This is a genomic window from Blastomonas ursincola (assembly GCF_013607875.1).
Classification (GTDB): Bacteria; Pseudomonadota; Alphaproteobacteria; order Sphingomonadales; family Sphingomonadaceae; genus Blastomonas; species Blastomonas ursincola.
Genome location: NZ_VDES01000002.1, coordinates 677,832 through 790,095, shown reverse-complemented (window position 1 = coordinate 790,095; position 112,264 = coordinate 677,832). Strand labels below are relative to the sequence as shown.

At 65.4% G+C, this 112,264-nt stretch carries 107 protein-coding genes (2 of these 107 only partly in view); 43 read left to right on the top strand and 64 right to left on the bottom strand.

What is annotated here, in order from left to right; translation table 11 throughout:
• Positions 1-429, bottom strand: the 5' portion of a protein-coding gene (locus FG486_RS09825) for a nitroreductase family protein (RefSeq protein ID WP_181267380.1). It extends 165 nt beyond the left edge of the window; the window shows 429 of its 594 coding nt (coding positions 1-429); it begins with the start codon at positions 427-429; its stop codon lies beyond the left edge, outside the window.
• 153 nt (positions 430-582) lie between these two features.
• On the opposite strand from FG486_RS09825, the gene FG486_RS09820 reads away from it, so the two are divergent.
• From FG486_RS09820 to FG486_RS09795, 6 genes are all read left to right on the top strand, one after another.
• Positions 583-2,166: a peptide MFS transporter gene (locus FG486_RS09820; RefSeq protein ID WP_137775928.1), complete on the top strand. Its 1,584-nt coding sequence runs from the start codon at positions 583-585 to the stop codon at positions 2,164-2,166.
• Positions 2,167-2,209: 43 nt separating this feature from the next.
• Complete coding sequence (locus tag FG486_RS09815) at positions 2,210-3,628, top strand: amidohydrolase (protein ID WP_066283211.1); 1,419 nt, start codon at positions 2,210-2,212, stop codon at positions 3,626-3,628.
• Positions 3,625-4,935: an amidohydrolase family protein gene (locus FG486_RS09810; protein WP_181267379.1), complete on the top strand. Its 1,311-nt coding sequence runs from the start codon at positions 3,625-3,627 to the stop codon at positions 4,933-4,935. The genes FG486_RS09815 and FG486_RS09810 overlap by 4 nt, the downstream gene beginning before the upstream one ends.
• A 60-nt stretch (positions 4,936-4,995) precedes the next feature.
• On the top strand, positions 4,996-5,676 hold the full coding sequence (locus FG486_RS09805) for an NnrU family protein (protein WP_181267957.1): 681 nt from the start codon (positions 4,996-4,998) through the stop codon (positions 5,674-5,676).
• Between the two features lie 47 nt (positions 5,677-5,723).
• Complete coding sequence (locus FG486_RS09800) at positions 5,724-8,132, top strand: ligase-associated DNA damage response DEXH box helicase (RefSeq protein WP_181267378.1); 2,409 nt, start codon at positions 5,724-5,726, stop codon at positions 8,130-8,132.
• An 80-nt stretch (positions 8,133-8,212) separates the two neighbouring features.
• The gene (locus tag FG486_RS09795) at positions 8,213-9,205 is read left to right on the top strand and encodes a retroviral-like aspartic protease family protein (RefSeq protein ID WP_181267377.1); all 993 of its coding nucleotides are present in this window, start codon (positions 8,213-8,215) and stop codon (positions 9,203-9,205) included.
• Positions 9,206-9,208: 3 nt separating this feature from the next.
• Here the strand turns inward: FG486_RS09795 and FG486_RS09790 are convergent, their stop codons facing one another.
• On the bottom strand, positions 9,209-9,865 hold the full coding sequence (locus FG486_RS09790) for a thermonuclease family protein (protein ID WP_241695685.1): 657 nt from the start codon (positions 9,863-9,865) through the stop codon (positions 9,209-9,211).
• A 55-nt stretch (positions 9,866-9,920) separates the two neighbouring features.
• Positions 9,921-10,283, bottom strand: a complete 363-nt coding sequence (locus FG486_RS09785; RefSeq protein ID WP_066274915.1) for a DMT family protein — start codon at positions 10,281-10,283, stop codon at positions 9,921-9,923.
• 157 nt (positions 10,284-10,440) lie between these two features.
• On the opposite strand from FG486_RS09785, the gene FG486_RS09780 reads away from it, so the two are divergent.
• Positions 10,441-10,698: a hypothetical protein gene (locus tag FG486_RS09780; protein ID WP_137775931.1), complete on the top strand. Its 258-nt coding sequence runs from the start codon at positions 10,441-10,443 to the stop codon at positions 10,696-10,698.
• Between the two features lie 6 nt (positions 10,699-10,704).
• Here FG486_RS09780 and FG486_RS09775 read toward each other — a convergent pair whose 3' ends face one another.
• From FG486_RS09775 to FG486_RS09750, 6 genes are all read right to left on the bottom strand, one after another.
• Entirely contained in the window at positions 10,705-11,211 is a 507-nt protein-coding gene (locus FG486_RS09775; protein ID WP_066274906.1) for a PAS domain-containing protein, read from the bottom strand.
• Between the two features lie 9 nt (positions 11,212-11,220).
• A complete protein-coding gene (locus tag FG486_RS09770) occupies positions 11,221-11,772 on the bottom strand; it encodes a gamma carbonic anhydrase family protein (RefSeq protein ID WP_066274901.1) in 552 nt (183 codons plus the stop codon).
• 4 nt (positions 11,773-11,776) lie between these two features.
• Complete coding sequence (gene hemB, locus FG486_RS09765) at positions 11,777-12,790, bottom strand: porphobilinogen synthase (RefSeq protein ID WP_181267376.1); 1,014 nt, start codon at positions 12,788-12,790, stop codon at positions 11,777-11,779.
• A gap of 174 nt (positions 12,791-12,964) precedes the next feature.
• Positions 12,965-14,371: a sensor histidine kinase gene (locus FG486_RS09760; RefSeq protein ID WP_181267375.1), complete on the bottom strand. Its 1,407-nt coding sequence runs from the start codon at positions 14,369-14,371 to the stop codon at positions 12,965-12,967.
• Positions 14,368-15,102: a response regulator gene (locus FG486_RS09755; RefSeq protein ID WP_066283343.1), complete on the bottom strand. Its 735-nt coding sequence runs from the start codon at positions 15,100-15,102 to the stop codon at positions 14,368-14,370. The genes FG486_RS09760 and FG486_RS09755 overlap by 4 nt, the downstream gene beginning before the upstream one ends.
• A 99-nt stretch (positions 15,103-15,201) precedes the next feature.
• Entirely contained in the window at positions 15,202-15,816 is a 615-nt protein-coding gene (locus FG486_RS09750; RefSeq protein WP_181267374.1) for an EF-hand domain-containing protein, read from the bottom strand.
• A gap of 257 nt (positions 15,817-16,073) precedes the next feature.
• On the opposite strand from FG486_RS09750, the gene FG486_RS09745 reads away from it, so the two are divergent.
• Complete coding sequence (locus FG486_RS09745; RefSeq protein ID WP_181267373.1) at positions 16,074-17,936, top strand: ABC-F family ATP-binding cassette domain-containing protein; 1,863 nt, start codon at positions 16,074-16,076, stop codon at positions 17,934-17,936.
• 63 nt (positions 17,937-17,999) lie between these two features.
• Positions 18,000-19,247: an acetyl-CoA C-acetyltransferase gene (locus FG486_RS09740; protein ID WP_066281008.1), complete on the top strand. Its 1,248-nt coding sequence runs from the start codon at positions 18,000-18,002 to the stop codon at positions 19,245-19,247.
• A gap of 25 nt (positions 19,248-19,272) precedes the next feature.
• On the opposite strand, the gene FG486_RS09735 is transcribed toward FG486_RS09740, so the two are convergent.
• Positions 19,273-19,635, bottom strand: coding sequence for a response regulator (locus tag FG486_RS09735; protein WP_031318539.1), 363 nt, complete (start codon positions 19,633-19,635; stop codon positions 19,273-19,275).
• Positions 19,636-19,710: 75 nt separating this feature from the next.
• On the opposite strand from FG486_RS09735, the gene FG486_RS09730 reads away from it, so the two are divergent.
• The 6 genes from FG486_RS09730 (at position 19,711) to FG486_RS09705 (ending at position 25,215) form a co-directional block, all read left to right on the top strand.
• Positions 19,711-20,001, top strand: coding sequence for a DUF3572 family protein (locus FG486_RS09730; RefSeq protein ID WP_066281007.1), 291 nt, complete (start codon positions 19,711-19,713; stop codon positions 19,999-20,001).
• A gap of 16 nt (positions 20,002-20,017) precedes the next feature.
• Positions 20,018-20,689 carry an HAD family hydrolase gene (locus FG486_RS09725; RefSeq protein ID WP_181267372.1) on the top strand — a complete coding sequence of 224 codons (672 nt, stop codon included), beginning with the start codon at positions 20,018-20,020 and terminating at the stop codon, positions 20,687-20,689.
• Positions 20,690-20,719: 30 nt separating this feature from the next.
• Positions 20,720-21,187, top strand: coding sequence for a RidA family protein (locus FG486_RS09720; protein ID WP_181267371.1), 468 nt, complete (start codon positions 20,720-20,722; stop codon positions 21,185-21,187).
• Positions 21,159-21,944 carry a glycerophosphodiester phosphodiesterase family protein gene (locus FG486_RS09715; RefSeq protein WP_171007813.1) on the top strand — a complete coding sequence of 262 codons (786 nt, stop codon included), beginning with the start codon at positions 21,159-21,161 and terminating at the stop codon, positions 21,942-21,944. The genes FG486_RS09720 and FG486_RS09715 overlap by 29 nt, the downstream gene beginning before the upstream one ends.
• On the top strand, positions 21,941-23,089 hold the full coding sequence (locus FG486_RS09710; protein ID WP_181267370.1) for a GNAT family N-acetyltransferase: 1,149 nt from the start codon (positions 21,941-21,943) through the stop codon (positions 23,087-23,089). The genes FG486_RS09715 and FG486_RS09710 overlap by 4 nt, the downstream gene beginning before the upstream one ends.
• 77 nt (positions 23,090-23,166) lie before the next feature.
• On the top strand, positions 23,167-25,215 hold the full coding sequence (locus tag FG486_RS09705; RefSeq protein ID WP_181267369.1) for a S9 family peptidase: 2,049 nt from the start codon (positions 23,167-23,169) through the stop codon (positions 25,213-25,215).
• A 5-nt stretch (positions 25,216-25,220) separates the two neighbouring features.
• On the opposite strand, the gene FG486_RS09700 is transcribed toward FG486_RS09705, so the two are convergent.
• Together FG486_RS09700 and panC are read right to left on the bottom strand one after the other, a co-directional pair.
• Positions 25,221-25,517 carry an SEL1-like repeat protein gene (locus FG486_RS09700; RefSeq protein ID WP_023839049.1) on the bottom strand — a complete coding sequence of 99 codons (297 nt, stop codon included), beginning with the start codon at positions 25,515-25,517 and terminating at the stop codon, positions 25,221-25,223.
• Positions 25,518-25,624: 107 nt separating this feature from the next.
• Positions 25,625-26,470 carry a pantoate--beta-alanine ligase gene (gene panC, locus FG486_RS09695; RefSeq protein ID WP_181267368.1) on the bottom strand — a complete coding sequence of 282 codons (846 nt, stop codon included), beginning with the start codon at positions 26,468-26,470 and terminating at the stop codon, positions 25,625-25,627.
• Positions 26,471-26,583: 113 nt separating this feature from the next.
• On the opposite strand from panC, the gene FG486_RS09690 reads away from it, so the two are divergent.
• A complete protein-coding gene (locus FG486_RS09690) occupies positions 26,584-27,402 on the top strand; it encodes a division plane positioning ATPase MipZ (protein ID WP_171007814.1) in 819 nt (272 codons plus the stop codon).
• Here the strand turns inward: FG486_RS09690 and FG486_RS09685 are convergent, their stop codons facing one another.
• From FG486_RS09685 to FG486_RS09675, 3 genes are all read right to left on the bottom strand, one after another.
• Positions 27,403-28,740 carry an amidohydrolase gene (locus FG486_RS09685; RefSeq protein WP_181267367.1) on the bottom strand — a complete coding sequence of 446 codons (1,338 nt, stop codon included), beginning with the start codon at positions 28,738-28,740 and terminating at the stop codon, positions 27,403-27,405.
• A 165-nt stretch (positions 28,741-28,905) separates the two neighbouring features.
• Positions 28,906-29,496, bottom strand: a complete 591-nt coding sequence (locus FG486_RS09680) for a DUF4893 domain-containing protein (RefSeq protein WP_181267366.1) — start codon at positions 29,494-29,496, stop codon at positions 28,906-28,908.
• A gap of 32 nt (positions 29,497-29,528) precedes the next feature.
• A complete protein-coding gene (locus FG486_RS09675; RefSeq protein ID WP_181267365.1) occupies positions 29,529-30,683 on the bottom strand; it encodes a patatin-like phospholipase family protein in 1,155 nt (384 codons plus the stop codon).
• A gap of 140 nt (positions 30,684-30,823) precedes the next feature.
• Here FG486_RS09675 and ypfJ point away from each other — a divergent pair, with 140 nt between their 5' ends.
• The 3 genes from ypfJ to FG486_RS09660 all read left to right on the top strand — a co-directional run bounded on the left by ypfJ (position 30,824) and on the right by FG486_RS09660 (position 33,601).
• Positions 30,824-31,699 carry a KPN_02809 family neutral zinc metallopeptidase gene (gene ypfJ, locus FG486_RS09670; protein ID WP_066280987.1) on the top strand — a complete coding sequence of 292 codons (876 nt, stop codon included), beginning with the start codon at positions 30,824-30,826 and terminating at the stop codon, positions 31,697-31,699.
• 81 nt (positions 31,700-31,780) lie between these two features.
• A complete protein-coding gene (locus FG486_RS09665) occupies positions 31,781-32,308 on the top strand; it encodes a hypothetical protein (RefSeq protein WP_181267364.1) in 528 nt (175 codons plus the stop codon).
• A 126-nt stretch (positions 32,309-32,434) separates the two neighbouring features.
• Positions 32,435-33,601: an alpha-hydroxy acid oxidase gene (locus FG486_RS09660; protein ID WP_181267363.1), complete on the top strand. Its 1,167-nt coding sequence runs from the start codon at positions 32,435-32,437 to the stop codon at positions 33,599-33,601.
• Here FG486_RS09660 and FG486_RS09655 read toward each other — a convergent pair whose 3' ends face one another.
• The 8 genes from FG486_RS09655 to FG486_RS09620 all read right to left on the bottom strand — a co-directional run bounded on the left by FG486_RS09655 (position 33,602) and on the right by FG486_RS09620 (position 45,194).
• Positions 33,602-34,195, bottom strand: a complete 594-nt coding sequence (locus tag FG486_RS09655; protein WP_241695684.1) for a GspH/FimT family pseudopilin — start codon at positions 34,193-34,195, stop codon at positions 33,602-33,604.
• A 79-nt stretch (positions 34,196-34,274) separates the two neighbouring features.
• Positions 34,275-34,745: a type II secretion system major pseudopilin GspG gene (gene gspG, locus FG486_RS09650; protein WP_066283314.1), complete on the bottom strand. Its 471-nt coding sequence runs from the start codon at positions 34,743-34,745 to the stop codon at positions 34,275-34,277.
• A gap of 11 nt (positions 34,746-34,756) precedes the next feature.
• Positions 34,757-35,965 (bottom strand): type II secretion system inner membrane protein GspF, encoded by a 1,209-nt coding sequence (gene gspF, locus FG486_RS09645; RefSeq protein WP_066283312.1) that lies wholly within the window; start codon positions 35,963-35,965, stop codon positions 34,757-34,759.
• Positions 35,958-37,547 carry a type II secretion system ATPase GspE gene (gene gspE, locus FG486_RS09640; RefSeq protein ID WP_181267362.1) on the bottom strand — a complete coding sequence of 530 codons (1,590 nt, stop codon included), beginning with the start codon at positions 37,545-37,547 and terminating at the stop codon, positions 35,958-35,960. The genes gspF and gspE overlap by 8 nt, the downstream gene beginning before the upstream one ends.
• A complete protein-coding gene (gene gspD, locus FG486_RS09635; RefSeq protein ID WP_181267361.1) occupies positions 37,544-39,739 on the bottom strand; it encodes a type II secretion system secretin GspD in 2,196 nt (731 codons plus the stop codon). Before gspD ends, gspE begins: the two co-directional genes overlap by 4 nt.
• Positions 39,736-40,644 carry a type II secretion system protein N gene (locus tag FG486_RS09630; protein WP_082751191.1) on the bottom strand — a complete coding sequence of 303 codons (909 nt, stop codon included), beginning with the start codon at positions 40,642-40,644 and terminating at the stop codon, positions 39,736-39,738. Before FG486_RS09630 ends, gspD begins: the two co-directional genes overlap by 4 nt.
• A 196-nt stretch (positions 40,645-40,840) precedes the next feature.
• Positions 40,841-43,567, bottom strand: a complete 2,727-nt coding sequence (locus tag FG486_RS09625) for a TonB-dependent receptor domain-containing protein (RefSeq protein WP_181267360.1) — start codon at positions 43,565-43,567, stop codon at positions 40,841-40,843.
• Positions 43,568-43,643: 76 nt separating this feature from the next.
• A complete protein-coding gene (locus FG486_RS09620) occupies positions 43,644-45,194 on the bottom strand; it encodes a hypothetical protein (protein ID WP_181267359.1) in 1,551 nt (516 codons plus the stop codon).
• A gap of 137 nt (positions 45,195-45,331) precedes the next feature.
• On the opposite strand from FG486_RS09620, the gene FG486_RS09615 reads away from it, so the two are divergent.
• Positions 45,332-45,607 carry a hypothetical protein gene (locus FG486_RS09615; RefSeq protein WP_181267358.1) on the top strand — a complete coding sequence of 92 codons (276 nt, stop codon included), beginning with the start codon at positions 45,332-45,334 and terminating at the stop codon, positions 45,605-45,607.
• Positions 45,608-45,620: 13 nt separating this feature from the next.
• On the opposite strand, the gene FG486_RS09610 is transcribed toward FG486_RS09615, so the two are convergent.
• On the bottom strand, positions 45,621-46,031 hold the full coding sequence (locus FG486_RS09610) for a tetratricopeptide repeat protein (RefSeq protein ID WP_066283930.1): 411 nt from the start codon (positions 46,029-46,031) through the stop codon (positions 45,621-45,623).
• A gap of 208 nt (positions 46,032-46,239) precedes the next feature.
• On the opposite strand from FG486_RS09610, the gene FG486_RS09605 reads away from it, so the two are divergent.
• Positions 46,240-47,925: an alkaline phosphatase D family protein gene (locus tag FG486_RS09605; RefSeq protein ID WP_206678382.1), complete on the top strand. Its 1,686-nt coding sequence runs from the start codon at positions 46,240-46,242 to the stop codon at positions 47,923-47,925.
• Between the two features lie 162 nt (positions 47,926-48,087).
• Positions 48,088-50,286 carry a M13 family metallopeptidase gene (locus FG486_RS09600; protein WP_181267357.1) on the top strand — a complete coding sequence of 733 codons (2,199 nt, stop codon included), beginning with the start codon at positions 48,088-48,090 and terminating at the stop codon, positions 50,284-50,286.
• Between the two features lie 74 nt (positions 50,287-50,360).
• On the opposite strand, the gene FG486_RS09595 is transcribed toward FG486_RS09600, so the two are convergent.
• From FG486_RS09595 to FG486_RS09565, 7 genes are all read right to left on the bottom strand, one after another.
• Entirely contained in the window at positions 50,361-50,675 is a 315-nt protein-coding gene (locus tag FG486_RS09595; protein ID WP_066283940.1) for an HPF/RaiA family ribosome-associated protein, read from the bottom strand.
• A gap of 3 nt (positions 50,676-50,678) precedes the next feature.
• Positions 50,679-50,915, bottom strand: a complete 237-nt coding sequence (locus tag FG486_RS09590) for a hypothetical protein (protein ID WP_181267356.1) — start codon at positions 50,913-50,915, stop codon at positions 50,679-50,681.
• A 172-nt stretch (positions 50,916-51,087) separates the two neighbouring features.
• Complete coding sequence (locus tag FG486_RS09585; protein ID WP_181267355.1) at positions 51,088-52,491, bottom strand: PQQ-dependent sugar dehydrogenase; 1,404 nt, start codon at positions 52,489-52,491, stop codon at positions 51,088-51,090.
• A 41-nt stretch (positions 52,492-52,532) separates the two neighbouring features.
• The gene (locus FG486_RS09580; protein ID WP_066283953.1) at positions 52,533-53,264 is read right to left on the bottom strand and encodes a proteasome-type protease; all 732 of its coding nucleotides are present in this window, start codon (positions 53,262-53,264) and stop codon (positions 52,533-52,535) included.
• A gap of 221 nt (positions 53,265-53,485) precedes the next feature.
• The gene (locus tag FG486_RS09575) at positions 53,486-54,301 is read right to left on the bottom strand and encodes a transglutaminase family protein (RefSeq protein ID WP_066283956.1); all 816 of its coding nucleotides are present in this window, start codon (positions 54,299-54,301) and stop codon (positions 53,486-53,488) included.
• Between the two features lie 36 nt (positions 54,302-54,337).
• Complete coding sequence (locus FG486_RS09570; protein WP_060978741.1) at positions 54,338-55,279, bottom strand: alpha-E domain-containing protein; 942 nt, start codon at positions 55,277-55,279, stop codon at positions 54,338-54,340.
• A gap of 31 nt (positions 55,280-55,310) precedes the next feature.
• On the bottom strand, positions 55,311-56,738 hold the full coding sequence (locus FG486_RS09565) for a circularly permuted type 2 ATP-grasp protein (RefSeq protein ID WP_031318634.1): 1,428 nt from the start codon (positions 56,736-56,738) through the stop codon (positions 55,311-55,313).
• A 154-nt stretch (positions 56,739-56,892) separates the two neighbouring features.
• Between FG486_RS09565 and FG486_RS09560 the strand changes: the two genes are divergently transcribed.
• Entirely contained in the window at positions 56,893-58,020 is a 1,128-nt protein-coding gene (locus FG486_RS09560) for a DUF2891 domain-containing protein (protein WP_206678381.1), read from the top strand.
• A gap of 154 nt (positions 58,021-58,174) precedes the next feature.
• Here FG486_RS09560 and clpB read toward each other — a convergent pair whose 3' ends face one another.
• Both clpB and FG486_RS09550 read right to left on the bottom strand, forming a co-directional pair.
• Positions 58,175-60,754 carry an ATP-dependent chaperone ClpB gene (gene clpB, locus FG486_RS09555; RefSeq protein ID WP_181267354.1) on the bottom strand — a complete coding sequence of 860 codons (2,580 nt, stop codon included), beginning with the start codon at positions 60,752-60,754 and terminating at the stop codon, positions 58,175-58,177.
• A gap of 98 nt (positions 60,755-60,852) precedes the next feature.
• Positions 60,853-61,740, bottom strand: a complete 888-nt coding sequence (locus tag FG486_RS09550) for an HpcH/HpaI aldolase/citrate lyase family protein (RefSeq protein ID WP_181267353.1) — start codon at positions 61,738-61,740, stop codon at positions 60,853-60,855.
• Positions 61,741-62,125: 385 nt separating this feature from the next.
• Between FG486_RS09550 and FG486_RS18360 the strand changes: the two genes are divergently transcribed.
• A complete protein-coding gene (locus FG486_RS18360) occupies positions 62,126-62,569 on the top strand; it encodes a winged helix DNA-binding protein (RefSeq protein ID WP_181267352.1) in 444 nt (147 codons plus the stop codon).
• A gap of 72 nt (positions 62,570-62,641) precedes the next feature.
• Positions 62,642-63,103: a PilZ domain-containing protein gene (locus FG486_RS09540; RefSeq protein ID WP_066283973.1), complete on the top strand. Its 462-nt coding sequence runs from the start codon at positions 62,642-62,644 to the stop codon at positions 63,101-63,103.
• Between the two features lie 66 nt (positions 63,104-63,169).
• Here FG486_RS09540 and serA read toward each other — a convergent pair whose 3' ends face one another.
• The 4 genes from serA to FG486_RS09520 form a co-directional block, all read right to left on the bottom strand.
• A complete protein-coding gene (serA, locus tag FG486_RS09535) occupies positions 63,170-64,756 on the bottom strand; it encodes a phosphoglycerate dehydrogenase (protein ID WP_066283978.1) in 1,587 nt (528 codons plus the stop codon).
• A 159-nt stretch (positions 64,757-64,915) separates the two neighbouring features.
• Positions 64,916-66,070, bottom strand: a complete 1,155-nt coding sequence (locus FG486_RS09530; protein ID WP_181267351.1) for a phosphoserine transaminase — start codon at positions 66,068-66,070, stop codon at positions 64,916-64,918.
• A 153-nt stretch (positions 66,071-66,223) separates the two neighbouring features.
• Positions 66,224-66,535 carry a PepSY domain-containing protein gene (locus tag FG486_RS09525; RefSeq protein WP_241695683.1) on the bottom strand — a complete coding sequence of 104 codons (312 nt, stop codon included), beginning with the start codon at positions 66,533-66,535 and terminating at the stop codon, positions 66,224-66,226.
• A 25-nt stretch (positions 66,536-66,560) separates the two neighbouring features.
• Positions 66,561-67,166: a protein-methionine-sulfoxide reductase heme-binding subunit MsrQ gene (locus FG486_RS09520; RefSeq protein WP_181267350.1), complete on the bottom strand. Its 606-nt coding sequence runs from the start codon at positions 67,164-67,166 to the stop codon at positions 66,561-66,563.
• A 153-nt stretch (positions 67,167-67,319) separates the two neighbouring features.
• On the opposite strand from FG486_RS09520, the gene FG486_RS09515 reads away from it, so the two are divergent.
• Together FG486_RS09515 and FG486_RS09510 are read left to right on the top strand one after the other, a co-directional pair.
• Complete coding sequence (locus FG486_RS09515) at positions 67,320-68,198, top strand: extensin-like domain-containing protein (protein WP_338401603.1); 879 nt, start codon at positions 67,320-67,322, stop codon at positions 68,196-68,198.
• A gap of 25 nt (positions 68,199-68,223) precedes the next feature.
• Positions 68,224-69,093 (top strand): LOG family protein, encoded by an 870-nt coding sequence (locus tag FG486_RS09510; RefSeq protein WP_066282353.1) that lies wholly within the window; start codon positions 68,224-68,226, stop codon positions 69,091-69,093.
• Between the two features lie 4 nt (positions 69,094-69,097).
• On the opposite strand, the gene proC is transcribed toward FG486_RS09510, so the two are convergent.
• The 5 genes from proC to FG486_RS09485 form a co-directional block, all read right to left on the bottom strand.
• Positions 69,098-69,901: a pyrroline-5-carboxylate reductase gene (gene proC, locus FG486_RS09505; protein WP_082751161.1), complete on the bottom strand. Its 804-nt coding sequence runs from the start codon at positions 69,899-69,901 to the stop codon at positions 69,098-69,100.
• Between the two features lie 115 nt (positions 69,902-70,016).
• On the bottom strand, positions 70,017-70,541 hold the full coding sequence (locus tag FG486_RS09500) for a type III secretion system chaperone family protein (RefSeq protein WP_208597962.1): 525 nt from the start codon (positions 70,539-70,541) through the stop codon (positions 70,017-70,019).
• A gap of 118 nt (positions 70,542-70,659) precedes the next feature.
• A complete protein-coding gene (locus FG486_RS09495; RefSeq protein ID WP_066282360.1) occupies positions 70,660-70,929 on the bottom strand; it encodes an accessory factor UbiK family protein in 270 nt (89 codons plus the stop codon).
• A 90-nt stretch (positions 70,930-71,019) separates the two neighbouring features.
• On the bottom strand, positions 71,020-71,589 hold the full coding sequence (locus FG486_RS09490) for a TspO/MBR family protein (protein ID WP_181267349.1): 570 nt from the start codon (positions 71,587-71,589) through the stop codon (positions 71,020-71,022).
• Positions 71,590-71,692: 103 nt separating this feature from the next.
• Positions 71,693-72,472 carry a TlyA family RNA methyltransferase gene (locus FG486_RS09485; RefSeq protein WP_181267348.1) on the bottom strand — a complete coding sequence of 260 codons (780 nt, stop codon included), beginning with the start codon at positions 72,470-72,472 and terminating at the stop codon, positions 71,693-71,695.
• A gap of 884 nt (positions 72,473-73,356) precedes the next feature.
• Between FG486_RS09485 and FG486_RS09480 the strand changes: the two genes are divergently transcribed.
• The gene (locus tag FG486_RS09480) at positions 73,357-73,632 is read left to right on the top strand and encodes a hypothetical protein (RefSeq protein WP_066282364.1); all 276 of its coding nucleotides are present in this window, start codon (positions 73,357-73,359) and stop codon (positions 73,630-73,632) included.
• 180 nt (positions 73,633-73,812) lie between these two features.
• On the opposite strand, the gene FG486_RS09475 is transcribed toward FG486_RS09480, so the two are convergent.
• Positions 73,813-74,811, bottom strand: coding sequence for an adenosine kinase (locus FG486_RS09475; RefSeq protein ID WP_066282366.1), 999 nt, complete (start codon positions 74,809-74,811; stop codon positions 73,813-73,815).
• A gap of 125 nt (positions 74,812-74,936) precedes the next feature.
• Between FG486_RS09475 and FG486_RS09470 the strand changes: the two genes are divergently transcribed.
• Positions 74,937-75,617 carry an EI24 domain-containing protein gene (locus FG486_RS09470; RefSeq protein ID WP_181267347.1) on the top strand — a complete coding sequence of 227 codons (681 nt, stop codon included), beginning with the start codon at positions 74,937-74,939 and terminating at the stop codon, positions 75,615-75,617.
• Positions 75,617-75,979, top strand: coding sequence for a hypothetical protein (locus tag FG486_RS09465; RefSeq protein WP_422125049.1), 363 nt, complete (start codon positions 75,617-75,619; stop codon positions 75,977-75,979). The genes FG486_RS09470 and FG486_RS09465 overlap by 1 nt, the downstream gene beginning before the upstream one ends.
• On the opposite strand, the gene tatC is transcribed toward FG486_RS09465, so the two are convergent.
• From tatC to FG486_RS09420, 9 genes are all read right to left on the bottom strand, one after another.
• Positions 75,980-76,801: a twin-arginine translocase subunit TatC gene (gene tatC / locus FG486_RS09460; protein ID WP_181267346.1), complete on the bottom strand. Its 822-nt coding sequence runs from the start codon at positions 76,799-76,801 to the stop codon at positions 75,980-75,982.
• Positions 76,798-77,160 (bottom strand): Sec-independent protein translocase protein TatB, encoded by a 363-nt coding sequence (gene tatB / locus FG486_RS09455; protein ID WP_181267345.1) that lies wholly within the window; start codon positions 77,158-77,160, stop codon positions 76,798-76,800. The genes tatC and tatB overlap by 4 nt, the downstream gene beginning before the upstream one ends.
• A 49-nt stretch (positions 77,161-77,209) precedes the next feature.
• Positions 77,210-77,458 (bottom strand): twin-arginine translocase TatA/TatE family subunit, encoded by a 249-nt coding sequence (locus FG486_RS09450; RefSeq protein WP_066282375.1) that lies wholly within the window; start codon positions 77,456-77,458, stop codon positions 77,210-77,212.
• A 30-nt stretch (positions 77,459-77,488) separates the two neighbouring features.
• Entirely contained in the window at positions 77,489-78,112 is a 624-nt protein-coding gene (gene scpB / locus FG486_RS09445; RefSeq protein WP_066282376.1) for an SMC-Scp complex subunit ScpB, read from the bottom strand.
• On the bottom strand, positions 78,109-78,867 hold the full coding sequence (locus tag FG486_RS09440; RefSeq protein WP_181267950.1) for a segregation/condensation protein A: 759 nt from the start codon (positions 78,865-78,867) through the stop codon (positions 78,109-78,111). Before FG486_RS09440 ends, scpB begins: the two co-directional genes overlap by 4 nt.
• 62 nt (positions 78,868-78,929) lie before the next feature.
• On the bottom strand, positions 78,930-79,937 hold the full coding sequence (gene nagZ / locus FG486_RS09435; protein WP_181267344.1) for a beta-N-acetylhexosaminidase: 1,008 nt from the start codon (positions 79,935-79,937) through the stop codon (positions 78,930-78,932).
• Between the two features lie 33 nt (positions 79,938-79,970).
• Positions 79,971-80,597, bottom strand: a complete 627-nt coding sequence (locus FG486_RS09430) for an SPOR domain-containing protein (RefSeq protein WP_066282380.1) — start codon at positions 80,595-80,597, stop codon at positions 79,971-79,973.
• 48 nt (positions 80,598-80,645) lie between these two features.
• Entirely contained in the window at positions 80,646-82,370 is a 1,725-nt protein-coding gene (argS, locus tag FG486_RS09425) for an arginine--tRNA ligase (RefSeq protein ID WP_181267343.1), read from the bottom strand.
• A 199-nt stretch (positions 82,371-82,569) separates the two neighbouring features.
• Complete coding sequence (locus tag FG486_RS09420; protein WP_066212658.1) at positions 82,570-83,235, bottom strand: hypothetical protein; 666 nt, start codon at positions 83,233-83,235, stop codon at positions 82,570-82,572.
• Between the two features lie 181 nt (positions 83,236-83,416).
• On the opposite strand from FG486_RS09420, the gene ispH reads away from it, so the two are divergent.
• Genes ispH through rnhA form a run of 3 tightly spaced genes read left to right on the top strand, consistent with a single transcriptional unit; the run spans position 83,417 to position 85,829 of the window.
• The gene (ispH, locus tag FG486_RS09415; RefSeq protein ID WP_066212659.1) at positions 83,417-84,382 is read left to right on the top strand and encodes a 4-hydroxy-3-methylbut-2-enyl diphosphate reductase; all 966 of its coding nucleotides are present in this window, start codon (positions 83,417-83,419) and stop codon (positions 84,380-84,382) included.
• Complete coding sequence (thrB, locus tag FG486_RS09410; protein ID WP_181267342.1) at positions 84,382-85,353, top strand: homoserine kinase; 972 nt, start codon at positions 84,382-84,384, stop codon at positions 85,351-85,353. The genes ispH and thrB overlap by 1 nt, the downstream gene beginning before the upstream one ends.
• 35 nt (positions 85,354-85,388) lie before the next feature.
• Positions 85,389-85,829, top strand: coding sequence for a ribonuclease HI (gene rnhA / locus FG486_RS09405; RefSeq protein ID WP_066212669.1), 441 nt, complete (start codon positions 85,389-85,391; stop codon positions 85,827-85,829).
• Positions 85,830-85,838: 9 nt separating this feature from the next.
• Here the strand turns inward: rnhA and FG486_RS09400 are convergent, their stop codons facing one another.
• A complete protein-coding gene (locus tag FG486_RS09400) occupies positions 85,839-86,990 on the bottom strand; it encodes a glycosyltransferase family 4 protein (RefSeq protein ID WP_181267341.1) in 1,152 nt (383 codons plus the stop codon).
• Between the two features lie 20 nt (positions 86,991-87,010).
• Complete coding sequence (locus FG486_RS09395; protein WP_181267340.1) at positions 87,011-87,913, bottom strand: alpha/beta fold hydrolase; 903 nt, start codon at positions 87,911-87,913, stop codon at positions 87,011-87,013.
• A 37-nt stretch (positions 87,914-87,950) separates the two neighbouring features.
• On the opposite strand from FG486_RS09395, the gene FG486_RS09390 reads away from it, so the two are divergent.
• A complete protein-coding gene (locus tag FG486_RS09390) occupies positions 87,951-89,366 on the top strand; it encodes a protein adenylyltransferase SelO family protein (protein ID WP_181267339.1) in 1,416 nt (471 codons plus the stop codon).
• Between the two features lie 42 nt (positions 89,367-89,408).
• Here the strand turns inward: FG486_RS09390 and FG486_RS09385 are convergent, their stop codons facing one another.
• The 5 genes from FG486_RS09385 to FG486_RS09365 form a co-directional block, all read right to left on the bottom strand.
• Positions 89,409-90,665: a DUF445 domain-containing protein gene (locus FG486_RS09385; protein ID WP_241695682.1), complete on the bottom strand. Its 1,257-nt coding sequence runs from the start codon at positions 90,663-90,665 to the stop codon at positions 89,409-89,411.
• Between the two features lie 17 nt (positions 90,666-90,682).
• Complete coding sequence (locus FG486_RS09380; protein ID WP_181267338.1) at positions 90,683-93,841, bottom strand: efflux RND transporter permease subunit; 3,159 nt, start codon at positions 93,839-93,841, stop codon at positions 90,683-90,685.
• Positions 93,842-94,027: 186 nt separating this feature from the next.
• Entirely contained in the window at positions 94,028-95,248 is a 1,221-nt protein-coding gene (locus FG486_RS09375; RefSeq protein ID WP_181267337.1) for an efflux RND transporter periplasmic adaptor subunit, read from the bottom strand.
• Positions 95,249-95,557: 309 nt separating this feature from the next.
• The gene (locus tag FG486_RS09370) at positions 95,558-95,827 is read right to left on the bottom strand and encodes a GlsB/YeaQ/YmgE family stress response membrane protein (protein ID WP_181267336.1); all 270 of its coding nucleotides are present in this window, start codon (positions 95,825-95,827) and stop codon (positions 95,558-95,560) included.
• 128 nt (positions 95,828-95,955) lie between these two features.
• Positions 95,956-97,002 carry a hypothetical protein gene (locus tag FG486_RS09365; RefSeq protein WP_181267335.1) on the bottom strand — a complete coding sequence of 349 codons (1,047 nt, stop codon included), beginning with the start codon at positions 97,000-97,002 and terminating at the stop codon, positions 95,956-95,958.
• Positions 97,003-97,068: 66 nt separating this feature from the next.
• Here FG486_RS09365 and FG486_RS09360 point away from each other — a divergent pair, with 66 nt between their 5' ends.
• The 3 genes from FG486_RS09360 to FG486_RS09350 all read left to right on the top strand — a co-directional run bounded on the left by FG486_RS09360 (position 97,069) and on the right by FG486_RS09350 (position 99,428).
• Positions 97,069-98,253, top strand: a complete 1,185-nt coding sequence (locus FG486_RS09360; RefSeq protein WP_181267334.1) for an aspartyl/asparaginyl beta-hydroxylase domain-containing protein — start codon at positions 97,069-97,071, stop codon at positions 98,251-98,253.
• 157 nt (positions 98,254-98,410) lie between these two features.
• Entirely contained in the window at positions 98,411-98,701 is a 291-nt protein-coding gene (locus tag FG486_RS09355) for a hypothetical protein (protein WP_181267333.1), read from the top strand.
• A 52-nt stretch (positions 98,702-98,753) separates the two neighbouring features.
• On the top strand, positions 98,754-99,428 hold the full coding sequence (locus FG486_RS09350; protein ID WP_181267332.1) for a spermine/spermidine synthase domain-containing protein: 675 nt from the start codon (positions 98,754-98,756) through the stop codon (positions 99,426-99,428).
• A 6-nt stretch (positions 99,429-99,434) separates the two neighbouring features.
• On the opposite strand, the gene FG486_RS09345 is transcribed toward FG486_RS09350, so the two are convergent.
• Entirely contained in the window at positions 99,435-100,688 is a 1,254-nt protein-coding gene (locus FG486_RS09345; protein WP_181267331.1) for a Coenzyme F420 hydrogenase/dehydrogenase, beta subunit C-terminal domain, read from the bottom strand.
• A gap of 140 nt (positions 100,689-100,828) precedes the next feature.
• On the opposite strand from FG486_RS09345, the gene FG486_RS09340 reads away from it, so the two are divergent.
• From FG486_RS09340 to FG486_RS09325, 4 genes are all read left to right on the top strand, one after another.
• Positions 100,829-101,164 carry an STAS domain-containing protein gene (locus FG486_RS09340; RefSeq protein WP_241695681.1) on the top strand — a complete coding sequence of 112 codons (336 nt, stop codon included), beginning with the start codon at positions 100,829-100,831 and terminating at the stop codon, positions 101,162-101,164.
• Positions 101,165-101,243: 79 nt separating this feature from the next.
• On the top strand, positions 101,244-102,185 hold the full coding sequence (locus tag FG486_RS09335) for an MBL fold metallo-hydrolase (RefSeq protein WP_241695680.1): 942 nt from the start codon (positions 101,244-101,246) through the stop codon (positions 102,183-102,185).
• A complete protein-coding gene (locus tag FG486_RS09330; protein ID WP_181267328.1) occupies positions 102,160-104,238 on the top strand; it encodes a CHASE2 domain-containing protein in 2,079 nt (692 codons plus the stop codon). Before FG486_RS09335 ends, FG486_RS09330 begins: the two co-directional genes overlap by 26 nt.
• A 19-nt stretch (positions 104,239-104,257) precedes the next feature.
• Entirely contained in the window at positions 104,258-105,130 is an 873-nt protein-coding gene (locus FG486_RS09325; protein WP_181267327.1) for an HpcH/HpaI aldolase/citrate lyase family protein, read from the top strand.
• On the opposite strand, the gene FG486_RS09320 is transcribed toward FG486_RS09325, so the two are convergent.
• Complete coding sequence (locus FG486_RS09320) at positions 105,131-105,295, bottom strand: DUF2256 domain-containing protein (protein WP_181267326.1); 165 nt, start codon at positions 105,293-105,295, stop codon at positions 105,131-105,133. It lies immediately after the preceding gene.
• Positions 105,296-105,393: 98 nt separating this feature from the next.
• Here FG486_RS09320 and FG486_RS09315 point away from each other — a divergent pair, with 98 nt between their 5' ends.
• Positions 105,394-107,007, top strand: a complete 1,614-nt coding sequence (locus FG486_RS09315; RefSeq protein ID WP_181267325.1) for an amidase — start codon at positions 105,394-105,396, stop codon at positions 107,005-107,007.
• A 232-nt stretch (positions 107,008-107,239) separates the two neighbouring features.
• Here the strand turns inward: FG486_RS09315 and FG486_RS09310 are convergent, their stop codons facing one another.
• Positions 107,240-108,751 carry an alkaline phosphatase family protein gene (locus FG486_RS09310; protein ID WP_181267324.1) on the bottom strand — a complete coding sequence of 504 codons (1,512 nt, stop codon included), beginning with the start codon at positions 108,749-108,751 and terminating at the stop codon, positions 107,240-107,242.
• A gap of 154 nt (positions 108,752-108,905) precedes the next feature.
• Between FG486_RS09310 and ppc the strand changes: the two genes are divergently transcribed.
• Positions 108,906-111,596, top strand: coding sequence for a phosphoenolpyruvate carboxylase (gene ppc, locus FG486_RS09305; protein ID WP_181267323.1), 2,691 nt, complete (start codon positions 108,906-108,908; stop codon positions 111,594-111,596).
• A gap of 16 nt (positions 111,597-111,612) precedes the next feature.
• Here ppc and FG486_RS09300 read toward each other — a convergent pair whose 3' ends face one another.
• On the bottom strand, positions 111,613-112,032 hold the full coding sequence (locus FG486_RS09300; protein ID WP_181267322.1) for a hypothetical protein: 420 nt from the start codon (positions 112,030-112,032) through the stop codon (positions 111,613-111,615).
• A gap of 42 nt (positions 112,033-112,074) precedes the next feature.
• Positions 112,075-112,264 carry the end of a hypothetical protein gene (locus FG486_RS09295; protein ID WP_181267321.1) on the bottom strand. It continues 236 nt past the right edge of the window, so the window shows 190 of its 426 coding nt (coding positions 237-426); the start codon falls outside the window, past its right edge; the stop codon is at positions 112,075-112,077.

Here is a 112,264-nt window from a genome sequence, read left to right as displayed (position 1 = left end):
GATCCAGCCGCCGACAAAGCCGTGCGCGTGGACCGCGTGGAGCAGGTTCATCACGAAGGCCCCGGCCGAAAGCTGCTGTTCCCACAGCGGGATCTTGCTCGATTCACGGGGCGAATAGAGCACGACGAGCAGTTCGGGCGCCTGGCGCGCGAAGCTTTCCATCGCCTCGATCTCGAGCCGTCCGGCCTCGGGCTTCTCCGCGCGATAGGCAGCAGTCAGCTTTTCGGCAAAGGCATCGCGCTGGTCGCTCGCCACATGCACGACGCGCCAGGGGTTCAGCTTGCCGTGATCGGGCGTGCGCAGCGCCATCCGCACGATCTCGCGCATCTGCGCGGCATCGGGGCCGGGCGCGATCATGTCGCGCGGGCGGCCCGAGCGGCGGCTGGCGAGATAGCGGGGCAGCGAGGACAGGTCGTTGAACTGGGTCACAATGGGCTCCGGCAGCGGGGTGGCACGCGGCAGTCTGGTATCAACTGCAACAAGGCGCTTCACACCCGCGCATTTTTGTCTAGGTTGCAGCCCACGCTATGGACGGCCTGGGGGCGGGCCGCCAACTGAAAAATCGACGGGAGACATTCGATAATGGCCAGCGGTTATGCCGTGAGCGGCGATTCCAAGGGCACATTCCTGGGCCACCCCAAGGGCCTGTATGTGCTGTTCTTCGCGGAAATGTGGGAACGCTTTTCCTATTACGGCATGCGCGCGCTGCTGATCTTCTACCTTACCAAGCACTGGCTGTTTTCGGATTCGCAATCGGGCGTCATCTACGGTGCCTATACCGCTTTGGTGTACATCACTCCGGTGCTCGGCGGCTATCTGGCCGACCGTTATCTCGGCCAGCGCAAGGCGGTGACCTATGGTGCAATCCTGCTCACCTTCGGCCACCTGCTGATGGGCTTCGAAGGCACAGGGGGACAGGACCCCGCTGCCCTCAACGTCTTCTGGCTGGCGCTCGCCTTCATCATCGTGGGCTCGGGCTTCCTCAAGGCGAACATCTCGGTGATCGTCGGCCAGCTCTATCCGCGAACCGACGTGCGGCGCGATAGTGCCTACACCATCTTCTACATGGGCATTAATCTCGGCGCAGCCCTCGGCTCGGTCGCCTGCGGTATTCTGGGCGAGACCTACGGCTGGTCCTATGGCTTCGGGGCTGCGGGCGTCGGCATGGCGCTGGGCCTTATCGTGTTCGTCCTGGGCAAGCCTCTGCTGTGCGGTCGCGGCGAAGCGCCCGATGCGGCGGCTTTGGCCAAGCCGGTGATGGGCATCAAGCTCGAATGGCTCCTGTACGCCATCGGCATCGCCGCCGTTCTGGGCATCTGGGTGCTGATCCAGTATCAGGAAGTCGTCGGCTGGCTGCTGCTCGCGTCGGGCGTCGTGCTGGTCGGCTATGTGCTGCTCACCGCCGTCACCAAGCTGCCGCGCGAAGACCGCGACCGCATCTTTGCCGCGATGTTCCTGATCCTCGGCTCGGTGCTGTTCTGGGCGCTGTTCGAACAGGCCGGGTCCTCGCTCAACCTCTATACCGACCGTTATGTTGACCGTGGCGATGTGAAGGCGTCGATCTTCCAGTCGATCAACGCGATCTACATCGTGCTGCTGGCGCCGATTTTCGCGGCGCTCTGGACGTGGCTGGGCCGCAAGGGGCTCGAACCCTCCGCCCCAGCCAAGTTCGGCCTGGCGATGATCCAGCTCGGCGCTGGCTTCCTGGTGCTGGTTGCGGGCGCTGCCGCTGCAGGAGCAGGTGTGCCGACCCCGGTGCTGTTCATCTTCCTCATCTATCTGCTCCACACCATGGGCGAGCTCTGCCTCTCGCCGGTGGGCCTCAGCGCGATGAACCGGCTGGCGCCGGCGCATATGGCCTCGCTGATCATGGGCACGTGGTTCTTCGCTTCGGCCTCGGGCAATTTCGTTGCCGGCCTGATCGCGGCCGCCACGGGATCTGAAAAGGCGAGCGGCGAAGGCGCAGGCCAGCAGACCGTGCTCGACGTCTATTCGCAGATCGGCTGGATCGCGATTGCCGTGGGCGTCGGAGTGCTCGTCATCGCCCCGCTGATCAAGAAGCTGATGCACCTCGATACGCTGAAGGATGCCGAACCGCTGGCGGGCGAGGACGAACTCGCCGAGAACCAGGCGGCAGGCGTGCATCCGGCGACGCGCGGTGCCTGATCACAACGACAAAACCACTTCCGAACTGCGACAGGGAAAGAACATGCGATACGGGTATCTCGCACCCCTGGCGGCCATAGCGGTCGTCGGGTGCGCCAACACGACAAGTGCCGAAGGGCCCTCCTCCGCCAGCGCCAGCGCGCCCAAGGCGGAGAAGGTGAGCATCAACGAAAACCCGTATCCCAGCACCTACAAGCCCTATCCGGGCCAGCCGACCGCGATCCGCAACGTCACCATCTTCGATGGCGAGGGCGGACAGATCGACAATGGCGTGGTCTTCTTCACCGACGGCAAGATCACCGCGGTCGGCGATGCGAACACGCCGATCCCTGCCGACATCATGGTGCTGGATGGCACCGGCAAGTTCGTGACGCCCGGCATCATCGACATTCACAGCCATCTCGGCGACTATCCCTCGCCGGGCGTGGCCGCGCATTCGGACGGCAACGAGGCGACCAGCCCGGTCACCGCCGATGTCTGGGCCGAACACAGCGTCTGGCCGCAGGACCCCGGCTTCAGCCGCGCGCTCGCCAATGGCGGCGTCACCTCACTTCAGATCCTGCCCGGCTCGGCCAACCTGTTCGGCGGGCGTTCGGTGACGCTCAAGAACGTGCCCGCGCGCACGATGCAGGCGATGAAATTCCCCGGCGCGCCCTATGGCCTCAAGATGGCCTGCGGCGAGAATCCCAAGCGCGTCTATGGCAGCCGCAACCAGAAGCCGGCGAGCCGCATGGGCAACCTGGCCGTCAACCGCCAGACCTGGGCCCGCGCGGCCGAATACAAGGCGCGCTGGGACGAATATGAGCGCAAGGGCGGCACCCCGCCCGCGCGCGATATCGGCATGGATACGCTGAAGGCGGCGCTGGAAGGCAAGATCCAGATCCACAACCATTGCTATCGCGCCGATGAAATGGCCATCGTCATCGATATGGCCAAGGAGTTCGGCTACAAGGTGTCGACCTTTCACCACGCGGTCGAGAGCTACAAGATCGCCGACCTGCTGCGCGAGAACAATATTTGCTCCGCCGTCTGGGCCGACTGGTGGGGCTTCAAGATGGAATCGTACGACGGCATTCCCGAAAATGCCGCGATCATCCAGAACGCGAACGCCTGCACGATCATCCATTCGGACGACCAGGATCAGATCCAGCGCCTGAACCAGGAAGCCGCCAAGGCGCTGGGCGACGGTCGCCGCATGGGCTTCAACATTTCGGACGCCACCGCGATCCGCTGGCTGACCTACAACCCGGCCATGGCGATGGGCATCGCGGACAAGACGGGCAGCTTGAAGCCCGGCAAGATGGCCGATGTGGTGCTGTGGAATGCCAATCCGCTGTCCGTCTATGCCCGGCCCGAAAAGGTCTGGGTCGATGGCGCGCTGCTCTATGATGCGAACGATCCCAAACGCCGTCCGGTGAGCGATTTCGAGCTGGGCCAGCCGGGTGAGGGAGACACGAAATGATGAAATCCCTCCTTTCGCTGAGCGTGGCCGCTGCCGCGCTGCTTGCCTCGCCTGTGCTCGCGCAGACCGTCGCCATCACTGGCGGCAAGGTCGTGATCGGGGACGGCAGCGCCCCCATTGAGGGCGGCACCGTGGTCCTGCGCGATGGCAAGGTCGTCGCCGCCGGCTCGGGCGTTGCTGTGCCTGCGGGCGCGCAGGTGGTCGACGCCACCGGCAAATGGGTCACCCCTGGCCTGTTCGCAGGCTTCAGCCGGCTGGGCCTGGTCGAGGTCGAAGCGGTCAACGAGACCAATGATTCGAGCGCCAGCCGGGGCGAATTCTCCGCCGCGATCGATGTCACCCCCGCGATCAATCCCAAGGTCAGTGCAGTCGCGGTCAACCGCGCTGCCGGCATCACCCGCGCGGTGGTCGCACCGATCGCGCCTGCTGCGATCTTCGCCGGGATGGGCGCGGTGATCGATCTGGGCGATGACTATAACGCCGTGACCAAAGGCCGCGCCTTCCAGTTCGTCGAGCTGGGCGAGACGGGATCGGCCAAGGCGGGCGGCAGCCGTGCCTCGGCGTTCCTCGAATTCCGCAACGCGCTGATCGAGGCGCGCGCGCTCGCCAATGGCCAGCGCGGCGTGCCCGCGCATCCGCACGATGCTTTGCTCAATCGCCAGGATGCGGCCGCGCTCGTTCCGGTGGTCAATGGCGAGATGCGGCTGCTGGTGCATGTCGAGCGCGCCGCCGACATCTTGAACGTGCTCAAGCTGCGCGAGGAATTTCCGGCGCTCAAGCTGGTGCTGGCGGGTGTGTCGGAGGGCTGGCTGGTCGCGAACCAGATCGCGGCGGCGGGTGTTCCCGTCATCGCCTCGGCGCTCAACGACCTGCCGTCGGAGTTCGAGAAGACCGCTGCGACGCAATCGAATATCGGCCGCATGAAGCGCGCGGGCGTCACCGTCTCGATCGGCATGATCAACGACAATGACGCGCACCGGCTGCATTACTCGCCGCAATATGCGGGCAACCTCGTCGCGCTGCAGCGCATTCCCGGCGCGAGCGGGCTGACCTGGGACCAGGCCTTTGCCGCGATCTCGTCCGGCCCCGCCCAGGCGCTGGGCATCGACGCGATGCTCGGGAGCCTCAAGCCCGGTCGCCAGGGCGATGTCGTGATCTGGGACGGCGATCCGCTCGAGCTTTCGAGCGCGCCCGTCGCGGTGATGATCGACGGCGTTCAGCAACCGCTCGACAACCGCCAGGCGCGGCTGCGCGACCGGTATCGCACCCCGCAGGAAGGGGCTTTGCCCAAGGCATACGATCGCTAAGATGCGGTGAACGGAGGATTCGCTGCGGTGATCCTCCTGTCACGCAGGGGACGGGCGGCGATGCAGGATTACGCGATGCTGTTGGCGGGGGCGGTCGGCTTTGTCGGCAGCCATTTCGCGATGTCGCACCCCTTGCGCGCCGGTCTGGTCCGGCGGCTGGGGGACAAGGGCTTCCAGATCGCCTATACGTTGGTTTCGTTCGCCACTTTGTTCCTGATGGTCGAAGGCTTCAAGCGTGCGCCGGTCAGCGCGCCGTTCTGGGCGGCGAACGAACTGCTCTGGGGGGTTTCGACGCTGCTGATGCTGGTCTCCGCGATCCTGTTTGTGGGATCGCTGATCGGCAATCCGGCGCTTCCCGTGCCCGAGGCGGCGGCCAAACGGATCGCGGTCAAGGACCCCCATGGCGTGTTCCGCATCACCCGCCACCCGATGATGTGGGGCTTCGCGCTCTGGGGTGTGGCGCATATCCTGATCGCGCCCAGGATCGATACGTTCATCCTGTGCGGCGCGATCATCACGCTCGCTTTGGTTGGCGCGAAGCTGCAGGACGGCAAGAAGTTCGTGCTGATGGGTGATGCCTGGCTGCACTGGCAATCGCGCACCAGCTTCATCCCCTTCGGACGCGGCTTCGCCTTTCCCGGCTGGGCGGCGCTGATCGGCGGGATCGTGCTTTGGCTCGCCGCGCAATGGGCGCATATGCCGCTCGGCGTGGGTGCGGCGGGCATCTTCCGCTGGCTGTGATGCCCCTGCCCCTTTAGCGCGGCGCTGCCACCCCCTATATCGCGGCCATGGCGCTGCCCGAGATCATCACCGACTGGTTTGCGCAGCGCGGCTGGTCGCCCCGGCGGCATCAGCTCGAGATGCTCGATCAGGCCGATGCCGGCAGGCACGCGCTGCTCGTTGCCTCGACCGGCGCGGGCAAGACGCTCGCCGGTTTCCTGCCGACCCTGCGCGATTTCGCCGATGGCAACGCTGCTGACGGGCTGCACACGCTCTATATCTCGCCGCTGAAGGCGCTCGCGCACGACGTGCAGCGCAACCTGCTGACCCCAGTGCAGGACATGGGGCTGAACGTGCGCATAGAGACGCGCAGCGGCGATACGCCCTCGGACCGCAAGGCGCGCCAGCGCGCGCGCCCGCCGCATATATTGCTGACCACGCCCGAGTCCTTGAGCCTGCTGCTTTCCTATCCGGAAAGCGCGGAGATGTTCGCGAACCTCAGGACCGTGATCATCGACGAGGTTCACGCCTTTGCTGCCTCCAAGCGAGGCGACCTGCTCAACCTGTCCCTCTCCCGACTCCAGACGCTCAGCCCCGGGATGCGCCGGGTCGCGCTGTCGGCCACAGTCGCGGATGCCGACAGCTATCGCGCCTGGCTCGCTCCGTTCGGTGACATCGATGCCGTGGCTCTGGTCGAGGGCGAGCCGGGCGCGGACCCGGACCTAAGCATCCTGATCACCGACGATCGGGTCCCCTGGGCGGGGCATAGCGGCCATTATGCGGTGCCGCAGGTGCTCGACGAGATCGAGCGCAATCAGACCACGCTCGTCTTCTGCAACACGCGCTTCCTCGCCGAATTCATCTTCCAGAAGCTCTGGGAGCTGAACGAGAAGCACCTGCCGATCGGCATCCATCACGGTTCGCTCTCGGTCGAAGCGCGGCGGAAGGTCGAAGGCGCGATGGCGCGCGGCGAGTTGCGCGCACTCGTCGCCACCGCCAGCCTCGATCTTGGCGTCGACTGGGGCAATGTCGATTGCGTCATCCAGATGGGCGCGCCCAAGGGCTCGTCGCGGCTGCTCCAGCGCATCGGCCGCGCCAACCACCGGCTCGATTGCCCGTCCCGCGCGATCCTGGTCCCCGGCAACCGCTTCGAATATCTCGAGGCCCAGGCCGCGTTCGATGCGGTGACCGAGGGCCAGCGCGACGGCGAAAGCTTCCGCCCCGGCGGGCTCGACGTGCTCGCGCAGCACATCCTGGGCCTCGCCTGTTCGGGGCCGTTCCACGAGGACGAACTGTGCGCCGAGGTCCAGTCCGCCCTGCCCTATAGCGCGCTCACCCGCGAGGCATTCCTGCGCGTGCTCGGCTTTGTCGAGAATGGCGGCTATTCGCTGCGCGCCTATGACAAGTTCAAGCGGCTGGTGCGCGAGAAGGACGGCACCTGGCGGCTGGCACATCCCAAGTTCGCGCAGGCCTATCGCCTCAATGCGGGCATCATCGTCGATACGCCGATGCTCGACGTCCGCTTCAAGAACGGACGATCGCTGGGCCGGGTCGAGGAGGATTTCGCCGCGCAGCTCGCACCCGGCGACACATTCGTCTTCGCGGGCATGGGGCTGGAGGTCGAGCGGATCAAGGATCTCGACCTGATCGTCAAGGCCTCGGCCAAGGCGACGCAGATACCGAGCTATAACGGCGCGCGCATGCCGCTGACCACGCATCTGTCGTCGCGGGTGCGCGAATTCCTCACCGACCGCGCCGGCTGGGCGCGCTTTCCCGATGACGTGCGCGAATGGCTGGAAATGCAGGACTGGCGATCGGCCATGCCCGAGCCCGACCAGCTGCTGGTCGAGACCTTTCCGCATCATGGCCGCGAGTACATGGTCTGCTATCCGTTCGAGGGCTGGAACGCGCACCAGTCGCTCGGCATGCTGCTCACCCGGCGGATGGAGGATCGCGGGCTGCAGCCGATGGGCTTTGTCGCCAATGACTATGCGCTCGCCGTCTGGGGCCTGAAGCGCGTCACCGACCCCGCCGACCTGTTCTCCGCCGATATTCTCGCCGACGAATTCACCGACTGGGTCGAAAGCTCATATCTGCTCAAGCGCGCGTTTCGCGAGGTGGCGATCATCAGCGGGCTGGTCGAACGCCAGCATCCCGGCAAGAAGAAGACCGGTCGGCAGGTCACTTTCTCGACCGACCTGATCTATGACGTCCTGCGCAAGTACGAGCCCGATCATGTGCTGCTCGAAGCCGCCTGGGCCGATGCGCGCGCGCGGATGACCGATATCGGCCGGCTCGGCGACCTGCTCGACCGCGCGGCGGGGACGATGCTGCATGTCGAACTCGAGCGCGTCAGCCCGCTGGCGGTGCCGGTGCTGGTGATGATCGGCCGCGAAAGTGTCGCGCAGGGCTCAGCCGACGATGCGCTGCTCACCGAGGCGGAATCGCTCGCCGCTACGGCGATGCGCGCGGACTGATTGCCAGCCGGCGCGTCGGCGTGTTACATCTGCAAGACAACCAGAGGCTGCGGTCATCGCGGCACGAGAGGATCGATCCGATGCTGTATCGCGCGCTGGCCGGTGCGTTGACCCTGTGCGCGGCGCTTTGCGCCGCACCCGGCGCAATCGCGCAGGATGCACTGCCCGAGAGCGGCTTTGCCAATACCACGGTCGGTGCGCTGACCGATGCCGACCGCCTAACCCAGGAAGCCGAACGGATCGCGCTTGCCCGCGACCGCGCCAGCCGCATGACCGTGCCGGTGAGCATCGACGGGCGCGGGCCGTTCAAGTTCATGATCGACACCGGTTCCGAGCGCACCGTGGTGTCGAGCGACATCGCCTCGGTGCTGTCGCTCGAAATGGCCGAGATCGCGCGGCTGGTGAGCATCGCGGGCAGCAAGATGGTGCAGACCGTGTACCTGCCCGAGGTGACCCTGGGCCGCCGCAATTATGGCGAGCTGGTCGCGCCAATGCTCGAGGCGCACCATATCGGCGCGGACGGCATTCTCGGCCTCGACGGACTACAGGACCAGCGCATCCTGTTCGATTTCCTGGAAAATGCGATCACGATCGAGGATATTACCGAACGCCCCCGGGTCAGCGATTTCGAGATCGTGGTGAGCGCGCGGCGCAAGTCCGGCCAGCTGATCTTCACCGACGCGACGCTGGGCGGCAAGCGGATCAGCGTGGTCATCGATACCGGCGCGCAATCGAATATCGGCAACATGGCGCTGCTCAAGCGGCTCGGCGCGTCGCACAAGCTCAGCGCGCAGCAGGCGAGCCTCACCTCGGTCACCGGCCAGACCATCCTTGCCGATGCCGGCCTGGCGCAGGATTTCCGCATCGGGCGCGCGCAGTTCGACTATGTACCCATCGTCTTTGCCGATGCTGACGCGTTTCGCGAGCTGGGCCTGGACAAGACTCCCGCTTTGCTGCTGGGCATGAGCACGCTGCGCCAGTTCAACCGGATGATGATCGATTTCAAGCAGCGCCGGGTGCTGTTCGACATGCCCGAGGCTGCGCGGGTCAGGCGCGATCGCGCGCGGATCTGACGGTCAGCACCAGTTCGGCTTGCCGCCGCCATACCAGACGGCCAGCCCTTCGCCGACCAGCGTTTCGCCCAGGCTTGTCCCGTTGCGCGTGACGCGGAACAGCGCGCGGCCATAGCGGTCGGTCGCGCGGTCCGCCGGCTCCAATGCGATCGGCCCGGCGTTGAGCAATTGCTGCATCCGTTGCTTGGCGCGCTGGCCAAGCTGGAATTCGGCATCGCAGCGTGGCGAAGAGATTTCGGGCGTGTCGATATCGGCCACGCGAATCTTCTGTCCCTCCAGCCAGAAGGTGTCGCCGTCGACGACGCAGGTATACCGCGCACCGCCGGCACAGGATGCAAAGCGGAAGGAGCCCCCGCGACCCGGGGCCGAGGCAGCAGAGCCGGTCGCTGCGATCGGTGCGGGCGGACCTTCCTGCGCCTCTAGCAGCTGACGTTGCTGGCGCGAGACGACCCAGGGGTCCGACCACGCCGTCGGCGCGGCAGCGGACGGGACCATCGTCGTCTCGGGCCAGAGCCACGCGTTGAGGTTCCATCCCGCCAGAAGCGCCAGAAGGATGGCGAGCGTCGATATGCGGGCTTCGGTCGCGCGGCTGACGACCCGGTTATGGCGGGTTCGCCGAGAGCCGGGCTGAGAGCGAAAGGCATGGGATCGACGCGCCATCGCCCGAATGTGGGGGCGCGCGGTAAATCAAAGCTTACCTGTGCGACGAAGCGCATCATTTTCCGACGAACAGAAAGCCCACCCCCGCCATGATGCAGGCAAAGGCCGCGAAATGCCGCCAATTGAGTGCCTCGCCGAGCACCGTGACCATGAAGACGCCGAAAACCGTCAGCGCCAGCGCCTCCTGCACCACCTTCAATTGCCCCGGCGTCCAGCCATGCGCGAAGCCGATGCGGTTGGCGGGCACGGCGAAGCAATATTCGACCAGCGCGATGCCCCAGCTGGTCAGGATCACCCAGAACAAGGGCCGCGACGCGGCGGCAGCGGGGCCTCCTTTCAGGTGCCAGTACCAGGCGGTGGTCATGAAGATGTTCGAGATGGTGAGCAGCACCAGGGTGGGGGCAATCTGGCTGGGCATGGACGGCTTTCAGCGGGTGGTGGGAGGGCCTGACGGGGTCGCGGGAGGTAAAGATAAGATAAATCTGTCGTCAACGCCTGCTTAACCTTTGACGACAGGACGTGCTTAACCAGCCCCCTCCCAAATCATGATCAACACCAGATAAATGGGGGTCAGTATGTCACCGGACAGTCTGTTCATTTCGTTCCTGTCGATCTCGCTCGCATCGGTCTTCATGGCTCTGGTCATCGGGACGCGCGGCGACGAAATCCGCAGGATCGCGGCCGCGATCGGAGAAGAGGGCGGCGGGTTCACCCGGCGCAAGGCGACACGCATCGCAGCGGTCGAACGCAAGACCGCGATTGCCGACGAGGCGATGATGGCGCGCGCACGCGGCGAGCGCTTCGTCCCGCCGCGCGACTATGGCGGTCGCTGAGACCGGTCAGCGCGTCGGCGGCTCGGTCAGCCCCAGGTCAATGATGAAACCCAGCACGCCGGTGATGGCGCCGTCCTTGCCGTGACGACAGGTTCCGCGCACGAGAATGTTGCGCATCTCTCCGGCCTCATTGAGCAGCCGGGCGTGAAAGTCGAAATCCTCGCCATGGTCGAGCGCGCGCCGTACCGCCCGCCGAACCTTGGCCCGGTCATCGGGATGATAGGCCAGGATCGCTTCGGACATCGGCGGTTCGCCCAGGCTCCGGTCGCGCGCGTAAATGGCAAATACCTCGTCCGACCAGGCCAGCGACGTTTCCGACCATTCGTAATGCCAGTTGCCGATCCGGCCGGCCGCCAGCGCGTGATCGAGCGCCCGCGCGACGCTGTTGGCATCCGGCGCGGCGGCCCCGAGCTGCCATTGCGCCCGGCGCAACCGGCGCAGCAGCTCGAGCGCGGCCAGCGTCGCCACCAGCGCACACAGCCAGGGCAGATGTTCGATCAGGGTGACGCTCATCGAAATGCGCTATTGCTCGCTGCAGGCTGCCTTGTGCGCCCTGGCATTCTCGACATAATGCGCGACGCCCATGCGCATACCCATGATCGCGGGCTCGGGCAGGTCGCGCATGTACTGCGCGGGCCGCCCGCCCCAGAGCTGGCCTGACGGCATGGCCTTGCCCGGCGTCAGCATCGCGCCGGCCGCCAGCATCGCATCGCTGCCGATGCGGCAGCCGTCCATCACGATCGCGCCCAGGCCCACGAACGCCCGGTCCTCCAGAATGCAGCCATGCACCATCGCCATATGACCAATCAGCACGTCTTCGCCGATGATCGTCGGGAAGCCCTCGGGCGATCCCGGGCGCGGACTGTCGCAATGGATGACGCTGCCGTCCTGCACATTGGTCCGTGCGCCGATGACGATGCGGTTCACGTCTGCCCGGATCACGCAATTGTACCAGATGCTGGCATCGGGGCCGACCTCCACATCGCCGATGATGCGGCAGCCGGGCGCGATGAACGCGCTGTCATGAATGCGCGGAGTCTTGCCGTGCAGGCTGATGATCGAAACATCGTTCATGGTCTCAACCCTTTGCCAGCAGGCGCGCGGCATGCGCGGCGTGGTAGGTCAGAACCCCGCTGCACCCGGCGCGGCGGAAGGCAAGCAGGCTTTCCAGCACCACCGCATCGCGGTCGCCCGCACCGGCGGCGACAAGCGCTTCGATCATCGCATATTCGCCCGACACCATATAGGCATAGACCGGCACGCCGAACGTCTGTTTCACCCGCGAGACGATGTCCAGATAGGGCATGCCGGGCTTGACCATCACGCTGTCCGCGCCCTCGGCTATGTCCATGGCGACCTCGCGCAGCGCCTCGTCGCCGTTCGCCGGGTCCATCTGATAGCCCTTTTTGTTGCCCTTGAGCAGACCACTCGACCCCACTGCATCGCGGAACGGGCCGTAAAAGGCACTCGCATATTTGGCGGCATAGCTCATGATCTGGACATTGTGGTGGCCGTCCGCTTCCAGCGCGGCGCGGATCGCGCCGATGCGGCCGTCCATCATGTCCGACGGCGCGATGATGTCTGCCCCGGCCCGCGCCTGGTTGAGCGACTGGCCGACCAGTATCTCGACCGTCGCATCGTTGAGCACATAGCCCTCGCCGTCGATCAGCCCGTCCTGGCCGTGCGCAGTATAGGGGTCGAGCGCGACATCGGTGAGCACGCCGATGGAATCGTCCAGCGCATCCTTGATCGCGCGGATGGCGCGGCACATCAGATTGTCGGGGTTGAGCGCTTCCGCGCCATCGTCGCTGCGCCGGTCGCCCTGGGTGTTGGGGAACAGGGCGAGGCACGGAATGCCGAGGTCCACCGCCTCCCGCGCGCGCTCGACGATCCCGTCTACCGACCAGCGCGACACGCCGGGCAGCGAGGCGATCGGCTCCTCCGTGCCCGTGCCCTCGGTCACGAACAGCGGCCAGATCAGATTGGCAGGCGACAGGCAGGTCTCGCGCACCATGTCGCGGCTCCACGCGGTGGCACGCGCGCGGCGCAGGCGGGTGGCGGGATAGGCGGAGGCAACAGGTGTAAAGCTCATGGAACAGTCTTAGCGAGTGGACCGGCCGAGGGGAAGCGGTGTTGGGGAGCATGCTGTCGTGCTTGCTGCCAACTCGTCACCCCCGCGAAGGCGGGGGTCCCGCTTCTGGTCCGGAGAACCGAAATAGCGGGATTCCCGCCTTCGCGGGAATGACGGGCACTCTGCGTGTAATGTCTACCCCATCGGCAGCGTCATCGTCGCCCGCAGTCCCTCGACCACACCGCTCGCGCCGCGCCGGTTCTCCAACCGCAGCGCGCCGCCATGCTGGTGCAGGATCGCGCGCGCGAGGGTGAGGCCGAGGCCCGTGCCGCCGGTGGCCATGTTCCGCGAGGCTTCCAGCCGGGTAAAGGGTTCGAACATCCGTTCGATCTGGTCGTCGGGAATGCCGGGGCCGTCATCGTCTATGGTAATGCTCACCCTGCCCGGTATCTGCGCGATACTGACCCGCGCACGCGCGCCATAGCGCACCGCATTGCCGATCAGATTGCGCAGCGCGCGGCGGATCCAGGTCAGCTGCAGCGGCACCACGATGCGCGGCGTATCGGCGAGCGCGACGTCCTGACCGAGATCGCGATATTCGTCGGCGATCATCTCGACCAGCGCACCCAGATTGACCGGCTCGCGCTCCTCGCCGGTCCGGCCGATCCGCGCCAGTGTCAGGATATCGTCGAGCGTGCGGGTGATGTCGTCGATGCTGGCGACCATCCGCTCGCGCTGGCGGTCGTCGGGCACCGATTCGACGCGCACCCGAAGCGCGGCGAGCGGGGTCTTGAGATCATGCCCGATCGCGCCGAGCATCACGTCCTTCTCGTTCAGCATCGCGGCGATGCGCGCGCTCATAGCGTTGAACGAGCGGGTGAGGTCGGCAAGATCGCTGGGCCCGGTCGGCTCGATCGAGCGCGCCTCCTGGGTCCGCTCGAAATGCGCCACGCCTTCGCGCAACGTTCCCATCGATCGGGCGATCCGGCGTGTCAGCCACACGAGCGGGACCAGCATGACCAGATACAGGATTACCGTCTGCCCGATAATCGTCGCCAGAATGCGCACCGAGGCTTCGGGCACGGGCACCCGGACGCTCAGCCACTGTCCGTCGGGCCGCTGGATGGCGATCAGCGCGAGCTTGCTGATCGGGCGATCGTTGCGCCCGCCGATTTCGGCCGCCAGCCGATCGACCCTGCGGGCGCGCGGCGGGGCCGGCATCAGCGCCGCGTCGATCCGCGTGGACGGAACGCCATAGCTCGGCAGAATGGCGGCCAGGCGCGACACCAGGCCGGGCGCGGGCCGCATGTCCGGCTGGACCGGATTGTCGGGGGTCAAGTCGGTGCGGCGCAGCCGGAAGCCGGGTGCGCGCTCGATGCGGCTGCCGAAGCGCTCGCGCAACGGCCGACCCTGCTGCAGGCGATCGGTCGCGGCAATCAGCCGGACCGAAGCCTCGGCCGCGATCCGGTCCAGCGCCTGTTCGCGCTGCGCGCGGACCAGCAGCGCGGCATTGACCAGCTGACCTGCCAGCAGCGCAAAGGCGATGGTGAGTAGCAGCCGCCCGGCAAGGCTCGACGGCCAGAGCCGCTGGAACAGGCTCATGGGGTGTCCGGGCTGGCGAGGCGCCGCACGCGCGCGGCGAGCGTATAGCCGCCCCCCCAGACGGTCTTGATCAGGCGCGGCGAGCGGTTGTCCGCTTCCACCTTCTTGCGCAACCGGCTGATCTGGTTGTCGATCGCGCGGTCGAACAGATGCGCCTCGCGGCCATGCGCGAGATCGAGCAGCTGGTCGCGGTTGAGCACGTGTCCTGCATGTTCGCAGAACACCTGCAGCAGCTTGAACTCGGCGGTGGAAATGGGGACCAGCGCGCCATCGGGATCGGTCAGGCGGCGCTTGACGGTATCGAGCGTCCAGCCGTCGAACTCGAAGCCCTGCGGCTCGTCCTCGGCAGGCTGGGGCACGCGCGCGGCACGGCGCAGCACGGTCTTGATCCGCGCCACCAGCTCGCGCGGGTCGAACGGCTTCACGACATAATCGTCCGCACCGATTTCCAGCCCGATGATGCGGTCCATCGCCTCGCCCTTGGCGGTGAGCAGGATGACCGGCGTTTCGGATTGCGCCGCGACATGGCGGCAGAGGCTCAAGCCATCCTCGCCCGGCATCATGATGTCGAGCAGCAGGATCGAGAAGCGCTGGTCGCGCATCAGCGTGCGCGCCTTCGCTGCATCGCCCGCCTCGGTCACGGCAAAGCCCTGGCCGGTCAGATATTCGGCCAGCGGCTCGCGCAATGTCGGCTCGTCATCGATCAGCAGGATATGGACGGGATCGGTCATCGAATGTCAGCATGTGCCGGGTGCGGGGGAGAAAGGCAACCGGCCCCGGACGCATAGGGGAGTCTGCGCCCGGAGCCTGATGGTCTTGAGCGGCGAAGGTCAGCCCTGGGGTGCGGCCTTGCGCTGCTGCCAGCGCTGTTTCATCGCCTCGCGCGCGGCAGCGCGCTCTTCCTGGGTGATCCTGCCGTCCTTGTTGGTATCGTGTCGGTTGAAGCGCTCGAGCGCTCCCGCCTCGAACTCGGCGAGCGTGATTGCGCCATCCTTGTCGGCATCGAGCCGCATCATGCCGCCGCGCATACCGCCATGGCCACGCATGCCCATTCCGCGACCGCCGCGCTTGCCGCCCATGCGCGCGCCCGGCTCGCCCGGGCCACGATCGGCACGCATCGCCATGCGCTCGGCGCGCTTGGCCTGACGCGCTTCGCGCGCGGCGGTCATCTCGGCAAGGCTGACCTCGCCGCTACCGTCAGTGTCCATCTGCTTGAAACGTTCGGCCATGCGGGCGTCGCGATCGGCCTTGTCGATCTTGCCGTCCTTGTTGAAATCGATGCGTTCGAACATTTTCGCAGCCTGCGCGCGCGCCTCTTCCTGCGTGACGACGCCGTCCTGATTGGCATCGGGTCCGCGCTTCTGGCCCGGGGCGGGCTGCGCCAGCGCCATGCTGCCAGTGAGCAATGCAGCCAGCGCAGCGCCGGCAATGAGGGTCTTCTTCATGGGGGGCATTCCTTCAATTCCGTCTTGGGGGCGGAAGCCGCTCCGGACCAGGCTAGCAGGGGGCAGGTCATGGTCCGAAGCGGCTCCCATGACCGCTGTTCTAGCCCGCTATTGTCGCACAGATTTGCCTTGCGCGCGGCAAAAGTGTCGCAAAGTGTATCGGATCGCGCACCCCGTTCATGCGGGTGCAAGCCTTTTCGCTGCGGCGCAGCATCGGACCGCTTGGCGAATGGCGCGTCTGCTGATAGGCGCAGCCCATGCTTTCGATGAACAACATCACCGTGCGCCTGGGCGGCCGCACCATATTGGACGGCGCAACGGCGGCGATCCCGCCGGGCAGTCGTGTCGGCCTGATCGGCCGCAACGGCGCAGGCAAGTCGACGCTGATGAAGGTGATGATCGGCGAGCTCGAGCCCGATGACGGCGAGATCGAGATGCCCCGGCTCGCACGGCTGGGTTATGTCGCGCAGGAAGCACCGCATGGCGACAGGACGCCGCTCGATACCGTGCTCGCCGCCGATGTCGAGCGCACCGCCCTGCTCGAAGAGGCGGAGACCTGCACCGATCCCGACCGGCTGGGCGATGTGCACGAACGCCTGCTCGCGATCGACGCGTACAGCGCGCCCTCGCGCGCGGCGATCATCCTCACCGGCCTAGGCTTCGACGAGGAGATGCAGAACCGCCCGCTCGACAGCTTTTCGGGCGGCTGGAAGATGCGCGTCGCCTTGGGCGCGCTGCTGTTCTCGCAGCCCGATGTGCTGCTGCTCGACGAGCCGTCGAACCATCTCGATCTCGAAGCGACGGTCTGGCTGGAGAATTTCCTCAAGGCCTATCCCGCCACGCTGATCGTTATCAGCCACGAGCGCGACCTGCTCAACAATGTCGTCGACCATATCCTGCACCTGCAGGGCGGCAAGGTGACGCTCTATCCCGGCGGCTATGACAGTTTCGAGCGCCAGCGCGCCGAACGCGCGGCGCAGCTCGCCGCCGCGAAACAGGCGCAGGACGCCCAGCGCGCCAAGCTGCAGGACTATATCGCGCGCAACTCGGCCCGCGCCTCCACCGCAAAGCAGGCCCAGTCGCGCGCGAAAATGCTCGCCAAGATGCAGCCGATCACCGCATTGATCGAAGACCCGTCGCTGAGCTTCGATTTCCCGAGCCCCTCAGAGCTCAAGCCGCCATTGATCACGCTCGATCTGGCAGCGGTGGGCTATGCCGAGGCCAAGCCGATTTTGCAGCGGCTGAACCTGCGGATCGATCCCGACGACCGGGTCGCGCTGTTGGGGCGCAACGGTAACGGCAAGACCACGCTCGCGCGCCTCCTTGCCGCACAGCTCGCGCCGATGGACGGCGCGATGAACACCGCGGGCAAGATGCAGGTGGGCTATTTCACCCAGTATCAGGTCGAGGAGCTGGAGGCGGACAGCACCCCGCTCGAGCAGATGACCCGCGCGATGCAGGGCAAGACCCCGGCGGCAGTGCGCGCACAGCTCGGCCGGTTCGGCTTTTCGGGCAACCGCGCGACATCGCAGGTCGGCACATTGTCGGGCGGCGAGCGCGCGCGGCTGGCGCTGGCGCTGATCACCCGCGATGCGCCGCACCTGCTCATCCTCGACGAGCCGACCAACCACTTGGACGTCGATGCGCGCGAGGCTTTGGTCCAGGCGCTCAACGACTATTCGGGCGCGGTGCTGCTGATCAGCCACGACCGTCACATGGTCGAGCTGACCGCCGACCGGCTGGTGCTGGTCGATAACGGTACCGCCACCGAATATGCGGGCAGCATGGACGATTATATCGACTTCATCCTGGGGGTGAACCAGCCCAAGGGCGAGGCGAAGCCCAAGGCGAAGAAGGACAAGAAGGCCGAGGCCGAACGCCGCGAACAGCTGCGCCAGGTCCGCGCCAAGGTCAGCGCGGCCGAAAAGCAGATCGCGACGCTCCAGGCGAGGATGAGCGAGATCGACCGCGCGATGTTCGATCCCTCTTCGGCGAGCGGCGAACTGGCCAAGCTGACGATGAGCGAGCTCTCGCGCCGTCGCTCGAAGATCGCGGACGAACTGGCAGAGGTCGAGGCGAGTTGGCTCGAGAGCAACGAAATGCTCGAGACGCTGGAATAGGCTTGCCGGGCGCTCCTGACTGGTTTAACCGAGCGATTAAACCAGTTGGAGAGGAGCCTGAACATGGCCGAAGCCTATATCATCGATGCCGTCCGCACCCCGCGCGGGGTCGGCAAGCCCGGCAAGGGCGCGCTGTCGCACCTGCACCCGCAGGATCTCGCCGCCACCGTGCTCAGGGCGATCAAGGAGCGCAACGGCCTCGACACCGCCACCGTCGATGACGTGATCTGGTCGACCTCGACGCAGAAGGGCAAGCAGGGCGGCGATCTCGGCCGCATGGCGGCGCTCGCGGCGGGCTATGACATCAAGGCGAGCGGCATGACGCTGGACCGGTTCTGCGGCGGCGGCATCACCTCGGTGAACCTTGCCACGGCTGCGATCATGTCGGGCATGGAAGACTGCGTCATCGCCGGCGGCACCGAGATGATGAGCTATACCCAGGTCGTTGCTGCGGCCGAGGCGAATGCCGGCATGCCTCCGCCGCTGATGGGATCGCACAACCCTGCGCTCGACGAACTGCACCCGCAATCGCACCAGGGCGTTTGCGGCGATGCCATCGCCTCGATGGAGGGCATTTCGCGCGAGGACCTCGATGCGCTGGCGCTGGTCAGCCAGCAGCGCGCCGCGCGCGCGATCGCCGAAGGCCGGTTCGACAAGTCGGTGGTGCCGGTGCACAATCCCGATGGCAGCGTCGCGCTCGACAAGGAAGAATTCCCCCGGCCCGATACCACTGCCGAGAGCCTCGCTGCATTGAAGCCCGCCTTTGCCGGCATGGCCGATTTCGAGATCGGCGGCACCACCTTCCGCAAGCAGATCAACCGCCGCTATCCCGATCTCAAGATCGAGCATGTCCATCACGCGGGCAACAGCTCGGGCGTGGTCGATGGCGCCGCCGCGCTGTTGCTGACCTCGAAGGATTATGCCGACAAGCACGGCCTCAAGCCCCGCGCGCGCGTCGTTACCTATGTCAACATGGGCGATGACCCGACGCTGATGCTCAACGCGCCCGTCCCTGCGGCCAAGAAGGCGCTCGAGCGCGCTGGCCTTTCCAAGGACGATATCGACGTCTGGGAAATCAACGAAGCCTTCGCCGTGGTCGCCGAAAAGTTCATCCGCGACCTCGATCTCGACCGCGAGAAGGTGAACATCAACGGCGGCGCGATGGCGCTGGGTCATCCCATCGGGGCGACCGGATCGATGCTGATCGGCACCGCGCTCGACGAGCTCGAGCGTTCGGGCGGCCGCTATGGCCTGATCACGATGTGCGCGGCGGGCGGCATGGCGCCTGCGATCATCATCGAGCGGATCTGACGGACATGCAGGCGGTGGGCGCGGCTCAGACGAGCGCGTTCACCGCTGCCATGAACGGGCCGATCGAGACGGGCTTGGAGACATAGCCCTCGGCCCCCGCGGCGCGGATGCGGTCCTCGTCGCCCTTGCCGGCATAGGCTGTCACCGCCATGATCGGGATCAGGCGCAGGTCGCGATCGGCCTTGATCGCCTCGATGAGCTCCAGCCCGCTGACATGCGGCAACTGGATGTCCATGATGATCAGCCCCGGCACGAACTGGCGCGCGCGCTCCATCACCTCGCGGCCATCGGCCAGCCCCTCGACCGCGAAGCCGTGTGCGCTGAGCAGATCGCAGAAAAGTTTGCGATTAAGGTCGTTGTCCTCGACAACCAGCACTCTTTTTGCCACTGAACCGCTTATCCAATTCTGCCGGGTCGAACTATCCGGGGGCGTTGATAACAACTGGGGATGTAGGCGAAAGCCGTGGGCGACACAATCGGTGCAGGCGAGCACGGAAAGGATGACGCAGCCACTCTCGCGCTGATGGCACTGGGATGGCTGCTCGTTGATCAGGACCGCGCTTCGCGGTTGCTGGCGCTGACCGGCATGACGGCGGAAGACCTGCGCGAAGGGGCCAACAGCCCGCGCATCCTGTCCGAGATCATCCGCTATCTGGAGGGCTATGAAGCCGATCTGGTGGCGGCGGCAGATGCGATCGGCACGACGCCGGTGCGGCTGGTCAATGCGCGGATCGAGCTGGAACGCCAGCATTGAACGAGATGGAGTATTGATGAGCGCGACGAATTCCCCTTCCCGCCCCCTGCTGGTCACCGATTGCGACGAGGTGCTGCTCTACATGGTCGCGCCGTTCAAGGCGTGGCTGGACGAGGAACACGATATCGATTTCGACTTTTCGGGCGGCGATTTCGCCAAGGCCTTGATCGACCGCAAGACGCGCGAGGCGGTGAAGCCTGGCGATATCTGGCCGCTGCTGGGCGCATTTTTCGATACCGAGATGCACCGCCAGACGCCCATCACGGGCGCGGTCGAGGCGCTGAAGGCGATCGGCGAACATGCCGATATCGTCGTGCTGACCAATCTGATGGATAACCGCCAGCAGGCGCGCAGCGAGCAGCTCGCGCGGTTCGGCCTCCACCACCGCGTGGTGTGCAACCAGGGGCCGAAGGGCGAGCCGCTCAAGCGCATCGTCGAGGAGCACAATCCCAGCGTCGCGATCTTTGTCGACGACTTGCCCCAGCATCATGAATCCGCCGCCGAGCATGTGCCGCATGTCTGGCGGCTGCACATGGTGGGCGAGGAAGGCCTTGCGCCGCATATCGCCTGCGCTGCCAATGCCGGGCACGCCCATGCACGCATCGACCGTTGGGACGAGGCGCTCGCCTGGATCCTCGAGCGCTTCGCACACGGCGCACAAGCGCCCGGCATTCAGGCCGCCGCCTGATCCCCTTTTCCTGCAGGACTTGAAACGACCATGACCGATACGATCGAACAAAAACTTGCCGAACTGGGCGTCGAACTGCCCCAGCCCGCTGCACCCGTCGCGTCCTATGTCCCGGCGGTCGAGGTGGGCGGCCTGCTATATATCTCGGGCCAGCTGCCCTTTATCGACGGCAAGGTCGTCACCGGACGGCTCGGCGAGAATGTCTCGCTCGAGCAGGGCGAGGCCGCCGCGCGCGCCTGCGGCATCATGCTGATCGCGCAGATGAAGGCGGCGCTGGGCTCGCTCGACCGAGTGGAGCGGATCGTCAAGCTCGGCGCGTTCATCTCGAGCACGCCCGAGTTCACCGCCCAGCCCAAGGTCGCCAATGGCGCATCGGACCTGATGGTGCAGGTGTTCGGCCCCGCAGGTCAGCATGCGCGCAGCGCCGTCGGCGTGCCGGTGCTGCCGCTGGGCGCTGCGGTGGAGATCGATGCCATTGTCGCCGTTCGGCCTGCTTGACCGCTGGCTGGCCCCCGCGCCAGCGCAGCGACGCATCGCCTGGCTGGGCGAGCAGCCTTATGCCCATCGCGGCCTGCATGACGGCATGTGGGATGGCCCGGTGCTGGAAAACGCCCTGCCCGCCTTCACCGCGGCGATCGCGGCCGGCCATGGCATCGAATGCGATGTCCAGCGCAGCGTCGACAACCGCGCGGTGGTGTTTCACGATTTCTCGCTCGGTCGGCTGACGCTGGCGCAGGGCCGGGTCGCCAGCAAGACGGCGGCGGAACTGACGCAAATCCGCCTGCTCGGCCAGAATGGCGCGATTGCGGAGCTGGGCGCGGTGCTGGGCGTGGTGCGCGGTCGCGCGCCGATCCTGATCGAGATCAAGACCGAAAGCGGTCATGTCGCGCCCCTGTGCCTCGCGGTACGCCGCGCGCTGGAAGGCTATGGCGGCAAGGCGGCGGTGATGAGCTTCGATCCTGCCGTCAGCGCCTGGTTCCGGCGCCAGGCCAAGCACATCACCCGTGGCCTGGTCATCACCGAAGAGGAGGCACGCGGCTGGAAGGGCAATCTGCGCCGCCATCGCGACCTGTGGCAGGCCAAGCCCGATTTCCTCGCCTACGACATTCGCGACCTGCCAAGCAGCTTCGCGACCGCCCAGCGCGCGCGAGGCCTGCCGGTGCTGACCTGGACCGTGCGCACCGACGAGCAGTACGCGATCGCGGCGGAATATGCCGACGCACCGATTTACGAGCGAGGCCAGCCCCAGCCATGAGCGAGCGTGCGATCACCGCCGAGGTCGGTCGCAGCATTGCCGCGCTGGATGCGGCGCAATGGGATGCGCTGGCCGGACCCGACAATCCGTTTGTCAGCCACGCCTTTCTCAGCCTGCTCGAGCAATCGGGCAGCGTCGGGCGCGGTACGGGGTGGAACCCCGCGCCGATCACGATCAAAGGCGAGGATGGCCGGCTGGTCGCCGCGCTGCCCGCCTATCTGAAGAGCCACAGCCAGGGCGAATATGTCTTCGACCATAGCTGGGCGCATGCCTGGGAGAATGCGGGCGGGCACTATTATCCCAAGCTGCAGATTTCGGTGCCGTTCACGCCCGCAACCGGTCCGCGCCTGCTGCTCGCGGATCCGCAATGGGCGCCCGCCATCCTGAGCGCCGCCGAAAATCTCGCCGACCAGAACGGCCTCTCCTCGGTCCACGCGACCTTTATCGAGCCCGCGCAACTGCCGCTGTTCGAACAGGCGGGCTGGCTGATGCGGTCGGACACGCAGTTCCACTGGCATGACGAAGGCTATGGCGATTTCGAGGGCTTTCTCGGCTCGCTCACCTCGCGCAAGCGCAAGGATCTGCGCAAGGAACGGGCCAGGGCGCAGGAAGGTGTGGAGATCGTCCACCTGACCGGCGACGCCATCACCGAGGCGCATTGGGACGCGTTCTGGATCTTCTACCAGGATACCGGCGCGCGCAAATGGGGCCATCCGTACCTGACCCGAGAGGCGTTCAGCCTGATGGGCCGGAATATGGCCGACCGCATCCTGCTGATCCTGGCCCAGGTCGAAGGTCACCCGATCGCCGGCGCGCTCAACTTCATCGGCAGCGACACGCTCTATGGCCGCTATTGGGGCTGCACCGTCGACAAGCCGTTCCTGCATTTCGAGCTATGCTATTATCAGGCGATCGACGCGGCGCTAGCGCGCGGCCTCAAACGCGTCGAGGCAGGCGCGCAGGGCGGGCACAAGATGGCGCGCGGCTATGCGCCCGAGCTCACCTGGTCGGCACATTATCTCCCCGATCCAGGATTTCGCCGCGCGGTCGCCGATTTCCTCGAGCGCGAGCGCGCCGCAGTCGCTGCCGATCGCGAGATGCTGACCGAGATGCTGCCTTTCCGCAAGGGCGAGCGACAGGCTTGACGCGGGCCGCAACCGGGCGCACGATCCGCGCTAGACACCCATCCAAGCCCTTGTTCTTCCAATAGAAAGCCTGCCCCATGCGCACGATCCGTCTTGCCGCCCTGTTGCTTGCTTGTGCCAGCCCCGCCCCCCTGCTGGCGCAGAATGTGCCCGATACGCGGCTGACCGGGCAGGACCTGTTCTCGCTCGAGGTCGCCGCCGATCCGCAGATCTCGCCCGATGGCAGCAGGACCGCGTTCGTGCGCCGCGCCAATGACGTGATGAGCGACAAGGCGGTCTCGTCGATCTGGCTGATCGACAATGCCAGCGGCGAACTGACCCCGCTTGCCGCCGGACCCGGCAGTCACAGCCAGCCGCGCTGGTCGCCCGACGGCAAGCGCCTGGCCTATGTCTCGACGGCCGAGGGCGGCGCGCCGCAGCTTTATGTCCGCTGGGTCGGCACCGGCCAGTCGGTGCGGATCACGGGGCTTCCCGAAAGCCCCGGCAATATCGCCTGGTCGCCCGATGGCAGCCAGATCGCGTACACGATGTTCGTGCCCGCCGAGGGTCTGAAGCTCGGCAAGGCGCCCGAAAAGCCCGAGGGTGCGACCTGGGCTGCGCCGCTCGAGACCTATGACCTGCTGACCTATCGCGCGGATGGTGCGGGCTATCTCAAGCCCGGTTTCGACAAGATCTTCGTCGTGCCCGCCACCGGCGGCGCGCCCCGCCAGCTGAGCTTCGGCGATTATCATGACGGCGGCGGCCTCACCTGGAGCAAGGACGGCCAGACGCTCTATTTCTCCGGAAACCGTTCGCCCAATTGGGAAAACGACCCGCAGGACGCCGAGATCTATGCGCTCGACATCGCCACCGGCAGCATCACCGCGCTGACCGATCGCGACGGGCCGGACGCATCGCCCGTCGTCTCGCCCGATGGCAGCCGGATCGCCTATCTCGGTTTCGACGACAAGCTGCTCGGCTATCACAACGCGCAAGCCTATGTGATGAACCGCGACGGCAGCGGCAAACGTGCGGTAGCCCCGTCGCTCGACCGCAGCATCGATGCGATGGTCTGGGCGCCCGACGGCCAGGCGCTGATCGCGCAATATGACGATCATGGCGAAACGCTGGTCGCGCGCATCGGCCTCAACGGATCGGTGCGCGAGATCGTGCGCGGGCTGACCGGCCCGGCGCTCGACCGGCCCTATTCGGGCGGATCGTTCAGCGTCGCGAAGAATGGCGCGATCGCCTATTCGGGCGGCAATGCGACCAAGCCTGCCGATGTCATGCTGGCGAATGGGGGCAGAACGCGGATGCTCACCCGGCTCAACCAGTCACTGATGGCATCAAAGCGGCTGGGCGAAGTGCGCAAGATGACCGTCGCCTCGTCGTTCGATGGCCGCGAGATCGAAGGTTGGCTGACCCTGCCGCCGGGCTATGCAGCAGGGCAGCGCGTGCCGCTTGTGCTGGAAATCCATGGCGGACCCTTCGCTGCCTATGGCCCGCATTTCTCGACCGACAACCAGCTCTATGCCGCTGCAGGCTATGCCGTGCTCTCGGTCAATCCGCGCGGATCGACCAGCTATGGCGCGGAATTCGCCAACCTCATCCACCATGCCTATCCGGGCAATGACTATGACGATCTGATCTCGATGGTCGACAAGGCGATTGCCGATGGCGTTGTCGATCCCGACCAGCTGTTCGTCACCGGTGGTTCAGGCGGCGGGGTGCTGACCAGCTGGATCGTCGGCAAGACGACGCGGTTCAAGGCCGCGGCCACCCAGAAACCGGTGATCAACTGGACCAGCCAGGCCCTGACCGCCGATGGCCCGGCCTTTTTTGCGAAATACTGGTTCGGCAAGCTGCCCTGGGAGGACCAGGCGAGCTATTGGGCGCGCTCGCCGCTGTCGCTGGTCGCCAATGTGAAAACGCCGACGCTGGTGGTCGTCGGCAGCGAGGATTATCGCACCCCGGTGAGCGAGTCAGAGCAATATTATACCGCGCTCAAGCTGGTCGGCGTGCCCACGGCGCTGGTCAAAGTGCCAGGCGCCAGCCATAGCGGAATCGCGGCGAGGCCGTCGCAGAGCGCGGCCAAGGCTTCGGCGATCATCGCCTGGTTCGAACGCTACCGAAAGGCAGCGCGCTGACCCGATCAGGCGGCGCGCGCTGCAATCTGCTGGAGCCAGGCGCGGGCTTCGCGCTGGGCTTCGGCGATCTGCCTTGCGGTCATCTCTTCGGAGATTTCGGCCCGGCAGAGCTGGCTTTCCTCATGGCCCTTCACGGCAGCGAGGTTGAACCATTTGTGCGCCTCGATCAGGTCGACATTGACGCCGTGCCCGCCGGTGGAGAACGCCACGCCCAGTTCAAAATAGGCGTTGATATCGCCGCGCGCGGCCGCCGCGAGCTTACTCTCGATCAAAAAGGTCGCAGACTTCAGACTGTTTGCCATCTCACATGCCCCTCTATTGCATGGCCGGTTTTTCCGACGGGGCAAGATTGGGAAACCATGGTGAAGAAATGGTTAATTCGGCAGATACCATGCCAAAAGTTTTACAATCATCGCGGGGCTACCGGCATATTGTCGATCAGACGCGTGCGCCCAATGCGCGCAGCGACCAGCAGACGGCCGGGCCTGTTGGCCTCTTCCAGAGGTTCCAGCGTCAGGGAATCGGCCAGCGTGACGTAATCGACCGAGGCGAATCCGGCCGAAAGCAAGGCCTGCTCGATGCCCTCAAGCGCGACCCTGACAGGTCCTCCCGCCTCGATCACCGCGATCCCCGCCTGCATCGCGCGCGGCAGCATCGCCGCAGCGGCGCGTTCCTCGCTGCTGAGATAGGCGTTGCGCGATGACAGCGCCAGGCCGTCGGCATCGCGCACCGTCGGCACGCCGATGATGTCGAGCCCGAAATTGAGGTCGCGCGCCATCGCACGGATGACCGCCAGTTGCTGGTAATCCTTCTCGCCGAACAGCGCCATGTCGGGCTGAACCTGGTTGAACAGCTTGGCGACCACCGTCGCGACACCATCGAAATGGCCTGGCCGCGCCGCGCCGCACAGCCCGTCGCTGACCCCGGCCACGCTGATATTGGTTGCGAAGCCCGCGGGATAGACCTGCTCGACATCGGGCGCCCACAGGATCGCCACGCCCGCCTCGCTCAGCATGGCGGCATCGCTGTCCTCCTGGCGCGGATAGGCATCGAGATCCTCGTTGGCACCGAACTGCTTGGGATTGACGAAGATCGACACCACGACATGGTCGGCACGCTGCTTGGCTTCCTTCACCAGCTGCATATGCCCGGCGTGCAGCGCCCCCATGGTGGGCACCAGCGCGACATGCCCGCCCTGCCCCCTGAGCAGCGACACCGCCGACCGCAGCCTGTCAACCCGACGTAAGATTTGCACCTTGGTAAAGCCTCCGATAGGGAACGCGGCAACATCGCCGGGCGGATGGCCCAAGCGATTCACACTGCAGCACTGGCACAATCATGGGCCTGCTGGAAGGGGCTGGAAAGACCATGGACATGATGACGCGCAAGGCGTCTCCGCATCACATCGTGTTTGCCAATGAAAAGGGCGGCACCGGCAAATCGACCAGCGCGGTGCATGTCGCCGTCGCCTTGTCGTATCTGGGCTTTCGCGTCAGCGCGATCGACCTCGATCCGCGCCAGCGCACGCTGCACCGCTATCTGGAAAACCGCGTCCAGACCCAGCAGCGCCGCGGCATCGAGCTGCCCACGCCGAAGTTCGAGGTGTTCAAGGACGACAACCAGGCGCGGCTCGAACAGATGGTCGAAGCGCTGAGCGGCGATTGCGATTTCCTGGTCTATGACACGCCGGGGCGCGACGACAAGTTCGCGCGCTTCGTCGCCACCCGCGCCGACACGCTGGTCACTCCGCTCAACGACAGCTTCGTCGATTTCGACCTGATCGGCCAGGTCGATCCGGAAAATTTCAAGGTCCGCCGCCTGAGCTTCTATGCCGAGCTGATCTGGGAAGCGCGCAAGGCGCGCGCCAAGACCGACGGGATCGAGATCGACTGGGTGGTCCTACGCAACCGCACCCAGCAGACCGACGCGCGCAACAAGCGCAGGCTCGATGCCGCGCTCGCCGAATTGTCGAAACGCGTCGGCTTCCGCTATGTCCAGGGCCTGTCCGAGCGCGTGGTCTATCGCGAACTCTTCCCCTCGGGCCTCACGCTGCTCGACAAGGGCCATCTCGCGGACCTCGGCACCAGCCACATCATCGCGCGGCAGGAATTGCGCGAGATGGTCTCCGCGCTCAACCTGCCGGGCGTGGGCAGCCGCTCGCCGGAACGGCAGCCGCAGCTGATCTGATCAGGGCTTTTTCATCAGCTTGAGCGTCATCGCGGTCATCGCCTCGGCGGCGGTCGCGATGACGGTATCGGCCTCGGGCGCCCAGAACGGGCTGTGCAGCGAGGGCATTTCAATGCCCTCCTTCTTCGCCTTGGTATATTCCGCCAAAGGCACCCCGCCGACCCAGAAGATCATGCTCTTGATATTGTCCGGATCGGCCCGGTAGAAACGGCTGAAATCCTCGCCGCCCATCGATGGCGCGACCTGCGCGACGCGCTGTTCGCCGAACCGGCCTTTCAGGAACGTGCCGATCTCGGTGGTGAATTCGGGGCTGTTATAGACCGCCGGGGTGAAGGTATCGGCAAGCTTGACCTCGGGCATCCTGTCCTCGGGCACGCCGGCGGCAATCGCCTCTCCCTTCGCGATCCGCTTGATCCCGTCGAGGATCTTCGCGCGGGTCTCGTCCGAATAGCTGCGCACGGTCAGCAGCAGCGTCGCCTCGTCCGAGATGATATTGTGCTTGGCGCCTGCCTGGAAGCTGCCGACGGTGACCACGGCAGCATCCTGCGGATCGAGCTCGCGGCTGATCAGCGTCTGCAGCGTGGTGACGATGCGCGCGGCGAGCACGATCGGGTCCTTGGTCGATTGCGGATAGGCGCCGTGCCCGCCCAGACCCTTCACCTTGATGTCGACGCTGTCGACATTGGCGAGCGCGAAGCCCGGCGTATAGCCGATGAAACCGGCCGGGGCCTGCGCGGCATCGTGAAAGCCCAGCACATATTGCGGCTTGGGAAAGCGCGTGAACAGCCCGTCATTGAGCATCGCCACCGCGCCCGAGCCGATCTCCTCCGCCGGCTGCAGGATCATCACCAGCGTGCCCGACCATTCGGCCTTGCGCTTGACCAGCTGCCGCGCGGTCGCGACCCAGCCGGTCATGTGCGTGTCGTGGCCGCAGGCGTGCATCACCCCGGTCTCGATCCCCGCCGGGCTCATCGCGCGCACCTTGCTGGCAAAGGGCAGCCCGGTCTGTTCGACCACCGGCAGCCCGTCCATATCAGCGCGCAGCATTACCACCGGGCCGGGGCCGTTCTTCATCACCGCGACCACGCCGGTCTTGCCGACGCCCTCGGTCACCTCGAAGCCCAGCCTGCGCGCTTCGACGGCGAGCTTCTTGGCGGTGCGCACTTCCTGGAAGCTCAGTTCCGGATTGGCGTGCAGGTCGCGGTACAGGTCCATCAGCCCCGACATATCGGCGGCGATATCGGCACGGATCGTGTCCTGCGCAGCGAGTGGCGTGGCTGCGACAAGCGCGAGGGCGGATGCGGCAACAGCGCGCGCGAGAAACTTGGCGACCGGCATGAGTGTCTCCCCAGACATGTGTTGGGGTCAGGCTAACGCCTTGATGCGGTTACGCCAATGGGTTTCCGCCCGTCATTCCCTCGAACGTGGGAATCCCGCTTTTGCGTATCCGGGGAAATGGAAAGCGGGCCCCCGCCTTCGCGGGGGTGACAACGAGGGCGGCCCTTATTTCACGGGCCGCAGATCGATAATGTCCATCGTCGATTCGTAATAGGGCCGCGGAAAGACGATCCGCCAGCGATCCTTGCCGATCCGTTCGACCGTGCCCGCCAGATCGCGCTCCTTGTCCTGGCCATAAGGCACAAGCCCGGCATCGTCGCCGAGCATCAGCGACCCCAGGAACACGCCGCTGCGCTTCGTGTCCGCATGGATATAGCCGACCGGGCGCTGCGATCCGGTGAGCTTGACGAACTGCCTCTTGTCGCCGCTGCCATAGATGGCGCAGACGAAATCGGGATAGGCGATGAACGCCAGATACTGGCCGCCCAGCTTGTGCGTGGCGCACCGGTATTTGCCCTCGGGCGGCAGCGGGTCGGCAAGGCGCGTGTCCGGATCGTAGAGCAGCGGATTCTTCGCCAGCTCGCCCGCATATTCCGACGCGCGAACCTCCTTGAGCGCAGCGGCGAAAGTCGCATCCCGGTCCTTCAGCCGCGCGGCATCGGCGGGGGTGGCGACATCCTGCCAGCGCTCCGCTATGGCCGCGCTGGTGCCCAGCAACAGCGCAGATGCGCCCAGCACTTTCAGGATCATTGCCATATCGCCTCTCCCGCCGATCTGCTCATGCGGCTCTATTTGTGCGGCGCAAGATCGAACGCGGCGGTCTTTCCGTCCAGAATGTTCTGCGCCAGGATGTCGCCTTTCTGCATCGTCGCGCGCACTGCGTCTATGCCCTGCTGCCAGTGCACCTCCATCGTCGCGCGCGAGAATTCGAAATCGCGCATCCCGCTCTCCCATTTCTGCACCTTGTAGATCAGGTGCACGATGTTGACCGCATTGTCGGTCACCAGTGCCCGCACGCGCTGCACATCGGGCTGGCTGCACATGTCGGCAGGCAACATCGACAGCACGTTGCGCAGCGCCGCATGCTCCTTGCGCAGCTTGAGATAATAATCGGTCACCTGGCGGGTGCGGCTCGAATAGCGGATGTCCTTCTCGCGGCTCATGACATCGGCGAACTTGGTCGGCACCTCGCCCTTGGCGGGGAAGAGATCGACCTGGAAGGCGAGCATGTCGCTGGTCTGGTTCTCGAGCACATAGGCCAGCGGCGTGTTGCTGACCAAACCGCCGTCCCAGTAATATTTGCCGTTGATCTCGATCGGCGGAAAGCCCGGCGGCAGCGCGCCGGAGGCCAGGATATGCCGCGCGTCGATGGTCTGCGGGCCTTGCGGATCGCGCGTGTCGAAATAATAGAAATTGCCCGATTCCACGTTCACCGCGCCGACCGAAAAGCGCACCGGCCCGTTGTTGAGCCTGTCCCAATCGACGAACCGATCGAGCGTCTTGGCCATCTCGCTGGTATCGTACATGCTGACCGCCGCTGGCGTGCCCGGCCAGGCCATTGGCGCAGGGATCAGGTGCGGGCGGAAGAAGCCCGGCACGCCGACCGTCGCTGCGGCAGCGGCGCCTGCAAAATGGTTGATCTCGCGCAGCGCGTCGCTGTCCCCCCAGACGAAATTTGGCGCACCCGAGGTGATGAGCTCCCAGAACTCGCGCAGGCGCTGGCATGCGACTTGCGGCTCGTTGCCCGCGATGATCGCCGAGTTGATCGCGCCGATCGAGATGCCCGCGACCCAGTCGATCCGTACATTCTGACGCACCAGTTCGCTGAACACGCCCGCCTGATACGAGCCGAGCGCGCCGCCGCCCTGCAGCAGCAAGGCGACCGTCGGCGGCAAAGGCACCGCGGCCGATTGCAGGTCCATCTGTTCGAGCGATGCGGGCATTCCAGTTTCTCCAGGGCATGGGGCAGCGCATTTATGCCGCACTGCACAATAGACCAGTTCGGAAAAAAATCGATGGTGCTAAATCGCACCTTCCGGTGTTACTGTTCGAAGCCAAGCCGCAAAAGGGAACAGCGCCGGTCATGAAGCTCGACGATTATCGCACCAGCGACAATATTTCCGATCAGCGCGGCGGTGGCGGCGGCGGCTTCAACCTTCCCATCGGCGGCGGCAAGATGGGGATCGGCACGGTCATCATCTTGGGCATCGCGGCCCTGGTCTTCGGCATCAACCCCATGGACCTGATGCAGGGCGGCGGCCTGCCCGGCGGCGCGCCTGTCCAGACCCAGCAGGGCGGACAGAATGCCGCGCAGAGCTGCGCGGTCGATGAAAAGAGCAAGTTCAGCTGCCAGGTGCTCGCCAGCACCGAGGACACCTGGGGCGCGATCTTCCGCGAACAGGGGCAGCAATATCAGCCCGCCACGCTGACCTTCTATGACCGCAACGGCCGCTCTGGCTGCGGCGCGGCGCAGAGTGCAATGGGGCCATTCTACTGCCCGGCGGACAATGGGATCTATCTCGACACCAGCTTTTTCGACGAGCTCGCCACGCGCTTCCAGGCGGCGGGAGATTTCGCCCAGGCCTATGTCATCGCGCACGAGGTCGGCCATCATATCCAGACGATCACCGGGCGCTCGAACGAGGTCCGCCGCGCGCAACAGGCAGCGAGTGAGGCTGAAGGCAACGAGCTGCAGGTGCGCATGGAGCTGGAGGCGGACTGCTATGCCGGGGTGTGGGCGGCGCGCAACCGCGACCGCATCGAGCCGGGCGATATCGAGGAAGGGCTGACCGCCGCCAATGCCATCGGCGACGATACGCTGCAAAAGGCGGCAGGACGCAGGCCCGTTCCGGAAAGCTTCACGCACGGCACCTCGGCCCAGCGCATGGCCTGGCTCAAGAAGGGGCTGACGACCGGCGATCCGGCGCAGTGCGACACGTTCAGTGCGGCACGGTTGTAACTGGGCGCATCGTTTGCCGGTATGATGCGTATGCGCTGAGACGGGCGTCGCATGCGACGCCGATGCAACAGGGGAAGAACCATGCGCCACACCGTTACCGCCATCGTAACACTCGCACTTCTGGGCACGGCCCTGCCCGCCGCTGCCCAGAATCAGGCGGCCGATCGCCCCAAGACCACTGAGAAAATGGCCGAGGATGTCGTCACCCAGCCGGCGCAGGATGTCGGCATCGACAAGAAGGACATTCCGGAAAATCTGCTGCGCATCCAGGACAAGCCCTATTCGCTCGCGGGCATCAAGACCTGCGCGCAGATCCGCAGCGCCATTGGCGACATGGACGCGGTGCTGGGCGAGGATCTCGATGTCGTCAACGAAGCCAGCCGCGACGAGAAGCGCAAGCAGACCGCAGGCCGGGTCGGCGGCATCATCGTCAACTCGATCATCCCCTTTCGCGGCGTGATCCGCGAGATTTCCGGCGCGGCGGCGCAGGAGCGGCGGTACAATGCCGCCGTCTATGCCGGTGTCGTGCGCCGCAGCTTCCTCAAGGGCGTCGGCCTGCAGCGCGGCTGCAAATATCCTTCCGCCCCCGAGCCGAATGCAGTGAAGTAAACTCAGCCCTTGATGAAATGCCGTTCTCCGGCGAAAGCCGGAGTCCAGCAGCGGGGCGGTTCCATGCCGCCTTATCCGATTCCGGCTTTCGCCGGAAGGCGGCAGTGACATCAAGGTGGGCACAACATGCGACGTTTTCCGGTGCGGCGGCTTGGCGATTGCCACACGGTCGATGATTTCCGCGAGCTGGCGCGCCGCAAGCTGCCCTATCCGGTGTTCCACTATATCGACGGGGCCGCCGATGACGAGGTGACGCGCAACCGCAACACTCAGGCCTATGAAGACTGCGATCTCGTTCCCAATGTGCTCGCGGGCGTTGCCGATATCGACATGTCGACCACGCTGATGGGCCGCAAGATCGACATGCCGCTGTTCCTCTCCCCCACCGCATTGCAGCGGCTGTTCCACTGGCGCGGCGAGAAGGCGGTGGGTGCGGCCGCCGAGAAATTCGGCACCTTCTTCGGCATTTCCTCGCTCGCCACGGTAAGCCTCGCGGAGATCGGCGAGAGCATTTCGAGCCCCAAGCTGTTCCAACTCTATGTCCACAAGGACAAGGGGCTGAACGCCGCGCTGATCCAGGCGGCGAAGGATGCGAAGTTCGATGCGCTGGCGCTGACCGTGGACACGATCGTTTCGGGCAAGCGCGAGCGCTGCCTGCACACCGGCTTCACCTCGCCGCCGCGCCTGACGCCATCATCGGCGATCAGCTTCGCGACGCATCCGGGCTGGACGCTCAACTATCTGGGGCGCGAGCGTTTCTCGCTGCCCAACCTCGAAAGCCATGTCGCCGTCGGCACCGATGCCGCGATCTCGGTCGCCGACTATTTCAACACGATGCTCGACCAGAACATGGATTGGAATATGGCCGAGCAGATCCGCAGCCAATGGGGCGGCCCCTTCTGCCTCAAGGGCGTGATGAGCGTCGAGGATGCGCGCCGCGCGGTCGATATCGGCGCGACGGCGATCATGGTCTCCAACCATGGCGGGCGGCAGCTCGATGGCAGCCGCGCCCCGTTCGACCAGCTCGCCGAAATCGTCGATGCGGTCGGCGACCGGATCGAGGTGATCTGCGATGGCGGCATCACACGCGGCACGCATGTGCTGAAAGCGCTCAGCGTCGGGGCCAAGGCCTGTTCGGGCGGGCGGCTGTATCTCTATGCGCTCGCCGCCGGCGGCCAGCGCGGGGTGGAGCGGACGCTCGCCAATCTGCGCGGCGAGATCGAGCGCGGCATGAAGCTGATGGGGGTGACCCGCCTCGACCAGCTTGGCCGGGGCAATCTGCGCTGGCGGTGACTATTTGGGGCGGCCGACCTCACCGGTCGCGCTGATCACGACGCGGTCGCTGTTCGAGCCGCGCGCCAGTACCACGGTGACGGACCGGTTGGGCAGGCCGGTTGCATCGAACCAGAAGCGCGCACGGCCCTGATCCTCGGGCTTCTGCTCGCCTTCATCCGTATCGCCCTCGATCCTCGCGATCGTGCCCGGCTTCCAGTCCTGGCTGGGCAGGGTGCGCGCATCGAGCGGCACCCAGGCGCGGTCCTGCCGCGCATCGAAGCCATAGCCTGAGGGCGCGATCCACACCGCGATCGGGCGCGCGCTCACCACCGCCTCGTCGCGCGCCGCCGCGACGCGCGCGGCGAAGCGATCGGCATCCTCGGACAGCGCGGCGCTATCTCCCGGCAGCGCCAGCACCACCGCGCCTGCCACCAGGCCGATGATGAACAGCACGACCATCAGTTCGATCAGGGTGAAGCCGTTCCTAAATTCCTCCCCGAGCTTGTCTCGGGGAGGGGGACCGCGCCGCGCAGCGGCGGGGTGGAGGGGAAGCGAGGCGCACATCTCAATCAGACGCGCGAACCCGCTGCCCCTCCACCATTTGCTGCGCAAATGGTCCCCCTCCCCCAGCAAGCTGGGGGAGGATTTGACAAGGGTTGGCCCCAGCAAGCTGGGGGAGGACTTATCAGGCTCAAGCCCCATCGGCCGTGATGTCCGCATTCTCCGCCTCGCCGCCCGGCGCGCCGTCGGCGCCCAGCGAATAGAGGTCGAACGCGCCGGTCGTGCCGGGGCTGACATATTGGTACGGGCGGCCCCAGGGGTCCTGCGGCAGCTTCTTGATATAGCCGCCGCTGCGGTAGCGGCCCGGTTGGGCGAGCGTCGGCGGCGCGGTGACCAGCGCGTTCAGCCCTTCCGCCGTGCCGGGATAGGCCAGATTGTCGAGCCGGTACATTTCGAGCGCCTGCGACAAAGTCGCGATGTCGCTGCGCGCCTTTTCGGTCATCGCCTTGTCCTGGCTGGGCAGCACGTTGATGACGACGATGGTAGCCAACAGGCCGATGATGAAGATCACCACCATCAGTTCGACCAGGGTGAAGCCGTTGGCGCGTTTGCGGGTTTCGCGGCTCAGGCGCTTCAACAGCAGGGTTCGGATGTTCAACATGGGGTCTTCCTCTAGAGTCCGGTGAGGTTCTGAAGCTGCAGGATCGGCAGCAGGATCGACAGGATGATCAGCGCGACCGCCCCGCCCATCACCACGATGATCGCCGGTTCCAGCAGCGCCATCGCGGTGGTCGTGAAATTGCGGAACTCGCGCTCCAGATAATCGGCGGCGCGCTCCAGCATGATGTCGAGCTGGCCCGCGCTTTCGCCGCTCGCAACCAGATAGACCAGCAGCGGCGGGAACGTGCCCGCATTGCGCAGCGCCGCAGACAGCGAACCGCCCGAGCGGATCGCCTCGACGGCCTGTTCGAGCGCCTCGCGCAGCACGCTGTTGCGCACGGTGCGGGTGGTCAGTTTCATCCCCTCGAGCAGCGGCAGGCGGCTCTGCACCATGGTCGCGAGCGTGCGCGCCAGCCGTGCGGCGTTCATGTCGCGGATCAGACGGCCGATAAAGGGCAGCTTGAGCAGCAGCGTATCGACGCGGTACTTGAACGGCGGTACCTTCATCGCGCGCCAGAAGGCGACCCCTGCGAGCAGCATCGCCGCCAGGATCGCCCACCACCAGTCGGCGAGGAACGCCGAGATACCGATGACGATGCGCGTGATCAGCGGCAGCTGGGTCTGCGCATTGTCGAACTGCTCGACCACGCGCGGCACCACCGAGATCATCAGCCCCGCGACCACGCCCAGCGCCACCAGCGTCAGGATGATCGGATAGGCGAGCGCCGAGATGAGCTTGCCGCGCACCTCGGCCTGCTGTTCGAGCAGCATCGCCAGCCGCTCGGTGATGACGGGCAGCGAGCCCGAGCTTTCGCCCGCGCTGATCATCGCGCGATAGAGCGGCGGGAAGCTGCGCGGTTCACGCGCCATCGCCTCGGCGAGCGACTGGCCCTCCATCACCCCGCCATGCACGTTGATCAGCACCGCTCGCGCGTTCGCTTTCTCGGTCTGGCGGCTGATCGTACGCAGCGCCTCTTCCAAGGGGCTGACGCTCATCAGCGACGACATCTGGCGGGTGAACAGGGTGAGCTGCTTGGGGCTGAGCCGAGCGGTGGCATCGCGCGACAGCAGCGGCTTGCGCGGCGGTGCGGGGCTGACCGCGACGATATGGAAGGACTTTCGGATCAGCGCGGCGCGCGCCTGCGCGTCGGACGCGGCGGAGATGCGCCCTTCCCGCTCGCGCCCGGCGGCATCGATCACCCGATAGGCAAAGTCAGCCATCGATCGTTTCGGGCGGCGCCGGCTCGGCCTCGCGCCGGGAGATGCGGATCGCCTCTTCCGCCGTGGTCTGGCCCGTCCGCACCAGCTCGCGCGCGGCAGAGCCGAGATTCGGCGCATTGAGGAAGGCGTGCCGCGCGATGATCGCCTCGTCGCCATTGTCGTTGATCAGGCGGCGGATGGTCTCGTCGACCCGCACCGCCTCGAACACGCCGATGCGCCCGGCAAAGCCGGTATGATTGCACGCGTCACAGCCGACGGGGCGATAGACCACGGTGCCCTTGTCGAAGCCGAGCAGCGAGGCGAGCGAGCCATCGGCCTGGACCGGCTCGCGGCATTCGGGGCACAGCCGCCGCACCAACCGCTGCGCGACGACCGCGCGCAGCGTCGAGGCGAGCAGGAACGGCTCGATCTTCATGTCGCGCATGCGGGTGATCGCGCCGATCGCATCGTTGGTGTGCACGGTCGAAAGCACCAGATGCCCGGTGAGCGACGCCTGGACCGCGATTTCGGCCGTCTCGTGGTCGCGGATTTCGCCGATCATCACCACATCGGGGTCCTGGCGCAGGATCGCGCGCAGGCCCGCGGCGAAGGTCAGGCCGACCTTGGCATTGACCTGGGTCTGGCCGACGCCCTCGATCGCATATTCGACCGGGTCCTCGACCGTCAGCATGTTGCGCGAACCGTCGTTCAGCTGCTTGAGGCACGAATAGAGCGTCGTCGTCTTGCCCGATCCGGTCGGGCCGGTGACCAGGATGATGCCATTGGGCTCGGCCAGCGCATCGGCCAGGATCTTGTGGGTGCGCGGGCTCATGCCCAGCAGCCCCAGATCCATATTGGCATTTTCCTTGTCGAGCAGACGCAGCACCACGCGTTCGCCCGCGCGGCTGGGCAGCGTCGAGACGCGCACGTCGAGCAGCTTGCCGCCGATGGTGAGGCCGATGCGGCCATCCTGCGGCACACGGCGTTCGGCAATGTCGAGCCGCGCCATCACCTTGATACGGCTGACGATCACCGGGGCGACATTGGGGGGCATGCGCAGCTTTTCCTGCAACACGCCATCCATGCGCATGCGGATGACGAGGCCGGTCTCGTACGGCTCGATATGGATGTCCGACACGCCCTGGCGCGCGGCCTCGGCGATCACGCCGTTGATGAGGCGGATCGCGGGCGCATCGTCTGCGCTGTCGAGCAGGTCCTCGGCGCTGGGCAGGTCGCTCGCCAGCAGCTCGAGATCGCCGCCATCGATGTTGAGCGAACTCGCCATCGCCGCGGCATTGCCATCGACCGCATAATGATCGGACAGATAGCGTTCGAACTGCGCTACCGGCGCGAGCTCGACATCGAACGGCATTGCGAGATAGCGCCGCACCTCGAGCAGCGCGACCGGGTCCGCACCCTCGCGTAGCGCGACTTTCAGCCGCCCATCGATCTCGCCCAGCATCACCACGCCATTATCGCGGGCAAAGCCATAGGGAATGTCGAGCATCACCCGGGTCAGCGTGCGTTCGACAGCGGCTGGCTGCTCGGCATCAACGGCGGTGTCGGCGGCTTCGTCCGGCGCATCGCCCTTGCGGATGATCATGGCTGGCCTCCGGTTGGCGGGAGTTCCTGCTGCTGCTGCTGCGCTGGCTGGCTGGGCGGCAGCGTCGTGCTGTCGATCGGCGCGGTGCCGGGCATGGCGCGCGGCGTCACCACCTGATCGTTCGGCCCGGCGGGCGGCGCAACCGGCACGTTCGCGCCGAGATATTCAAGCACGATCTTGTCGAGCGACGGCTCGGCCTTGGGGTCGAACTCGATCTGCGCGGCGCGGACATAATTGTAGCGGCGCGCGGCGATCGCCTGCGCGTCGGCAGCGGTGCGCAGGATCGTCGGGCGGATGAACACCATCAGGTTGGTCTTGGTCCGCTGCTTGCCGCGCGACTTGAACAGCTCGCCCAGGATCGGGATGTCGCCGAGCAGCGGAATCTTCTGGAGCGTGCGCCGCTCGTTATCGTCGAGCAGGCCGCCCAACGCGATGATCTCGCGGTCCTTCACCGTGACCGTGGTCTTCACTTCGCGCTTGTTGATGATGAGCTCGTTGAAATCGTCGCTGACGGGGCCGACGATCGAGCTGACCTCCTGGCGGATGTCGAGCTTGACCTGGTTGCCCGCATTGATCTGCGGCTTCACCTCCAGCTCGATGCCGACATTCTGGCGCTGGATGGTGCGGAAGGCATTGTCGAAATTGTTCGACAGCGCCTCGCCGGTGCTGATCGGGATTTCCTGGCCGAACAGGATCGATCCCTTCACATTGTCGTTCACGGTCAGCGACGGCGTCGACAGGATGTTCGATTCGCTGTCTTCCTGCACCGCGTTGATGATCGCGCCCAGCACGCGGTTGCTGCCGATATCGGCGGCAAAGCCCGAATAGCCCCCGCGCGCACCCAGGATGCTCTGCGCTGCGTTCTGGCGCAGCAGGTTGCCCACCGCGCTGTTGTTGCTGGTGGTGACGGTGTTGCCGTTGATGACCGTGGTCGTCTCGTCGAGTTCGTCGGCGAGCAGACCGCCCGCGATATCGAGAATGTTGGGCGAGACGTTGCTGAACGGCGTGACGAGGAACGGGATGTCCTTGCCGCCGATCAGGAACTGCACGCCGAGCTCGCGCGCGACGCGGTCCGAAATCTCGACGATGATCGCCTCGACCAGCACCTGTTCCTGGCGGATGTCGAGCTGGCGCACCAGTTCGGCGAGCGAGCGTTGGACATCGACCGGGGCCGAGATGATGACCGCGTTCGCGCCCTCGTAACGCGTGATGATCGCCTGGCCGCGCCCGTTGGAAAGCGCCACGGCACCGCCGACCGGGGCCGACGCTGCGGCAGGGGCAGTGCCGTTCGCAGACGGTGCCGCCGCAGGAGTCGCGGACATCGGCGTCACCCCGCCGCCACCCTGCGCGCCGACCATCATCTGCAGCACCGGCACCAGCTGCTCGGCATCGGCATAATCGAGCCAGATCACGCGGATCTCGCTGCCGTTTGCCGCGCGCGCATCGAGCTCCTTGGCGATCGCGGTCAGCCGCGCGACCGTCGGCGCATCTCCGCGCAGCGCGACCGAATTGCTCGAATCCACCGCGACCACCGACACCAAGGGCGCACCACCGCCGCCTTCCGCGCCGCCGCCGGGCGCGGGGGCGAGCTGCTGCAGCGTCATCGCGATCTCGCGCGCGCCGGCATGGCTGAGCGTGATGACCTGGGTCGTGGCATTGTCGCGGTCGATCTGACCGATCAGCGCGCGGATCCGGCGGATATTGTCCGCATAATCGGCGACGACCAGGCTGTTGCCGCTGCGATTGGCGGTGATCGATCCCTCGCGGCTGACCAGCGGGCGCAGCGTCTCGACCGCCGTTGTCGCGTCGATCGCGCGCAGGCGGAACACCTCGGTGACGAACTCGTTCTGCGCGCCCCGGCTGCCCACCCGGCCCGGCGCGGACGCCGCGCCATCGGTCGGCTGGATGCGATAGGCCCCGTTCGCCGTCGGCACCGCGATCAGACCGTTGGCGCGCAGCGTGGAGAGGAACACCTCGAAATATTCGCTGCGGCTCAGCGGCCTATCGGTCACCACCGATACCTTGCCCTGCACCCGGCCATCGATGATGAAGGTGCGCCCTGTCACCTGCGCCGCATCCTCGATGAACGCGCGCACATCGGCATCGCGCACGTTCAGGCTGTGCTGCGCGGCTGCGGGCTGGGCGAATACGAGGGCGACGCCCAACGCGATAAGGGAGATGTGTTTTTTCATTTTTCCGGAATGATGATCGCGATGGGAAGGGTTTCGGTGCCGCGCTCGACCTGCAAGGACAGGCGCGCGCCGGGCTTGAGCTGGCCGGTCAGCGCCGCGGCATCGGCGGCAGAGCTGACCTTGCGGCCGTTGATCTCGACGACGATGTCGCCGGCGCGAAAGCCCGCCTGGGCAAAGACTGCGCCATCGCCCTTGGGGGTGACGGCAAAGCCGGTCGCGCGGCCATTTTCCATGCGCGGGGCAAAGCCGATGCCGGCGGTGATCGCCTCAGCATTGAGCGGGCCGGGCGCCTGGACGACGGGGGGCGGAGCGGCACCGGCCGCAGGAGCGGCGGTCATCGGCGCATCGCCCACGGTCTCGGCAGGCACCGACTGGTCAAGGAACAGGCTTTCGCGCGTCCCGCCGCGTTCGAGCACGACATGGTCGAACAGCACCTGCACCAGCTTGACCCCGGGCGAGACCTCCTCGCCCACCGCATAGCTGCGCTGCACCCCGTCCGAGCCCGCGATGATCGCGCTGCCACCACCCGACGCCTCGTTCATGCGCAGGCCGTAGAGCGTCAGATCGAGCGAGGTGACCGCTGCGCTCGCCTCGCCGCCCCCGGCAGCGGCGCGATCGAAACCGTCGAAGCTCGCAAACAGCGCGGCACGCGCGGCGGGCGACATCACGTTCGCGGTGCGCGCCTGCCAGTCACCCAGCGGGGCGATGGGCGTGACGATCGTCCAGACGAGCCGGGCAACCTGGATGATCAGCGCCAGCACGAGCAGCGCGCGCAGCCAGCCATAGAGACCCTGCGGAAGAAATCTGGTCCAGCCGCCCTGCTGCCCCTGAAACCGCGCGAGACGGAAACGGGATAGCGAAGCACTGAGGCCGGTCTGCGCGCCATTCTGGGCCGCTGATGCCACGAATCACTCCCCGCTTCAGGCCGATCCCCATGGCCTCGCGATGCTGCTAGGCGCAGCCCGTGACGGTTGGATTACCAGTTTGTGACAGATATTTGAAGGTGATGCTGCGCAGCCCACTGGGCGCGAACGAAAAAGGGGAGCCGGCGCACTGGCCGCCTCCCCCTTTCATGGTCCTGATGGGCGGACGCCCGTACGATCAGAACTGCAACGAAGCGCTGATCTGGAAGCCGCGGCCGATCTCATAGGCGTTGTTGAGGATCAGCGAGCGGTTGAGCTGCTGGAACTCGACATAGTCGGTGCTCAGCAGGTTGCGCGCCTCGAACTTCAGCTCACCCGTCCGGTTGAACAGCTTGAAGCCTTCGCGCCAGACGAAGTCCAGCCGCGGGCCGGTATATTCGACAAAGTCGGGCTGGCCGGCCGGACCGCGATTGGTGACGCGGTTGCTGTTCCACGACAGCAGGATGGTCTGCTGCGACAGCCGCTCGCCGGTGCTTTCCATGCCGAACTGGATGTTGGCGATATGGTCCGACTGGCCGGTCAGCGCAAAGCCGCCGGTGCGGAAGATGGTCGAAGCCGCCACCATCGCGCCGCTCAGCGGGTCGGCGATCATGTCCTGCGCGGTCACCTTCACGTCCGAATTGGTATAGGTATAGTTGGCTGCGATCAGCATCCGGCGCGCTTCGAAGAACGTGCCGCCCAGATCGATCAGGTCGAAGAACTTCACCAGCTCGATTTCCGCACCATAAAGCGTCGCCTTGGGTGCGTTTGCGAAGGTGGTGAAGAAGTTATCGCCCTGGCGGAAGCCCAGATTCTCGATCGGGTCCTTGATGTCCTTGTAGAAGATCGCGGCGGTCAGGCGCTGGTCACGCTCGAAATACCATTCGAAGCGCGATTCCAGGTTGATCAGGCGGCTGTTCTTCAGGAACGGGTTGCCGAAGAACGTGCGGTCGAATTCGAGGTCGAGATACTGCTGCGGCGCCAGTTCGCGGAACTGCGGGCGGGCAATGGTCTTCGACGCAGCAAAGCGCAGCTGCATGTTCTCAGCGAGGTTCCAGGTCAGCGTCGCCGCCGGCAGCCAGTCATCCTTCTTGATGTTGGTCGGAACCAGATTGGCGCTGCCCAGGCCGAACAGGTCGAGCGGCATCACGAACTGGTCGCCGTCCTCGTAGCGGACACCCGCCTGAAGGCGCAGGCTGTCGGCCAGCTCTGCCTCGAACTGCAGATAGCCGGCATGGACTTCCAGCCCGGCGTCATAGGCCGCCGCACCGTTCGAACCCGAGGTTTCGAACAGGCGCACATCGAACGTATAGACGTTGAAGTCCGACAGCAGGAAATCGGGACGCTGCTGCGACACGGCAAAGGGCAGCGGGCCCTGGCCGCTCAGGAAGCGGAAGTCGCGGCGGATCGACGTACGATCGTTCTTGTAATAGGCATAGCCCGCCGTGAAGGTGATTGGCACGCCGATATCGGTCTCATAGGCCAGATCGACATTCGCGCCGTAGACATTGTCGTCGAGGTCGCTGAACGCGATGCGCGCGCCCTCGCCCGCCGACTGCAGGTCGTTGACAAAATCGTTCGCGGCGGCGCTGAACGTATAGTCGAAGGTCCGCTCGTACGGCGCTTCGCGCTGCGAATTGGCATAGCTACCACGGAAGTTCAGGCGGAAGTCGTCGAACTTCATCTCGCCGACAAACTGGGTGTTGATCAGCTGACGTTCGAACCAGGTGGTACGGCTGCGATTGATCAGGCGCGTGTCGGTGATGCGCGCATCGATGCCTTCGCGGATCGAGGCGTCCTTCACCGTGTCGCGGATGAACACGTTGGTCCATTTGAACTTGTGCTCACCGACATCGGCCGTCACGCCAAACAGGCCGTTGACGACGATGCGGTTTTCCGTCGTCAGATAATTGAAGTTGATGTCCGGCAGCAGCGCGTCGACACCATTTTGCGGCACGATGCCCTGCGAGATCTGCTGCACGCCGCCGCGCGTACGCCAGGTGTTGTTGATGCCGGCTGCACCGACAATGCCGATATTGACGTCGCCCACGAGGAAGTTGGTCGCGCCGCTGAGCTGGCCGGAGAAATTGACCGGAATGTTGTTGTTGCGCTGAATCAGCGAGGTGTTGGCATTGGCCAGGCTCGCGGTCAGGTCACGCACCTGCGCGGCGGTGAAATTGGCTCCGGCGGTGATGGGATTGCCCGAGGCAAAGGCGTTACGCAGGTTGCGCGGCAGCGTGCGCGCGCCATTGTCGAAACCGGTGAAGTCGGTCGACGAACCGAAATAGGTATAGCCGACCTCGCCGGTGGTGATCGTGTCGCCGCCGGTGCTGAACTCGATCTTGAAGAACGGGTCGCGCGGTACCGACTTGGTGGTGAGGTTGATCGCGCCGCCGCCGAATTCGCCGGGATAGTCGACCGAATAGCTCTTCTGGATGGTGGTCGAGGCGATGACGCTGGTCGGGAAGATGTCGAGCGGCACCGTGCGGCGCAGCGGATCGGGCGAGGTCAGCGGCGATCCGTTCATCAGCGCGAGCGAATAGCGCTCGCCCAGGCCGCGGACGAACACGAAGCGGCCGCCGACGACGCTGAGGCCGGTCACGCGCTGGAGCGACCCGGCAATGTCGCCATCGGCGGTGCGGGCAATGTCCGCCTCGCTCAGCACCGAGACGACTTCGGGGGTCGATTTGATCACATTGGGGATGAAGACACCGCGCACCACGATTTCGCTGTTGCCGCCGGCACCCGGACCCGAAATCTCGATATCGTCTTCGGCCGGCACGTCTTCGGCCGGGGCATCGGCAGCGGGGGCGGCGGGAGCATCGGCCTGGGGCGCGGGCGCCTCCTGGGCAAAGGCCGCCGGCGAAACCAGCGCCGAGCTGACCATCAGCAATGCAGCGAATGAAAGCGGCGTGAACTTCGCCATATGTCCCTCCAGAAATTCAAAAAAGGGGCGGCGGCGCTTGTTCGCCGCCGCCCCGGAACCGGTCAGCGGTCTGCAATCAGGTGGTCGGAATGCTCGGCACAGCGGTGCAGGCCGGGGTCGAGCTGTAGAGGCCGCAGGTCCAGCCCTGGAAGCGGGTGTCGGCCGCATCGCGCACAGCGCCGATATAGGTGACGGCGGTGTAGAAGCTGTTGATCGCGGTCACGTTGAACACCGGACGCGCGGTTTCGTTCGCGCCGTTGATGAAGATGCCCGACAGCGTCGAGGTGCCGTTGGTGGTGTTGTTGGTGCCACCGGTGAACAGCGCCTGGATCGCCGCGACGGTGACGTTGCCATCGTCGGTAAAGGCGTTGGGGCAGCTCAGGAACACCGATTCGAAGCGCGGCGGACCAGCTTCGTCGCCTGCACCCGCGGTGCCGGTTGGCTGCACGGTCACGGCCGAGTCGACATCGAGACACCAGCCGGGACCGGTGATGACGCTGTTGAACGCGGCAAAGTCCATGCCGCCACGCAGCAGGATGGCGGCTTCGTCAGCCGTGGTCTGGGTCGATACGAAGGTCGCGTTCGACATCGACCAGGCGGTGCGCGGTTCGGCCTGCTCGTTGCCGTTCGAATCGCCTTCGATCACGTGGTTGGCGCTGGCGGTCTGGATGCCGAGCAGGAACTGGTTGAAGCCCTTGTAGCCGAGGTCCATGTCGAACGTGTCGTCGTCATTGCCCAGGCCGACCAGGTTGCGGCCGTTGACGCGTCCGCCGAACCATTCGATGCCGTCGTCCGAGCTGTTATAGACCTGCACGTTCTGGAAGAAGGTGCCCGAGCCCACGCCTGCCAGCGTGATGCCGTTCAGCTCGTTGCCCGGCTGGACTTCGAAGCCCGAATAGCGGACCTGGAAGAAGGCGATGCGGCCGCTATTGTCGGTCGGGACGGCACCGCCATAATTGGCGTTGGTGCCTTCCACCACACCCGAGCAATCGGTGCGGGTGCCGCCCGGGTTGGTCGGCGAACCGGTGGCGCAATCGGACAGCGGCGCACGGCCGAGGATCACGACACCGCCCCACAGGCCCTTGGAGTTGGCCGTTGCGGCGCCGGTGATGTTGTCACGCGCGGTGAAGATGATCGGACGATCGGCGGTGCCTTCGGCGAACAGCTGCGAACCGCGATTGACCAGCAGGAAGTCGGCGCCCGACGAACCGAAGAAGGTCACGCCCGGCTCGATGGTCAGGATGGCGGGGGTGCCGGTGCTGGCGGTGGGACCGACATCGATGCCGACCTGGACGCGGCCCGAAAGCGAATAGACGGTGCCGGCGCGACGCGGGATCACCAGGTTGGTGGTGATGGTTCCCGAAAGCTGGCAGTTGCGGACGACAGCGCCACCGCCGGTGGTGATGGTGCCAACATTGGCGGTGCCATTGGGGCAGTCGGCAGCCGGGCCGGTGGGGGTCGGCGTCGGGGTGGGCGTCGGAGTCGGAGCCGGGGCAGGTGCCGGAGCGGGGGCGGGAACGACGATCGTGCCTTCGCCGGGCGAGGCAACATCGTCTGCACCGCAGGCCGAAACCGCGAGCGCGGCCACCGAGACCATCAGGACCGAACGAACACGTGCATTAAGCATCTTGGAATCTCCGCAAATCAGGACAGCGATCACTGTCAGCCTTTTGAGGAACGAGCGGAGATGAGCTGATTCCACCCCCTGGAACACCGTTCGAGGCGGCAGATAGGCAGGCATGATGACCCGGCGGGGCCATTTCCATGACAGAGCAGCGACAGGAATATGACTCTTTGGAGTCTTATGTGAAAATTGTGCGACAAACGCCGCGCCTGAGCGACAAAACTGTTGGTTTTCGGCGCGTTAGGCCAATGGCCTGGGCGTCGGTCAGGGCATTGCAAACAATTGCCGCGCGCACGGGCGGCGTGCAGATGAAGCGATTATGCGTGCCTTGCGTGGCCAATGTGTCACATTGGCTCATCCACAAGACAAGACCCGACCGGATGATCTCCGGCCGGGTCGATTCAGTCAGCCCTTGATGGCAGAGCGCGATCAGCGGCTGGCATAGCCCTGGTCGAGACGACGCAGCGCGTGCCGTGCGGCGACGCGGCTGTCCATCACCCGCCCGTCGGACAGGATCACGTCGAACGAGCGCTCGGCGTCGATCGCGGCCTGATAATGGCTGCGCGCCTGGGTGAGATCGCCCATCTTGGCATAGGCCAGGCCCATGTTGATCAACCGTGCGGGATCGCGCCGGGCGGAAGGAGAAACCTGTTGCTCAGCCGCCTGCATCTGTTCGAGCGCGACCGGATAATTGCCCTTGAGCAGCGCGGCATAGCCGAGCGAGCCGCTCTCATAGCCGATTTCGTTCGCCGCCGCCCGGTTCTGCACAGGCTGGGCAATCGCCGGAGCAGCCATACCGAGGGCGGCCAGGGCCGCGAATGTGATAACTTTGGTGTTCATGTCAGCATATCCTTTCTGTGTGTGACGAGCCAAATGCTACGCTTATGTGACACCCATGGCAATATGAATGTCACATAAAATACTCCTTAATGTCATATTTCTGTAATTTTCTCCGACTGGACGATTGTCACACGCCCGCAATGTCCCTTGACCAAAAGGCGCCCGCGCTGTCCGATGGACGCAAACACAACACGAGAGGGGCGTGCCCATGACCATGACGATCGATCGCCGACTGCTGCTCAAGGCCGGAACCTTCGGGCTTGCGGCGCTTTCGCTGCCCGGCGCAGCCCTGGCCTTCGCGTCGGCGCGCGGCTTCACCCATGGCGTGGCGAGCGGCGAGCCCTCCGCCGATTCGGTGCTGCTGTGGACGCGCTATGTCGCAGACAATGACGCGCGACTGACCGCAGAACTCTCCGCGACGCCCGATTTCGTCAAGGTTGTCGGCGGCGGATCGGTGACGGCCAGCGGCGCGCGCGATCATATCGCCAAGATCACCGTGCGCGGCCTGAAGCCCGGCAGCTGGTACTACTACCGCTTCGTGGCCGCAGACGGATCCAAGTCACCCGTGGGCCGCACGCGCACCTTGCCGAAAGGCGAAACGCAGGCGTTCAATCTTGGCGTCTTTTCCTGCTCCAACCTGCCCTTCGGCTGGTTCAACGCCTATGGTCATGCCGCCGCGCGCAAGGATATCGACCTCGCGCTGCATCTGGGCGACTATATCTATGAATATGGCCCGGACGTGTACCCGACGCGCGCCCAGGCGCTGGCCGGTCGTCTCGTCCAGCCCGATCACGAGATGATCACGCTCGCCGACTATCGCCTGCGCTATGCCAGTTACCGGCTCGATCCCGATCTGCAGGCGCTGCACCAGAGCGTACCGATGATCGCGATGTGGGACGATCACGAGATCGCCAACGACGCCTGGAAGGGCGGCGCGCAGAACCATCAGGACGGGGCCGAGGGCGACTATGCCACCCGCCGCCGCATTGCCGAGCAGGTCTATCGCGAATGGATGCCGGTGGCCGACCTCAACCCCGCCGATGCGCTGTGGACCAGCTATCAAATCGGCAATCTCGCGACGATCATCCGAACCGAAAGCCGCCTGTCGGGCCGCGACAAGCCCGCCGAGCTGGCCGAGGCCTTTGCCGGTGGCGGCGATCTGGCCAAGGCGCTGGCCAAGTTCCGCGACGAGACATGGATGGACCCGAGCCGCCACATGCTGGGCGACGATCAGGCGCGCTGGCTGGGCGAGCAGTTCAAGGCATCGAAGGCGTCTGGCACGCGCTGGCAGGTCTGGGCGCAGCAATGCGTGATGGGCTCACTCAAGCTGCCGGTCGAAACCGCGCAATGGGTGCCCAAGGACGCACCCGAGATCGTCCGCACCCGCTCCGCCGCTGGTCTTACCGCGAGCCAGGCGGGGCTGCCGTTCAACATGGATGCGTGGGACGGCTACCCGGTCCAGCGCGAGGCGCTGCTCAAGTCCGCCCAGGCCGCCGATGCCGATCTGGTCGTGCTCTCGGGCGACAGCCACAACGCCTGGGGCTTCGATCTGGCCGCCGATGGCAAGCCGGCGGGGGTCGAGTTCGCCGGCCATTCGGTCAGCTCGCCCGGCTTCGAGACCTATGCTCCGACGGTCGCGCCCAAGGACGTGGCCGGCGCGCTGATCCGCGGCAACCCGCAGCTCAAATGGGCGGATACCAGCAGCCGCGGCTATATGACGGTCAATCTCACCCAGGACCGCGCCACCGCCAACTGGCATGCGATGCGCACCATCCGCGAACACACGCTCGACCTTGCCGGAACCGAAAGCCGCAGCGTGCTGCCGGGCCGCAAGGTCCTGGCCGAGCCCGGTTGGTCGCGCTGGAGCCCTGCGGACGCCACGCTGTCGGCCTGATCGTCCAAGCCGTTTGTCGACGACAAACGACCGCCTGCCGAAAAGCTTTGCAGCCCCCGGGGTGTCCGATTACGTTTGAAACCATCATCGCCTCCCGCACGCTGCGGGTCGATGGCAAGCGCCCGTATGTCCGGGCCTTCAGACACCATCCGGGGAGCTATAATGGTCAAGAATTTCCTGCTCGCGTCCGCCGCGCTGGTCGCACTCGCGGCTGCACCCGCCCAGGCGCATGAGCACGATGCCCAGCCGGGCGATATCGACATGCTGATCGAGGCCGAAGCCGCGGGCGATACCGCCAGCGGCGGCACCACCGATGCCGAAGGCATCACCACCACCGCGCGCGATTTCTGGGGCACCTGGGGCGTCGACACGACACTGATGAACCCCGCCGTCAAGCCGGGCGACGATTTCTACGCGTACGTCAACGGCAAGTGGCTCGACACGTTCGAGATTCCCGCCGACCGTTCGCGCTATGGCGCCTTCACCCTACTTGCCGAAAAGTCCGAGCAGCGCGTACGCAAGATCATCGACGAACTTGCTGCTACCAAGCCCGCGATCAACACCGGCGCAGGTAAGGTCGCCGCGTTCTACAATGCCTATCTCGATACCGCCGCGATCGACGCTGCAGGCCTCGCCCCTGCCCAGCCCTATCTCGACAAGATCAAGGCGGTGAAGACGCGCGAGGACCTGGCGAAGCTGTTCGGCACGCCCGGTTTCCGCAGCCCGATCGCCGGGTTCGTCGACATCGATTCCAAGCAGACCGACAAGTATATCTTCCAGGTCACCCAGGCGGGCCTCGGCATGCCCGACCGCGATTACTACCTGGTCGACAGCGAGGCGAACCTCAAGGTCCGCGCCGCCTATATGCAGTATCTGACCTTCCTGCTGGGCAAGGCGGGCTATGCCGATCCGGCCAAGGCGGCACAGATGGTCTATGACCTTGAAAAGGCCATTGCCACCGAGCACTGGGACCGCGCCATCGGCCGCAACCGCAACATCACGTATAACAAGCTGAGCAAGGCCGAGATGCTCGCGCTGGGCAACGGCTTTCCGGTCGAGACCTTCATCAAGACCGTGGGCGTCGACGGCGAGCAGGAATATGTCGTGCGCCAGCTCACTCCGACCGCCGAGGAAATCGCGACGGAGAAGCTGACGCCCGAACAGGTAGCAAAGCTCGGCAGCGGCATTCCCGGCCTGTTCAAGCTCGCCAACACCGCGCCGATCGAGGCGTGGCAGGCCTGGCTGGCAGCGGGCTTCCTGTCGAACGCGGCAAGCGTGCTGCCCTCGGACATCGATGCGGCCAATTTCGCGTTCTACGGCACCGTGCTCGGCGGCCAGAAGCAGCAGCGCGAGCGTTGGCAGCGCGGTGTTGCGGCGGTCGAGGGATCGATGGGCGAGATCGTCGGCAAGATCTATGCGGACCGCTATTTCCCGGCCGAAAACAAGGCCGCGATGGACGAGCTGGTCGGCAACCTCCGCAAGGCGATGGCCGCCAACCTCAACGACATCAAGTGGATGGGCGAGGCGACCAAGGTCGAGGCGCGGCAGAAGCTGGCCAAGTTCACCCCCAAGATCGGCTATACCGAGAAGTTCGAGACCTATGACACGCTGACGATCACGCCCGGCAAGGCGCTCGACAATGCGATCGCGGCAGGCACCTGGGCCTATCGCGACAATCTGTCCAAGCTGGGCAAGCCGATCGACAAGACTGAATGGTTCATGCTGCCGCAGACGGTGAACGCCTATTATTCGCCGCCGCGCAACGAGATCGTCTTCCCCGCCGCCATCCTGCAGCCGCCCTTCTTCAACCTGTCAGCGGACCCTGCGGTGAACTATGGCGCGATCGGCGGTGTCATCGGCCATGAGATGGGCCATGGCTTCGACGATCAGGGTTCCAAGTCGGACGGCGACGGCGTGCTGCGCGACTGGTGGACGCCGGAAGATCAGGCGAATTTCAAGAAGCTGACCAGCGCGCTCGTCGCCCAGTACAGCGCCTTGTGCCCGCTCGACGACGGCAAGACCTGCGTCAACGGCGCGCTGACGCTGGGTGAGAATATCGGGGATGTCGGCGGTCTCTCGATGGCCTATCGCGCGTACAAAATCCACTTGAACGGCAAGGAAGACAAGGTGATCGACGGGCTGACCGGCGACCAGCGCTTCTTCATGGCCTGGGCACAGGTGTGGCGGAACAAGTCGCGCGACGAGTATCTGCGCCAGCAGCTCAACACCGATCCGCACTCGCCGCCCAACTATCGCGCCAACGGCACCGTCCGCAATTTCGACGAATGGTACAAGGCGTTCAACGTGAAGCCCGGTGACGCGCTCTACCTGCCGCCGGAACAGCGTATCCGCATCTGGTAACCTCGCAGGAGCAACAGAAAAGGCCCGCTGTCATTGCCGTGACAGCGGGCCTTTTTCGTTGGAATTCGTGGCAATCAGTGCGTGCGCAGCTTGCCGAAATGCGTATCGAGCAGCGCCTGCATCTTGTCCGAGGCATCGCGGATCGCGCTTTCGACCTGACCCGCATTCCCCTTGACCGTCACCGGCTTGCCCCCCTCGGGCCGCGCCTCGAGCGTGCACACGATATCGTCGCTACCGCCCTTGGGGCCGTTCACATCGGCGAGATGGACCTCGACGCGCGACAGGCGGCTCGAGAAACGATTCAGCCGTGACTCGACGATTTGTTCCGCCTGTGCAGCCAGAGCCTCATCGCCGGTAATCCGATTGTCGGTGTTGAACTGGATATGCATGGATCAGCGGACCTTTCTGGAGCGTTCGAGAACCGGGCGATGGCCTTCGGCGTCGAGCGCGCCCATCGGCGGATCGTGATCACTTGGACCATCGATCCGGCCCATATCCGCAGTATCGGTCTGATGCTCCAGATAGTCCGGACCATCGGGCTGTGCGCCTTGCTGTTTCAGCTTCAGCGCCTTCTCCGCCAGGCGCACCTGATCGGGCGCGGGCGAGGTATCGTCAGGTTTGTTGCTCATGCAGGACTTACGCGGCGGGCGCGGCCAAGTTCCTGCTCTTGAAGCGCAATTCTCCCCTCCCACGTGCGCTAGGAGCAGGTTCAGCTTGCTGAACCGGGGTGGGTCATGGCGTAGTCGTCTGCGTAGCCCACCCCACCCTTCGGGCACCCCTTCCTGAAGGGAGGGGATAAGTTCAACGCATCGCGGTCTGAACCGGCTTGGCCTGGACCTTGGGATTGCTCACCCGCCACACGATACCCGAGACGTCATCGGTGACCAGAAGCGCGCCCTTGCTGTCGATCGTTACGTCGGTCGGGCGGCCCTTGGCATCGCCGCTCTTGGTGAGAAAGCCTGAGAGCACGTTGACCGGCAACCCGCCGGTGACCTTGCCCTTGGCATCGCGGATGACCGCAGGGCGACCGTTGTCGCCGAACGGCACGAACACCACCTTGTAGCCCGACGCCGGCTTGCGATTCCACGATCCGTGCAGCGCTACGAACGCGCCATTGGCAAAGCCGCTGCCCAGCGCGGCCTTCTCCGCAAATGTCAGGCCCAGAGGCGCGACATGGGTGCCGAGCGCATAATCGGGACGGCGGGTATATTCGCGCAGCTCCGGACGGCGCGGCTCGACGCGGAAATCCTCGTATCCGCCCCAGTAATTCCACGGCCAGCCGAAATGCATGCCGGCTTCCACCTTGGTGAGGTAATCGGGCACGAGGTCCGATCCCAGCATGTCGCGTTCGTTGACCACGGTCCACAGCGCGTCCGAACTGGGCTCCCAGGCCATGCCGACCGGGTTGCGCAGGCCGACCGCGAAGTCGCGCTTCTTGCCGGTCGCCAGGTCAAGCTCGATGATCCGCGCGCGGCCCTTCTCGACCTCCAGCCCCTTTTCTGCGACGTTCGAGGCGGAGCCGATGGCGACGAACAGCTTGGTGCCGTCAGCATTGGCGATCAGGTTGCGCGTCCAGTGGTTGTTGGGCTTCTGGGCGGGCAGGCTCAGCACCTTGCGGCCCTTGGCGGTGATCTTCGTCTGCCCTTCCGAATAGGGGAAAGCCATGACGGCGTCGGTGTTCGCGACATAGAGCGTGTCGCCAATCAGCACCATGCCATAAGGCGAGTTCAGCCCTTCGAGGAACGGCGTCTTCGTCTCGGCCTTGCCGTCGCCATCACTGTCGCGCAGCAGCGAGATGCGGTTTGCCGATTTGACGCCCGCGCCCGCCTTGTTCATCAGCAGGCGCATCACCATGCCTTCGATGCCGGGATTTTCACGCGGCGGACTGTTGGTTTCGGCGACCAGCACATCGCCATTGGGCAACACCAGCATCGATCGCGGATGATCGAGCCCATCGGCAAAACGCGCCACCTGCAGCCCTTCGGCCGCCTTGGGGGCTTCGTTCGGGCCCCAGGGCTTCACATCTGCGACATTGATCGTCGGGAAGATTTCCTTGCGGGGCGCGGTGATTTCCGGCGACGGGCCGCTGACCTGGGCGATATCGAGCTGCGCCTTGTCACCGCTCAGGAAATACCAGCCGGCACCCCCGACAACCGCAGTCGTGAGGCCCAGAAAAATGAGGATGTTGCGCGTCTTGGTTTTCATGGGCCCAAATTAGGGCGCGCCATCGGCAGGCGCAAGCGGCATCACCCGGTATAATCGGGCAGGGAATGAAACGCGTTTTTCAACGCATCGCTCCACTGGTCGGCGATCAGGTTGTAATAGGGATCGCTCGCCTGAATCCGCCGGTTGCGCCCAGCAAAGCTGTTTGCGGCATAGATCTGCAGATCGAGCGGCAGCGCCACGGACAGGTTCGCCTTGATCGTCGAATCGAACGACACCATCAGCAGCTTGATCGCATCGTGAAACGACATGTCGCGATCATAGGCGCGCACCAGGATCGGGCGACCATATTTGGTCTCGCCGATCTGGAAGAAGGGCGTGTCATCGCCCGCCTCGATGAAATTGCCCTCGGGGTAGATCATGAACAGCTTGGGGTCCATGCCGGCAATCTGGCCGCCGACGATCATCGACGCGCTGAACGTCGAGGATGCGCTTTCGCCCGCGATGGCGCGGGTCCGCGCAATCTCGTCGCGCAGCGTCTCGCCGATGATGCGCGCGACCTGAAACATGGTGGGCGCCTCCATGATCGAAGGCTTGCGCTCGTGCGGCGCCTTGGTGCGCTCCTCGAGCACGCTGACCACGCCCTGGGTGGTCGCCAGATTGCCCGCCGTCATCACCGTGATGTAGCGATCGCCCGGCTTTTCCCAAGTGAACATCTTCTTGAACGTGCTGATATTGTCGACACCCGAGTTCGTCCGGGTGTCCGACATGAACACCAGCCCCTTGTCCAGGCGCATCCCGACGCAATATGTCATAGGAGCGTCCTCCCCCTTCATTCGCATGGCGCGCATAAGGCGCGATGCGCAACAATCGGTCAAGCGGCAATGGCCGTTGTGGAAAAGTCGGGCTGCGCCAACCAACTGTACAAGCCACATCGTCATTCCCGCGAACGCGCGAATCCCGCTTCTGTTGCGCTTGACGAAAGTAAGCGGGACCCCGCCTGCGCGGGGGTGACGAGCCTAGCCCGGTCGTTGCCTTACTGCTGGACCTGCTGCACTTGCAGCGTCACCGTCATCGCCTCGGTGCCGCGGCCAAAGGTGATCCCCGCGATCGGCGCAGCCTCGCGATAATCGAGCCCAGTGGCGACACGGACATAGCGCTCGTCGGGCGAATAGCCGTTGGAGACATCGAAACCGACCCAGCCCAGGCCGTTCACGTGCACCTCGGCCCAGCCGTGGCCGGCATCCTGATCGACCCGGTCGTTCATCAGCAGATAGCCGCTGACATAGCGCGCCGGATAGCCGAGCATCCGGGCGAGCGTGATGAACAGATGCGCATGGTCCTGGCACACGCCATGGCCGGCGTTCAGCGCCTCTTCCGCAGTGGTGGTGACACCGGTCTGCCCGACCTGATAGGCCACCGCGCCGCGCACCAGCGCCGACAGCGCATGGAGCCGGGGCGCATCGCCGCTGCTGGTGCCCGGGTCCTCGAACTGGCGCAGCAGCTTGCGGATGGCAGGGCCAGGCCGAGTGAACGGCGTCTCGCGCTTGAAATACCACAAGGGCGCCGAGCCGATATGCTGGCCGACCATCCCGGCATGATCGCTGGTCTCGACCTCGCCCTCGCACTGGATGACGATCTCGTGCTGGTCGGGATCGAAGCTGAAAAGTTCGACATGGTTGTTGTGGTGATCGTAGAACTCGACCTGCTTGGTGCCGCCATCGACATTGGTCGTCCAGCGGATCACCTTCTGCCCGTGCGAATCCTTGGGGATCATGCGCAGCCGCTGCAGCGCATAGGGCATGGGCGTGTCGTAATGATAGCTTGTCCGATGGACGATGTGCAGCCGCATGAGTGACCCGTAACCCCTGTAAAATTCCGCCCCGCCTCAATGATAGAAGCGGAATTCCTGCTCGATCTGCGCCGAGATGCTGTTGTTGCGCTTGATGAAATCCTGGATGAACTGGTGCAGCCCATTATCGACGATCATGTCGATATTGGTGTTCGCAAGTTCCTGGCTCAGCCCGGCCGCCTGGTGGAGGCTGTCGCCTGCCCCACCATATTCGCGCGCGATCGCTTCGAGCGCGCTCGCCATGCGGCTGGCACAGAAGGACAGCGAACGCGGCATCACCTGGTCGAGGATCATGAACTGCGCGATGTTGCGCGGGTTCGTCTCACCGGGGTTGAGCCAGCGGAACGCGCGGTAGGCGGAGACCGAGCGCAGGATCGTCTCCCATTGCACATTGTCCAGGCTCGACCCGACATAGGACAGCGAGGGCAGCAGCACGTAATATTTGACGTCGAGGATGCGCGCGGTGCTGTCCGCCCGCTCGACGAACGTGCCCAATTGCGCGAAGAAATAGATGTCGTTGCGCATCATCGTGCCGCTCTGCGCGCCGCGCACCTGCGCACTCTGCTGGCGGATGAGGCTCAGCACATCGGGAAGCTCGTTATCCGAAATCTGCGTGCGCAATGCTTCCTTCAGCGTCATCCAGCATTCGTTGGTCGCCTCCCACACCTCGCGGGTCAGCGCAGTGCGCACCAGCCGCGCGTTGTTGCGCGCCGCCTCGATCACCGACAGCACGCTCGAGGGGTTGGTCTTGTCGCGCAGCAGGAAGTTGATGACGCTAGAGCCATCGACCTTGTCATAGCGCTGCGCATAGGCCTGGCGCACGCCGGCCGTCGTCAGCACCGAGGCCCATTCGTCCTCGGCGGCTTCCGATCGCGTCAATGCGATGCGGAAGCCGGCGTCGACCAGCCGCGCGATATTCTCGCTGCGCTCCAGATAGCGCTGCATCCAGAACAGGCCGCCTGCGGTCTTGCCGAGCATCAGCGCGTCCCCCCGATCGTCATTCCCGCGCTCATTCGTCGAGCACCCAGCTGTCCTTGGTGCCGCCGCCCTGGCTCGAATTGACCACGAGCGAACCTTTCTTGAGCGCGACGCGGGTGAGCCCGCCCGGCGTGATGTCGATGCCATTGGGCGAAACGAGCACGAAGGGCCTCAGGTCGACATGGCGCGGGGCGAGGCCCTGGCGCGTCATGATCGGCACGGTGGAGAGCGAGAGCGTGGGCTGCGCGATATAATTGCCGGGCCGCGCCTTCAGCTTCTGACGGAACGCGGCAATCTCCTTGCGGCTCGCCGCCGGTCCGACCAGCATGCCATAGCCGCCCGATCCGTGGACTTCCTTCACCACCAGTTCGTGCAGATGCTCCATCACATAGGCGAGCGAATCCGCTTCCGAGCAGCGCCAGGTCGGCACGTTTTCGAGGATCGCCTTCTCGCCGGTATAGAATTCGACGATCTCGGGCATGTAGCTGTAGATCGCCTTGTCGTCGGAAATGCCGGTGCCCGGCGCGTTGGCGATGGTGATTCCGCCGGCGCGATACACGTCCATGATGCCCGGCACGCCGAGCGCGGAATCGGGGCGGAAAGTGAGCGGATCGAGAAAATCGTCATCGACCCGGCGATAGAGCACATCGATCGCGCGATAGCCCTGGGTGGTGCGCATCGCGACCCGACCATCGACCACGCGCAGGTCGTGTCCCTCGACCAGCTCCGCCCCCATCTGGTCGGCAAGGAAGCTGTGCTCGAAATAGGCGCTGTTGTGGATGCCGGGGGTCAGCACCGCGATCTCGGGCGGGCCGTTGCACGCGCGCGGCGCGCTGGCGGCGAGCGAACGGCGCAGCTTGCGCGGATAGTCCGACACCTCGCGCACCCGCACCTTGCGGAACAGCTCGGGGAACATGTGCAGCATCGTCTCGCGGTTCTCGAGCATGTACGACACGCCCGAGGGGGTGCGCGCATTGTCCTCGAGCACATAGAACTGGTCGGGCCCGGTGCGCACGATATCGACGCCGATGATGTGCGTGTAGATGCCGCCCGGCGGGTCCATGCCGATCATCTGCGGCAGGAACGCCTCGTTCCTCGCGATCAGCTCGACCGGGATGCGGCCCGCGCGCAGGATCTCCTGGCGGTGATAGATATCGTGCAGGAACGCGTTGATCGCGCGCACGCGCTGCTCGATGCCGCGGCTGAGGCGCGCCCATTCGCGGCCCGAGATGATGCGCGGGACGATATCGAACGGGATCAGCCGCTCGCTCGCCTCTTCCTCGCCATAGACCGCGAAGGTGATGCCGGTGCGGCGGAAGAAATTCTCCGCATCGCGCGCCTTGGTGCGCAACCGGGATGCGTCCTGCGCGCCATACCATTCGCAAAATTCGCTATAGGGTGCGCGCACCGAACCATCGGGCAGCAGCATCTCGTCAAAGTGCGGTTTATCCCCTGTCATTGACATAAGATGTGACAGCTATTGTGCACTGCCGCAAGACTGGAAATGCGCACCATAATCCGCCCCCTTCCGTACCGATTTGCGACGCGCACCGCTTGTCACGCCCCGGCTTCTGGTGTGTATTCGCCCTCGGACGCTGGAAAGGGACACGGCATTGAAAAACTGGACGGGGCTGGCGCTGGCCGGCGTTTTGCTGATCACAGGCTGCGGATCGCCCGGAACCAAGAGCGAGGAGGACGCCATCGCGATCCCCGAGGCGCGACCCGATGCGGTGAACGATCGCTTTGCGCGGCTGGCCCTCACCTGCGTGCACAAGGAATATCCCAACAAGATTGCGCATGTGCTCAACGACGATGGCGACGCAAAGCCGCCGCACGAGCTGACGCCTGCCTTTTACGGCTGTTTCGACTGGCACTCGTCGGTGCACGGCCATTGGCTGCTGGTGCGCATCCTGAAGACCGATCCCGCATCGCCGATGAAGCCCGCAATCCTTGCAGTGCTGGATCGCAGCTTCACCAAGGAGAATATCGCGGCCGAGCTGAACTATATCGAGGGTGAAGGCCGCAAGGGCTTCGAGCGGCCCTATGGCACCGCCTGGTTCCTGCAACTGGTGGCCGAGCTCGACGAAAGCGAGGACCCGAAGCTGAAGGCCTGGCGCGAGACGCTGCGTCCGCTCGAACAGAAGATCGTCGGCGAGACCGAGGCCTGGCTGCCCAAGCTCGCCTATCCGATCCGGCTGGGCACGCACAACCAGAGCGCCTTCGCCTTCGGCCTGATGCTCGATTATGCGCGGCGGGTGAATAACGACGCGTTCGAAAAGCAGCTGGTGGCGAAATCGCTCGAGTTCCACCGCGCGGACGTGAACTGCCCGCTCGCCTATGAGCCGTCGGGCGAGGATTTCCTTTCGCCCTGTCTGATGGAGGCCGACCTGATGCGCCGGGTGATGCCGCAGGCGGAATATGCCGCCTGGCTGGGCCGGTTCCTGCCGCAGATTCCGGCGGACGGCTCGACCGGATGGCTCACCCCCGGCGAGGTGCGCGATCCCACCGACGGCAAGCTTGTGCATCTCGACGGCGTGAACCTGTCGCGCGCCTGGGCGATGGAAGGCATTGCAAGCGCGCTGCCCAAGGACGACCCGCGCGTGCCCGCGTTGCTCGCGACCGCAAAGCTGCACGCCGATAGCGGGCTCAAGGCGGTGAGCGACAAGAATTACGAAGGCAGCCACTGGCTGGGCAGCTTCGCGACGTACCTCACGACCAAGCGGGGAATTGCAGGTAGCTGAAACGCGGACGGTTAGCGCGGTCACTCTCCCCTCCCTGCAAGGGAAGGGCTGGGGGTGGGTAAGCGAAATTGCGCCAATGCTGGGGCAGACGACCCACCCCTAACCCCTCCCTGGCCAGGGAGGGGAACGCAAATCCATCAACCGTGGCGGACCATCACTCCACCGTCAGCACCAGCTGCCCGTCACCGTCCGTCACATGCACGGTCGAGCCATCGGGCACCTCGCCGCGCAGCAGCTTGTCGGCGAGTGCATCCTGCAGATACTTCTGGATCGCTCGCTTCAGCGGCCGTGCGCCATAGACCGGATCGTAACCCACCCGGCCCAGCCATTTGCGCGCGCTGTCGGTCAGGTCGATCGTGATCTTGCGATCCTTGAGCAGCTTCGCCACCCGCGCGACCTGGATGTCGACGATCGGCGCCATATGCTCCTCGCCGAGGCGATGGAACAGGATGATCTCGTCGAGCCGGTTGAGGAATTCGGGGCGGAAATGCCCGCGCACCACTTCCATCACCTGCGGCTCGACATCCTTGACCTTCTGATCCTCGGTCATGCCCGCGAGATACTGGCTGCCCAGGTTCGAGGTGAGGATGATCAACGTGTTCGAGAAATCGACCGTGCGGCCCTGGCCATCGGTCAGACGGCCATCGTCGAGCACCTGCAACAGCACGTTGAACACGTCGGGATGCGCCTTCTCGACCTCGTCGAACAGCACGACCTGATAGGGCCTGCGCCGTACTGCCTCGGTCAGCACGCCACCTTCCTCATAGCCGACATAGCCCGGAGGCGCGCCGATCAGCCGCGCGACCGCGTGCTTCTCCATGAACTCGCTCATGTCGATGCGCACCATCGCGTTGTCGTCGTCGAACAGGAAGCCTGCCAGCGCGCGCGTCAGCTCGGTCTTGCCGACGCCCGTGGGGCCGAGGAACAGGAAGCTGCCGAGCGGCCGGTTGGGGTCTTGCAAGCCCGCGCGCGAACGCCGGACCGCCTTGGACACCGCCTCGACCGCCGCCTGCTGGCCGATCACGCGCTTGCCGATATGCTCTTCCATCGCGAGCAGCTTCTCGCGCTCGCCCGCGAGCATCCGGTCGACCGGAATGCCGGTCCACTTGCTCACCACCGCGGCAATATCGTCCTCGGTGACTTCCTCGCGCAGCATTGCGCTCGCGGTCTGGCTCTGCGCCTCGGCCAGCTTGCGCTCCAGCTCGGGAATCCGGCCATAGGACAGCTCGCCCGCGCGGGCGAGATCGCCGTTGCGCTGCGCCTGTTCGAGCTCGATGCGCAGGCCGTCGAGATCTTCCTTGAGCTTCGCCTCGGCGTGGATCTTGTCCTTCTCGCCCTGCCAGCGCGTGGTCAGCTCGGCCGATTGCTGTTCGAGCTCGGCCAGGTCCTTCTGCAGCGTCGCCAGCCGGTCCTTCGACGCGGCATCGCTTTCCTTGCCCAGCGCCGAAGCCTCGATCTTGAGCTGGATGATCCGCCGATCGAGCGCCTCGATCTCTTCGGGCTTGCTCTCCACCTCCATGCGGATGCGGCTCGCCGCCTCGTCCATCAGGTCGATCGCCTTGTCTGGCAGGAAGCGGTCCGAGATATAGCGGTTGGAGAGCGTCGCGGCGGCCACCAGTGCATTGTCGGTGATCCGCACGCCATGATGCAGCTCGTATTTCTCCTTGAGCCCGCGCAGGATCGAGATCGTGTCCTCGACATTGGGTTCGCCGACGAACACCGGCTGGAACCGCCGCTGCAGCGCGGGGTCCTTCTCGACATGCTTCTGATATTCGTCGAGCGTGGTCGCGCCGATGCAGTGCAGCTCGCCGCGTGCGAGCGCGGGCTTGAGCAGGTTGGAGGCGTCCATCGCGCCCTCGCCCTTGCCGGCCCCCACCAGCGTGTGCATCTCGTCGATGAACAGGATGATCTCGCCCTCGGCGCCCTTGACCTCGTCGAGCACCGCCTTGAGCCGCTCCTCGAACTCGCCGCGATACTTTGCACCCGCGATCAGCGCACCCATGTCGAGCGCCATCAGGCGGCGGTCCTTCAAGCTATCGGGCACGTCGCCATTGGCGATGCGCAGCGCGAGGCCTTCGGCGATCGCGGTTTTGCCGACGCCGGGTTCGCCGATCAGCACAGGGTTGTTCTTGGTGCGCCGCGCGAGAATCTGCACCGTGCGGCGGATTTCCTCGTCACGGCCGATCACCGGGTCGAGCTTGCCCTCACGCGCCACCGCGGTCAGGTCGCGGGCGTATTTCTTCATCGCCTCATAGCTTTCCTCGGCGCTGGCCGAGGTGGCGCTGCGGCCCCCGCGCAGTTCGTTGATCGCGGTGTTGAGCGCTTCGGGCGTGACACCGGCCTTGGCGAGCGGATCGCCCGCCTTGGTGCCCTTGGCGAGCGCGATGGCGAGCAGCAGCCGTTCGACCGTGACGAAGCTGTCGCCCGCCTTGCTGGCAACCTGTTCGGCGCTGTCGAGCAGGCGCACCGCGTCATTGTCCAACCCAGGCGTCTGCTGTGCGCCGCCGCCCGAGACGGCGGGCACCTTGGCGAGCAGGGCATCGACCTCCTGCACGGCGACCGGGGCCTGCCCCCCTGCGCGCGCGATCAGCCCGGCAGCCATGCCTTCGCTGTCTTCGAGCAGCGCCTTCAGGATATGTTCGGGGCTGATCCGCTGATGGCTCATGCGGATGGCAACGGTCTGCGCCGATTGCAGGAAGCCCTTGGCGCGGTCGGTAAATTTCTCGAGGTTCATGGGAGTTTCTCCACCCTATCTAGCCCTTGCCACTGACACATAGTGTTGCATCTTTGCAACGCAAGGGGAGTGGTTGCAGAATTTGAGCGTGACGCCGCTCAGCCCCGGCCGGCGCGCGCCAGCAGCTGCATCGCACGCGACAGATGCGGCCGGTCGAGCATGCCGCCCTTGTAGCCGATCGTCCCTGCCCCCGGGTTCGCCGCGAACAGATCGATAATCATCTGGGCCTCGGTCAGCTCCTCCTCGCTGGGGGTGAAGGCGGCGTTGATGACATCGACCTGCGCCGGATGGATCGCGAGCATGCCCGAAAAGCCGTCGCGGCGCACTTTTTCGGCGCGTGCCTTCAGGCCATCCAGATCGCGGAAATCGCCCTGGATCGTCTCGATCGCGGCAACCCCTGCAGCGGCTGCGCCGAGCAGGCACAGGCTGCGCGCGAGCTCATAGGTGAAGCCATAACTGCCGTCCGCGTTGCGGTTGCTGGCGGCGTCGATCGAATCAGCCAGATCTTCCGCGCCCCAGCTCATCGCGACGAGCCGCGGAGCACCCTTGTAATCACCGGTCGTGAACATCGCCTCGGCGGTTTCGGTGACCAGCGCGATCACCGGGGTCGATCCCTGGTCGATCCCGTTCGCCACCTCGAGCGCAGAGAGATAATGGTCGAGAAGCTCGACATCGCGCCGACCGCGCGCCTTGGGCAGCATGATTCCGCCCGGTCGCGCGGGCATAATCGCGGCAAGATCCTGCAGCGCCCAGGGTCCGTCGAGAGGGTTGACCCGCACCCATAGCCGCTCGATCCCATCGCTGCGGCTGGCCAGCTGGTCACGCACCAGGCTGCGCGCCATGGGCTTGTTCTCGGCCGCGACGGCATCTTCCAGATCGAACAGCGCGATATCGGCGGAACTCTCTGCCGCCTTGGCCATCTTCTTCTCGCTGTCGCCAGGGGCAAACAGCCACGACCGCATCGGAGGGTGGAGCATTTCGGTCATCGCCTCGGGTCCGTTGTAATTTGCGCTTTTTGACACCTTTACCGCTGCACCGATCAAGCGCAATCGCACAGCGTGCTTGGCGATGGTCTGCGAGGCGGCCGAAAAGGTTAAAGACCCGATTTCACGCGATATTTGTGCGCTTTGCCTTGAATGCTTCGCTGATCGCTCGGCAGGTTTCGTAGCCGGACGCGCAATATTCGATCCGAAATGGAAGCAAAAAATACCCCTGTTACGGGGTCACCCCCTAAAAACCGGGGTGGTAAGCGATTGAAGATGCTGCAAGAACTCTCGTCACAGAGCCAACGCCGCCCATCGGTCAGAAGGATCGATCGGATGAGGCGATAACAAGGCCAACGGGCGCGCGCGCAACAACAGGGATATGCACGTGAAATCGTTAGCGAGAGAGACCAGCCCCCGCCCCGCCACCACCTGGCACCGTCCCATCCGCCCGGAAGGCGTGCAGAACGACGCTCCTCGCACGGCGCATAACGATGGTGATCGGCGCGCCCGGCTGGTGATGCGCGAACAGCAATCGGCACGCCTGCGGAGCAGCTGCTTCCCCGAGCTCAAGCTGCGCAACCCGCTCTGGGACATGCTGGTCGCGCTGCTGGCCGCCAAGCGCAACGGCAACCAGCTCTCGATGAGCGACCTGTGCCTGATGAGCGATGCTCCGGAAAGCACCGCGTTGCGGCTGATTCACCAGCTGCGCGAAAAGGGCTATGCGGACATGGTGCCCGACCGTTCGGATCGTCGGCGGACCCGCGTGACACTGACCAGCCTGGGCGAAGCTCAATTCGATCAATATCTTGATCGGTTCGAGCTGGTCTGATCGGTCCTTCGGGCGTTTTACCTCGATTTAAGGGTTTCTGTTTAGGGCTGAGGTGCAAAGGACGCACCCACCATGTCATTCGGCAAAAAAGGACTGACAGGACCTACCTTCGATGCGGCGCCGCAGGGTGATGCGAGCCTGCCGCAACGCGAGCCGCGTGTGCATCGGTTGATGAAGGTCACGCTGTTCCACGAACGGTTCGGCAGCGCCGACGGGGTGATCCGCGACATTTCGAGCGGCGGGCTAGGCGGCCGGTGCGCCGCGCCTCTGGAGCCCGGCGATGTGGTCGAGATCGATCGACCGGGCCTGGGGCGGTTCGAGGCGGAGGTGCGCTGGGTACGCAACGGCCAGTTCGGCGCGCAGCTGACATCCGACCTCAGGATCGACACCAAGGAGGTGCAGAACCTGTCCTTCAACAACTCCAATTGGGACACGAAGGTCAACAAGCCGCTCGAGAACCACGTGTTCACGCGGTTCAAGCCGATGCAGAACACCTATCGCCCCACCATCTCGCTGGCGCGCCGCGACAAATAGGCGCCACGGACCGAGCGGCGGCTGCCCTGCCCCGGCCTTTCGGCCAGCAGGCAGGGCAACGCGAGGTCAGTCGAACTTCAGGCTCTTGACGGTCTTCACCCCGGCAAGCTGGCACAGCTTCCACAGCACCGGCTCCTCGACCGCGCCATCGAGCGACAGCAGCAGCACCGCCTCGCCTCCCGCGCGCGCTTCGCGGCGACCGAGGTGGAAGGTCGCGATGTTGACATTGGCCTCGCCCAGCGTCGATCCCAGACGACCGATGAAACCCGGCTCGTCACGGTTGACGATATAGAGCATGTGCCCGGCGAGATCGGCCTCGATCTTGATGCCGTAGATCTCGACCAGACGCGGCGTCGCGTTTCCGAACAGCGTACCGGCGACCGAGCGCTCGCCATCGGCGGTGGCGACCGAGACGCGTACCAGCGTGTGATAATCACCCTCACGGTCATGGCGCACTTCGCGCACGTCGAGCCCGCGATCCTTGGCGAGGAACGGCGCGTTGACCATGTTCACCGCATCGCTGAACGCACTCATGAAGCCCGCCAGCACCGCAGCGGTGATCGGCTTCATGTCGAGTTCGGCAGCAGCACCCTCGACTTCGATCGCGATGCTCTTGACGCGGTCGCTCTCGAGCTGGCCGACCAGACGGCCCAGATTGGTCGCCAGCGCCATATAGGGGCGCAGCTTCGGCGCCTGCTCGGCCGAGAGGCTGGGCATGTTGAGCGCATTGGTCACGCCGCCCTTGACCAGATAGTCGGCCATCTGCTCGGCAACCTGGATCGCGACATTGACCTGTGCTTCGCTGGTCGATGCGCCCAGATGCGGGGTCGCGACGAAGTTCGGCGTGTTGAACAGCGGATGCTCGTGCGCCGGTTCGGTGGCGAACACGTCGAGCGCCGCGCCCGCGACATGGCCCGAATCGAGCGCGTCCTTGAGCGCCGCCTCGTCGATCAGCCCGCCACGCGCGCAGTTGATGATGCGCACGCCCTTCTTCGTCTTGGCGAGCGCTTCCTTGCTCAGGATGTTGCGCGTCTGGTCGGTCAGCGGGGTATGCAGCGTGATGAAATCGGCGCGCGCGAGCAGGTCGTCGAGCGTCACCTTCTCGATGCCCAGTTCCACCGCGCGCTCGGGCGTCAGGAAGGGATCGAACGCGATGACCTTCATCTTCAGGCCCAGCGCACGATCGGCAACGATCGAGCCGATATTGCCCGCGCCGATCAGGCCCAGCGTCTTCGCGGTCAGTTCGACACCCATGAAGCGGTTCTTTTCCCACTTGCCGGCCTGAGTCGAGGCATCGGCCTCGGGCAGCTGCCGGGCGAGCGCGAACATCAGCGCGATCGCGTGCTCGGCCGTGGTGATCGAGTTTCCGAACGGCGTGTTCATCACGACCACACCCTTGGCGGAAGCTGCGGGAATATCGACATTGTCAACGCCGATGCCAGCGCGGCCGACGACCTTGAGATTGGTCGCGGCATCGAGGATCGCCTTGGTCACCTTGGTCGAAGAGCGGATGGCGAGGCCGTCATACTGGCCGATGATCGCGGCCAGCTCGTCCGGCGTCTGGCCGGTAATCACATCGACCTCGCAACCGCGTTCGCGGAAGATCTGCGCGGCCTTGGGGTCCATCTTGTCGGAAATAAGCACTTTGGGCATTTTATGTCTCCCTCTCCCCTTCAGGGGAGAGGGCCGGGAAGAGGGGAAAGGCCTCTGGTCCCGGCCCTATTGTTGAGTGAAATGAAGCGGGTAAGCCCCGCTCCCTTCGCCGCTGCGCGGCTCTTCCCTCTCCCCTAAAGGAGAGAGGGCGGGCGGGTGTTACCTGGAAGTGAGCTCGGAATAGGCCCAGTCGAGCCAGGGGCCGAGCGCCTCGATATCGGCGGTCTCGACGGTCGCGCCGCACCAGATGCGCAGGCCCGGAGGGGCATCGCGATAGCCCGCGATGTCGAAAGCCGCGCCTTCCTTCTCGAGCAGTCCGGCAAAGGCCTTGATGAATGCCTCGTCCGCGCCCTCGATCGTCAGGCAGACGCTGGTGGTCGAACGCGTCGCCGGATCGGGCGCGAGATGGCCGAGCCACGGACGCGCCTGGACGATGGCGTCGAGCGCCGCCGCATTGGCATTGGAGCGCGCGATCATCGCATCGGCGCCGCCCAGCGACTTGCCCCATTCGAGCGCGAAGATCGCATCTTCCACCGCCAGCATCGACGGGGTGTTGATCGTCTCGCCCTTGAACACGCCCTCGGCGAGCTTGCCCTTGCTGACCAGGCGGAACACCTTGGGCAGCGGCCAGGCGGGGATATAGGTCTCGAGCCGTTCGACCGCGCGCGGGCCGAGTATCAGCACGCCATGCGCGCCCTCGCCGCCCAGCACCTTCTGCCAGGAGAAGGTGGCGACATCGATCTTGTCCCAGGGCAGGTCATAGGCGAACACTGCGCTGGTCGCGTCGGCAAAGCTCAGGCCCTCGCGGTCCGCGGCGATCCAGTCGCCATTGGGGACGCGCGCACCCGAGGTGGTGCCGTTCCAGGTGAACAGCACGTCGTGCGACCAGTCGACCGCGGTCAGATCGGGGATCTGGCCGTAATCGGCGCGCAGGATGACGGGATCGAGCTTGAGCTGCTTGGCGGCGTCGGTCACCCAGCCTTCGCCGAAGCTTTCCCAGGCGAGCGCAGTGACAGGGCGGGCGCCCAGCATCGTCCACATCGCCATTTCGAAGGCGCCGGTGTCCGATCCGGGCACGATACCGATCCGGTGGGTGTCGGGGAGCTTGAGCAGCTCGCGCATCAGATCGATGCAATATTGCAGCCGCGCCTTGCCGATCTTCGACCGGTGCGAACGACCCAGCGATTCGATGGAAAGCTGTGCTGCCGACCAGCCCGGGGGCTTTGCGCAGGGACCCGAGGAAAAATACGGGCGAGCAGGCAGGGTGGCAGGTTTCTTGGCGAGCACAGCGCCCGCACCAACGGTATCAGTCATGTCAGTCTCTCCTTGCAGAGAGCACGCGCGGCGTTGGGACCGCGTGGCCCGTCGACGGCCCTAGGGGCGAATTGCACATAAAGCAATCACCAAATGCCGAACGGGTCCAGATTCACGCCGCCCTGCGCAACAAATGCACAGGGCGGCGGCGAATCACTTCTTGAAAATGACCTTGCCACGCTGCGAGACGAGCAGCTTTTCCATGGTTACCGGGTGGAAATAGGCCTCGACATTCTGGCCCTCGGGGGTCACGCCATAGACCTCGTAGCAGCCGCCATCGACCTTCGACTTCTTGACCGTCCAGCCGTCCTTCTTGAGCTTGGCTTCCAGATCGGCGCGGCTCTTCCAGCCCGTCTGCGGACCGGCGTCGCACTTCATCTTGCCGGTGGCAAAGACATCCGGAGCGGCGGAAAACTGCATCGCGGTGGCGGCAGCGACGGCCAGCATGGCCTGTGCGAATTTCATGGATTGTCCCTCTTCTCTCGTGCGATCAACCGGTTGCAGCCCCTATGCCACGCCGCACTGAACGCCGCTTGAACATAAGTATGACCCGTGCGGTTTCCAGGACCAGCAGCGGAACAAAATGCACCAGCATGCCGGCATATTCGCCATCGACGTAGAACCAGTGTAGCGCGATCAGTACGGCAGCGGGATAGACCAGCCGCTGCAGCCGCTTCCAGTTGGCGCGCATGGCGCGTTGCGAGGCATTGTTGCTCGTGACCCCCATGGCGATGAAGATGATGAGCGCGGCATAGCCCGTCCAGATCGAGAAGATCAGCGCCTCTTCCGCGATCATGCCCCAGTCGCCCATGTCGTACAGGTAGAAGACGAGATGCAACAGGCCATAGCCGCACGCCGCCACCCCCAGTGCCCGGCGGCGCGCGAGCAGCCAGTCGAGCCAGCGCCTGCGCCCGAAGATCGCGCGCAGCGGCGAAATCATCATCGCGATGATCATGAAGCGGACGGAGAACTCGCCGCTCGGGTGGATCAGATCGAATGCGGTCACCGGATCGCGCAAAAAGCCTATGGTCATGCCGATCGCGGGAATCGCCAGCAGCACCCAGAAAAACCCATGCACGTTGATCAATCGCAACATCGTGTCCGCACCCACCCTCAAAGCGCACCGCTTCGTCCCGGCCAGCGCTAGCCCTGCCGCAAGGTCCGCGCAATGCCGCGCTTTCGTTCCCTATCGCAGCGTTAACCATTTTCGGAACAACAGGGTTAAATTTCATTGAGTAGGATCAACGCCATGGAACGAGGCGTTCATCAAGGTCCCTCCCTGGCCGCTGGTGGCCCGCTGCCCCTGGGTGGCGGCGACAGTGCGCAGATGAACGCTGGCGAAGGCGCGGGCCTGCACCGTAGTGCACGGTCCGCGCCGCGTCGCATCGACCCCCGTTTCACCGCCATGATCGAATCGCCCGAACTGCAGCGCATGGCGCTGGTCGCGGCGCTTTCGGTCCTGATCGCGGGCTGCTCGATGCTGCCCGAAGGCCGCGGCCTGTCGCGGGCGCCCGTTTCCGCTCCCGCACGAAGCCAGCAGGCGGTGCGCCCCGCGCTCCCCGCCCCGCCGCTCGCCGACACGCGCCAATGCCTCAGCCAGCTCAGCCAGGCCAAGGTCCGCTTCACGCCGGTGCCCGATCAGACCTTCGGCGCAGGCTGCTCGCAGCTCGGCAGCGTGCGCCTCTCCGCAATCAGCCTGATGGAAGCCAGCCGCGGGCGCAGCGAGCTGGCGATCAGCAATATCGGCCCGGTGCGCTGCGAACTGGCGCAGCGCTTTGCCGGATGGGCGCAATATGGCATTGCCCGCGCCGCCGAGCAGATGCTGGGCAGCCCGCTCGTCAAGATCGAGACCATGGGCAGCTATTCCTGCCGCAACATCGCCGGCTCGCTCAAGCTCTCGCAGCATGCGCATGCCAATGCCATCGACATTGCCGGGTTCGTGCTGGCCGATGGCCGCCGCATCTCGGTGAAGGACGGGTGGAACGGCAGCAATCAGGAGCGCGCATTCCTGCGCACCATTCATGCGAGCGCCTGCAAGCGCTTCGGAACGGTCCTCGGTCCCGAGTACAATGCCGCGCATCGCGATCACCTGCATGTCGACATGAGCGGCCAAGGCTATTGCCGATAAGGCGATCGCCCCTTAATTGCGGGCGATGACCAAGAAAGACCTGACCGAGCCGCGCTTTCGCCGCGCCGCCGAAGACGCCAAGACCGCCGAACGCGCGGTTCACGACACCCCCCAGACCCAGGATCCGGCCTACCGGCTGGCCTTTGGCGACACCGAATTCCTGTTGCGTCAGGAATTGCGCCCGGTGCGCTTCCAGCTGGAACTGCTCAAGCCCGAGATGCTGCTCGAAGAGGCCGGAATCGGCTCCACGCTGGTGATCTATGGCTCGGCGCGCATCCCCGCGCCCGACAAGACCGAAGGCATGGTCGAGGCCGCGCGCAGCCCCGAGGAAAAGAAGGTTGCCGAACGGCTGGTGGCCAAGGCGAAATATTATGACGAGGCGCGCAAGCTCGCGCAGCTGGCCAGCGAATGCGGCGTCGTCGAGGATGGCAAGCGCCAGTTCGTCGTCTGCTCGGGCGGCGGCCCTTCGATCATGGAAGCCGCGAACCGCGGCGCGGCGGATGTCGGCATGGATTCGGTGGGGCTGAACATCGTGCTGCCACACGAACAGGCACCCAACCGCTATGTCACCCCGCACCTGTCGTTCCAGTTCCACTATTTCGCGCTGCGCAAGATGCACTTCCTGCTCCGCGCTCGCGCGGTCGCGGTCTTCCCGGGAGGCTTCGGCACGTTCGACGAATTCTTCGAGCTGCTGACGCTGATCCAGACGGGCAAGATGGCGCCGATCCCCATCATGCTGTTCGGCAAGGATTTCTGGAACCGCGTCGTCAATTTCGAGGCGCTGGCGGAGGAAGGCGTGATCTCGCCGGGCAATCTCGACCTGTTCAGCTTTGTCGAGACGGCGGACGAGGCCTGGACGAAGATCCGAACCTTCTACGACCTGCCCTGCGGCTGAGCGGTTACTGACCCAGTTCGACGCTGCGCTTCGCCGCCGCTGCCACGGCTTCGGCCACCAGCCGGTCGAGCGCGGCGTCGGCATCGAACACGTTGAGCGCGGCGCGGGTGGTGCCGCCAGGACTGGCAACGCGTTCGGCGAGCGCGGCAGGGCTCTCGTCGGAACGGTGCGCCAGCTCGGCCGAACCGCGCACCATCGCCATCGCGAAGCGCGCGGCCTGGTCTGCGGGCATGCCGAGACCTTCCGCCGCCTTGCCCAGCGCGTCGATGAAGCGGAACAGATAGGCAGGGCCCGAGCCGCTGAGCGCGGTGACAAGGTGCATCTGCGCCTCGTCGACCAGCCATTCGGCGGTGCCCAGCATGCCGAACAACGATTCGAGCCCGGCGCGGTCGTCATCGTCCAGCCCGTCGGCATAGAGCGCGGTGACCGACTGGCCGATGCTGACCGCCATGTTTGGCATGATCCGCGCCACCGCGCGGGCGTGCGGAAGCGCAGCGCGCAGCCCCGCGCATTCCACCCCCGCAAGCATCGAGACGACCAGCGCCCGCGACAGGTCGATCCCCGCCAGCTGTGGTGCGACATCGCCCAGCATCTGCGGCTTGATTCCCAGCAGCAGCCAGTCGGGCGCGGAAATGCCGGGATCGATCTCGGTCAGGTGGCGGACCCCGGCGGGCAGGTCTCGAGGGGCGGGATCGACCACGGTAACGGTTGCGGGATCGAGCCCTTGTGCAAACCATCCGCGCAGCATCGCACCGCCCATGTTGCCCGAGCCGATAACCAGCAGGGATTGGGGAAAAACGCTCAGCACACCTAACTCCGTTTGTCCCGAGCGTGTCGAGGGACGTTGCGCAACCGTTCCCGATACCGTCCCTCGACTTCGCTCGGGACAAACGGATGAGGGTCAGGCGTCAGCCCTGTAGCGCTCAAGCCTCGCCCTGGGTGTCGATCAGCGCCGCCGCCAGCGCTTCCTGCGGGCTCTTGTCGCCCCAGAGGATGAACTGGAACACGGGATAGAAGCGGTCGCACTCGTCGATCGCCGCCTCGACCGCAAGCTGCGCCTGGTCGAGCCCGAGCATGGCATCGCTGCCCAGCATCATGCCGTTGCGATAGAGCACCACGCCGCTGTTAGACCAGATGTCGAAATGGCCCAGCCACAGCTGTTCGTTGATCAGCGCCAGCGCCTCGCAGATGACCGCGAACTTGTCGTCGGGCACGCGGATGTCGGGCATGGCAAGCAGCTGCAGCACATTGTCCTCGTGCCGCCAGATCGCGCGCAGCTGATAGCTGGTCCAGCTGCCCTTGACCTCGGTCAGCAGCTCGTCCTCGCCCACCATCTCGCATGGCCAGCCGCGCGCTTCGAACAGCGCGGCCAGCATGTCGACCGGCGCGGCTTCCTCCCGATCCAGGTCAAGCTGCTGTTCGTTCATGAAATTCCTTTCGCGCCCCATGGCACATGTTCCAAGATGACCCGATGCCCGGTTGCGCGCAATGGGCGGACGATGGGCCACCGTCCGCCTTGTCTCGAAGTCTGTTCAAAAACTGTGGATAAGCAGGGTTGATCCGACCTTACTCACCGCCACCCGCAGCCCTGGCCGAAAGCGCCGCTTCCAGCGCCGCGACGCGTGCTGCCAGGCTGTCCGCCTCCTCGCGCGCCTTGGCTGCCATTTCCTTCACCGCCTCGAATTCCTCGCGGCTGACGAAATCGAGGCCCGCAATCCACTCGCGGGTGCGCTCGCGCGCGCTCTCGCCCGCCTCGCGGCTCATGCCCGCAACGGTTCCGGCGAGGCCATTGATGAACTTGGCGAAATCGCCGCCGAATTCGGACTTGTTCTGCATGTCTTACTCCTTGGGGAAAGACGCGTCCCGCGTCCACATGTCCCGCATGTCTAGCATGTGGGGACCGGGAGCGCCAATCGCAACCGGGGGTTAAGGACCCGGCGGGGCGAGCTGGATACGCTGCGCATCGCGCGGCACCACCAGTTGCTCGGCATCAGGGTTGAGCTCGTCGATCTGCTTGTTGAGCACCGAGGCAAAGCACAGCCAGGCGAGATAGGGAACCATCAGCCACGCGGCGAGTGGACGGATGCGCCCGAACACGATCGTCGTGGCAAAGGCCGCCACGAACACGCCGACCAGCAGGTAGAACGCGCCCGACACCTGGTGCATGCGGAAGAAATAGATCGGCCAGGCGAGGTTAAGCGCGAGCTGGACGAAGAACAGCAGTACCGCAAGACCGCGCAGGCGCGCACCGCGCGCGGTTACCACCACGGTCAGCGCAAGGCCCATCATGACGTACAGGATCGACCAGGCGATGCCGAACGCCGCACCCGGCGGCTGCGCCTCGGGCTTTACCAGCGCCTGGAACCAGCGATTCTCCTCGCCCGATCCGGAAAAATTGCTGACCCCGAAGCCGAGCAGAACGACCAGTGGCACGAACAGCAGCGCCCAGCGCACAAAGGCGAGGCGAAGCTGCATGGGAGAGGCAATTTCATTCATCGAGGCGGATTCTCCTGCCCAGAAAAGGGCTTGACCCTTCGCATATCGGATTCGTTTGGCGCACGCCAGCGGGGTTTACCAAGGTTTTCCGTGCCGTTGCGGGTCAGCAGCTGCGCCCCTTCTGCGCTGCGACGAGGAATTCGATATTGCCGCTCGGGCCCGTAATCGGGCTTTGTGTCAGCCCTATGACCGGCCAGTCGATGCTCTCGAGCCAGCGCATCACCCGGTCGCACACCGCCGCGTGCAGCGCGGGATCGCGCACCACCCCGCCCTTGCCGATCTGGTCCTTGCCCACCTCGAACTGCGGCTTGATCAGCGCCGCCAGCCACGCGCCTGGCTTCGCGAACGACATCGGCACCGGCAGCACCTTGTCGAGCGCGATGAAGCTCGCATCGCACACCACGATGTCGATGGGGCGGGTGATCTGCGCGTCGGTGAGGATGCGCGCGCTGGTCTGTTCGTGCACCGTGACGCGATCGTCCTGGCGCAGCTTCCAGGCGAGTTGGTTGGTGCCGCTGTCCACCGCGAATACATGCGCTGCGCCGCGCGTCAGCAGCACGTCGGTAAAGCCGCCGGTGGACGATCCGACGTCGATCGCGGTCATGCCGGTCACATCAATGCCGAAATGGTCGAGCGCATGCGCCAGCTTGATGCCGCCGCGCGACACCCAGGGATGATCGCGCCCGCGCACCTCGATCGCGGCATCGCCCGGCACTGTCTCGCCCGCCTTGGCGACCTTGCGCTCGCCGACGAAGACCAGCCCCGCCAGGATCAGCGCCTGCGCGCGCGAGCGACTCTCCGCCAGCCCGCGATCGACCAGCAACTGATCGATGCGCGTCTTGCGCGGTTTGTCGGGCGATGGGCGGGGGTTCTGCTCGGCCATGGGGGCGGTTCTTAACCGCGCGCACGGCGTTTTGCGAGCGCGAGATGATTACCCGGAAAAAATTGAATTACAAGACTTGCCGTGGCGGCAGTGATGATTCACATAAGGGGTGCAAGGAATACAGATCGTCAGAAACCCCAGCAAAACCGGGTTTTTGCGAATGGCCCTTCACTTGGTTTCAACATAGCGAAAGGAGGTGATCCGATGTCTCATGGTTCAGCAAGAGGGTCGGTCAAGTCCATTCGGAGTGTTCGCGGCTGATAGCCTTCTGCCCTTTGGTCAGGGCAGGCGCTTTCACCAAGCGCGACATACACTTCGAAGGCGGCACTTCCGGCCGCTGACCATGTGATGGGCCGCGCGGGGAGCACTGACTCCCGGCGGCCCCTCTCATTTCATGGTTGCCCCAGGCGTTGAAGCGCGATGCTCCGCTGCGGGTTTTGTTTTTCCAGACCATCATTCGCCGTCACCCCCGCGCAGGCGGGGGTCCCGCTTTTATAAACAGCGGCAGCGCAAAAGCGGGATTCCCGCTTTCGCGGGAATGACCAATGAGTGGCCTTTCAGAAACGCCTCATCCGCACACCCTACCCCCCTCCCTGCAAGGGAGGGGAACGCACTCCGGTCCATTGTTGTAATCCGGCCATTCCGCGGAAATGCCGCTACCCACCCCCGCTCAGCCTGAGAAGCGGGCTTCAGCCCGCGTCGTCGAAGGCCCCGCGCCCACGCTGGCCGTATCGCGGGGCATTCGACAAACTGACGCTGACCGGATAGGGGTTTCAGCTTTGGCGATGCCTTGTAATATACCTGCCAATCAGCAAGCGACCCCGTTGCAGACGTGGTAGGGTGGGTTACAAGTCCTCGTCAGTCAAATGCCGAGGTGTCAGCTTATGGGCTATTCCGATCAGGAGCAGCAGCAGCTTGCGCCAAGGTCTGTGTCCTACATTGCCATATTGGGGCTTGCAGCTGTGGCTTTGGCGGCATTTCTAATGTTCGGATTTGATGCAGCGGCTGACTGGATAGGTCTGAGCAAGGGTAGCGGCTTCTTTTTGGCCGGAATGCTCCTTCTATTGAACGCAATCTTGGTTGTCGGCTTCGCTATTGATCTAGTGATTTATTGCCTTCTAAGGTTATTGCGACACAGCAGATACGTTAACAAATTGTGATCGACAACTTCTCGAAGAACCACGAAATGCGATTGCCCGCTAACCACACAGCTTGCTACAATGATTCAATGAGTAAAGCCTGCCAAACGGAGGCATGACCAGAAGCCGCAAAACGCTGCGGCTTCCGGCTACCATTCCAATGTGTCAGCTGTCCGGCGATCATCCCCGGATCTTGCACCCTCAGCCCAGCTTCTGCGCCACCAGCGCCTTCAGGTCCGCGGACGAGCGTGCTCCGAAGTGCGAGATGATCTCGGCGGCGGCGATGGCGCCCATCCGCAGCGACGTTTCCACGTCGCGGCCCTGCGCCTGTCCTGCCAGGAAGCCGGCGGCGAACAGGTCGCCCGCGCCGGTGGTGTCGACCACCTTGTCGATCGGCTCGGCGGCGACGGCGTAGCGCTGGCCGTCATGGATCGCGATCGCGCCCTTCTCGCTGCGGGTGACGACCAGGGTCGGCAGCTTGGCCGAAACGCTGGCGACTGCCGCCTCGAAATCGTCGACCTCAGCCAGCGAGCAGATTTCGGCCTCGTTCGAGAACAGGATGTCGATCTGGCCCTTGTCCAGCAGATCGAGGAAATCGGCGCGGTGGCGGTCGATCACGAAGGCGTCGGACAGGGTGAAGGCGACCTTGCGGCCTGCCGAGCGGGCGGCATCGATCGCAGCGCGCATCGCGGCGCGGGGCTCTTCGGGGTCCCACAGATAGCCTTCGAGATACAGCACCGCCGCATCCTGGATCATCGCGGCGTCAAGCGCGCTGGCGGGCAGGAACTGTGATGCACCGAGGAAGGTGTTCATCGTGCGCTGGCCATCGGGGGTCACCAGGATCAGGCAGCGCGCGGTCGGCACTTCGCTTCCGACGCGCACGGGCGTTGCATAATCGATGCCGAGCGCGCGCACGTCATGCGCGAAGACTTCGCCGAGCTGGTCGTCGGCGACCTGGCCGATGAACGCGCACTTGCAGCCCATCGCCGCCATGCCGGCCAGCGTGTTCGCCGCCGAACCGCCGCTGATTTCCTGCGCCGGGCCCATCGCCTGGTAGAGCGAGGTCGCACGGTCGGCATCGATCAGCATCATGCCGCCCTTGGTCAGGCCTTCCTTTGCCAGCAGCGCATCATCGGCGGGGGCCATCACGTCGACAATGGCATTGCCGATGGCGAGGACGTCGAAACGGGGGCTGGTCATGAAGGCTGTGCTTTCGATCTGGCGGAAAAACGGTTGCCGCGCGCCTATCGACTTGAAGCCAGCGGTTCAAGCCCGAATGCGGCGCGATTGACCGGGCAGGCGAATTGCCCGACACAGGCGGAACGATGCTGAACGCGTTTTTCAAGAGCCTGGGCCAGCTGGGCGACCGCGCGATCCTGGGCGCGCTGTTCTGGACGATCCTGTGTGCGGTGCTGATCTTCGTCGCGACCGGATGGGCGCTGTGGCAGGGCCTGGCTTGGGCGATGGTACAATATGGCGGACCGCTTTCCGACTATGCCGCGTGGACCGGCGTGCTCGCGGCGGTGGCGACGATCATCGCCTTCTGGTTCTGGTGGCGTGTGGTGGCCATCGCGGTGCTGCAACTGTTCGCCGACCGCATCGTGATCGCGGTGGAGCGCAAGCATTACCCTGAAGCCGCCGCAAGCGCGCGCGACCTGCCGATCGGGCCCTCGATCGCGATGGCGCTGCGCAGCCTGATGCGTGCGCTGCTCTACAATGCCATCGCGCTCCCTTTCGCGTTGATACTGCTGTTCACCGGGGTCGGGGCACCGATGCTGTTCCTGGCGGTCAACGCGGTGCTGGTGGGGCGCGATCTCGACGAGATGGTGGCAGCCCGGCACCCGCATCTGGGGGGCGCTCGCGCTTCCCGGACCAGCCGTTTCGTACTCGGGCTGGTTGCCAATCTGCTGCTGCTGGTCCCCTTGGTCAATCTGCTCGCGCCGATTATAGCCGCAGCGATGGCCACGCACCTCTTTCACCAGCGCGCGGCCGGGGGGAAGGTCTGATGCGTTATCCTGCCGTGCTGGCGCTGAGCGTCGGGCTGGCCGCCTGTGCCGCGCCGCAAAAGACGGTCGCACCGGTGCGCCCCACGCTCCCGGCGCGCAGCACGACCTTGCCGACCAAGGGGCTGGAGGCGGTGCTGGGCAAGGGCCAGCGCGATCTCGAGCGGATGTTCGGCACGCCCCGGCTCGACGTACGCGAATTCGACGCGCGCAAGCTGCAGTTCGTCGGGCAAGCGTGCGTGCTCGACATATTTCTCTATCCCGAAGGCGCAGGGGGAGCGCAGATCGCGACCTATGTCGATGCGCGGCGCAAGGACGGCCAGTCGGTCGATCGCGCGGCGTGCGTGGACGCCTTGCGCAAATAGCTATTCGGCGGGTTCCGACTGAGCAGCCGTTGGCGCTTCGGTGCCTTCCTCGGCAGGCTTATCCTTCACCGCCTTGCGATCGGTGAACCAGATCGCAAGGATGCTGAGCTCGTAGAGCAGGACCAGCGGGATCGCGAGCATCAGCTGCGAGACCACATCGGGCGGGGTCAATACCGCCGCGACAATGAACGCGGCGACGATCATGTAGCGGCGCAGGCTGATCAGCTGCGCCCGGCTGACGATGCCGGCGCGGTTGAGCAGCATCAGCAACACCGGCAGCAGGAAGCTGATCCCGAAGGCGAGGATGAACTGCATCACCAGCGAGAGATACGCGTCGGTGCTGGGCAGCGCCTCGATCGACAGACCGCCTGCTTCTCCCTGGAATTTCAGGAAGAAATGGAAGGCCGTGGGCATCACGACATAATAGGCGAGCGCCGCCCCGGCGGTGAACAGCACCGGCGTTGCGAACAGGAAGGGCAGCAGCGCGCGCTTTTCCTGGCGGTAGAGCCCCGGCGCGACGAACGCCCAGAGCTGGTTCATGATGACCGGGAAGGACAGGCAGAAGGCGGCGAAGATCGCAACCTTCACCTGCACGAAAAATGCCTCGTACAGCTTGGTATAGACCAGCTTGCCGCCGCCATCGCCAAAGGCTTCCTTCAGCGGCACGACGAGGAACGAGAAGATATGCTCGGAAAAATAGAAGCAGACGCCGAACGAGACCAGCAGCGCGATGACGCAGCGGACCAAGCGCTGGCGCAGCTCGATCAGGTGATCGAGCAAGGGCGCGCGCGAGGCGTCGATATCGTCCTCGGCCGCGCTCATCGCTCACCCTCGGTGACGGGTGCTGGGGGCGCACCGAGGGCAGCGGGAGCCTCGGGCAGCGGTTCCATTGCGGGGGCCGGTTCGGGAGCGGGCGTCGGAACCGGCGCCGCAGCGGGATTGGCGGCGGCATATTCGCGCATGATGCGCTCGTTGTCCGCCTTCCACTTCTTTTCCATTTCCTCCAGCTCGACCTCGCGCACCATCGCGTCGATGCCGCTGCGGAAATGGCGTGCCATGCCCTTGGCCTTGCCGATCACCTGCCCAACCTTGTAGAGCGCGCGCGGCAGGTCCTTCGGGCCGATCACCACGATCGCCACGATGACAATCATCAGCAATTCGGTCGATCCGATGTCCATCATGACATGGTCACGCCTTCATGCGGGCCGGTGCGCCAGACCAGCCGAACAATCAACCGGGCTTGCGCTCTTCGGTCGTGCTGGTCGCAGTGCCGTCGATGGTGCGCGCCGGAGTCGCCTCGATCTGCGCCACGGGGCGCACGGGCGGGGCAGGCTGGTCGTCATCGTCGGCCATGCCCTTCTTGAAGCTCTTGATGCCCTTGGCAACGTCACCCATGATCGAGGAAATGCGTCCGCCGCCGAACAGCAGGACGATGATGATCAGCACGATAACCCAGTGCATCAGGGAGAAGGATCCCATGGCAAATCTCCTGAAGGCCTCGGCGGCTATCTAGTCCCCCTCGCCCGGCATTTCCAGCAATGAATCCGATTCTTCGGATAAGTCGTCCGTAGTGTCGGTGCCCAGCGCGCCTTCGAGGGCGAGATCGACCGGATCGAGCAGCCCGGCAGCCTTGAGGTCCTCCAGCCCGGGCAGATCGCGGCGGCTGGACAGACCGAAATGGGTGAGGAACGCGGGCGTCGTGGCATAGATCAGCGGCCTGCCCGGCACCTCGCGACGCCCGGCGGGCGCGACCCAGCCCTCTTCCATCAGCACGTCGAGCGTGCCCTTGCTCACCTGCACGCCGCGAATCGCCTCGATCTCGGCGCGGCTGACCGGCTCGTGATAGGCGATGATCGCCAGCGTCTCGGTCGCCGCGCGCGACAATTTGCGCGTCTGCTCGGTCTCGCGCCGCAGCAGCCAGGCGAGATCGGGCGCGGTTTGGAAATGCCAGCGCCCGCCGCGCTCGACCAGCTCGACCCCGCGGCCGGCATAGTCGCTGGCAAGCCGTTCCAGCGCGCCCGCTATGTCCGCCTCGTCGCCGATCTGCGCGCGCAGCTGTTCCAACGTCTGCGGCTCGGTCGCGGCGAACAGCGCCGCTTCCACCGCCCGCACGACGGGATCGGGCCCGCTCATCCGGCCTTGCGCACCTGAAGCGGCGCGAACGCCCCATCCTGCGCCAGTTCGACCCGCCCCTGCCGCGCCAGTTCGAGCAGCGCGAGAAAGGTCGAGGCCTTGGCCGAGCGCTTGAGCTGCGGGTCGGCGGTCTCGGGCAGGAAGGCACTGAGTTCGGTCCAGTCCAGCGCGGTGCCAAGCATGAACGACAGACGCGCCAGCGCATCCTCCAGCGTCATCACCTTGCGCGATTTCACCATGTGCACCACCGGCTGGCTGCGCTGCTTGACGCGGCCATAGGCGGCGAGCAGGTCGAACAGCGAACAGTCATGCCGCGTGCGGGTAAGCAGCCGCAGCCCCTCGGCCTGGCCATGGGCAAAGACATCGCGACCCAGCCGGTCGCGCCCCAGCAGCCGCGCCGCCGCCTCGCGCATCGCCGAAAGCCGTTGCAGGCGTAGTTGCAGCCGCAGCGCCAGTTCCTCGGGCGAGGGTTCCACCTCGGGATCGCCGGGCAGCAGTAGCGCGGACTTGAGATAGGCGAGCCAGGCCGCCATCACCAGATAATCGGCGGCGAGTTCGAGCTTGAGGCTGGTCGCGCTCTCGATAAAGCCGAGATACTGGTTGGTGAGTTCGAGGATCGAGATCTGGCGCAGATCGACCTTCTGCCGCCGCGCGAGATCGAGCAGCAGATCGAGCGGACCTTCCCAGCCATCGACATCGATCAGCAGCGCCTCGGCCGCCGCGGTCGCGGCGGGCACGGGTTCACGAAAGAAGATACAGTCGCCCCCCGCCGGATCGAGCGCCGATGGCGGCGCGCCGGTGATGAGGTCGGTCTCGTTCACGCCAGCGCCAGCAGCGCGTCGCGCCGGGCGATCAGCTCCGCCTGATGCGACCAGTCGGTCACCGGGGCGATCGCGGCCTTTGCCCGGTCGAGCCGCGCGCGCGAGGCGTCCGAGATGTCGGGAAGCGCGTTCACGATGCCGATCATCTCCTCCATCCGCGCCCAGCAGTTGAGCGCGATGTCGCATCCCGCGGCAACCGCGCGGGCGGCGCGGTCGGGCACCTCGCCTGCCAGCGCCTTCATGTCGAGATCGTCGCTGAGCAGCAGTCCGTCAAAGCCGATGCGCTGGCGGATGATATTGTCGATGATCCACTCGGAATGCGTCGCACACCGCTCCTTGTCCCAGGCCTCGAACAGGATATGCCCGGTCATGCCGATCTCGGCCTGGTTGAGCGCGCGGAACGGGGCGATGTCCTGCTCCAGCTCGGCCTCGCTGGCGGTGACGCGCGGCAGTTCCATATGGCTGTCGACCATCGTGCGGCCATGGCCCGGCATGTGCTTGATCGTGCCCAGCACCCCGCCGCGCTTCAGCCCGTCGAGTACAGCGCGGCCGAGCGCTGCGACGCGCAAGGGCTCCTGGCCCAGCGCGCGATCGCCGATCGCGGGCGTGCCGCCGGGGACCGCTACATCAAGCAGTGGCAAACAGTCGACCGTGATGCCGACCTCGGCGAGATCGAGCGCCAGCGCCTCGGCATTCGCCCGTGCCGCCTCGATCGCGCTTGCCGGTGCAATGTCGTAAAGCTTGTCGAATGCCGCGCCGGGCGGAAAGGCCAGCCATTCGGGCGGCTTCATCCGGGAAACGCGCCCGCCCTCCTGATCGATCAGGATCGGCAGCCGGTTATCGCCGTGCAGATCGCGCAAACTGTCGGTGAGCGCGCGGACCTGCGCGCGCGTGTCGATATTGCGCCCGAACAGGATATAGCCCGCAGGTTGGCTGTCCTTGAAAAAGGCGGCTTCGTCAGGCGACAGGCTGTGGCCGGCAAGGCCGAAGATAACGGGCTTCATGCGCCCCGGTTTACGACCGGACCGCTCGGTAAATCAACGCACGACAAGGCAGTTTTGCCCAGCTTTCTTCAGCTGGTCGCAAACCTGGTTCGCACTGGCGGGGGTGTCGAGCACCACACTCAGGCGGAACACGGTTCCGCCATCGACCGTCGCCTGGACGATGCGGCGGTTGAGGCCCGAGAGCACCTCGTGCCGCTGGGTCAGCTTGCCCCAGCCGTCGAGCGCGCTGGCCTCGTCGGTATAGGCGCCAAGCTGCACCAGCGCGCTGCCCGCAGGCGGCGGGGCGCCTGCAGCATCGGCAAGCTGGCCGGTCGGCTGCTCGCCCTGGCTGACCGCAAAGCTCGAATCGCCGGTGCCCTCGACCTTCTGTTCCTGGCTGTCCTTGGGGCGCACCTTGTAATCACCCTTGGGCGCAGCGATCAGGCTGCCATCGCCTTCTGGAGCGCTGCCCGATCCGCCGAGCCAGTAGATGGCCGCAAGCACGATCGACAGTCCGACCAAGCCCATCAGGACAAATCCGAGAATCCGGGCGCCATTGCCGTCATTCGACGGCACGTCATCGACCGATTCGAGCCAGGGCAGCCGGTCGTCATCGGCGTCCAGCCCGAGCGGCTGGTCCCTCAGCTCGCCATCCATGCCATCATCCAGCCGGTTGCTCATCGATCCGCCCCATATTCGCGCAAGTGCCTGGCCCCGGCAGGCGCGGCGTCACATCTGCGTCGCCGCCTCCACCGCCATAAGGCCCAGGCCGTTGGCGATTACCTGCCCGATATTTGCGGCCATGAAAAGCCTTGCGCCACTGGTCTCGGGGTCATGCGCCAGAACGATACGCTTGTCGGTGCGATCGTTGCCCAGATTGAAGAACGCATGGAAGGCGGCTGCCAGATCGCCCAGATAGAAGGCGATCCGGTGCGGCTCGCGGTTGAGCGCGGCAGCTTCGACGATGCGCGGGAATTGCGCCGCAAGCGCGATCAGCGCCTGCTCTTCGGTGCCCAGCGTGTCCAGATGCTCGGCCGACGGCGCAAGCCCCTCGCCTGCCGCCTTGCGCAGGATCGAATGGATGCGCGCATGCGCGTACTGCACATAAAAGACCGGATTGTCCTTCGAGGCCTCGACCACCTTCTCGAAGTCGAATTCCATCTGCGCATCGGCCTTGCGGGTGAGCATGGTGAAGCGCACGACATCCTTGCCGACCTCGTTCACGACATCAGCCAGCGTGACGAAATTGCCCGCGCGCTTGGACATCTTGAGCGGCTCGCCGCCGCGCATCAGCTTGACCATCTGGACGAGCTTGACGTCGAACCGCGCGGCATCGTCGGTCAGCGCCGCGACCGCCGCCTTGATCCGCTTGACCGTACCGGCATGATCCGCGCCCCAGATGTCGATCAGCTCGTCGGCATCCTGCAGCTTCTGGAAATGATAGGCGAGGTCCGCGCCGAAATAGGTCCAGCTGCCGTTCGACTTGCGGATCGGGCGATCCTGATCGTCGCCGAACGCGGTCGAGCGGAACAGCGGCAGCTCGACCGGCTCCCAATCCTCGGCCACCTTGCCCTTGGGCGCTTCGAGCACGCCGTCATAGACCAGGCCCTTTTCGCGCAGCACGGCTTCGGCCGCCTCGGGCTTGCCCGCTGCCTGCAATTCGGCTTCGGACGCGAACACGTCGTGATGGATGCCGAGCAGCGCGAGATCCGCGCGGATCATGTCCATCATCGCGGCGACCGCGCGCTTGCGGAAGGAGGCGAGCCAGTCGGCTTCGGGCGCGTTCGCCTGGGCATCGCCGAGCGCGGCGGCGAGTTCCTTGGCCAGCGGCACCAGATAGTCGCCCGGATACAGGCCCTCGGGCATCTCGCCGCTTTCCAGGCCCAGCGCCTCGCGATAGCGCCAGTGCACCGAACGCGCGAGCACATCGACCTGGCCGCCTGCATCGTTGATATAATATTCGCGGATCACCTTGTGGCCCGAATATTCGAGCAGGGTCGCGAGCGCATCGCCGACCACCGCGCCGCGGCAATGTCCCATGTGCATCGGCCCTGTCGGGTTGGCCGAGACATATTCGATGTTCACCGTCTTGCCCGCGCCGAGCTGCGAGCGTCCATAATCCGCCCCCAGCGCGGCGATGGCGTTCAGTTCGTCCGCCCAGACCGAGGGCGCGAGGCGCAGGTTGAGAAAGCCAGGTCCGGCAATCTCGACCCCGATGACCGCATCGATCTTGCCCAGCTCCGCCGCCAGCGCCTCGGCCAGCGCACGCGGATTGGTGGAAGCAGGCTTGGCGAGCACCATCGCGGCATTGGTTGCAAGGTCGCCATGCGCCGGATCACGCGGCGGCTCGACGGTCACGGCAGTGCGATTGAGCCCCGCGGGGAGCGTGCCGGCGGCTTCCAGCGCGTCGAGCGCTTCATGCAGATGTTGGGTGAAACGGGCGTAGAGTGTCATGATGTTGGCCTTGTCATCCAGACTCCTCGCCCCTTCAGGGGAGAGGACAACGAGACTTGGCCTGCTTGCAGGCCTAGTCGCAGTCGGAGAGGGGCAAGAGCGAACCGCCAGCGCGGCTCCCCTCTCCAACATGGCCTAGGTCAGCACGCTGACAAGGCCATGTATCCTCTCCCCTGAAGGAGAGAGGACTGCGTGAGATTCATCGGGTCGCGTTATATTGCAGCTGTTCCTGGGTCAGCTGAAAGCCGACCAGGAGTTCGAAACTGGTGCGCTGCAATGCGGTGCGCACTTCGGGGATCGACAGCGGATCGATCGCCGCATCGGGATCGCCCGACTTGCGGCGGCGGGTGATGCGTTCGCGAATGTCCTCGGGCAGCGTTGCTGCCGCCTTGTTGATATAGCCAGCACCGCTCGCCTGGGCCTGCGCGCGATATTCGCCATCGGCGAAATTGAGCGTTACCGAACCCAGCCGCTTGGCAACGACGGTGTTGCCGCCGCGCATGATGGTCGAGAAATAGGGCAGCGTCACCGTCCGTGCGCCCCGATTGTCGCTGCGCCGCGCCAGCACGTCGAACGTGGCGGTCGCATAGATTTCCGCGCCGGTCTCGTCGCAGGCCGGACGCACATTGGTGATGGTGGCAACGACGTCGATCGCAGCGGCATCGCGGCTGCTAGGCGGATTGAACACGGTCACGTCGCCGGTATGTTCGGGGATTGCGGTATTGGGGCAGGCCGATAGCGAGGACGTCACGCCCACGCCCGTATCCACCACCAGCTGGTTCTTTTCGGCACAGCCCGCAAGACCGAGCAGCGCAAGCCCCGCCCCCATGATGGCGATCGACGGTTTGATGGGCAGATTGGGCATATGCAAACAGAAATCCTTCGAGGCCACAGTGCATCGCTCCTTATCTGCCGACGCCGCCCGGCGCAACGGCCAGATTTGGCGCACCTTCCCGGCGCAATATGGGCAGGCTTGCCGGGACAGGCTTCCCACCAGCCCCCGCTTCGCCTAAGAGTCCTGACGAACTACGAAAGCCTTTCTGAACATGAGCGAAACCGCCAAGCCTCCGCTTCTCGTCAAGATCGCATCGCCGCGCGGCTTTTGCGCAGGGGTCGATCGCGCCATCGAGATCGTGGAGCTGTCGCTCCACAAATATGGTGCGCCGGTCTATGTCCGGCACGAGATCGTGCACAACAAGTTCGTCGTCGACAGCCTGAAGGCCAAGGGCGCGGTGTTCGTCGAGGAGCTGGACGAGGTGCCCGATGGCGTGCCGGTGGTGTTCTCCGCGCACGGCGTGCCCAAGGCGGTGCCGCACAAGGCGGCCGAGCGCGGTCTCAACTATCTCGACGCGACCTGCCCGCTCGTTTCCAAGGTCCACCGCCAGGCCGAGCGCCAGGTCGAGGCGGGACGCCACATCATCTTTGTCGGCCACAAGGGCCATCCCGAGGTGGTCGGAACCTTCGGCCAGGTCGAGCCCGGGCACATGACCCTGGTCGAAACGGTCGAGGATGTCGGGAAGCTGGCATTCGAGGATGAAACCAAGCTCTCGTTTCTCACCCAGACCACGCTGTCGGTCGACGATACCGCCGAAATCATCGCTGCGCTGAAGGCACGCTTCCCCGCGATCGTCGGCCCGAAGGCAGAGGATATCTGCTATGCCACCAGCAACCGTCAGGCTGCGGTCAAGGTGATGGCCGATGACTGCGATCTGGTGCTGGTGATCGGCGCACCCAACAGCTCCAACTCGCTGCGCCTGGTCGAGGTCGCCGAACGCGAAGGCACCCGCGCCAAGCTGATCCAGCGCGCGGTCGAGATCGAGCTGCGCTGGTTCGAAGGCGTCAAGACGCTGGGTCTGACCGCCGGGGCGAGCGCACCCGAAATTCTGGTGCGCGAGGTCGTAGACATGCTGGGCCGCCATTTCGACGTCACCGAAGAACGGGTCAAGACGGTGGACGAGCGCATCACCTTCAAGCTGCCGCGCGCCCTGGCCAGCGAGGCCGATGCTGCCTGATGGCCGTCTATACGCATGTCAGCGCCGAGATGATGGCGCGGTTTCTGGACGACTATGACACCGGCGAGCTGATCAGCTTCAAGGGCATTGCCGAAGGCGTCGAGAACAGCAATTTCCTGGTCGAGACGCGCGGCGGCAAGGATGGCCATCGCTTCATCCTGACGCTCTACGAAAAGCGCGTCGATCCGCAAGACCTGCCCTTTTTCATGGCGTTGCTCGATCATCTGGCCGAGCGCGGCTGCCGCGTGCCGCGCGCGATTGCCGATCGGGGCGGCGTGCAGATCCGCGAGCTCGCCGGACGCCCCGCCTGCCTGATCGAGTTTCTCGAAGGCATATCGCTGACGGCCCCCAGCCCGGCCCAGGCGCATGCGGCGGGCGAGGCGCTGGCGAAGATGCACCATGCGGTCGCGGATTTCGGCGGCGCGCGGGCCAACAGCATGGGGCTTGCCAGCTGGCACGATCTGGCAGGCAGATGCGCTGGGCAGTGGCAGCAGATCGATCCGGCGCTGGAGGGCCTGGTGGAGAGCGAGCTTGCTTTTCTCTCCTCACATTGGCCGCATGACCTGCCGCAATCGGTGATCCATGCCGATCTGTTCCCCGACAATGTGCTGATGCTGGGCGATCGTGTCTCCGGGCTGATCGATTTCTATTTCTCGTGCCGCGATGCACGCGCCTATGACCTTGCGGTGACGCACAGCGCCTGGTGCTTCTCGCCCGATGGCCGCAGCTTCGATTCGGCCGTTTCGGAGGCGCTCTTGCAGGGATATCACGCCAATTTGACGCTGAATCCCGAGGAAATACAGGCGCTTCCCATATTGGCACGCGGATCGGCGCTCCGCTTCACTCTGAGCCGCGCTTATGACTGGATTAATACGCCGCCCGATGCTTTGGTGACGCGCAAGGATCCGATGGCCTTTGCCCGGCGGCTGACATTCTATGCGGACCCTGCGCATGCGGGGCTGTTCGGCTGACCGGCCCATCGGTCTGGGGCATGGATAGAGCAGAGATGAAGACGGTCGAAATCTACACCGATGGCGCGTGCAAGGGCAATCCCGGCCCGGGAGGCTGGGGCGCGATCATCCGCTATGGCAAGCACGAGAAGGAATTGTCGGGCGGCGAGCGCGACACGACCAACAACCGCATGGAGATGATGGCGGCAATCCGTGCGCTCGATACGCTGATCGAGCCCTGCCATGTGCTGCTCTATACCGACAGCAGCTATGTGAAGGACGGCATCACCAAATGGGTCGATGGCTGGAAGCGCAATGGCTGGCAGACCGCCTCGAAAAAGCCGGTGCGTAATGCCGATCTGTGGCATGAGCTGATCGGCGCGGTCGCGCGGCACACGGTTGAATGGCACTGGGTCAAGGGCCATGCCGGCCATCCCGAGAACGAGCGCGCTGACCGGCTGGCGAGCAATGCTGCCGAAGCGATCATGCGGAGCTGACGCGCTCTCTCAGTGCCCGAATTCGGGCCTGCCCATCGCGCGGCCGTATAGCGCGGCATAGCGTTCCAGCATCAGGCGCTCGTCGAACTCGGCCTCGGCTTTCGCGCGATTGGCGTTGCCGAGCGCGGTGCGCAGCGCCGGATCTTCGGCCAGGCGTCGCAGATTGTCGATCAGCCCCGCTTCGCTGCCCGGTTCGCCGAGAAGAATAGCATTGTCGGGCGCGACCATATGCGCGACATCGCCGACCATGGGTGCGGCCACCGGCAGGCCTGCGGCCATCGCCTCCATCACCGAGATCGGTTGCTGCTCGCTGTCCGACGATAGCGCGAAGATATCGAACAGCCCGACATAGCGCGCGGGGTTCTTGAGGAAGCCGGGCATCAGCAGCCGGTCGGCAATACCGAGGCGCGCCGCCTCAGCCTCGATCGCCGCGCGCTCGGGCCCCTCGCCGACGATCACCAGCCGCACCGGCCGATCGAGCGCAGCAACCGCGCGCACCAGCCGCGGCAGGTTCTTGACCGCGCGCAGCCCCGCCAAGGTGCCGATGACGATCTCGCCATCGCGACGCTGAAAACCGGGGATCGCGCCCTTTTGCGGGCGCTTGGCATAAGCGGCGACATCGATGCCGTTGGAGATGCGACGCACCCGGCTGTCGGGCTGCTTCCAGACCTTGAGCGCGATCTGCTCGAGCGTGTGCGAAGGCACGACCAGCGCATCGGTGCGCGCCAAGGCCACCATGCGGAACCAGTTGCGCTTGGCCTTGAGCTTGACCGCCTCGTCTTCGTTGAACCCGTCCTCGTGGTGGATGACCGGGGGCAGCGGCGTGATCGAATTGAAGATCGTGCGCGCCATCACGCCGTCCATCGCGCCCCAGTTATAGCTCAGGATCAGGTCGAAATTGGCGAAATAGTCGGCGAACTTGCGGTAGCGCGCGAGGTTCGGCTTGCCTGCCAGCGACGGCGCGTTGTTCGGGAAATCGGCGCGGATGCCGGGGGCGATCGCCGCGCGCGCGCCGAGCGCATCGGGCACGGCGGTCAGGATCGTGTGCTGCGCTGCCTGGCCGAAATGGTTCATCAGGCGCACCGCCCGCGCCTCCTTGCCGCCAAGGTCGAAGGTGCTGTGCAGATGCAGGATGCGCGCGGGCCGCGTGGTCGACTTCATGATGTCAGGGCTATAGCCGCTCAGGCCTGGGTCGCAAGCGCAGCCGCATCGACTTTTGCCAGCATCCGGTCGATCGCCTGCGCCACATCGGGTTCCTCGAGCGAGGGCGCATGGCCCTTGTTCGCGATCGTGAGCAGTTCGCCGTACGGCAGCATCGTCAGCATCCGCTTGGCTGTCGCCTCGGCGAACACATCGGACAATGCGCCGCGCACGATCAGCACTTGCGCCGGAGCGAGCCCTGTCAGCGCGGGCCACAGATCGACTCCCGCCTCGCCGCCGGGCACCGCGAACGGCTCGGCGATCTTCATGTCATAATCGTAGACGATACGACCACCGGGACCGATCTTCATCGTCTTCTTGGCCATGTCGAGCCATTCGCTGACGCCATAGCCGGGAAAGACCGGTCCCTGCCCTTCCGACAACGCCCGAGCGGCGTGCATCCAGGTGGGGAAGGAGCGGCCCTGGCCGACATAATCGCGGATGCGCGCCAGCCCCTCGGCCTCCAGCTGCGGCCCGACATCGTTCAAGAGCGCGCCGACCACCCGGCCCGGCCGGGTCGAGGCGAGCAGCATGGTGATGAGGCCACCGAGCGAGGTACCGAAGGCGACGAAGCGCTCGATCGCCTGCTCGCGCAGCAGCGCCTCCATGTCCTGGACATAGGTGAGCGGCACATAGCTCATCGGATCCTTGGCATAGGCGCTGTCGCCGCGCCCGCGCAGATCGACGCAGATCACGCGCCACGCGCCCGCCAGCCGCTCGGCGACCTTCTCGAAATCGCGCGCGTTGCGGGTGAGGCCGGGAATGCAGATGATCGGCGGACGATGCGCATGCTCGGGCGCCGCCGGATAATCGCGGAAATGCAGCCGCAAACCGTCGTTCGACCACCAGAACCCGTCGCTATAGCCCTGACTGTCGCTGGCCATGGTTGCATGCGCTCCCTTCACCCCCCACTATCGCCCGATGACAGCCGATCCGCAAGCCACATCGCCCTATGCGCAAGCCTACCGCGCCGACCCCGCCATCCTGACGATCGCCGATGCCATCGCGCATCCGGTCAAGGCCGCCAATTTTCCGCAAGCCGTGCTCCGCTTCCGCAATGACCGGCACGCCGCGACCGTGGGACTGGAGACGCTCGACGACAAGCGCTGGGTGCATCATTTCGGGCGGTTCAACCCGATGCCGGGCAACCTGCCCCAGCCGCTGGCGCTCGCCTATCACGGGCACCAGTTTCGCGTGTACAATCCGCAGATCGGCGACGGGCGCGGCTTCCTGTTCGCGCAGCTGCGCGACGACAGGGACCGGCTGCTCGACCTCGGCACCAAGGGATCGGGCCAGACGCCGTTCAGCCGGGATGGCGACGGGCGGCTGACGCTCAAGGGCGCGGTGCGCGAGATCCTGGCGACCGAAATGCTTGAGGCGCTGGGGGTCAACACCAGCAAGACCTTCTCGGTGATCGAGACCGGCGAGAGCCTGTGGCGCGGCGACGAGCCCTCGCCCACCCGCTCGGCGGTGCTGGTGCGGATGAGCCACAGCCATATCCGCTTCGGCACCTTCCAGCGCATCGCCTATGAGGATGACGAGGAGAAGATGGCCCATGTCGTTCGCTACGCGCTCGATACGCTTTACGACGGACAGACCGCCGAGAACGAGGCGGCGCTGCTGCTCAATCTCGCGGTCGAACGCATGGCCGATCTGGCGGCGAGCTATATGGTCGCAGGCTTCGTGCATGGCGTGCTCAACACCGACAACATGAACATCACTGGCGAGAGCTTCGATTACGGCCCCTGGCGGTTCGCGCCGAAATGGGAGCCGGGCTTTACCGCCGCCTATTTCGACCATGCGGGCCTGTACGCCTTTGCCCGCCAGCCCGAGGCGATACACTGGAATCTCGGCCAGCTCGCGGTCGCGCTGCGGTTGATCAGCGAGGCGCCGCCGCTGATCGCCGCGCTCGAACGGTTCGGGCCGCTCTATCAGGAAGCGCTGGCGCGGCGCTTCTGCTGGCGCCTGGGCGTGGTGCCGCAGGGGCTGGAGCACGACCGCGTGCTGGTCGGTGCCGCCGAGGCGCTGATGCTGAAGGGCGGCGTCGGAATCGACGATTTCTTCTTCTCGTGGATGGGCGATGCAACCCCTGCATGCCCCGCAGCACTGATTGGCGAGCCGGGCGAGGCCTTGTGGGCGGATTTCGGTGCGGTGAAGGCCGGCTATGCCCCGGCGCGCGATCGCTCGCATAGCTACTGGCACGGCGATGCACCGCAATCGATGCTGATCGACGAGGTGGAAAGCATCTGGGCGGCGATCGCCGAGCGCGACGATTGGGGGCCGCTGCACGCCAAGGTCGCTGCGGTAAGATCGATGGGCGAGGCTTTGGCAGGCTGAGAAATCCTCCCCCAGCGAGCTGGGGGAGGAATTAAGAGAGGATCACCCCAACCACACCGTCGCGGCGTGGATCGTCAGGCCCACCAGTCCGCCGACCAGCGTCCCGTTGATGCGGATGAACTGCAGGTCCTTGCCCACTGCATTCTCGACCCGCCCGGTGATCGTCTGCGCGTCCCAGCGGCGCACCGTTTCCGATACCAGCCGCACGATCTGGTCGCCATAGCGGTTGGCGATGCCGACCAGCGTCCTGCGGGCGAAGCGGTTGATCTGCGTCTGCATGCGCGAATCGTTCATCAGCGATTCGCCGATCTGCCGGAGGCCATCGCCGAACTGGCCCGAAAGCGCATTGTCGGGGTCGCGTGCGGCGCGCAGCAGCGCGGCGCGGCTACGCTCCCACAGACCGTCGAGCCAGCGCGCCATTGCCGGGTTGGCCAGCATCTCCGCCTTGATGCCGCGCACCTTGTCCTGCATCTCGGGATCGTGCAGCAGGCGATGGGCGAGCGTCTCGAGCCCTTCTTCGACCTTATGGCGCAGCGGATGGTCGACATCCTCGGCCATGTCGAACAGCAGATTGTGCAAGCCGTCGATAATGCCGGTGGCGAGTCGCTCGTCGAGTCCGGTCCAGCGCATGATCGAATTGGCGCGCGATCGCACCATGTCCTTGAGCAGTTCCTCGTTGGCAAAGAGCGTACGCTGGGTCCATTTGACGATGCCGTCCATCAGCGGCAGGTGGCGGTTGTCGGCGATCGCGGCGCTGAGGATCTGGCCAAGCAGCGGCGCGACATCGAGCTTTTCAAGCTGGACCTTGAGCGCCTCCTTGGCGTTGCCCCCGAGCCGGTCCTGGTCGAGCGATTCGAGCACATCGGCGACCATGTTCGACGCGCCCAGCCGCAGCCGCCCCTCGCCCCCGGTGGGCTGGACGAGGAAGCGCCCCGCCGCGGCGGCGACATTCATGCTGCGCATCCGCCGCGCGACCACCAGTGGCGTCAGGAAGTTGCTGCGCAGGAACTGCGCCATCGTGTCGCCAATGCGGTCCTTGTTGCGCGGGATGATCGCGGTGTGCGGGATCGGCAGGCCAAGCGGATGACGGAACAATGCGGTGACTGCAAACCAGTCGGCCAGCCCGCCCACCATCGCCGCCTCGGCAAAGGCGCGGGCATAGCCCCAGCGGTCATCGACATGCCCCTCGGCCCAGTGCGTCGCCAGGAACACGCCCGCCATCACCACCAGCATGCCCGTGGCAATAGCCCGCATGCGCCAGGCCGGATCGGCCTGGCGGGCTGCGGGAGCGGTCTGCATCTTCGGGCCCGGTCCGCTCACTCGGCCGGCTGAACCTCTGGCGTATCGTGGCGGTTATCGCCCGGCTTGTAGGTGAGCAGACGGTTGCGCAGCCACGGACCCACGCGCTTTTCGACGCCATCGGCGAGGCTGAAGCCTGCGGGAACGATCACCAGCGTCAGCAGCGTCGAGACGATCAATCCGCCGATCACCACCGTACCCATCGGGGCACGCCATGCACCGTCGCCCGAGAGCGAGAGCGCGGTCGGGATCATGCCGAACACCATCGCGACCGTTGTCATGATGATAGGCTGCGCACGCTTGTGCCCGGCATCCATAATGGCCTCGTGCTTGGGCACGCCCCGATGCATCTCCTCGATCGCGAAGTCGATCAGCAGGATCGAGTTCTTCGACACGATGCCGAGCAGCATCAGAACCCCGATCAGCACCGGCATCGATACCGGCTGGCCGACGGCCCAGACGAGCAGGATTCCGCCCAGCGGAGCAAGCGCCAGCGAGCCCATGTTGACCAGCGGCGACATCAGCCGCTTGTAGAGCAGCACCAGCACCGCAAAAACGAGCAGCACGCCCGAGACCAGAGCGATGATGAAGTTGAGGATCAGTTCCGCCTGCCATTCCTGCTCGCCAAAGGGCTTGTTGCTCACCCCAGTCGGCAGGTTCTTCATGATCGGCAGGTTGTTGATCTTCTCCATTGCCTGGCTGGTCACCACGCCCTGGGCAAGGTCTGCGCCGACGAACACGCGACGCTCCTGATTGTAGCGCTGGATCGTGGTCGGGCCCGAGCCGAACGAAATATCGGCGACGCGGCTGAGCGGCACCGACCCGCCTGCAGCGGTCTGCACCGGCAGGTTCTGTATGGTCTCGAAATCGTAGCGCGATTCCTTTGGCAGGACGACGCGGATCTGGATCTGACGATCAGACAACGAGAATTTCGCTGCGTTCTGCTCGATCTCGCCCAGTGTCGCAATCCGTATAGCCTGGCTGAGTGCGGCCGTGGTGATGCCCAGCTGCGCGGCCAGGTCGGCGCGCGGCTTCACGATGATTTCCGGTCTGCGCATGTCAGCGTTGACACGAGGTCCGGTTACCTCTTTCAGCCCCTTCATCTGTTCGACCAGCGTAGCCGCCGCGCTATCCAGCTTGTCGGGGTCGGAGCCAGTAAGCATGATCGAGATATCGCGATTGGTGCCGCCACCACCCGATTGCGATGCGAAGGTCACCCGCGCGTCAGGAATGGCCTGAAGCGTCGGGGCCAGATCCCGTTCGAACTCAAACGACTTCTTCTTGCGATCCTTCTTGAGCGTGACGAAGATGGTGCCATTGCCCTCGCGAATGCGGATCAGGGCGCGCTCGACTTCGGGCTGCTTGTACATGATCGCGGCGACCTTGTCGGCCACCACCTCGGTCTGCTCCAGCGTCGTGCCGGGCACCATCTCGATCTGGATGCGGCTGTTATCCTCGTTGATCGTCGGCTGGAACTGAGCCGGCGTGATCATGAAGAGGACAACGGTGAGCACAAAGGCAAGCATGCCGATTCCCATCATCCAGACGCGATGATCAAGGAACAACGCGACCAGCTTGCGGCCAAGGCTGGGATTGGATCCCCGAAAGGCCTTGGCCCGGCTCTGGTCGAGCGAGAAGCCGAGAACCCTCATGTACATGTCCATCAGGCGGCCCTCGCCGTGCGAGGCGTGGCCCTTGGCTTCCAGAAAATAGGCCGCGATCATCGGCGTGATCATGCGCGCGACGGCAAGGCTCATCAGCACCGAAACGACGATGGTGAAGCCGAAATTCTTGAAGAACTGCCCCGAGATGCCCGGCATCAGGCCCACGGGCAGGAACACCGCGACGATGCAGAACGAGGTCGCGACCACCGCTAGGCCGATCTCGTCCGCCGCGTCGATCGATGCCTGATAGGCCGATTTGCCCATGCGCATGTGCCGGACGATATTCTCGATCTCCACGATCGCGTCATCGACGAGCACACCCGCGACCAGGCCGAGCGCGAGCAGCGACAGGAAATTCAGGTTGAAGCCGAGCAGATCCATGAACCAGAATGTTGGGATCGCCGAGAGCGGAATGGCAATCGCCGAAATGATCGTCGCGCGCCAGTCGCGCAGGAAGAAAAACACCACGACCACCGCCAGCACCGCGCCTTCGACCATCGCCGAGATCGAGCTTTCATACTGACCCTCGGTATATTCGACACTGGTGCCGAGCGGGATGAACTCGATTCCCGGATTCTCTTTCTTGAGCTCGTCCATCGCCTTGAGAGCTTCGTAATAGACGGTCACGTCCGAAGCCCCCTTGGACCGCGTCATGGCAAAATTCACGACCTCCTTGTCGCGCACCTTGCTGATCGAGGTCGGCTCGCCATAGCCGTCGGTCACGGTCGCGATATCGGTGAGCTTGACGGTGCGCCCGTTGCCGAGCGGCACCTGGGTCTGCGACAGGTCGAAAGCGGTATCGGCATTGCCGAGCACGCGGAGCGACTGCTTGGTGCCACCAATATCTGCGCGGCCTCCGGCAGCATCAATATTGATCTGGCGCAGCGCGTTGTTGACCTGCGAGGCCGTAACACCCAGCGACTGCATCTTCTGAGGGTCCAGCACCACACGAATTTCTCGGTTGACCCCGCCAAAGCGGTCGATCTCGGCCATCCCGTCGATCGCGAGCAATCGCTTGGTCACTGTATCATCGACGAACCAGCTCAGCTGCTCGATCGTCATGTCGTCGGCTTCGACCGCATAATAGGCGATTGGCTCGCCGGTTGCGTCGACCTTGGTCACCGATGGCTCCAGAATGCCCTCGGGCAAACTGCCGCGAATCTGGTCGACCGAGTTCTTGACCTCGTTCACCGCTTCGATGACATCCGTGCCGATCTCGAATTCGACAAAGGTGCTCGACGACCCTTCGCTGGCGGTCGAGCTGATATTCTTAACACCATTGATCGACCGAACGGCGGATTCGATGCGCTGGGTGATCTGGTTCTCGATCTCGGTCGGGGCTGCGCCGGGCTGCGAGATGACGACCTGCACCGCCGGGAAGTCAATGTCCGGATTGTTCACCACATCCATGCGCATGAAGCTGAGGATGCCGGCGAACAGCAGACCGGTGAAGAAGACGAGCGGGATGATCGGATTGCGGATCGACCAGGCCGACATGTTCCGGAAGTTCATCGCTTTTTCCTCGTCCCGCCGGGCGCTGCGCCCGGTCCAGCTACGTTATCCCAATACGGCCAGATGCAGGCCCCATGCAACCCGTGCAGCCCGGCAAGAACGCCACCGGGCGGGCCCTCTCGACCAACGCACGCACCCTTTCGACAACCGGCAGCGGCAAGGGCCGCGTGCGCCGTACCCGCCAGGTCAGCCGCGCTTGCCCTGCATCTGCGGGCGCACCGTCTCGCCGGGATTGAGGAAGCCGCCTGCATAGAGCACGACGCGCTCCTTGCCGCTGATGCCCGTCGCGATCGCGATGCCGCGCGGCGTCACGATGCCGGTGGTCACGTTGCGCCGCTCGACCTTGTTGTCCTTGTTGATGACATAGACATAGCTGCCCTTGTCGTCGCTGAGCACGGCGGACTCAGGCAGCACAGGGGACTGGCTCGATCCGCTGATCACCGCAGCGCTGGCAAAACCGCCCGGACGCAGCGCCTTGTCATAGCCCAGCGCGATGCGGGCAACGCCCTGACGCGAGGTCTCGTTGATGATCGGCGCGACCTGCCAAACCCGGCCGCTGAAGGTCCGGTCGGTGCCGACCGGGCGCACATCGGCGCGCACGCCAACGCTGAGCGCGGCAAGATCGGCCTCGCCCATCTGCGCGCGCAGCTCCATCTCGCCGCCAGCCGCCATGCGGAACAGCACGCCGCTGCCGCCGCCGACCACCTGGCCAGGCTCGACATTGCGCTCGAGCACCAGACCCGATTCGGGCGCGCGGATGCTGAGGCGGCCATTGCGCGCCTGCGCCTCGCGCAGCTGCGCCTTGGCCACCTCGACGCGCGCCACCGCCGCATCGCGCGTCGCGCGGCGACGATCGACATCGGCCTTGGAGATGAATCCGCGATCGACCAGCTGCAGCGCACGGTCGAGCTCATTCTGCGCGAGCACCGCATCGGCCTGGCTCACCTGGATCTGGGCCGCGAGCGAGCGCGCCTGCTGGGTCTGGACGTCCTGATCGATGATCGCGAGCACCTGGCCGGTGCGCACCCAGTCGCCCGGCTGCACCAGCACGCGGATCACCTGGCCGCCTTCGCCTGCAATGCCGATCGGCATTTCACGCCGTGCAGCCAGCGTTCCGGTGGCATTGATGACGCGCTCGACCGAGCCCGAACCGGGCACGATCACGGTCACTGCCGGGGCCTGCGATTCGCTCTCGCCAGCACCGGCCTTCGCGCCTTCGCCTGCAGCCGTCTCGGGCTTGCCGCCGAAGAAATACACGCCCGCCGCCACCAGCAAGGCGAGGACGACAATGGCAATGATGATGTTGCGACGCCGTCCCGACCGGGCTGCGCCGTCAACCTCCGACCCGTAAAGATCTTCGCTGCGTGCGGTGATGGTGTCGCCGCCAAAGCTGCTTTCGTAATTCATTGCCCGATCCGTCCAAACCTCGTGGCTCTCCGCAACAGTCCGCATCGATCGATGCGCGATCGATCTCGCGATCTGCGGAGACCATGCTCCCCGGAAACGCCCATGCGCTCGGGAAACGTCATGGCACTGTGTTATCCAATTAAGTCACCACGCGCAAGCCATAATGCTGCGCTGCACGCGGCGCGCTTTAGAACCTGTCAGGCAGGATGGCAATTGTTGGAGGTTAATGCGCGCAGCAAAAAGGGCACCGGAGCCATGCACCGGTGCCCTTTTCGGATGGAAAAGCCCCGCTTTGCGGGCGGTGTGCCGTTACCGTGCGCGACCGCGCTGCACCAGGTTGACGATCGCCAGCAGGACGACCGCACCCAGGAACGAGGTCAGCAGCGTCAGCGGATCAAAGGCGTCCGCGCGCAGGCTGCCGCGGCCGATCAGTCCGCCGAACAGGAACCGGCCCAGCACCGAACCGATACAGCCGACCACCACGTTCCAGAAAATGCCCATCTGCGCGTCGCGGTTCATCACCTTGCTGGCGAGCCAGCCCATGATGCCGCCCATGATCAGCGCCAGAATCAAACCCATGTCTTCCTCCTGTTTTGTCCCGATGCCGCGGCCCGGGAAAAACGGGGTCGGTCATCCTGGCTGGGTTACGGCAGAGCGACGGAACGGTTCCCCGCCACGACGAACGAAAGCCGCGAACGGGAAGGATTTTACAGGCTGAGCGGATGCGGCAGGTCGAGTGCGATGCCGTTCACCCGGGCCACCTCGAGCGCCCAGACATGCACCTTGTCGATCTCGTCGCCATAGGCGCGGCGGGCAAAATCCTGCTCGGCCGCACGATCTTCGGCGCTGAAGGCCTGGCCGAACTTGGAATGGCTGGTAAGCGCAGGGTTGGCGAGCATCGCCTGTTCCAGCGCGGGTGTCAGCCCCAGACCGAAATGGCGCGCCAGTGCCTTAAGATGGTCGGGCTTGGCAGCCGTCAGCGTTTCGCTGTCGAGCGTCGCGACCCGCTCGGGGCCCAGCGCGCGCGCAATCTGGCCGAACTGGCGATGCTGCACCAGCCAGCCGACCGCGGCGACCTGCAGATCGCTCTGACGGAAGAAGTCCGCCGGGCCGAAGCCCATGTCTACCCCGCCTTCGCGCAACTGCCCCTCGAGCAGCTCGCGCGCCCAGAGGCGGCACCAGAGCCCCTTGCGCGCGACCGAGGCGAGAAACACCGGCAGCGGCGCGTACAGCAGCAGCGCGCGACTTTCCGGCCGCAGCGCCATCACTGCCTGAATCAGCGGGTTGAAGATGTTAGATGGCTTGACCACCACCGCTTCGCCGGGGCCGAACGGGCGCTGCAGCAGCGCCAGCGACACATCGAGCACAGCGGCGACCTGGCGCCGGTCTGCCCCGCGCCAGCGCCAGCCCATCATGTCGTTGCACAGCATCGGCTCGGACAGCCCCATGGCCAGGCCCGGCACGTCGAGCGCGCGCACCAGCATGGTCGATGCGCAGAAGGCCGAATGGAAAATGAAATGGAGCGGCGCCCGCGGTGCACCGGCTGCCAGCGCCTGCACGCGCGGCACCGGAACGACCTGCGCGGCCTCGCCGAGATATTCGTCGGTGAGGAAGGTGGCCCGGCGGTGCTGGTCCCGCGCGACATGGCGAAACTGGAACGCGTCCTGCACCGCGTCATAGCGATGCGCATGCCAAAGGGAATCGCGCACCAGAGCGGCCTTGTCGCCGGAGAAATCGGGGCCGGTATCGGTCATCGCGGCGATCCTTGCCAATCCCCCGGCAGCGTGGCAAGCAGGACGTGGTCGGGGGACTAGCAACATATGGCAGTAACTGCACAAAATGATCCGGTAGCGTTGAACAGCGCCGGGATGGCGGCTTTGCGCGAGGGGCGCTTTGCCGAAGCTGCACGCGCCTTCGAGGCAGCGACGCGGGCCGATCCGGGCGCCACCGCCTTGTGGCGCAATCTGGCGACGGCCCGGCGCGCACTTGGCGACGACCAGGGCGAACTTGCCGCACTAGACGCCGCACTCGACATCGATCGGCGCGATTTCATGGCATGGCTGCGCAAGGCCGAGGCGCATCAGCGAACCGGCGACGAGGCCAATGCATTGGCAGCCTGGCAGGCTGTGCTTCAGCTTGCCGCGCATCTCGACCCGCTGCCCGAAGCGCTGGTGCCCGTGCTGCAGGTGGGCCGTGATTTCTGCGCTGCCTGCACCAGCCGCATCGAATATCAGGTCATGGACGCGCTGGGCGACTTTCAGGCGCGGATGCCGACCACTGCGGGGCGACGCGCACGCGCCTTTGTCGACGCCGCGATGGGCAAGCGCAAGATCTACACCAACGAATGCAACGGCCTGTGCTATCCCTTCCTGCCCGCGGACGAGTTTTTCGAGGAAGCGCATTTCCCCTGGTTTGCACAGGTCGAGGCCAGGACAGACGCCATTCGCGAGGAGATGCTGGCGCTGCTCGCCGATCCCGGCGATGCGCTGCGCCCCTATGTGCGGATGGAAAAGGGAGCGCCGCAGAGCAAATGGTCACCGCTCGACCAGTCGCTTGCATGGGGGGCCTGCTTCCTGTGGGAATATGGCAAGCCCAACGCCGCCGTGCTGGAGCGCTGCCCGGCCACCGCACAGGCGCTCAGCGGAATCCCGCAGAGCATCATCCCAGGCCGCGCGCCGACCGCCTTTTTCTCGATCCTCAAGCCGCGCACGCGCATTCCGCCGCATACCGGCGTCACAAACACCCGCGCGATCGTCCACCTGCCGCTGATCGTTCCCGATGGTTGCGGCTTTCGGGTGGGCGGCGAAACGCGCGAATGGAAGGTCGGCACGGCCTTTGCGTTTGACGATACCATCGAGCACGAAGCGTGGAACGACAGCGACGAGATGCGCGCCGTCCTGATCTTCGATGTGTGGAACCCGCATCTCACGCCTGAGGAGCAGGAAGTGATCGCAGGCTATTTCGCTGCAGCCGATGCAACCGGTTTCAATACCAATCTGGATTAACTTTGCTGCGCACGCACAAATTTGCGGTTTGTTTCAATATCCGTTGATGATACGGTCTGAGCATGAAAGCATGCCGGTGGCCTTGCCCTCGGCTGCCTGGAACATCAACCTGCGCTCGCCCCCAGCGGCTTTTGCGCCCATCGACGGATGACACAGCATGAAGAAGACTGCGATGATTCTGGCTGCCGCCGCCTCGTGCATCTGCATGCCGCTCACGGCAGTGAGCGTGTACGCCAAGCAGCCGACGAACAAGGAAGACCCGCAGTCGGATGACAACAAGATCCGTTGTCGCAAGATCGAATCGACCGGTTCGCTGATCAAGAAGAGCAAGGTCTGCAAGACCGTGGCGGAATGGCGCATGATCAGCACGAAGGGCAATCAGAACGTGCGCGACCTGGTCGAATCGGGGCAGATCTGTGCCGGCGGCCCCTGCGCCGGGACCAACTGACACGCCATTCCTTGCCCCTCATTGCTGACCTCGGCGGGTCGGGCCTGACCCGATGATCCCGCGCGAACTCATCGCCACGGCAGAGGTGCCGGGCGGAGACGAGCCGCTGCGTCTGATCCGCAGGGGCAGCGAATATTCGATCATGCTCGGCGCGAACGAGCTGATGAACAGTCGGCTCAGCGGCTCCGAAGAGGCGATGAGCACGCTCGCCGCCGCACGAATCGCCGGGGTGTCCGCGCCGCGCGTGCTGATCGGCGGGCTGGGCATGGGCTTTACCTTGCGCACCGCCCTGCAGGCCTTCGGCGCCCGCGCATCGATCGAGGTGGCAGAGCTGGTCCCCGAGATCGTCGACTGGGCACGCGGGCCCATGGCGCATCTGCACGCAGGCACGCTCGAAAATCCGCGCGTCAGCATTCATGTCGGTGATGTCGGCGGACTGATCCGCAGCAGCGCCGGGCGCTTCGATGCCATCCTGCTCGATGTCGATAACGGCCCGGACGGGCTTTCGCGGGAGGGCAACGATGCGCTTTATACGGCGCAGGGGTTGCAGCAGGCCCGGGCTGCGCTGAGGCCCGGCGGCGTGCTGGCGGTGTGGTCGAGCGGCCCCGATCCGCGCTTTACCTCAGGGTTGCGCAAGGCCAGCTTTGCGGTGGAGGAGGAGATTGTCCGGGCGCGGCGAACCGGCGGCGGCGCGCGGCACACGATCTGGCTGGCCCAGCGCCGCTGATCCGGCTTACATGTCGGGCGTGCGGCCCTCGTCGGCGCACTCGCCGGGGCGCGGTTCCAGTCCGTAGCGCTTGACGAGTTCCCAGACATGATCGGGGATCATCGATTTCATCCGCGCCGGGGCCGATCGACGCAGGTGCAGCACGGTCTCGATCGCCTTCATCTCGACCCTTGCACGCGCGAATTCCGCGCCGCGCGGCCCGATGCGCGGCATCAGCCAGCCGAAGATTCCGCGCAGCACCTTGGGCATGCGGCGCAGCGGCAATCCGCCCGCGGCGCGCTCGGTATTCGCCAGAAAGCCCTTGACCGGGCCGGCGCGATTGCCCGCGCTGGTAATGTCGCGGGTGCGCAGCTCCTGCCCCAGCAGCTCGACCAGCTCCTCGCCGCGCTCGTTGCGCACCACCAGCCACTGCTTGCCGCCGCCGGCCATATAGCCGATGGTGATATCGGCCAGGACGTTGGTATAGTCGACACAGGTGCGGCAGGTCAGCGGGAAGAAGTCCGAGGGCAGATCGGCAATCGGTAGCTGCAGGAAGGGAACCTCGCGCACGCTGCCATCGTCGAAGCGCAGCTCGACATGATAGTCGGAGCGGAATTCGAGATAGCAGATGCTGTCCGGCGCGTCGGACAGCAGCTTGAGGAACAGGTGGAAATTCTCGGTCGTGGTGTTGTCGGCGCACGGTGTTCCGATGACATAGATGCGCTCGAAACCCAGTTCGGCCTCGAGCGCGCGCAGCGCGTGCACCTGGCAGGGAATGCCGATCAGCGCGATCCGCTTGTGCCCGGCCGCTCTCGCCGGTTCGAGCAGCGCCAGCAGCGGCGCATAGCCCATGCGCATCCCGCGCACTCCGGCCATGTCTTCTGCCCGGGTGATCAGGACCGGATTGGGCCGCCAGCGATCTTCGGGATGCGGCCCGATCGCCAGCACGGCATCCACCGCACCGGTTTCCAGCAACCGCTCGCCGAGCCTCGAAACGATTCCGGTCCATTGCGCGCCGGGCGACGGGGTGATCAGCTCGCCTGCGACCATGCGGCGGAAGGGGCCGAAGAACAGTTCGTCGGGCCGTTCAGGATCGCGCGTGCGGCCATGGACCTGGCGCTCGAGCGTCTCGTAGTCCGGCTTGAGAAACTGGCACACGCGGCCACAGGCCTTGGGATCGCTGCTGCGCGAAATGCCGCAATCCGTGCACAGACGGCGCGGGGCCGCAGGCGCGAATCCCTCCAGTTCGGCAAAGCGTATGTCGGTTTCCCCCTGGGCCATTGCGTGCCGTCTTACCCCCCTTTTGGCCATCACGACACAATTTTCCCGTTATTGAACAGGCTGTAACGGCTACATTCGGGGCAACTTCCCACAAGGTGAATTTGCCGCTAAGTTCAGCCCCCATGCGAAAGGCGGAAAACATGCAGTGGTCCAGTAGCAAACAGCATGGATGCGTGATTGCCAGCCCCGATGGCCGTGTTGATGAGGCAACCGCCGAGGCGTTTACTGAACATCTGGCCGCCAGCGTGACCATGGCCGCCGATTCGCCGGGCAAGAAGCTGATCGTCGATTTTGCCGGGCTCGATTACATGTCGTCGCGCGGCCTGCGCGCACTGACGCTCGCAAAACGCCAGGCAGATGCGGCCGGCGTCGCGATGGCGCTGGCGCGTCCCAACGAGGTAATGCGCGAAATTCTGGCAATCAGCCGGTACGACAAGCTGTTCGCGGTCTCGGACAGCATCGAGGCCGCAATCTAGCACGCTGGCGACACGGGGACGCCGCGCAACAATCAGGGGGGATGCGATGCTGGTCCGTTTCTGGGGAACACGGGGGTCCTTGCCCGTTGCTGCCACCGCATCGATCGTGCAGGACAAGGTCGCGCACGCACTGCTCGCCGCATCGGGCCGCAGCTTTGCCGATATCGAGGAGGCGCGCAGCTTTGCGCGTAGCGAGCTGGATTTCGCCATCAGTGGGACCTTTGGCGGGGCCACCACCTGCGTCGAGATCGAGGCCGGGGATCCGGCGAACGGCGATGCCTTCATCCTGTGCGACATGGGCAGCGGGCTGCGGGGCTTCGGTCTTGATGCGATGCGTCGCTGCGCTGCGGGTCACGCGAGGGTCTATCACTTCTTCATGTCGCACCTGCACTGGGACCATATCATGGGCTTCCCGTTCTTCGTGCCGGCCTTCGACCCCAATGCGCATATCGTCATCCATTCCGGGCACGAGGATGCCGAAGAGGCGCTGCGCCGCCAGCAGGAGGAAATCTCCTTCCCGGTAAAATTCGACTGGCTGCGCGCGAAGATCGAGTTCCGCACGCTCAAGGTGGGCGAGACCTATCAGATCGGCGCGGTGCAGGTGGAGCTGATGGAACAGCACCATTCGCACAGCAGCTTCGGTTATCGCTTCACCGATGCCGAGGGCAAGGTGGCGGTCTTCAGCACCGACAGCGAACACAAGCTCGACCGGATGGAGGGCGAGGCCGATGTCGAACAGTTCTTCCGTGCGGCGGACCTGGTCATCTGCGACACGATGTATTCGCTCGCCGACAGCGTGTCGATGAAGGAGGACTGGGGCCATTCCAGCAACATCGTCGCGATCGACCTGTGTCATGGCGCGCGGGCGAAGCGGCTGGCGCTGTTCCACCACGAACCGGTCTATTCGGACGCCGATATCGCGCGCATGCACGCCGAAAGCGTGCGCTACGAGGAGCTGACCCGCGAGCACGATCCGCTGGAGGTGCTCTGCGCCTATGATGGCCTCGAAGTCTCGCTCTAGCGCCGTTCGGATCAGCAATCCGCCGCGCGGCTTGTGGCGGGCGGCGCTCATCGGATTCACGCTTGCTGCCCTGCTCAGCCTCGCGCTGGGCACGCGCGAGCAGAATGTCGTGTTCGATGGCTGGCAGCGCATCGCCCCGCGCGACCTTTCCGAAAGCCAGGTCCGCATCGTCGCGATCGGCGATGAAAGCCTGGAGGTGATCGGCAGCTGGCCCTGGCCGCGCCGGGTGCTCGCGACCATGACCCAACGCATTGCCGAAGGCGGCGCAGCGGCGATCGGCTTCGACATCCTGTTCGTCGAGCCCGATGCGGTCAGTCCGACACGCTTTTCGCGGCTCTATGCGCCCGACGACCCGGCGATCCAGGCATGGCTCGATCAGCTCGGCAGCATGGACAGCGATTTTGCCGATGCGATCAGCACCGCGCCGGTCGTGCTGGGCCGTGCTGGCGTCAAGCTACGCGGGGCGGACCCGGCCAGCCTCACCCAATGGGCGATGATAGACGGGACCCCGCCCCCTGCCCTCGCCCGCTACCCGCTCGTGCAGAGCAATCTCAAGGAGCTGGAGGCCCGGGCGCCCGGCTTCGGCTTGCTCAACGGGGCGCCCGATGGCGATGGCGTGGTGCGCAGCGTGCCGCTGGTCATGAAGACCGGCGAGGCTCTGGTGCCCGGGCTGGCGCTCGAGATGATACGTGTCGCGATCGAGCAGCGCACCGGCACCGATCCCGAGATCGAGCTCAGCCCCGACAGCGTCACCATCGGACAGCGCCGCATCCCGGTGAATGATCAGGGGCGGATGCGGCTGCATTTCGCCGAAATCCCGGAGGCCCATGTCTATTCGGCGATCGAGATCATGTCGCAGGAGTTCGACCTCTCGCAGCTCAAGGACAAGATCGTCCTCGTTTCACTGACCGCAGAGGGCACGCAGGATATCGTCGCGACGCCCCTGGGCTCCGAAATGTTCGGCGTGCTGATCCAGGCGCAGGCCGCCGACACGATCAACCGGGGCGGCTGGCTCGATCGCCCCTGGACCATGCCGGCAGCCGAATGGGCCGTCGGCGGGCTGCTCGCCATCGTCCTGCTGCTGCTCGCCACCGGCCAGGCCCCGGCGCGCAGCCGCTGGCTGGTGCTCTCGGGCGCGGCGGCAAGCCTGCCGCTGGCGAGCTGGCTGCTGTTCCGCTTCGGCGACCTGCTGTTCGATCCGATCCGCCCGGTGCTGCTCGGCAGCGGTAGCGCGCTCGCGGTATTCGCCGCGCTGTTCAACGAGGCACGGCGCGAGCGCGCGGCGCTGCGCGATGCGCAGAACCGTAGCGAGGGCGAGCTTGGTGCGGCCCGCTCGATCCAGCTGGGCATGCTGCCTGATCGCACCGCACTGGCAAGGCTCGACCCGCGCATCGATATCGCTGCGCAGCTGGAAGCCGCCAAGTCGGTTGGCGGCGATTTCTACGACATCATCCGGCTCGACAAGGACCGCATCGTCATCCTTATCGCCGATGTCACCGGCAAGGGCGTGCCCGCCGCCTTGTTCATGGCCCTGTCCAAGGCGCTCTCGCGCAGCGTGATGCTGCGCGCGCCGGGCGGGCTTGCCGATGCCGCTGCGCAGCTCAACGAGGAGCTGATGCGCGACAGCGGCGATGCGCTCGGCCTCACCATGCTGCTGGGAATCATAGACCTTTCGACAGGGCGCGCCGAATTCGCCAATGCGGGCCATGACAATCCGCTGCGCATCACCACCGACGGGCAGGTGATCGAGGAGGCGATGGAGGGCGGCCCGCCCTTCTGCATCATGGACTATCCCTGGCCCGCCGAGGAGATCGTGCTCCAGCCCGGCGAGGCGCTGGTGCTGATCACCGATGGCGTGACCGAGGCGCAGAACCGGCAGGAACAGCTGTTCGGCAACGATCGCACCCGCGCCGCATTGGTCGCCGACCAGAGCAGCGCTGCGGCGATGGTCGCCAGCCTGCGCGGCGCCGTGCGCAGCTTCGAGGACGGCGCGGATGCGAGCGACGACCTCACCGTTGTTGCCTTCCGCTATCTGGGTGCTAATCCCGCCTGATCACCGGCAGGAGGCCCCGATGTCCGATATTGCACGTCCCCGGCGCAGCGCGCTCTACATGCCCGCATCGAACCCGCGGGCCCTCGCCAAGGCGCGCAGTCTTCCTGCCGATGTCATCATTCTCGATCTCGAGGACGCGGTTGCGCCCGAGGCAAAGGAGGACGCGCGGACGGCAGCGATTGCTACGGCGGCAGAGGGCGGGTTCGGCCACCGCGAACTCGTCATCCGCATCAATGCGCTCGACACGCCCTGGGGGCAGGATGACCTTGCCGCCGTCGCCAAGGCGGATATCGACGGCGTGCTGGTTCCCAAGGTGATGCGCCCCGCCGACATAACCGCGTGCAATGCCGCGCTCGCCGAGGCACCCTCGCGGCTCAAGCTCTGGGCGATGATCGAGACCTGCGCGGTGGTGCCGCATCTCGATGCGCTCGCGGCTTTGGGCGGCTCCACGCGGCTGTCGACCTTCGTGATGGGGGTGAACGATCTCGCCAAGGAAATGCGCGCGCGGCTGACGCCTGAACGTACGCCGTTCCTGCCGATCCTGACGCTCGCTGTCGCCGCTGCGCGCGCGCATGGCGTCGCCGTGCTCGACGGGGTGTGCAACGAGTTTCGCGACCTGGCTGTGTTCGAGGCCGAGGCGCACCAGGGGCTGCTGTTCGGCTTCGACGGCAAGACGCTGATCCATCCCGACCAGGTCGCGCCGTGCAATGCGGTCTTCTCGCCCAGCGAGGACGAACTGGCCTGGGCGCAGGCCGTCATCGCCGCGTTCGCCTTGCCCGAGAACGCCGGCAAGGGCGCGATCCGGGTCGAGGGTAAGATGGCCGAGCTGCTCCATCTGGAACAGGCGCGGCAGCTGGTGGCGATTGCCGATCGGATCGCCGCTTCGGGTTAATCAGTCCGCGCGGTTCTTGCGCCGCAAATCGCCCTTGCAGCGTTCCGAACAGGTTTTCACATTGTCCCAGTCGCGCGCCCATTTCTTGCGCCAGGCAAAGGGCCGCCCACAGGCCTCGCAGACCTTCTCGGGCAGGGTCGACTTGGTATAGCGCTTGTCCGGCATGGCGGCGATATGGGCGCAGCGCCTCTCCCCCGCCAGAGCCGCGCGCAAATTTGTCGGCGCGCTCTTGCCCGCCCGAACGCCCGCGCTATCGTGGGCGCATGCGCACCCTCGCCCTGGCACTTGCCCTTCTCGCCCCGCTGGCCCTCGCCCCCGCTCCGCTGCACGCGCAGACACAGGCGTCCCTTCCCGATGTCGAGGAAAAATCGATCCCCGAGCTGTCGGCGATGCTCGCTTCGGGCAAGGTCAGCAGCGAGCAGCTGGTCAACGCCTATATCGACCGGATCGGGCGGATCGACGAGGATTCGAGCATCCAGCTCAACAGCGTCATCGCGCTGATGCCCGATGCGCTGACCGAAGCGCGGACACTCGATGCCGAGCGCAAGGCCGGACGCTTGCGCGGCCCGCTGCACGGCATCCCGATCCTGATCAAGGACAATATCGAGGCGCAGGGCCGCATCCCCACCACGGCGGGGTCGACCGCGCTGCTCGCCAACATCACCGATCGCGACGCACCGCTGGTCGCCCGGCTGCGCGCGGCGGGCGCGATCATTCTAGGCAAGACCAACCTGTCGCAATGGGCGAACATCCGTTCGAACGATTCGGTCAGCGGCTGGTCGAGCGTCGGCGGGCTGGTGAAGAACCCCTATGCGCTCGACCGCAATGCCTGCGGCTCGTCCTCGGGCAGCGGCGCGGCAGCGGCGGCGAGCCTCGCGGCCGCGACGATCGGAACCGAGACCGACGGGTCGATCATCTGCCCGTCGTCGATCAACGGGCTGGTCGGGTTCAAGCCGACACTGGGCCTTGTCTCGCGCACGCATGTGATCCCGATCAGCCATAGCCAGGATACCGCAGGGCCGATGGCGCGGAGCGTCACCGATGCCGCGCTGCTGCTCACCGCGCTGGCGGGCAGCGATCCGGCGGACCCCGCCACCGCTGAGGCGGACCGGCGCAAGACCGACTATGCGGCGGGCCTGTCGCCCGATTACCTCAAGGGCGTGCGCATCGGCGTGCTGATGGACCGGTGCGGCGGCAATGCGCGCGTGCAGGCGGCGTTTGCGCAGGCGCTCGAGAAGCTGAAGGCCGCAGGGGCCGAACTGGTCGAGATCGCGGACAGCCGCACCGGGCTCGACGGGCTGGGCGAGGCCGAGTTCAAGGTGCTGATGGTCGAGCTGAAGGCGGATCTCAACGCCTATCTCGCCACCACGCCTCCGCAAGTCACCGCGCGCACGCTCAAGCAGGTGATCGCTTTCAACACCGCGAACGCCGAGACCGAGCTAGCCTGGTTCGACCAGTCGCTGTTCGATCTTGCCGAAAGCCAGAAGGGTCTCGACGATCCCGAATACCAGGAGGCGCTGGCCAAGTCGAAGCGGCTCGCAGGGGCGGAAGGCATCGACAAGCTGCTCAAGACGCACAACGTCCGCTTCCTGGTCGGCCCCAGCACCGCGCCCGCCTGGGTCAGCGATCTGGTCAATGGCGATCACAGCATCGGCCCCAGCCAGAGCCAGTTGCCCGCCGTGGCCGGCTATCCGCACATCACCGTGCCGATGGGTCTGGTCGCCGGGCTGCCCGTCGGCCTGTCGATCATCGGCAGCCAGTGGCAGGACCATGAGGTGATCAAGGCCGGCTACGCCTTCGAACAGGCGAGCAAGGCGCGGTTTGCGCCGACCTATGCCGCCAGCGCCGACGCGAAGGCCGACCCGATCGGGAAGTGATCGTCAAAATCCTCCCCGAGCTCTTCTCGGGGAGGGGGACCGCCGACCAAAGGTCGGTGGTGGAGGGGAAGCGGGATGGCACGCAGGCGGGAGCGCAGCACGACCCCACTGCCCCTCCACCCCCCGCTGCGCGGGCGGTCCCCCTCCCCCAGCAAGCTGTGGGAGGATTTTGAGTATTCGCGCCCTCCCCCATCGAGGGGGAGGGCTTTGCGGTGCCATCAGACTGCGGCGATCAAAGCCCCAGAATGTGCTTCGCGATGTGGTAGATGCTGTGCTGCTCGATCGTCCCGTGGAACAGATGCGCCTGCGGGCCGGCGGCCTTGACCACGACATCCTCGCCGCCATGCGTTTCGCCCGAGGTCGGCACCAGCGACTGCTGCAGATAGTTCAGCGCGGCGGTATCTTCCTGCGCCGGGTCAGCGCGCTGCTCGTTCACCTTGGCGCCGGGGCCGTTGGCATAGCCGAGCGTCGTGTACGCCTTGCCGTCCTTCGCCGTGATCGGCTCGCCGTCTTCGGTGATGCTGGCCAGGCCGAAGATCGAATTGCCGCGCGGCGGATAGCCCGCGATGGTGAAGACATGGCTGTGATCGGCGGTGACCAGGATCAGCGTCTCGTCGAGGTTCACCAGTTCCAGGGCCTTGGCAATCGCGGCATCGAGCGCGACGGTATCGTCGAGCGCGCGGTGCGCGTTGCCGCCGTGGTGCGCATGGTCGATGCGTCCGCCCTCGACCATCAGCACAAAGCCCTGATCCGATGTGCCGAGCTTCTTCACCGCCAGCTCGACCATCTCGGCGAGCGAGGGCTCGCCGGCCTTGTCCTTCGAGCGGTCGGCCTCGAATTGCATGTGGCTGGGCTCGAACAGGCCGAAGACCGGCGCGCTGTCGGCGGGGTTCAGCGCGGCGAACTGGCTGGCGTTCCAGACATACCGGCCCTTCGGGTTCTTCTTCTTCCATTCGGCGACCAGATCCCGGCCATCCTTGCGGGCCCCCTTCTTGTCGGCATATTCCGGGTCCGATTGCGTGGCCGGCATGAACGCGGCGCGGCCGCCGCCGAGCACGAGTTTCAGCCCCTTGGCATGCGGCCATTCGACCAGCTGGCGCGCGATGTCGCGGCAGGCAGCGCCCGCGGGAAGTTCGCTGTCCGATTCCCAGTTGCGATCGACGCTGTGCGCATAGGTCGAGGCGGGCGTCGCGTGCGTGATGCGCGCGGTGGAGATGACGCCGAGCGCCTTGCCCGCGCTTTCGGCCTGTTCGAACAGGGTGGGCACATCCCTGCCCGCCGCCGTCTCGCACTTGCCGCGCAGCGCCGCCGGAGCGACCGACAGCATGCCCGAGCGGGTCTTGGTGCCGGTGACCAGCGCGGTGGCGGTCGCGGCGGAATCGGCAACCTGGAAATCGTGGCTATAGGTCTTCACCATCGCCGAATAGGGCAGCGCATCGATCGCGGTTTCGTTCATTTCCCCGTCGCGCCCGGCCTTCTGCCCTTGCCAGATGCGTCCGGCGGTCAGCGTGCTCACCCCCATGCCGTCGCCGATGAAGATGATCAGGTTCTTCGCCTTGCCGGTGCGCGCCTGCATCGCGAGCCGCTCCTGGAGCTGCGCCTGGCCCTGCGCGGTGTAATCGGCGGCGGTCTGCTCGCCCCGCTCCTTGTCCGGCGCGGCTTCCTTGGGTGCATTGTGCTGAGCCAGAACCGGCGCAGACCAAAGGGCGGCAAGGCACAACAGGGTGGCAAGCGGGCGGTTCATGGCGCAGTCTCCTCCAAATCTGCCGCCGCTCTGTCACGAAGCCATGACAAATTCGAGACTTTTCGGGGCTGCAAGCGTCCGATTGTTTGCAATCGTTTGCAACAACCCTGCACATAGACTTGACCCAATCCATTTTGCAGCGCAGCATGCGCGCATGGCCGACATTGACACCGCTCACCTTACCCCGATCAGTCAGAACCCCGATATCCGCTATCTTGGCCGGATATTGGGCGACGTCATCCGCGCCTATGGCGGCGAGAAGCTGTTCCGCCAGACCGAGTATATCCGCTCGGCCAGCGTCGATCGGCATCGCGGCGTTGCGGGCGCGGACGAGATCGACACCGGGCTCGAGGCCCTCAACCTCGACGACACATTGTCGTTCGTGCGCGGCTTCATGCTGTTCTCGATGCTCGCCAACCTTGCCGAGGACCGCCAGGGTGTTGCGCAGGAGACCGGCGCGACCGTGGCCGAAGCGGTGGCGCGGCTGCGCGAGCACGGAGTCAGCGATACCGCAATCGGCGATCTGCTCGACCAGAGCCTGATCGTCCCCGTGCTCACCGCGCACCCGACCGAGGTGCGACGCAAGTCGATGATCGATCACAAGAATCGCGTCGCGGACCTGATGAAGCTGCGCGACGCGGGGCTCGACGAGACCCCCAGCGGCGACCGGATCGACGAGGCGCTGCACCGCCAGATCGCGCTGCTCTGGCAAACCCGTCCGTTGCGCCGCGAACGGCTGTTCGTCGCCGACGAGGTTGAGAATGCGCGCGCCTATATGCAGGACGTGTTCCTGCCGGTGCTGCCGATGCTCTATGCGCGCTGGGAGCGGGTGCTGGGCCATCGCCCGCCCGCCTTTCTGCGGCTGGGCAGCTGGATCGGCGGCGACCGCGACGGCAACCCGTTCGTCACCGCCGATGCGCTGCGCCATGCGCTGGGTCGGCAGGCAGAAACCGCGCTCGTCCATTATCTCGACGGCGTGCACGCGCTGGGCCAGGATCTCAGCATCGCGACCGGCCTTTCGCAGACACCGCAAGCGGTGCTCGATCTCGCGGAGAAGAGCGGCGACAATGCCCCCAGCCGTGCCGACGAACCCTATCGTCGTGCGCTCGCGGGCATTTACGCCCGGCTGTGCGCCACGCATGTCGCGCTGACGGGCAAGCAGCCGCCGCGCCCCTCGGTGCTGGCGGGCGAACCCTATGCTAGCCCCGGCGATCTGCGGCGCGATCTGGTGGTGCTCGCCAATGGCCTGGCCGATAATGGCGCGGGCCTGCTGGCGAGCGGCGGCGCACTCGGCCGGCTGATCCGCGCGGTCGAGATTTTCGGCTTCCACCTGGCAACGCTCGACCTTCGCCAGAACAGCGACGTGCACGAGCGTGTCGTTGGCGAGCTGCTCAAGGTCGCGGGCGTGTGCGACGATTATGCCGCGCTCGACGAGGCCGCGCGCATCGCGCTGCTGCGCGCCGAGCTCGGCCATGCGCGGCTGCTGATCAACCGCTGGCACGAATATGGCGAGGAGACGGTCAAGGAACTCGCGATCGTCGAGGCGGCGGCGCAGGCGCACGCGCTATACGGGCCGCAGGCGATCACCGCCTACAATATCAGCAAGGCCGAAAGCGTCTCGGACATGCTCGAGGTCAACCTGTTGCTCAAGGAAGCCGGGCTGTTCCGCCCCGGACCCGTGCCGCAGGCCGCGATCATGGCGGTGCCGCTGTTCGAGACGATCGGCGACCTCGAGAATGCGCCGCAGATCATGCGCGCCTATTTCGCGCTGCCTGAAATCGCTGCCCTGGTGAAGGCGCGCGGCTATCAGGAGGTGATGGTCGGCTATTCGGACAGCAACAAGGATGGCGGCTATCTGACCTCCACCTGGTCGCTCAACCATGCCAGCCGCGCACTCGCCAAGGTGTTTGCGGAGACCGGCATCGCGATGCAGCTGTTCCACGGACGCGGCGGCGCGGTGGGGCGCGGCGGCGGATCGAGCTTTGCCGCGATCCGCGCGCAGCCCAAGGGCACCGTGCAGGGCCGCATCCGGATCACCGAACAGGGCGAGGTCATCGCTGCCAAATATGGCACGGTGGAAAGCGCCGAGCTGAACCTCGAGGCGATCACCTCGGCCGCGCTCATCGCGACGCTCGACCATGACGGGCTGAGCGAGGCAGACGAGGCGCGCTTTGCCGCGGCGATGGACATGATCTCGCGCGATGCCTTCCGCGCCTATCGCGAGCTGGTCTATGGCACCGAGGGTTTCAACCAGTTCTTCCGCGCGGCCACGCCGATCAGCGAGATTGCCGATCTCAAGATCGGATCGCGCCCCGCCAGCCGATCGAAGAGCCAGCGGATCGAGGATCTGCGCGCCATTCCCTGGGTGTTCAGCTGGGCACAGGCGCGCATCATGCTACCCGGCTGGTATGGCGTGGGCCAGGCGCTCGGCGGCTTCGCCGACAAGGCACTGCTCGCCGACATGGCACAGGGCTGGCCCTTCTTCCAGGCGCTGCTCGGCAATATGGAGATGGTGCTGGCCAAGTCGGACATGACCATCGCGCGCCATTATGCCGGGCTGGTGCCCGACGAGGCGCTGCGCGAGAGTGTCTTCGGCGAAATCCGCTCGGGCTGGCAGGCGGCGCATGACAATCTGCTGAGCGTCACCGGCCAGTCGCGGCTGCTGGCGAACAACCCCGCGCTCGACACCTCGATCCGGCTGCGCCTGCCCTATATCGAGCCGCTCAACCTGCTGCAGATCGAACTCATCAAGCGCCACCGCGCGGGCGAGGCGGACGAGCGGATTTCCGAAGGCATCCAGCTGTCGATCAACGCGATCGCGACGGCGCTGCGGAACAGCGGGTGATGGGTTTAAGGCAGCGCTATCTGATTTCGGTGCTGCCGCGACCGTGCGGGAAGACGATCCTTTTCGCGCCGAACGCAGCCTGAGCCGCGCCGCGCCAGCGGTCAAGCTCCGGAACGTCGGTCTCGATGTCTTCGGGATAGAGATACGTGATCCGCGTGTCGCCCCCACGGACAAGATAGTACATCTCGTCCCAGCGGCTGCTGAGCGGCTCCAGGGCCCAGAGCTCTAGCAGCGTATCGCGGTACTTTGCATAATCGGGCTGCGCGAAGGCGATATAGCTGCCACGATCGAGGAAACGCGCGAGGCTGATATACCGACTTTCCACCAACGCGATCAGCAGGGTGCCCAGCGGACTGAAACTGGTCTCCGCTCGAACGGTCGAGGCGAGATCAGCAATCAGCTCGCCTTTCCATCGCCTGGGCCCCACGTTCCACATTGTTTCCCCCTGTCATACACCAGGCAAGGCTCTGCCCGTCGCTCAGCGCATCTTTGTGCGCCATCCCGTGCGAGGAAGTTTCTGCGCGTCGCTGGGCATGGGCGGATATCTGATCGGAAAATCCCCGAAATAGGAAATGACAAATGACTCTCGGTCATCATAAGGCAGCTCATCTTCGGGCACATCCTGCGGATACACGATCTTTGAGGATGCCCCGCCGTCTTTGATAAAA

What these genes read in the sequence shown, in the direction of transcription:
- FG486_RS09820 (WP_137775928.1), top strand. Translation starts at nt 583, where the DNA reads ATGGCCAGCGGTTATGCCGTGAGCGGCGATTCCAAGGGCACATTCCTG.
- FG486_RS09815 (WP_066283211.1), top strand. Translation starts at nt 2,210, where the DNA reads ATGCGATACGGGTATCTCGCACCCCTGGCGGCCATAGCGGTCGTCGGG.
- FG486_RS09810 (WP_181267379.1), top strand. Translation starts at nt 3,625, where the DNA reads ATGATGAAATCCCTCCTTTCGCTGAGCGTGGCCGCTGCCGCGCTGCTT.
- FG486_RS09805 (WP_181267957.1), top strand. Translation starts at nt 4,996, where the DNA reads ATGCAGGATTACGCGATGCTGTTGGCGGGGGCGGTCGGCTTTGTCGGC.
- FG486_RS09800 (WP_181267378.1), top strand. Translation starts at nt 5,724, where the DNA reads ATGGCGCTGCCCGAGATCATCACCGACTGGTTTGCGCAGCGCGGCTGG.
- FG486_RS09795 (WP_181267377.1), top strand. Translation starts at nt 8,213, where the DNA reads ATGCTGTATCGCGCGCTGGCCGGTGCGTTGACCCTGTGCGCGGCGCTT.
- FG486_RS09790 (WP_241695685.1), bottom strand. Translation starts at nt 9,865, where the DNA reads ATGGCGCGTCGATCCCATGCCTTTCGCTCTCAGCCCGGCTCTCGGCGA.
- FG486_RS09785 (WP_066274915.1), bottom strand. Translation starts at nt 10,283, where the DNA reads ATGCCCAGCCAGATTGCCCCCACCCTGGTGCTGCTCACCATCTCGAAC.
- FG486_RS09780 (WP_137775931.1), top strand. Translation starts at nt 10,441, where the DNA reads ATGTCACCGGACAGTCTGTTCATTTCGTTCCTGTCGATCTCGCTCGCA.
- FG486_RS09775 (WP_066274906.1), bottom strand. Translation starts at nt 11,211, where the DNA reads ATGAGCGTCACCCTGATCGAACATCTGCCCTGGCTGTGTGCGCTGGTG.
- FG486_RS09770 (WP_066274901.1), bottom strand. Translation starts at nt 11,772, where the DNA reads ATGAACGATGTTTCGATCATCAGCCTGCACGGCAAGACTCCGCGCATT.
- hemB (WP_181267376.1), bottom strand. Translation starts at nt 12,790, where the DNA reads ATGAGCTTTACACCTGTTGCCTCCGCCTATCCCGCCACCCGCCTGCGC.
- FG486_RS09760 (WP_181267375.1), bottom strand. Translation starts at nt 14,371, where the DNA reads ATGAGCCTGTTCCAGCGGCTCTGGCCGTCGAGCCTTGCCGGGCGGCTG.
- FG486_RS09755 (WP_066283343.1), bottom strand. Translation starts at nt 15,102, where the DNA reads ATGACCGATCCCGTCCATATCCTGCTGATCGATGACGAGCCGACATTG.
- FG486_RS09750 (WP_181267374.1), bottom strand. Translation starts at nt 15,816, where the DNA reads ATGAAGAAGACCCTCATTGCCGGCGCTGCGCTGGCTGCATTGCTCACT.
- FG486_RS09745 (WP_181267373.1), top strand. Translation starts at nt 16,074, where the DNA reads ATGCTTTCGATGAACAACATCACCGTGCGCCTGGGCGGCCGCACCATA.
- FG486_RS09740 (WP_066281008.1), top strand. Translation starts at nt 18,000, where the DNA reads ATGGCCGAAGCCTATATCATCGATGCCGTCCGCACCCCGCGCGGGGTC.
- FG486_RS09725 (WP_181267372.1), top strand. Translation starts at nt 20,018, where the DNA reads ATGAGCGCGACGAATTCCCCTTCCCGCCCCCTGCTGGTCACCGATTGC.
- FG486_RS09720 (WP_181267371.1), top strand. Translation starts at nt 20,720, where the DNA reads ATGACCGATACGATCGAACAAAAACTTGCCGAACTGGGCGTCGAACTG.
- FG486_RS09715 (WP_171007813.1), top strand. Translation starts at nt 21,159, where the DNA reads ATGCCATTGTCGCCGTTCGGCCTGCTTGACCGCTGGCTGGCCCCCGCG.
- FG486_RS09710 (WP_181267370.1), top strand. Translation starts at nt 21,941, where the DNA reads ATGAGCGAGCGTGCGATCACCGCCGAGGTCGGTCGCAGCATTGCCGCG.
- FG486_RS09705 (WP_181267369.1), top strand. Translation starts at nt 23,167, where the DNA reads ATGCGCACGATCCGTCTTGCCGCCCTGTTGCTTGCTTGTGCCAGCCCC.
- FG486_RS09700 (WP_023839049.1), bottom strand. Translation starts at nt 25,517, where the DNA reads ATGGCAAACAGTCTGAAGTCTGCGACCTTTTTGATCGAGAGTAAGCTC.
- FG486_RS09690 (WP_171007814.1), top strand. Translation starts at nt 26,584, where the DNA reads ATGGACATGATGACGCGCAAGGCGTCTCCGCATCACATCGTGTTTGCC.
- FG486_RS09685 (WP_181267367.1), bottom strand. Translation starts at nt 28,740, where the DNA reads ATGCCGGTCGCCAAGTTTCTCGCGCGCGCTGTTGCCGCATCCGCCCTC.
- FG486_RS09680 (WP_181267366.1), bottom strand. Translation starts at nt 29,496, where the DNA reads ATGGCAATGATCCTGAAAGTGCTGGGCGCATCTGCGCTGTTGCTGGGC.
- FG486_RS09675 (WP_181267365.1), bottom strand. Translation starts at nt 30,683, where the DNA reads ATGCCCGCATCGCTCGAACAGATGGACCTGCAATCGGCCGCGGTGCCT.
- ypfJ (WP_066280987.1), top strand. Translation starts at nt 30,824, where the DNA reads ATGAAGCTCGACGATTATCGCACCAGCGACAATATTTCCGATCAGCGC.
- FG486_RS09665 (WP_181267364.1), top strand. Translation starts at nt 31,781, where the DNA reads ATGCGCCACACCGTTACCGCCATCGTAACACTCGCACTTCTGGGCACG.
- FG486_RS09660 (WP_181267363.1), top strand. Translation starts at nt 32,435, where the DNA reads ATGCGACGTTTTCCGGTGCGGCGGCTTGGCGATTGCCACACGGTCGAT.
- gspG (WP_066283314.1), bottom strand. Translation starts at nt 34,745, where the DNA reads ATGTTGAACATCCGAACCCTGCTGTTGAAGCGCCTGAGCCGCGAAACC.
- gspF (WP_066283312.1), bottom strand. Translation starts at nt 35,965, where the DNA reads ATGGCTGACTTTGCCTATCGGGTGATCGATGCCGCCGGGCGCGAGCGG.
- gspE (WP_181267362.1), bottom strand. Translation starts at nt 37,547, where the DNA reads ATGATCATCCGCAAGGGCGATGCGCCGGACGAAGCCGCCGACACCGCC.
- gspD (WP_181267361.1), bottom strand. Translation starts at nt 39,739, where the DNA reads ATGAAAAAACACATCTCCCTTATCGCGTTGGGCGTCGCCCTCGTATTC.
- FG486_RS09625 (WP_181267360.1), bottom strand. Translation starts at nt 43,567, where the DNA reads ATGGCGAAGTTCACGCCGCTTTCATTCGCTGCATTGCTGATGGTCAGC.
- FG486_RS09620 (WP_181267359.1), bottom strand. Translation starts at nt 45,194, where the DNA reads ATGCTTAATGCACGTGTTCGTTCGGTCCTGATGGTCTCGGTGGCCGCG.
- FG486_RS09615 (WP_181267358.1), top strand. Translation starts at nt 45,332, where the DNA reads ATGACAGAGCAGCGACAGGAATATGACTCTTTGGAGTCTTATGTGAAA.
- FG486_RS09610 (WP_066283930.1), bottom strand. Translation starts at nt 46,031, where the DNA reads ATGAACACCAAAGTTATCACATTCGCGGCCCTGGCCGCCCTCGGTATG.
- FG486_RS09605 (WP_206678382.1), top strand. Translation starts at nt 46,240, where the DNA reads ATGACCATGACGATCGATCGCCGACTGCTGCTCAAGGCCGGAACCTTC.
- FG486_RS09600 (WP_181267357.1), top strand. Translation starts at nt 48,088, where the DNA reads ATGGTCAAGAATTTCCTGCTCGCGTCCGCCGCGCTGGTCGCACTCGCG.
- FG486_RS09595 (WP_066283940.1), bottom strand. Translation starts at nt 50,675, where the DNA reads ATGCATATCCAGTTCAACACCGACAATCGGATTACCGGCGATGAGGCT.
- FG486_RS09590 (WP_181267356.1), bottom strand. Translation starts at nt 50,915, where the DNA reads ATGAGCAACAAACCTGACGATACCTCGCCCGCGCCCGATCAGGTGCGC.
- FG486_RS09585 (WP_181267355.1), bottom strand. Translation starts at nt 52,491, where the DNA reads ATGAAAACCAAGACGCGCAACATCCTCATTTTTCTGGGCCTCACGACT.
- FG486_RS09580 (WP_066283953.1), bottom strand. Translation starts at nt 53,264, where the DNA reads ATGACATATTGCGTCGGGATGCGCCTGGACAAGGGGCTGGTGTTCATG.
- FG486_RS09575 (WP_066283956.1), bottom strand. Translation starts at nt 54,301, where the DNA reads ATGCGGCTGCACATCGTCCATCGGACAAGCTATCATTACGACACGCCC.
- FG486_RS09570 (WP_060978741.1), bottom strand. Translation starts at nt 55,279, where the DNA reads ATGCTCGGCAAGACCGCAGGCGGCCTGTTCTGGATGCAGCGCTATCTG.
- FG486_RS09565 (WP_031318634.1), bottom strand. Translation starts at nt 56,738, where the DNA reads ATGACAGGGGATAAACCGCACTTTGACGAGATGCTGCTGCCCGATGGT.
- clpB (WP_181267354.1), bottom strand. Translation starts at nt 60,754, where the DNA reads ATGAACCTCGAGAAATTTACCGACCGCGCCAAGGGCTTCCTGCAATCG.
- FG486_RS09550 (WP_181267353.1), bottom strand. Translation starts at nt 61,740, where the DNA reads ATGACCGAAATGCTCCACCCTCCGATGCGGTCGTGGCTGTTTGCCCCT.
- FG486_RS09540 (WP_066283973.1), top strand. Translation starts at nt 62,642, where the DNA reads ATGTCATTCGGCAAAAAAGGACTGACAGGACCTACCTTCGATGCGGCG.
- serA (WP_066283978.1), bottom strand. Translation starts at nt 64,756, where the DNA reads ATGCCCAAAGTGCTTATTTCCGACAAGATGGACCCCAAGGCCGCGCAG.
- FG486_RS09530 (WP_181267351.1), bottom strand. Translation starts at nt 66,070, where the DNA reads ATGACTGATACCGTTGGTGCGGGCGCTGTGCTCGCCAAGAAACCTGCC.
- FG486_RS09525 (WP_241695683.1), bottom strand. Translation starts at nt 66,535, where the DNA reads ATGAAATTCGCACAGGCCATGCTGGCCGTCGCTGCCGCCACCGCGATG.
- FG486_RS09520 (WP_181267350.1), bottom strand. Translation starts at nt 67,166, where the DNA reads ATGTTGCGATTGATCAACGTGCATGGGTTTTTCTGGGTGCTGCTGGCG.
- FG486_RS09515 (WP_338401603.1), top strand. Translation starts at nt 67,320, where the DNA reads ATGGAACGAGGCGTTCATCAAGGTCCCTCCCTGGCCGCTGGTGGCCCG.
- FG486_RS09510 (WP_066282353.1), top strand. Translation starts at nt 68,224, where the DNA reads ATGACCAAGAAAGACCTGACCGAGCCGCGCTTTCGCCGCGCCGCCGAA.
- FG486_RS09500 (WP_208597962.1), bottom strand. Translation starts at nt 70,541, where the DNA reads ATGGGGCGCGAAAGGAATTTCATGAACGAACAGCAGCTTGACCTGGAT.
- FG486_RS09495 (WP_066282360.1), bottom strand. Translation starts at nt 70,929, where the DNA reads ATGCAGAACAAGTCCGAATTCGGCGGCGATTTCGCCAAGTTCATCAAT.
- FG486_RS09490 (WP_181267349.1), bottom strand. Translation starts at nt 71,589, where the DNA reads ATGAATGAAATTGCCTCTCCCATGCAGCTTCGCCTCGCCTTTGTGCGC.
- FG486_RS09485 (WP_181267348.1), bottom strand. Translation starts at nt 72,472, where the DNA reads ATGGCCGAGCAGAACCCCCGCCCATCGCCCGACAAACCGCGCAAGACG.
- FG486_RS09480 (WP_066282364.1), top strand. Translation starts at nt 73,357, where the DNA reads ATGGGCTATTCCGATCAGGAGCAGCAGCAGCTTGCGCCAAGGTCTGTG.
- FG486_RS09475 (WP_066282366.1), bottom strand. Translation starts at nt 74,811, where the DNA reads ATGACCAGCCCCCGTTTCGACGTCCTCGCCATCGGCAATGCCATTGTC.
- FG486_RS09470 (WP_181267347.1), top strand. Translation starts at nt 74,937, where the DNA reads ATGCTGAACGCGTTTTTCAAGAGCCTGGGCCAGCTGGGCGACCGCGCG.
- FG486_RS09465 (WP_422125049.1), top strand. Translation starts at nt 75,617, where the DNA reads ATGCGTTATCCTGCCGTGCTGGCGCTGAGCGTCGGGCTGGCCGCCTGT.
- tatC (WP_181267346.1), bottom strand. Translation starts at nt 76,801, where the DNA reads ATGAGCGCGGCCGAGGACGATATCGACGCCTCGCGCGCGCCCTTGCTC.
- tatB (WP_181267345.1), bottom strand. Translation starts at nt 77,160, where the DNA reads ATGATGGACATCGGATCGACCGAATTGCTGATGATTGTCATCGTGGCG.
- FG486_RS09450 (WP_066282375.1), bottom strand. Translation starts at nt 77,458, where the DNA reads ATGGGATCCTTCTCCCTGATGCACTGGGTTATCGTGCTGATCATCATC.
- scpB (WP_066282376.1), bottom strand. Translation starts at nt 78,112, where the DNA reads ATGAGCGGGCCCGATCCCGTCGTGCGGGCGGTGGAAGCGGCGCTGTTC.
- nagZ (WP_181267344.1), bottom strand. Translation starts at nt 79,937, where the DNA reads ATGAAGCCCGTTATCTTCGGCCTTGCCGGCCACAGCCTGTCGCCTGAC.
- FG486_RS09430 (WP_066282380.1), bottom strand. Translation starts at nt 80,597, where the DNA reads ATGAGCAACCGGCTGGATGATGGCATGGATGGCGAGCTGAGGGACCAG.
- argS (WP_181267343.1), bottom strand. Translation starts at nt 82,370, where the DNA reads ATGACACTCTACGCCCGTTTCACCCAACATCTGCATGAAGCGCTCGAC.
- FG486_RS09420 (WP_066212658.1), bottom strand. Translation starts at nt 83,235, where the DNA reads ATGCCCAATCTGCCCATCAAACCGTCGATCGCCATCATGGGGGCGGGG.
- ispH (WP_066212659.1), top strand. Translation starts at nt 83,417, where the DNA reads ATGAGCGAAACCGCCAAGCCTCCGCTTCTCGTCAAGATCGCATCGCCG.
- thrB (WP_181267342.1), top strand. Translation starts at nt 84,382, where the DNA reads ATGGCCGTCTATACGCATGTCAGCGCCGAGATGATGGCGCGGTTTCTG.
- rnhA (WP_066212669.1), top strand. Translation starts at nt 85,389, where the DNA reads ATGAAGACGGTCGAAATCTACACCGATGGCGCGTGCAAGGGCAATCCC.
- FG486_RS09400 (WP_181267341.1), bottom strand. Translation starts at nt 86,990, where the DNA reads ATGAAGTCGACCACGCGGCCCGCGCGCATCCTGCATCTGCACAGCACC.
- FG486_RS09395 (WP_181267340.1), bottom strand. Translation starts at nt 87,913, where the DNA reads ATGGCCAGCGACAGTCAGGGCTATAGCGACGGGTTCTGGTGGTCGAAC.
- FG486_RS09390 (WP_181267339.1), top strand. Translation starts at nt 87,951, where the DNA reads ATGACAGCCGATCCGCAAGCCACATCGCCCTATGCGCAAGCCTACCGC.
- FG486_RS09385 (WP_241695682.1), bottom strand. Translation starts at nt 90,665, where the DNA reads ATGCAGACCGCTCCCGCAGCCCGCCAGGCCGATCCGGCCTGGCGCATG.
- FG486_RS09380 (WP_181267338.1), bottom strand. Translation starts at nt 93,841, where the DNA reads ATGAACTTCCGGAACATGTCGGCCTGGTCGATCCGCAATCCGATCATC.
- FG486_RS09375 (WP_181267337.1), bottom strand. Translation starts at nt 95,248, where the DNA reads ATGAATTACGAAAGCAGCTTTGGCGGCGACACCATCACCGCACGCAGC.
- FG486_RS09370 (WP_181267336.1), bottom strand. Translation starts at nt 95,827, where the DNA reads ATGGGTTTGATTCTGGCGCTGATCATGGGCGGCATCATGGGCTGGCTC.
- FG486_RS09365 (WP_181267335.1), bottom strand. Translation starts at nt 97,002, where the DNA reads ATGACCGATACCGGCCCCGATTTCTCCGGCGACAAGGCCGCTCTGGTG.
- FG486_RS09360 (WP_181267334.1), top strand. Translation starts at nt 97,069, where the DNA reads ATGGCAGTAACTGCACAAAATGATCCGGTAGCGTTGAACAGCGCCGGG.
- FG486_RS09355 (WP_181267333.1), top strand. Translation starts at nt 98,411, where the DNA reads ATGAAGAAGACTGCGATGATTCTGGCTGCCGCCGCCTCGTGCATCTGC.
- FG486_RS09350 (WP_181267332.1), top strand. Translation starts at nt 98,754, where the DNA reads ATGATCCCGCGCGAACTCATCGCCACGGCAGAGGTGCCGGGCGGAGAC.
- FG486_RS09345 (WP_181267331.1), bottom strand. Translation starts at nt 100,688, where the DNA reads ATGGCCCAGGGGGAAACCGACATACGCTTTGCCGAACTGGAGGGATTC.
- FG486_RS09340 (WP_241695681.1), top strand. Translation starts at nt 100,829, where the DNA reads ATGCAGTGGTCCAGTAGCAAACAGCATGGATGCGTGATTGCCAGCCCC.
- FG486_RS09330 (WP_181267328.1), top strand. Translation starts at nt 102,160, where the DNA reads ATGATGGCCTCGAAGTCTCGCTCTAGCGCCGTTCGGATCAGCAATCCG.
- FG486_RS09325 (WP_181267327.1), top strand. Translation starts at nt 104,258, where the DNA reads ATGTCCGATATTGCACGTCCCCGGCGCAGCGCGCTCTACATGCCCGCA.
- FG486_RS09320 (WP_181267326.1), bottom strand. Translation starts at nt 105,295, where the DNA reads ATGCCGGACAAGCGCTATACCAAGTCGACCCTGCCCGAGAAGGTCTGC.
- FG486_RS09315 (WP_181267325.1), top strand. Translation starts at nt 105,394, where the DNA reads ATGCGCACCCTCGCCCTGGCACTTGCCCTTCTCGCCCCGCTGGCCCTC.
- FG486_RS09310 (WP_181267324.1), bottom strand. Translation starts at nt 108,751, where the DNA reads ATGAACCGCCCGCTTGCCACCCTGTTGTGCCTTGCCGCCCTTTGGTCT.
- ppc (WP_181267323.1), top strand. Translation starts at nt 108,906, where the DNA reads ATGGCCGACATTGACACCGCTCACCTTACCCCGATCAGTCAGAACCCC.
- FG486_RS09300 (WP_181267322.1), bottom strand. Translation starts at nt 112,032, where the DNA reads ATGTGGAACGTGGGGCCCAGGCGATGGAAAGGCGAGCTGATTGCTGAT.